Annotated in this window: 76 protein-coding genes and 2 tRNA genes; 29 read left to right on the forward strand and 49 right to left on the reverse strand. The window is 49.5% G+C overall.

Annotation, left to right across the window (positions count from 1 at the left end):
* Positions 1 to 278 precede the first annotated feature (278 nt).
* Positions 279 to 2414 carry a heparinase II/III family protein gene (locus tag HMPREF9944_RS02340; protein ID WP_008564197.1) on the reverse strand — a complete coding sequence of 712 codons (2136 nt, stop codon included), beginning with the start codon at positions 2412 to 2414 and terminating at the stop codon, positions 279 to 281.
* A 471-nt stretch (positions 2415 to 2885) separates the two neighbouring features.
* On the opposite strand from HMPREF9944_RS02340, the gene HMPREF9944_RS02345 reads away from it, so the two are divergent.
* From HMPREF9944_RS02345 to HMPREF9944_RS13280, 3 genes are all read left to right on the forward strand, one after another.
* Entirely contained in the window at positions 2886 to 3101 is a 216-nt protein-coding gene (locus HMPREF9944_RS02345; RefSeq protein ID WP_008564199.1) for a hypothetical protein, read from the forward strand.
* 39 nt (positions 3102 to 3140) lie between these two features.
* Complete coding sequence (locus tag HMPREF9944_RS02350; protein WP_008564201.1) at positions 3141 to 4724, forward strand: hypothetical protein; 1584 nt, start codon at positions 3141 to 3143, stop codon at positions 4722 to 4724.
* Positions 4725 to 5002: 278 nt separating this feature from the next.
* Complete coding sequence (locus HMPREF9944_RS13280; protein WP_008564206.1) at positions 5003 to 5869, forward strand: hypothetical protein; 867 nt, start codon at positions 5003 to 5005, stop codon at positions 5867 to 5869.
* Positions 5870 to 6505: 636 nt separating this feature from the next.
* Here the strand turns inward: HMPREF9944_RS13280 and HMPREF9944_RS02360 are convergent.
* Positions 6506 to 6880: a pyridoxamine 5'-phosphate oxidase family protein gene (locus HMPREF9944_RS02360; RefSeq protein WP_008564207.1), complete on the reverse strand. Its 375-nt coding sequence runs from the start codon at positions 6878 to 6880 to the stop codon at positions 6506 to 6508.
* A gap of 182 nt (positions 6881 to 7062) precedes the next feature.
* Between HMPREF9944_RS02360 and HMPREF9944_RS02365 the strand changes: the two genes are divergently transcribed.
* From HMPREF9944_RS02365 to HMPREF9944_RS02385, 5 genes are all read left to right on the forward strand, one after another.
* A complete protein-coding gene (locus HMPREF9944_RS02365) occupies positions 7063 to 8295 on the forward strand; it encodes an XAC2610-related protein (protein ID WP_008564208.1) in 1233 nt (410 codons plus the stop codon).
* Between the two features lie 139 nt (positions 8296 to 8434).
* The gene (locus HMPREF9944_RS02370; protein WP_008564209.1) at positions 8435 to 9253 is read left to right on the forward strand and encodes a bifunctional hydroxymethylpyrimidine kinase/phosphomethylpyrimidine kinase; all 819 of its coding nucleotides are present in this window, start codon (positions 8435 to 8437) and stop codon (positions 9251 to 9253) included.
* Between the two features lie 5 nt (positions 9254 to 9258).
* Positions 9259 to 10923, forward strand: coding sequence for a putative transporter (locus HMPREF9944_RS02375; RefSeq protein ID WP_008564210.1), 1665 nt, complete (start codon positions 9259 to 9261; stop codon positions 10921 to 10923).
* A 402-nt stretch (positions 10924 to 11325) separates the two neighbouring features.
* Complete coding sequence (locus HMPREF9944_RS02380) at positions 11326 to 12699, forward strand: leucine-rich repeat protein (RefSeq protein WP_008564211.1); 1374 nt, start codon at positions 11326 to 11328, stop codon at positions 12697 to 12699.
* A gap of 11 nt (positions 12700 to 12710) precedes the next feature.
* Positions 12711 to 12902: a hypothetical protein gene (locus HMPREF9944_RS02385; RefSeq protein WP_008564212.1), complete on the forward strand. Its 192-nt coding sequence runs from the start codon at positions 12711 to 12713 to the stop codon at positions 12900 to 12902.
* Positions 12903 to 13437: 535 nt separating this feature from the next.
* Here HMPREF9944_RS02385 and HMPREF9944_RS02390 read toward each other — a convergent pair.
* Positions 13438 to 14916, reverse strand: coding sequence for an L-fucose/L-arabinose isomerase family protein (locus HMPREF9944_RS02390; protein WP_008564213.1), 1479 nt, complete (start codon positions 14914 to 14916; stop codon positions 13438 to 13440).
* Positions 14917 to 15203: 287 nt separating this feature from the next.
* Here HMPREF9944_RS02390 and HMPREF9944_RS02395 point away from each other — a divergent pair, with 287 nt between their 5' ends.
* Positions 15204 to 16748: an AraC family transcriptional regulator gene (locus HMPREF9944_RS02395; protein WP_008564215.1), complete on the forward strand. Its 1545-nt coding sequence runs from the start codon at positions 15204 to 15206 to the stop codon at positions 16746 to 16748.
* Here HMPREF9944_RS02395 and HMPREF9944_RS13095 read toward each other — a convergent pair.
* The 8 genes from HMPREF9944_RS13095 to HMPREF9944_RS02430 all read right to left on the reverse strand — a co-directional run bounded on the left by HMPREF9944_RS13095 (position 16715) and on the right by HMPREF9944_RS02430 (position 26146).
* Positions 16715 to 16855: a hypothetical protein gene (locus HMPREF9944_RS13095; protein ID WP_172633971.1), complete on the reverse strand. Its 141-nt coding sequence runs from the start codon at positions 16853 to 16855 to the stop codon at positions 16715 to 16717. The two genes, HMPREF9944_RS02395 and HMPREF9944_RS13095, sit on opposite strands and share 34 nt — an antisense overlap.
* 397 nt (positions 16856 to 17252) lie before the next feature.
* Complete coding sequence (locus tag HMPREF9944_RS02400; RefSeq protein WP_008564216.1) at positions 17253 to 18377, reverse strand: TlpA disulfide reductase family protein; 1125 nt, start codon at positions 18375 to 18377, stop codon at positions 17253 to 17255.
* 128 nt (positions 18378 to 18505) lie between these two features.
* Positions 18506 to 20380 (reverse strand): DEAD/DEAH box helicase, encoded by a 1875-nt coding sequence (locus HMPREF9944_RS02405; protein ID WP_044113321.1) that lies wholly within the window; start codon positions 20378 to 20380, stop codon positions 18506 to 18508.
* Positions 20381 to 20642: 262 nt separating this feature from the next.
* A complete protein-coding gene (gene ribD, locus HMPREF9944_RS02410) occupies positions 20643 to 21623 on the reverse strand; it encodes a bifunctional diaminohydroxyphosphoribosylaminopyrimidine deaminase/5-amino-6-(5-phosphoribosylamino)uracil reductase RibD (RefSeq protein WP_008564220.1) in 981 nt (326 codons plus the stop codon).
* A gap of 30 nt (positions 21624 to 21653) precedes the next feature.
* Positions 21654 to 22442 carry an ADP-ribosylglycohydrolase family protein gene (locus tag HMPREF9944_RS02415; RefSeq protein ID WP_044113235.1) on the reverse strand — a complete coding sequence of 263 codons (789 nt, stop codon included), beginning with the start codon at positions 22440 to 22442 and terminating at the stop codon, positions 21654 to 21656.
* Between the two features lie 54 nt (positions 22443 to 22496).
* A tRNA-Arg gene (locus HMPREF9944_RS02420) sits at positions 22497 to 22568 on the reverse strand.
* Positions 22569 to 22721: 153 nt separating this feature from the next.
* The gene (locus HMPREF9944_RS02425; protein ID WP_008564222.1) at positions 22722 to 24014 is read right to left on the reverse strand and encodes an L-cysteine desulfidase family protein; all 1293 of its coding nucleotides are present in this window, start codon (positions 24012 to 24014) and stop codon (positions 22722 to 22724) included.
* 11 nt (positions 24015 to 24025) lie between these two features.
* A complete protein-coding gene (locus HMPREF9944_RS02430; RefSeq protein ID WP_008564223.1) occupies positions 24026 to 26146 on the reverse strand; it encodes a protein-disulfide reductase DsbD family protein in 2121 nt (706 codons plus the stop codon).
* Between the two features lie 716 nt (positions 26147 to 26862).
* Between HMPREF9944_RS02430 and HMPREF9944_RS02435 the strand changes: the two genes are divergently transcribed.
* Positions 26863 to 27363: a hypothetical protein gene (locus HMPREF9944_RS02435; RefSeq protein WP_244861099.1), complete on the forward strand. Its 501-nt coding sequence runs from the start codon at positions 26863 to 26865 to the stop codon at positions 27361 to 27363.
* Between the two features lie 140 nt (positions 27364 to 27503).
* On the opposite strand, the gene HMPREF9944_RS02440 is transcribed toward HMPREF9944_RS02435, so the two are convergent.
* The 3 genes from HMPREF9944_RS02440 to HMPREF9944_RS02450 all read right to left on the reverse strand — a co-directional run bounded on the left by HMPREF9944_RS02440 (position 27504) and on the right by HMPREF9944_RS02450 (position 33838).
* Complete coding sequence (locus HMPREF9944_RS02440; protein ID WP_008564231.1) at positions 27504 to 30320, reverse strand: M16 family metallopeptidase; 2817 nt, start codon at positions 30318 to 30320, stop codon at positions 27504 to 27506.
* Between the two features lie 863 nt (positions 30321 to 31183).
* Positions 31184 to 33373 (reverse strand): glutamine synthetase III family protein, encoded by a 2190-nt coding sequence (locus HMPREF9944_RS02445; protein ID WP_008564232.1) that lies wholly within the window; start codon positions 33371 to 33373, stop codon positions 31184 to 31186.
* Positions 33374 to 33469: 96 nt separating this feature from the next.
* On the reverse strand, positions 33470 to 33838 hold the full coding sequence (locus tag HMPREF9944_RS02450) for a winged helix-turn-helix transcriptional regulator (RefSeq protein ID WP_008564233.1): 369 nt from the start codon (positions 33836 to 33838) through the stop codon (positions 33470 to 33472).
* Between the two features lie 217 nt (positions 33839 to 34055).
* Here HMPREF9944_RS02450 and HMPREF9944_RS02455 point away from each other — a divergent pair, with 217 nt between their 5' ends.
* From HMPREF9944_RS02455 to HMPREF9944_RS02465, 3 genes are read left to right on the forward strand one after another with little or no spacing between them, the layout of a single operon-like run.
* The gene (locus tag HMPREF9944_RS02455) at positions 34056 to 34889 is read left to right on the forward strand and encodes an MBL fold metallo-hydrolase (RefSeq protein WP_008564234.1); all 834 of its coding nucleotides are present in this window, start codon (positions 34056 to 34058) and stop codon (positions 34887 to 34889) included.
* A 36-nt stretch (positions 34890 to 34925) separates the two neighbouring features.
* On the forward strand, positions 34926 to 35372 hold the full coding sequence (locus HMPREF9944_RS02460) for a cupin domain-containing protein (protein WP_008564235.1): 447 nt from the start codon (positions 34926 to 34928) through the stop codon (positions 35370 to 35372).
* Complete coding sequence (locus HMPREF9944_RS02465) at positions 35366 to 35683, forward strand: MarR family transcriptional regulator (RefSeq protein ID WP_008564236.1); 318 nt, start codon at positions 35366 to 35368, stop codon at positions 35681 to 35683. Before HMPREF9944_RS02460 ends, HMPREF9944_RS02465 begins: the two co-directional genes overlap by 7 nt.
* Positions 35684 to 35730: 47 nt before the next feature.
* Here the strand turns inward: HMPREF9944_RS02465 and HMPREF9944_RS02470 are convergent, their stop codons facing one another.
* The 3 genes from HMPREF9944_RS02470 to lptB all read right to left on the reverse strand — a co-directional run bounded on the left by HMPREF9944_RS02470 (position 35731) and on the right by lptB (position 40059).
* Positions 35731 to 38049, reverse strand: a complete 2319-nt coding sequence (locus HMPREF9944_RS02470; RefSeq protein ID WP_008564237.1) for an outer membrane beta-barrel family protein — start codon at positions 38047 to 38049, stop codon at positions 35731 to 35733.
* A 211-nt stretch (positions 38050 to 38260) separates the two neighbouring features.
* Positions 38261 to 38677 (reverse strand): hypothetical protein, encoded by a 417-nt coding sequence (locus tag HMPREF9944_RS02475; RefSeq protein WP_008564238.1) that lies wholly within the window; start codon positions 38675 to 38677, stop codon positions 38261 to 38263.
* 602 nt (positions 38678 to 39279) lie between these two features.
* On the reverse strand, positions 39280 to 40059 hold the full coding sequence (gene lptB, locus HMPREF9944_RS02480) for an LPS export ABC transporter ATP-binding protein (protein WP_008564239.1): 780 nt from the start codon (positions 40057 to 40059) through the stop codon (positions 39280 to 39282).
* 136 nt (positions 40060 to 40195) lie between these two features.
* On the opposite strand from lptB, the gene HMPREF9944_RS02485 reads away from it, so the two are divergent.
* From HMPREF9944_RS02485 to queF, 3 genes are all read left to right on the forward strand, one after another.
* Complete coding sequence (locus HMPREF9944_RS02485) at positions 40196 to 40954, forward strand: MlaE family ABC transporter permease (RefSeq protein WP_008564240.1); 759 nt, start codon at positions 40196 to 40198, stop codon at positions 40952 to 40954.
* Positions 40951 to 41727, forward strand: coding sequence for an ABC transporter ATP-binding protein (locus HMPREF9944_RS02490; RefSeq protein WP_008564241.1), 777 nt, complete (start codon positions 40951 to 40953; stop codon positions 41725 to 41727). Before HMPREF9944_RS02485 ends, HMPREF9944_RS02490 begins: the two co-directional genes overlap by 4 nt.
* Before the next feature lie 279 nt (positions 41728 to 42006).
* A complete protein-coding gene (gene queF / locus HMPREF9944_RS02495; protein WP_008564242.1) occupies positions 42007 to 42462 on the forward strand; it encodes a preQ(1) synthase in 456 nt (151 codons plus the stop codon).
* Between the two features lie 1430 nt (positions 42463 to 43892).
* On the opposite strand, the gene cysK is transcribed toward queF, so the two are convergent.
* Both cysK and HMPREF9944_RS02515 read right to left on the reverse strand, forming a co-directional pair.
* On the reverse strand, positions 43893 to 44840 hold the full coding sequence (cysK, locus tag HMPREF9944_RS02510; RefSeq protein ID WP_008564244.1) for a cysteine synthase A: 948 nt from the start codon (positions 44838 to 44840) through the stop codon (positions 43893 to 43895).
* 38 nt (positions 44841 to 44878) lie between these two features.
* A complete protein-coding gene (locus tag HMPREF9944_RS02515) occupies positions 44879 to 46168 on the reverse strand; it encodes an O-acetylhomoserine aminocarboxypropyltransferase/cysteine synthase family protein (protein WP_008564245.1) in 1290 nt (429 codons plus the stop codon).
* Positions 46169 to 46353: 185 nt separating this feature from the next.
* On the opposite strand from HMPREF9944_RS02515, the gene HMPREF9944_RS02520 reads away from it, so the two are divergent.
* From HMPREF9944_RS02520 to HMPREF9944_RS02530, 3 genes are read left to right on the forward strand one after another with little or no spacing between them, the layout of a single operon-like run.
* Positions 46354 to 47163: an AAA family ATPase gene (locus HMPREF9944_RS02520; protein ID WP_044113239.1), complete on the forward strand. Its 810-nt coding sequence runs from the start codon at positions 46354 to 46356 to the stop codon at positions 47161 to 47163.
* Between the two features lie 15 nt (positions 47164 to 47178).
* The gene (locus HMPREF9944_RS02525) at positions 47179 to 48204 is read left to right on the forward strand and encodes a DUF4435 domain-containing protein (RefSeq protein WP_008564250.1); all 1026 of its coding nucleotides are present in this window, start codon (positions 47179 to 47181) and stop codon (positions 48202 to 48204) included.
* A gap of 15 nt (positions 48205 to 48219) precedes the next feature.
* On the forward strand, positions 48220 to 48978 hold the full coding sequence (locus tag HMPREF9944_RS02530; RefSeq protein WP_008564251.1) for a sigma-70 family RNA polymerase sigma factor: 759 nt from the start codon (positions 48220 to 48222) through the stop codon (positions 48976 to 48978).
* On the opposite strand, the gene HMPREF9944_RS02535 is transcribed toward HMPREF9944_RS02530, so the two are convergent.
* The 11 genes from HMPREF9944_RS02535 to HMPREF9944_RS02585 form a co-directional block, all read right to left on the reverse strand.
* On the reverse strand, positions 48966 to 51095 hold the full coding sequence (locus HMPREF9944_RS02535) for a hypothetical protein (RefSeq protein ID WP_008564252.1): 2130 nt from the start codon (positions 51093 to 51095) through the stop codon (positions 48966 to 48968). The two genes, HMPREF9944_RS02530 and HMPREF9944_RS02535, sit on opposite strands and share 13 nt — an antisense overlap.
* Positions 51070 to 51999 carry a hypothetical protein gene (locus HMPREF9944_RS02540; RefSeq protein ID WP_044113240.1) on the reverse strand — a complete coding sequence of 310 codons (930 nt, stop codon included), beginning with the start codon at positions 51997 to 51999 and terminating at the stop codon, positions 51070 to 51072. The genes HMPREF9944_RS02535 and HMPREF9944_RS02540 overlap by 26 nt, the downstream gene beginning before the upstream one ends.
* 1099 nt (positions 52000 to 53098) lie before the next feature.
* Positions 53099 to 54184, reverse strand: a complete 1086-nt coding sequence (trpS, locus tag HMPREF9944_RS02545; protein ID WP_008564259.1) for a tryptophan--tRNA ligase — start codon at positions 54182 to 54184, stop codon at positions 53099 to 53101.
* Position 54185: 1 nt separating this feature from the next.
* The gene (asnS, locus tag HMPREF9944_RS02550; protein WP_008564260.1) at positions 54186 to 55574 is read right to left on the reverse strand and encodes an asparagine--tRNA ligase; all 1389 of its coding nucleotides are present in this window, start codon (positions 55572 to 55574) and stop codon (positions 54186 to 54188) included.
* Between the two features lie 14 nt (positions 55575 to 55588).
* Positions 55589 to 57055: a pseudouridine synthase gene (locus tag HMPREF9944_RS02555; RefSeq protein ID WP_008564261.1), complete on the reverse strand. Its 1467-nt coding sequence runs from the start codon at positions 57053 to 57055 to the stop codon at positions 55589 to 55591.
* Positions 57056 to 57242: 187 nt separating this feature from the next.
* A complete protein-coding gene (gene purB, locus HMPREF9944_RS02560) occupies positions 57243 to 58586 on the reverse strand; it encodes an adenylosuccinate lyase (protein ID WP_008564262.1) in 1344 nt (447 codons plus the stop codon).
* 587 nt (positions 58587 to 59173) lie between these two features.
* A complete protein-coding gene (locus tag HMPREF9944_RS02565; RefSeq protein WP_008564263.1) occupies positions 59174 to 59887 on the reverse strand; it encodes an ABC transporter ATP-binding protein in 714 nt (237 codons plus the stop codon).
* 13 nt (positions 59888 to 59900) lie between these two features.
* Positions 59901 to 62027 (reverse strand): cation:proton antiporter, encoded by a 2127-nt coding sequence (locus tag HMPREF9944_RS02570; protein ID WP_044113322.1) that lies wholly within the window; start codon positions 62025 to 62027, stop codon positions 59901 to 59903.
* Between the two features lie 97 nt (positions 62028 to 62124).
* Positions 62125 to 62826: an SIMPL domain-containing protein gene (locus HMPREF9944_RS02575; RefSeq protein ID WP_008564265.1), complete on the reverse strand. Its 702-nt coding sequence runs from the start codon at positions 62824 to 62826 to the stop codon at positions 62125 to 62127.
* 153 nt (positions 62827 to 62979) lie between these two features.
* Complete coding sequence (locus HMPREF9944_RS02580) at positions 62980 to 63867, reverse strand: DMT family transporter (protein ID WP_008564268.1); 888 nt, start codon at positions 63865 to 63867, stop codon at positions 62980 to 62982.
* A gap of 231 nt (positions 63868 to 64098) precedes the next feature.
* Positions 64099 to 64860 carry a glycerophosphodiester phosphodiesterase gene (locus HMPREF9944_RS02585; protein ID WP_044113241.1) on the reverse strand — a complete coding sequence of 254 codons (762 nt, stop codon included), beginning with the start codon at positions 64858 to 64860 and terminating at the stop codon, positions 64099 to 64101.
* Positions 64861 to 65096: 236 nt separating this feature from the next.
* On the opposite strand from HMPREF9944_RS02585, the gene HMPREF9944_RS02590 reads away from it, so the two are divergent.
* Positions 65097 to 67196, forward strand: a complete 2100-nt coding sequence (locus tag HMPREF9944_RS02590) for a glycoside hydrolase family 3 N-terminal domain-containing protein (RefSeq protein ID WP_008564270.1) — start codon at positions 65097 to 65099, stop codon at positions 67194 to 67196.
* Between the two features lie 646 nt (positions 67197 to 67842).
* Here the strand turns inward: HMPREF9944_RS02590 and HMPREF9944_RS02595 are convergent.
* Positions 67843 to 67916: transfer RNA gene (locus HMPREF9944_RS02595), tRNA-Ile, on the reverse strand.
* A gap of 172 nt (positions 67917 to 68088) precedes the next feature.
* Here HMPREF9944_RS02595 and HMPREF9944_RS02600 point away from each other — a divergent pair.
* On the forward strand, positions 68089 to 69030 hold the full coding sequence (locus HMPREF9944_RS02600; protein WP_008564275.1) for a bifunctional riboflavin kinase/FAD synthetase: 942 nt from the start codon (positions 68089 to 68091) through the stop codon (positions 69028 to 69030).
* A complete protein-coding gene (locus HMPREF9944_RS02605; protein ID WP_008564276.1) occupies positions 69030 to 69842 on the forward strand; it encodes a CPBP family intramembrane glutamic endopeptidase in 813 nt (270 codons plus the stop codon). The genes HMPREF9944_RS02600 and HMPREF9944_RS02605 overlap by 1 nt, the downstream gene beginning before the upstream one ends.
* A gap of 820 nt (positions 69843 to 70662) precedes the next feature.
* Here the strand turns inward: HMPREF9944_RS02605 and HMPREF9944_RS02615 are convergent.
* The 9 genes from HMPREF9944_RS02615 to HMPREF9944_RS02660 all read right to left on the reverse strand — a co-directional run bounded on the left by HMPREF9944_RS02615 (position 70663) and on the right by HMPREF9944_RS02660 (position 88265).
* Positions 70663 to 71910: a DUF4861 family protein gene (locus tag HMPREF9944_RS02615; RefSeq protein WP_008564277.1), complete on the reverse strand. Its 1248-nt coding sequence runs from the start codon at positions 71908 to 71910 to the stop codon at positions 70663 to 70665.
* Positions 71885 to 74275 (reverse strand): DUF4955 domain-containing protein, encoded by a 2391-nt coding sequence (locus tag HMPREF9944_RS02620; RefSeq protein ID WP_008564278.1) that lies wholly within the window; start codon positions 74273 to 74275, stop codon positions 71885 to 71887. Before HMPREF9944_RS02620 ends, HMPREF9944_RS02615 begins: the two co-directional genes overlap by 26 nt.
* Entirely contained in the window at positions 74272 to 75810 is a 1539-nt protein-coding gene (locus HMPREF9944_RS02625; RefSeq protein ID WP_008564279.1) for a sulfatase family protein, read from the reverse strand. The genes HMPREF9944_RS02620 and HMPREF9944_RS02625 overlap by 4 nt, the downstream gene beginning before the upstream one ends.
* Positions 75807 to 77000, reverse strand: coding sequence for a glycoside hydrolase family 88 protein (locus HMPREF9944_RS02630; protein WP_008564280.1), 1194 nt, complete (start codon positions 76998 to 77000; stop codon positions 75807 to 75809). The genes HMPREF9944_RS02625 and HMPREF9944_RS02630 overlap by 4 nt, the downstream gene beginning before the upstream one ends.
* 1 nt (position 77001) lies before the next feature.
* Complete coding sequence (locus tag HMPREF9944_RS02635) at positions 77002 to 80034, reverse strand: chondroitinase family polysaccharide lyase (RefSeq protein WP_008564281.1); 3033 nt, start codon at positions 80032 to 80034, stop codon at positions 77002 to 77004.
* A gap of 4 nt (positions 80035 to 80038) precedes the next feature.
* Complete coding sequence (locus tag HMPREF9944_RS02640; protein WP_008564282.1) at positions 80039 to 81070, reverse strand: DUF5017 domain-containing protein; 1032 nt, start codon at positions 81068 to 81070, stop codon at positions 80039 to 80041.
* Positions 81071 to 81127: 57 nt separating this feature from the next.
* Entirely contained in the window at positions 81128 to 82861 is a 1734-nt protein-coding gene (locus HMPREF9944_RS02645; RefSeq protein ID WP_008564283.1) for a RagB/SusD family nutrient uptake outer membrane protein, read from the reverse strand.
* Between the two features lie 21 nt (positions 82862 to 82882).
* The gene (locus HMPREF9944_RS02650; RefSeq protein ID WP_044113248.1) at positions 82883 to 86074 is read right to left on the reverse strand and encodes a SusC/RagA family TonB-linked outer membrane protein; all 3192 of its coding nucleotides are present in this window, start codon (positions 86072 to 86074) and stop codon (positions 82883 to 82885) included.
* A 1429-nt stretch (positions 86075 to 87503) separates the two neighbouring features.
* On the reverse strand, positions 87504 to 88265 hold the full coding sequence (locus tag HMPREF9944_RS02660) for an ABC transporter ATP-binding protein (protein ID WP_008564288.1): 762 nt from the start codon (positions 88263 to 88265) through the stop codon (positions 87504 to 87506).
* A 187-nt stretch (positions 88266 to 88452) separates the two neighbouring features.
* Here HMPREF9944_RS02660 and HMPREF9944_RS02665 point away from each other — a divergent pair, with 187 nt between their 5' ends.
* On the forward strand, positions 88453 to 89826 hold the full coding sequence (locus HMPREF9944_RS02665) for an MATE family efflux transporter (protein WP_008564289.1): 1374 nt from the start codon (positions 88453 to 88455) through the stop codon (positions 89824 to 89826).
* Positions 89827 to 89944: 118 nt separating this feature from the next.
* On the opposite strand, the gene HMPREF9944_RS02670 is transcribed toward HMPREF9944_RS02665, so the two are convergent.
* From HMPREF9944_RS02670 to HMPREF9944_RS02705, 8 genes are all read right to left on the reverse strand, one after another.
* Positions 89945 to 91438 carry a class I adenylate-forming enzyme family protein gene (locus HMPREF9944_RS02670; RefSeq protein WP_008564290.1) on the reverse strand — a complete coding sequence of 498 codons (1494 nt, stop codon included), beginning with the start codon at positions 91436 to 91438 and terminating at the stop codon, positions 89945 to 89947.
* Positions 91435 to 92259, reverse strand: coding sequence for an SDR family NAD(P)-dependent oxidoreductase (locus tag HMPREF9944_RS02675; protein ID WP_008564291.1), 825 nt, complete (start codon positions 92257 to 92259; stop codon positions 91435 to 91437). Before HMPREF9944_RS02675 ends, HMPREF9944_RS02670 begins: the two co-directional genes overlap by 4 nt.
* 9 nt (positions 92260 to 92268) lie before the next feature.
* On the reverse strand, positions 92269 to 92709 hold the full coding sequence (locus tag HMPREF9944_RS02680; RefSeq protein WP_008564292.1) for a hypothetical protein: 441 nt from the start codon (positions 92707 to 92709) through the stop codon (positions 92269 to 92271).
* Positions 92710 to 92744: 35 nt separating this feature from the next.
* Positions 92745 to 93131: a VOC family protein gene (locus HMPREF9944_RS02685; protein WP_008564294.1), complete on the reverse strand. Its 387-nt coding sequence runs from the start codon at positions 93129 to 93131 to the stop codon at positions 92745 to 92747.
* Positions 93132 to 93384: 253 nt separating this feature from the next.
* Positions 93385 to 93972, reverse strand: a complete 588-nt coding sequence (locus HMPREF9944_RS02690; protein ID WP_044113250.1) for a superoxide dismutase — start codon at positions 93970 to 93972, stop codon at positions 93385 to 93387.
* A gap of 291 nt (positions 93973 to 94263) precedes the next feature.
* Positions 94264 to 94827, reverse strand: a complete 564-nt coding sequence (locus tag HMPREF9944_RS02695) for a hypothetical protein (protein WP_019968203.1) — start codon at positions 94825 to 94827, stop codon at positions 94264 to 94266.
* Between the two features lie 174 nt (positions 94828 to 95001).
* Complete coding sequence (locus HMPREF9944_RS02700; RefSeq protein ID WP_008564304.1) at positions 95002 to 95538, reverse strand: LOG family protein; 537 nt, start codon at positions 95536 to 95538, stop codon at positions 95002 to 95004.
* A gap of 123 nt (positions 95539 to 95661) precedes the next feature.
* The gene (locus HMPREF9944_RS02705; RefSeq protein ID WP_244861103.1) at positions 95662 to 99480 is read right to left on the reverse strand and encodes a two-component regulator propeller domain-containing protein; all 3819 of its coding nucleotides are present in this window, start codon (positions 99478 to 99480) and stop codon (positions 95662 to 95664) included.
* Positions 99481 to 99861: 381 nt separating this feature from the next.
* Here HMPREF9944_RS02705 and HMPREF9944_RS02710 point away from each other — a divergent pair, with 381 nt between their 5' ends.
* From HMPREF9944_RS02710 to HMPREF9944_RS02735, 6 genes are all read left to right on the forward strand, one after another.
* Entirely contained in the window at positions 99862 to 102924 is a 3063-nt protein-coding gene (locus HMPREF9944_RS02710) for a SusC/RagA family TonB-linked outer membrane protein (RefSeq protein ID WP_008564306.1), read from the forward strand.
* Positions 102925 to 102949: 25 nt separating this feature from the next.
* Positions 102950 to 104518: a RagB/SusD family nutrient uptake outer membrane protein gene (locus HMPREF9944_RS02715; RefSeq protein WP_044113255.1), complete on the forward strand. Its 1569-nt coding sequence runs from the start codon at positions 102950 to 102952 to the stop codon at positions 104516 to 104518.
* Positions 104519 to 104792: 274 nt separating this feature from the next.
* Positions 104793 to 105989, forward strand: coding sequence for an esterase (locus HMPREF9944_RS02720; protein ID WP_008564308.1), 1197 nt, complete (start codon positions 104793 to 104795; stop codon positions 105987 to 105989).
* Positions 105989 to 108319, forward strand: a complete 2331-nt coding sequence (locus HMPREF9944_RS02725) for a beta-glucosidase (protein WP_008564309.1) — start codon at positions 105989 to 105991, stop codon at positions 108317 to 108319. The genes HMPREF9944_RS02720 and HMPREF9944_RS02725 overlap by 1 nt, the downstream gene beginning before the upstream one ends.
* Before the next feature lie 20 nt (positions 108320 to 108339).
* Entirely contained in the window at positions 108340 to 110700 is a 2361-nt protein-coding gene (locus HMPREF9944_RS02730; protein WP_008564310.1) for a beta-glucosidase family protein, read from the forward strand.
* A 52-nt stretch (positions 110701 to 110752) separates the two neighbouring features.
* Positions 110753 to 112012 (forward strand): esterase, encoded by a 1260-nt coding sequence (locus HMPREF9944_RS02735; RefSeq protein ID WP_044113323.1) that lies wholly within the window; start codon positions 110753 to 110755, stop codon positions 112010 to 112012.
* 137 nt (positions 112013 to 112149) lie between these two features.
* Here HMPREF9944_RS02735 and HMPREF9944_RS02740 read toward each other — a convergent pair whose 3' ends face one another.
* Positions 112150 to 114051, reverse strand: coding sequence for a heavy metal translocating P-type ATPase (locus HMPREF9944_RS02740; protein ID WP_008564312.1), 1902 nt, complete (start codon positions 114049 to 114051; stop codon positions 112150 to 112152).
* Between the last annotated feature and the right edge of the window lie 1292 nt (positions 114052 to 115343).

A 115343-nucleotide genomic window follows, 5' to 3' on the forward strand; every position in this document is an offset into this window, starting at 1 on the left:
AAGGTACGCACCCAAAAAGGCACGCACCTCGCTTCTTGTACTACTTCTCTGTTTATCTTAATCCTATCAAAGAACGCTATTTCATCTCGCCTCCGAACAACATCAGGCTCGGAAAGCGAATGCAAAAGTAATACAATTATCAATTACAACCAAATCTTTTTAAAGAAAAGTTTAATATGACAAGAAGAATTTTCAGAAATCAAGACAGAAGACATTTGTTTTTAGCTTATATAAGTTATAGGTATTCATCATTAATTGCCGATATATCAAACCTATTCTTACTGAATTCGACAACCATATGCTTTTGTTTTATCAAAAGTTAAGGTGTGATTTTTGCCCAAATAAGTAAATTTTACACCTATTTGTGTTGCAGTCTCAAAAGTTTCGGTATCAGGCAAATCGGAAAGGTTCTTATCGCCTACTTGGATAATATGCATGAACAAGTCTTCTTTAGAAGCCGTTTGGGGACTCACTTCCATACGCCAATGTCCCAACTGTGGGTGGTTGGCGGGCGGGAGGTTCATATTATATCCGTACTCCTGCGGAGTGAGTTTCGGCAGCGGCCAGTTGCGTCCGTCAGACCAAAAATCCTTCCCACTTCCACCTATTTTAGTAAGCATGGCGTTGGCAGGGTATAATGTACGGCAAATCATCTTGCCTCCGTCGGAGGTTTCCGAGAACTCTCTGTCGCCTTTCATCACAGGCTCGTTGATGGTGTGTATCAACCACGTTTTAGGATAATTCTTGTCGATAGCCGCCACTCTGTCGAACACCACGAAAAGGTCGGGGTAGAAATATATAAACTCACGCACTACCAACGAGGCTTTTTTACTGTTGTAGCTTTTGGTAGCATCGGAGGCGAGATATACATAATCGTCGGTAGTACGCATTTCTTTCAGCACAGAGCCTAATGTACTGCTTTGCCCACCGTCGTTGGGGATAGGTTCGAACTTGTTTTCGGTAGAGGCCCCTCCACCCCAATATCCGGGCATTCTTTCATCGGGCATTCTGATGGTTACGCAGTTATGAGCCACCGTGCGGGCATAGTAATGCGACAGATGCCAGCCGGGTTCGGGGCGGGTGCCCGTATCTAACGCACGGTAACCTTTTTTGTAAATCGTGAAATGGTTGTTGTCGAAGTGCTTATGATAAGAGGTTCTTCCCCCGCTCACAAAAAGAGCATAAGTGTCGTCTGCACCCGTGCCTGAACGCATGATGACTTCTCCCGTCCCATCGAAATACATGGCCCCTTTACCCGGGGATGACGCACCCGGCGTACCTTGAGGATACTTTTGTAAAAAAGGCATAAAGGGAAGGCGTTCCGTATAGTTTTTCTTGTTGAACAAGCCTAACAGACGTTGCACATTGGGAGAGCTCCCATAAAGCGTAGCAATCTCTCTGAGGTGATAATTGATTTCTTTTTCGGGAAGCAAGCAATCGTAATGATAGCTATCGCCGAAGCCAAACTCGCGGTTGCCCGGCAAGCGATTCCAATCGATAAAATTCAAGTATCCGAGTACATAATCCAGCTTCTGAGACATGTCTATGCCTGTCGCCGCCCGGTAGCTTCTGATAAAGTTGAAGTCTGCGACAGGGTAGGCACCCAACGCGTAACCTACACAACCGGTCGACCCTCCGCCGTTTTTACCGATTAACTCGCTGCGGAATTGCGTCATTTTCATATTCAGCTGCAATCCTTTTTGGAACATTTTCTCACACCGTGCGTCGTCGATGCCGTCATTGTAAAAGGTGATGGCGATATACCACGGCAGGGCATCCGTCCCATAGAACCCCGTATTGTATCCGCCCGTATTCTCACGAATGCGTTGGGGACGCAGACCCTCACCGTGCCAAGCAATATCCATCATCACCTGATAGAGGGACTTGCCTATCTTTTCGCGTTCGTCTTGTGTCAGAGCGTCATAAATCCAATCGTAGGCGCATAGCGTGCTGATTTGCGGAAACACATACCAGTCGGCATTCAGATTATTGTCTATACGAATTCTGTAATATTCGATAATCTTTTGCAAGAACTTTTTGGTGTAATCCAGATATTCTTTCTTACCGGTTATGAGATATAACATGGCCACCTGCGAGACCTTGGATATGACCCATCCGTTCTCGGTACCGTTCACCGCCGTGGGATTCGGGAACGAAATGGACCCATGTAGCAGATTGTCTACGTCTTCCTTGGTTTGCCAATAGGTATTGCGAGCCGAAGTCTTTGCCGCACTTTTTATATTCGGAATATCTTCCTTGGTGACGAAAAGCCGCGGATGGCTGGCACGCACAGAATATACAGGACACACCGTGCCCTTGTCGTCGGGTACATCTATAGGGTTACGGCACGAAACCGTCATTATCGTTGCCGACAAAGCGGCTGTCAAAACCATGGTAAACAATGTTTTTCTCATATACAGATTTAGTTTTCAGGTTCTTTCCGCACAAAGATACAACTTTTCAATCAGATTGGAGTCTTTATTTCCATATTTTTCTATCAAGCGGAGTGCAACCAGACCTAAAACATTTTGCCTCGTTTGTTTGGCTGTTCCAAAACAAATTATTACCTTTGCCGTCACAAAACAAAACAGTGTGACATATCGCTTATATATAATAGGTATAGAGACGATACAGAGAAATCGCTCCTTCTCTGCATCTTTTAACGCTTATTATTTGGCTGGTCCAAATAATTTGCTAACACACACACACACACACACACACACACACACACACACACACACACAGGCGAGCGACCATAACACATTACGCGTACGCGCGCGAGGCATGCCTCGCAACCCCTATAGGCAAAGGACTTTCACGGAGTTTCCTTTGTTCCATGACCCATGTCCCATAAGGAGTAATTTACGAATAAAATAGTAAGGAAAATGAGAAAGAAAAAGTATGTAAAACCTGCCTGCACATTCATTGTTACAAAAACGAATTATGGCATTTTAGAAACGACCTCCATGCCGGGCCAACATGAGAAACCCAACCATGAGAGTGGTCCATCACCCATTGGTGGTGCAAAGAAGTGGGGTAACCTTTGGGAGAATGAAGAAGTTCAAAATACCTCTGATAATGAAGCTGACGATGATTTTTAAGAATAGCAACTAATTAGAAATATACAAAAGACTATCAAAATGAAACAGAATATATTCAACATAAAATTGTTTGTAATGCTTTGTGCATGTGCACTTAGCTTTATTTCATGTGTCGAAGAAAACACCTTCAACAAAGAGAAAGACAATACAGGAAAATCAGATATTCCCACCAAACTTACCTCTTTTGTATCAGGCAGTACTAAGACACGTGCTTCACTCGATTATGCTGCTGAAAAATGGTTTTGGGAAAATGGTGACAAAATCTACGTGAAAGATGAAGATGGTAATTGGCAGAGTGGTACCGTGGACGAGCCTCACAAGGAGAACTATACATTTATGCTTTCTGGAAGGTATCTGTCAACGAAAAATTACACGGTATATTTCCCCGGTCATCCAATCTTGAAAAATGACGATCCTGTAACAATTCACGATATGCAAGGTCAGATTTATCCTACCAAGCCATACTTCTCTCAAAGAGGAAACGACTTTGGTATCGGTACAGCCAAGCCACAAATCCCCTTAGGTGAAACAAAATACAACTTCTACTTCACACTTCGTCACCCTACATCCATTCTTGTATTTGAACCAACCACGAGCAATCCTGTTTTAAAAAATTGCACTTTGACACAAATTGAAGCTATATCCGACAACAATATTTGTGGAACCTATACATTAGATCCCACCACATATACATTGGTCGGTAGTGGATCCGGAAAAACGGTTAAACTCCGTACACCAAATGCAGCTTTTTCACCTGATGGTTTCCCTCTAAATTATCCCGACATGAAGGTCTACATGGTCATTGCTCCCGGCACACATAAACTCACCGTACGCTATCAAGTGAGAGATGTAGCCAATAATGTTGAGGGGATTATCACCAAAACTTATCCGGCTTTCACCTACGCTGCCAACAGCTATTACGACATGCCGGTTAATCTTGATATCAAAGACTACTCAACTACCGGATATTACATGTGGGATGCACAACAGAATTATTGGTGGGGGAAAGAAGACCAACAGCCGACTATCCCTCCGGGGCCCGGTGCTTTCCAAGGCCCTTATCCAACAAGCAAAGCGAGTGATCCTCAGCGTTGGTACAATGAAAGCTATCCCGGCAATTATATTCGGAATGATGCACAAACTGCACATTTCAAAACACTCCCAAATGCTAATGAAATGGCATGGTATTGTGTAGAGGGCGACCCTCATTGGGATAAAGACCAACTATGGACTACCATGGGTAAACTACATAAAGGAGGCATGTGGTTTAAGAAAAAAGCGAAAATCTTGGCAGACGAACATATTAATGCAACACAGATGCAGAGTTATCATCGAGACAATGGTGGTAATATTGTTGATTTCCGCACAAATCGATATTCGACAGGACATAATGCAATTATTGGTACTCCTCAAAATCTCACAGACTATTTCTTCTTGCCTGCCTCAACATATTATAGTACAGGTATATTAATGGATAGGATGGGAGTCGTCGGTGACTATTGGTCATCAAGTGCTGTTGCCTATTTACCGCTTACAGCTTACTATATGTATTTCACCAGTAGCAGTGTTGTCTTAGCTTATACAGGGCGTGACTTTGGATTCCGAGTGCAACCCTTTGAATAATATTTTCTATGTGGAAGGGTTGAAATAGAATTAAATATCTTTCTACAAAGCTTATAGGTGAGTTTACCCTCATTCATATATCACACTCGTTCCGACTCCTTTTTTTGAGAGAGTTTCGGGGCGAGTGTTTCATTTTCTTCCCGAAAAACTTGCAAAGGGGATGCAAGATTTTGTATCTTTGTAAAAGACAAGCAGCGCTCGGCAATCTGAAAACAAGCTTTCATTGCGCTCGCTTGCACTGTCTTTGTAAATAGGATAACACTTAATCATCTATCAAAATGGAAAATAACAACACGCAAAGGGTGGGAACGACCGCCCGAAACAACCGCACCATGAACCGCAAAGGTCCCTTCATTCGCTTCGACATCGCGATGCTCAACTCGCTTGACATGACACTCGTGCGTCAGAAATACGGCATCGAGGGCTGGGGAATCGTGCTCTACATCATGAAATGTCTCTTGGAACGCCACACCGACTGCCGCGCTCCGCTTTCCATCGTGCCCGAAATCGCATACCTCTGCCACAAGAGTAAACGCACCATTCTGCAGCTCATTCGCGACTTCCCCGCTTTGTTTGAAATCGAACCCGACGGAAAAACTTTCACGAGCCCTTATCTTTTGCAATTATTTGTTAAATGTTCCGCGAAAAATGAAAAGTCAAACAGCAGTTTAAATAAATTAACAAATGAAACCATTGATAATCAACCTGTTAACGTTCCTAAGAACTATGAACAAGAACAAGAACAAAAAAAGACGACGAAAAGAGTAGAAAAAGTCATCGACGACGAAGACGTTGGCAAGTTGATGGAAAGGGATACCGAGACCAAACCCTCTGATACCTCCCCCAACCCCTCCGAAGGAGGGGAGCGCAAATTGCTTGCAAACTCGGTTTTCCTCCAAATATCGCCACAGACATTCCCGACAATACGTGCACAAAAATGGCTTGCACGCCCAATATTCTTCCGAATATCGCCACGAAGGAACTCTCGAATACAGGCATGCAAGCGGCTTGTACACTCAAAATCCCTCCATTTGCGGCCACAAACGAGACCTCGACTACAAGCGCAAAAGCGGCTTACACGCTCGACACTCCTCGCTGTATTCACGGCAAGGGCAGACGCTATGCTGCATTCGCCAGGCCCGTAAGCTCGGGCTCCCTCCCTTTGGGAGGGTCGGGGTAGGTATTGGGAGAGACTCGGGGTTGGTTTTTGGAGGGTCGGAATAGGTGTTTGGAGGGCCGAAGTGAGTGTCCCGGCTTGCAATATGGCCCATATCGGACTGCAACATGGGTCATTCCACCGTGCGAAATGGGTGAGATTACCGCGCAAAATGGGTGAGATTGGAACGCAAGATGTAAGCTGTTGATTATCAATTTGGTTGACAGCTGACGAGTAGGCTGGTAGACAAGTTTCATACTCGTGGGTATGTAGGGACGCACGGCTCGTGCGTCCGTTGAAACAACCCTGCATATCGTTTGACATTCAACCGGAGTGGGACGCACGAGCCAATGCGTCTAAACTTGCATTTCACCTTGAACGGACGCACGAACCGTGCGTCCCTACATGGGTATAGGAATAGCAAGATACGTTGGACTTTCAAAAGCGGACGCACGAACCGTGCGTCCCTACATGCCTCTTGCCACAAATCATTTTTTAATAGAACTAATCCTAAAGTTCAAAATTCAATGTTCAAACTTCAATGTCAGCAAATCATAAAGTTCAATGTTCAATACTCAATGTTCAAAATCAAAGTCCCTACATGCCCATGTTGGCTGGAACGGACCTAAAGCATCTGCTTGGCAACGTCTACAGTCACCTCTAATACGCTCCTGATGAAAGGATATTTCTGATGCATCATCTCGTAGTCGGGCCCCGTGGTGAGGAACTTCGCCCGCCCTTCTATGCGAAATCCCGTGCCTTGGTAGCCGTTGAAGCCCTCTACGTTGCGTGTGCCTAACGCCAAAAGGACGCGGTTGTTCACCTCGACATTGGCCTCTGTCTTCTTCATTCCAGCGGCGGGAATGAGGATTCTCTCGTCATCCGTCACCACCAAATAGCTGTTCCAAGTGCATGCTAAGTGGGGTTCTGCATGCCCCCATGACACGATTGAGACGACACCTTCATTGCGAATGACTTCGAAAAACCTTTCTGTAAGCATTTTTGTTCCTCTATTTTGTTCAAACAGGTGGGCAAAGTTACGAAATAAAAGTGAGAGTTCGGTGCCGTTTTCTTGCTAATTTGCAGCAAGAAACAGTTGACGTGGCATTTTCTTTTCCTACGGTTTGCATTCTATGATAATTTTCCTATATTTGCAATTGCTATCAGAACACTTTAGAAATCATGACAAAGAAACAGACGATTCTCGTGCTCTTGCTCGTTTTAATGGGCCGGACTGGTTTTGCGAAAGCACCGAACGACAAGCTCAAGGAGCAGCTCCTGCGTTATGACTACAGCCGCGTGCTGCTGCAAAACGACCTTTTGGGCTACATCGGAAACGGGCAACGACTCTACATGCACTTTGATACCATCTACAAAGACCCTGCGAATCCGCATTGCTATCACGTGGCGGGAGCAAGCAAGGTGAAGCAGAATCTGTGTCGTTTTACGGGCAGAATAGACCTTCATTCCTTTGCGCCGAACGAGGAACTCGACCCACACATGAAGCGTTTTTGCCTGAAAGCGCAATACCGGCTGAACGAGGAAGCCGGTCAACATGGTTCAGGTTTCTTTGCAGGACGGCTCACGTCGTACTTCTTCATCTACCAAGATACGGTTTATTATGACACGATTGAAGATGGCATGGACGGCTATAACAACAACCAATTCGAGGGCCGTTGGACCTCTTATCGCACGAAAACGTCGAAGAAAGCGAACTTCGGAGTGGCCCGAATTCCCGACTCCGGCGACCTCGATGTAGGCACAGCAGAGTTTTATGTGACGCCAAACAAACAGCATCTTGGCTGGGAAAGCTATATGAAAGCCTTTGAAACGGAGACTCCCGAATGGCAGAAAGCGCAGGCAGAAGAGGACCGTGAGTGGTGGAAAGGCGACAAAGCGGTTTTCATCTCTTGGCAAGCAAAGACGGAAAACGGCGCATTCAAGCTCGCCATCTACAAGAACGGGCGTTATCTTCAGACGCTCGATTTCGGCAAAAACACCCCGGATTACTGGGTAGACCAGCGCGATTACAACTTCGACGGCCACCGGGATTTCGCGGTTTGGCTGAATGATGTGGAGACGACATGGGTGTTTCTGTGGTCCGAGAAACAGGGAAAATACGTGTATGAGCCTTTTTTCAACAACTTAGAACACCCCACCCTTTTCGAAGAAGCCCGTTGCATTGTAAGCAATCGCTATGTCAACGATGAGCGTATAGAATATGAAATGTATCAGTATGACGGTCATTACCGGCACGTTTCAAGCTTGGTCCAGCGCGGATATACGTCGGACAACCTCCTGCTTGTGCTTTATGACGCAGCCGGAAACCCCGTGCGCGAGGTGAAAAAGCCCACGTTCGAACAGCTCACTCCACTTTGGCAGAAGTTTGCCGTGCTGTATCACCTCGGCTATTGAGCGTGGTTTGAAAGGCAATAGGCCCCATCGTGGCCGCTCATTCCCGTTATTTTAGAAGGCAAAATGTAATTAATTCGTTCGTAAAGGCGTTGTATCTCAACTTTTTACTACCTTTGTCTGCGATTACAGCAAAGTAAGAATGAGCAAGAAACAAATTCTTTTGATCAACGACATGGCGGGCTATGGCAAAGTAGCCACGGCCGCCATGCTGCCTATTCTGTCTTATTTCGGCCACCCGACCTATAATCTTCCGACGGCATTGGTATCGAATACGCTCGACTATGGCAAGTTTAATATCCTTGATACCACGGACTATATACAAGGCGTTTTCCCCGTTTGGAAGGCCTTGGGCTTTAGGTTTGATGCCATAGCCACGGGCTTTATCGTCAGCGAAAGACAGGCTTCTATCGTGTCACGCTACTGTCTTGAACAGGCAGAAACGGGCACAACAATCTTCGTGGACCCTATCATGGGCGACGAAGGCAAGCTCTATAACGGCGTAACCCCGGCCACCATCAAGAGCATGAGGGCCATGTTGAGCGTGGCACATCTGTGCTATCCCAACTACACCGAAGCCTGTTATCTGACCAATTGCACGTATTTTCCTGACGGTGTGAGCCTTGATGAAGCTTATAGCCTGCTGGATCATCTGCGCAAGATAGGTGCGAAATCGGCGCTCATCACGAGCATTCCCGTAGACGGGAAGCCCGCTGTTGTGGGCTATAACCACATGGACGATACGTATTTCAGGCTGGGCTACGATGAGATTCCCGTTCATTTTCCCGGCACGGGCGATATTTTTTCGGCCATACTCATCGGGCATTTGCTTGATGATAAGCCCTTGACTGTTGCCACACAAAAGGCTATGGACGGTGTATATGAGCTGATTCTCCGCAACAAAGACAATGCGGATAAGAACCGAGGTATACCTCTTGAGCAGTATTTGAACATTCTTTAGCGGATATGGACTGGATAAATAGTCTCTTCACCACGCACTCTTCCATTCAGACCGTGGTTGTGCTGTCAATGATTATCGCGTGTGGTTTGGCATTAGGAAAGCTCAAAGTGATGGGCGTTTCCCTTAGTATTGCCTTCGTATTCTTCGTGGGTATCCTCGCCGGACACCTTGGGTTTAGTATCGATCCCGTGGTACTTGACTATGCTGAAACGTTCGGATTGGCCATCTTTGTCTACTGTCTTGGATTGCATGTCGGGCCGAATTTCTTTGGTTCTTTACGCCATGAAGGCATGTCAGAGAACCTTTGGAGCCTTGCCATTATCATTGTCGGGACGCTCTTTTCCCTGCTGCTTATCCCCCTGACCGGGGTCAGTTTGCCCGACATGGTGGGCCTTCTTTGCGGTGCAACCACCAACACACCGGCCCTCGGTGCAGCCACTCAGGCCCTCAGCCACTTGGGAATGAGCAGCGGAACCGTGGCACTTGCCACCGCAGTTTCCTATCCCTTGGGTGTCTTGGGCGTGATCATTGCGATGGTGATTCTGCGCAAATGCTTTGTCAAACCGGCCGACCTTGCATTGCGATCTGTGGACAGTAACGACCACACTTACATTGCCGAATTCGAAGTAATCAACCCGGCTACGACCGAAAAACGCATCATTGACGTGTCTCATATGACCCATCTGAAGTTCATTATCTCGCGTATTTGGCGTGGCAACGAGGTCATTGTGCCCACCGCAGAGACTGTTTTGAAGGCCAATGACGACCTGCTTGTCATCACCAACAAGGAAGACGAAGGGGCCATGGAAATCCTCTTTGGTCGCAAAATCAATAAGGATTGGAACAAAGAAGCCATCGATTGGAATGCCATCGACACGCAGGTTGAGAGTCGGGTTCTCGTGCTTACGCGCACCGGTCTCAATGGGAAACGCCTCGGAGAGCTGCACCTTCGCAAGTCGTATGGGGTGAATGTGAGTCGCGTTATTCGTGGAGATATCAAGCTATTAGCCACAGAAGACCTCCGTCTTCAATATGGGGATCGCGTCACAGTCGTAGGACAACGCGAGGCAATCAACCACGTCGAGGGTTACTTCGGCAACTCCGTTAAGACCTTAAACGAGCCAAATATCGGCAGTATCTTCCTTGGAATCATTCTCGGTTTGGCCCTTGGGACTATCCCGATCAGCATTCCCGGCATGGAAAGCTCCGTCAGATTGGGCATTGCCGGTGGCCCTATCATCATGGGAATCATCATCGGTGCACTCGGTCCCAAGCTGCATTTCATCTCTTATACCACGCGTTCGGCCTCGCTGATGCTACGCAAACTCGGACTGAGTCTCTATCTGGCGTGCCTCGGACTCGATGCCGGAAAAGACTTCTTTGGCACGGTTATGCGTCCGCAAGGCCTGCTTTGGGTGGGTATCGGTGCCTTGATTACGATTGTTCCCGTGCTCATTGTGGGGCTGATAGCCCTGAAAACGAAGAAGTTCGACTTTGGAACCATCTGCGGAATCCTATGCGGCAGCATGGCCAACCCCATGGCCTTGGGCTATGCCAACGACACTTTAAAGGGCGATACCGCCAGCATCAGCTACGCATCGGTGTATCCTTTGGGCATGTTCGTGCGTGTCATCATCGCCCAAATCATCGTAATGTTCTTCGCAACGTAATAACGTAGGCATCATGACTCATATTTCTTTTCTGATTGTTTGGCCATTCCGATTTTTTGTCTTACCTTTGCCGGCGTTATGATGTTAGCATTTGATGATAATAAGGTTATAAGCACGATGCAAAGAAACTTCGATTTCTCTGCATCTTTTAACGCTTATTATTTGGCTGGTTCAAATAATTTGCTAACACACACACACACACACACACACACACTGCAGACCTATGACTAAGGTACGCGCATACGCGCGCGTAATATACGCAGCATATTGTAAAAACAATAGGTTACAAAGCTGTTTTTCGGAATATCCTTACAGGATTTTCCAAGATTTTTTGTGTTCTTTTTCCAATCGGGAAAGGGAAACAACAAGCACTCTTCGTATAATCATTTAATCAAAAATAATATGAAAAGATTGTATTTACTCATCTTCTCGCTTATCGTAATATTTACGACCAAGGCACAATCGCCCACGGAGTTCACACAGAACATCAACGGCGTGACCATCACCTATAAAATCATCGACCAAGCCAACCGCTATGTTGAAGTGTCGGCACAATCGGGTGGAGTATTCACTCCGCCACAACTGACCTTTCCTGAAGCGGTGTACAAATCGGGGGAGACTCAACCCTACACCATTACTAAGATAGCAGGCGGTATATTCAATGGAACATTAGGGCAAGGTTGGACGGCAGGTGACGGAACTGTAACCATTACCTTTCCATCTTCTTTGGAAGAGATAGGTTGGATGGCATTCGCTCATGCCTATGACGTTAAGGAAGTGGACCTAAGCAAATGTACCAAGCTGAAAAAACTCGAAGGACTGAATTTTCATCGCGGTAAGATTACTAAGCTTTCTCTGCCCGAAGGGTTGGAAAAAATTGGTGAGCATGTATTTGATGACAATAAATTAGTTTCAGTTGATATTCCCTCTACGGTAAAAGTAATGAATGGTGGTGCCTTTGGGCAAAACCCAATGCTGAAAATAGTCAATCTCCGCAAGGTGCCTGTCGTTCCTATAAGTGATTTGAGTATTGGATTTGGAGACAGCTCTCCTCTTGAAGGTGCAGACCCAAATCTCAAAATATACGTCAACACCGACCTGACCGGACTTTATGCAACAGCAAGAGGCTGGTCTGATGAAGCTGGGAAGTATATAGAAGCCATCGACATGAATGCTACCGGCTATGCATCTCTGTATCTTGAGAATGAGAACTTCCTCGTGCCTACGGGGTGCACAGCCTATATCATCACGGGCATCACGCCCAGCGGAAGTCCCACTACGCCCGACCAAGCCGTGGTGAAAGCATTCGGCGCAGGTAAAATCATTCCTAAACAAACCGGTTTCATCTTGCAAGGCGCACCCAATACAACGATTGAATACCGCGCAGCCGTCACGGGAGCGGAAGAAAGCGTATCCGGAAACATGCTCATCGGTACCGCCACAGCACAGGAATTCAGTTCCGCCGGCAATAAATACTATATCCTTGCCAATGGCGGCGAAGGTATCGGCTTCTATAAGCAGGGCACACGCGACGGAGCTTCCATCAAACTGGCCGCTCATCGCGCAGGTCTCTGTCTGCCCGATGCCATAGCACCTGCCAAAGGATTTATCGTTGATTTCGAGGCTGCCCGCAGTGCAGGCCAAACCACAGGCCTCCGCAGTATCGGAACCACGAAGACATCGGGGGAAGACATCATCTATGACTTGCAGGGCCGCCGCATCACCCACCCCACACACGGCATCTATATCATCAACGGAAAGAAAGTTCTCAAATAAACGAAACGACAATGAAACGAAAATATATCACACCGGTTATCGAAGTCGTCCATTTGCTCACCAACGACAATATCGCACAATTTGTTGTAAGCTCCAAATCAGTAGGAGAAAACGAAGGACTGGCCAAGCCCGAGTCCTCTGATTTCGAAGAAGAAAAGGAGGAAGAAACCACAACTGTGAAATACAACCCATGGGAAGATTGAGCATGAGCCACGGGACGGCTTTCAGAAACATCCCCATCTAATTAAAAAAAGATATAGATCTTTTTGCAAAAACATCCCCATCTAATTGCAAAAACATCCCCATCTTTTTGAAAAGAGAGGGAGAGGAGCCTCCCAACCCCTCCCAAAGGGAGGAGAGTTACAAGCTTGCGAGGAATTAGTTTGCACGCTGTTTGTGCTCCCCTCCTTCGAAGGGGTTGGGGGAGGCTCCCGGGCTCCCAGCGGGAAGTCTCCTTGGGGAGGGCGGACGACTTACCTGTATTTAATCAAAATCAAAATTCACCTTATGATTAACTCGCTTGTCTGTGTGCCCTCCCCGCTTTAATACACACCCGGAAGCCTCTCCCAAAAGCCCACCCCCGAAGAGGGAGGGGAGTAAAATGCAAATAGACCTTGCGAACACTTTAGTTCGCAAGGCCTATTTTTGTTTATTATGTATTGTTCATCATTAGCCCGCAAGCTCGGGCTCCCCTCCCTCTTCGGGGAGGGGCCGGGGGAGAGGCTTTTGCGGTGAATATCACTTAAACGGGTTTTCCGTCGGATAAGGCAGGCTTGCGGGTTGGTTATAAGCGATATCTTTGATGCCAAGATACTTAAACACCTCGAAAAGTGTCTTGCCCACGTGATCGAAAGCCACAGCCCCATGATGCGGATAGCCCTTCTCTACGAGCACATGACGGTAGAAACGGCCCATCTCGGGGATAGCGAATATACCGATACCACCGAAAGAACGCGTCGGAACATCAAGCACTTCACCCTCGGCGATGTATGATCTGAGGTTGCCTTGCGCGTCACATTGCAGGCGATAGAAGGTCACCTTGCTGGCTGCAATGTCCCCTTCGAGCGTGCCACGTGTGAAGTCTGGCGTGCCTCCATTCTCCAAAAGACGGTTTTGAATGAGCTGGAATTTGATGGCACGTGTGCTACACATCTTGCATTCGGGGGTGTTTCCGCAATGGAATCCCATGAAGGTATCGGTCAGACGGTAGTCATATTTGCCCTTAATATCCTCGTCATAGATGTATTGAGGCACGGAATTATTGATGTCAAGAAGGGTCACTGTGTCGCCCGAAGCACACATTCCAATGTACTCAGACAGCGCACCATAGATGTCAACCTCACATGCCACAGGGATGCCACGGCTCACCAATCGCGAGTTAACATAGCAGGGTTCGAAACCGAATTCCTTTGGAAATGCGGGCCAACATTTATCGGCAAAGGCCACAAACTCACGTGATCCTTTGTACTGATCTGCCCAATCCAGCAACGTAAGTTCAAACTGAGCCATGCGCCGACTCAGGTCGGGATAGAACTTACCGCAGCCCATTTCGTTGGCCATATCCTCGCAAACTGCGTCGATACGCGGGTCATTTTCGTGTGCTTTATAGGCCACCAAGAGGTCCAATTCGGAGTTTTCTTCAACCTCTACTCCCAGTTCGTAAAGTCCCTTGATGGGTGCGTTGCAGGCAAAGAAGTCCTGCGGACGCGGACCGAAAGTAATGATTTTCAAGCCTTTCAGACCGATGACCGTGCGCGCAACGGGCACGAATTCGGCCATCATTCGGGCCACATCTTCGGCCGTTCCCACCGGATATTCGGGGATATAGCCCTTGATGTGGCGCATACCAAGGTTGTAGGAGCAGTTCAACATGCCGCAGAAAGCGTCGCCACGACCATTGATCAGGTCGCCATCTCCCTCGGCTGCGGCCACGAACATACAGGGGCCGTCGAAGTATTTTGCGATCAATGTCTCGGGTGTCTCGGGGCCGAAGTTGCCCAAGAACACCACCAATGCATTGCAACCGGCCGCTTTCACTTCGGCAACGGCCTTGAGCATGTCATGCTCGTTCTCCACGGTTGTCTTGCAATTAAACAGTTCGCCCTTGTAAGCTTCTACGATGTTTTCGCGCCTTTTAGTAGACAGTGCGATTGGAAAGCAGTCACGGCTGACGGCAATAATGCCCAGCTTGACCGTTGGGATGTTCGTACTTACCATATCAATTCCTCTTATTCGTTAGATTGTTTATGTTTTCACAGACAAAGATAGCTAAAATTTAATGTCGTGATACTTTTTTCATTGTTTTCTTGGCTGCTTCTAACTATCTTTAACCTTTAGTGTAATGACAACACTGTACAGCCCGCGTTCTTTGTCAATAGCAGCCTCCAAGCTCGCAAACCGATGGAGCATGCGGGCAGAACGCTTTTCATATATCCCCCATGTTTTTTTGAACTTATCGGATTTTATGCTATCTTTGTCATTGTTTTCATCAAGAATACGAACGTATGAACAAGTCGCTTGCCATCATAACAGCCTTTCTTGCGTGCTTCCTCCTATGCTGCTGCCAAGGAAAAGAGGGGAAGCGGTATGTCATCGGCGTGTCGCAATGCTCGGAAGATATATGGCGCGACAAGCTGAACGAGGAGCTCAAGACGGCCACTTTCCCTGAAGATGAGGTGTCGTTGCAGTTTGCTTCGGCCGATGACAACGACACGTTGCAAATCCGACAGATAGAACAATTCATCAAAGAAGGCGTAGACTTGCTGGTCATTTCGCCCAATCAGGCGCACGCCATCACGCCCGTTGTCAACAAAGCCATGCGGAAAGGCATTCCCGTTATCCTTTTCGACCGCCGCACAGACGGTGCATACACGGCCTTCATCGGGGCGAACAATGTGGAAATAGGCCGGCAAATGGGCGACTTTGTGGCCCGACAAACAGGCCATCGCGGCTCCGTTGTCGAAATCATGGGGCTGAAAGGCTCCTCTCCGGCGGCCGACCGGCACCGCGGTTTCATGCAAAGCATCGCCAAATATCCGGGCATCAAGCTCGTCAGTCTGCAAGGCGATTGGACGAAAGCAAGCGGAAAGCGCGCCATTTTAGACCTGAAACGACGCCAAGGGGCCGACTTTTGCGCTACAATCGACTATGTCTTCGCCCAGAACGACCGCATGGCAATGGGCGCACTTGAGGCAGGCGTGCTCGGCAAACGCACCAAATTATGCGGCGTCGACGCCCTTCCCGGTCCCGAAGGTGGCATGAGGCTCGTGGCCGATAGCGTACTCTCGGCCTCTTATATCTATCCCACGCGCGGCGACCTTGTGCTGAAACTGGCCCTGAACATACTGAAACACCGGCCCTACAGCAAGGAAAACCTGTTGCAATCGGCCCTCGTCACGCCCGACAAAGCACCGCTGATGCGCATGCAGGCCGACGAGATGAACATGCAACAACAGCGCATTCAAGACCTTCACAAGAAGCTCGACCTCTTCTTTGTGCGCTATCATCATCAAAAGGTCTACCTGCTTTTCACGGTAATTATCCTCATTCTGCTCGTCGGCATCTTTATTTATGTCTACCGAATGGCCGTCTATCGCCACCGAATGACCGAGAAAGCCATCACCGAAAAGCTGCAACACTACATGCAACTCAACGAGCAGCGCAACCGAATGGAACGCCTTGCCCAACTGCCCGCAGCCGAATCAGCCGACAATGTGCTCGATGCCGACACCAAATTTATGAACCGTATCTTCGATTGCATCATCAAAAACCTGTCCGATTCAGCCTTTAGTGTCGAGCTATTGGCCGCACAATTGGGCATGAGTCGCGTGCAGCTCTACCGCAAGGTGAAGACCATCACCGACTCATCGCCCGTGGAAATCATTCGCATCACGCGCTTGCAGCAGGCCGACCGACTGCTCCGGCAAGGCGGAATGAACGTTTCGGAGGTCTCTTATGAAGTGGGTTTCTCCTCTCCCTCCTATTTTTCGAAGTGCTACAAAGAGCATTTCGGCCATCAACCTACGGCATCGGGCACGCACGCCGAATAGCCGTTGCCCCGCAATACGCCCATGATAGCGATGCAGGGACGCACGGCTCGTGCGTCCACACCACGTGGTTGACGAGTAAACAAGTAGACGGGGTGAACGAGTTGCATGCTGCGAGGCATGTAGGGACGCACGGTTCGTGCGTCCGCGCAAGGAGAATGAAACACAAGTGCAGGATTGTTAGAGCGGACGCACGAGCCGTGCGTCCCTACATGCATTCGAACGGAGTGGAGTGTCGCTCCTATTGATTATCAACGACTTATACCTTGCGTTCCAATCTTGGCCATTTTGTACGGTAATCCCAGCCATTTCACCGCGCAATATAACCCATATTGCACGGTGAAATGGGTGAGATTGGAACGTCATAGGGCTGACTTTGAAACATCGCATGCAAGTTGTTGGTTCTCAATGCCAAAACTGTTGCGCATCAACTACTTGCATTCAATGTTCTGATGCGTGCCCAATAACGGGGCGTTTTATCTGAAATCGCGATGCTCCGAAAGCGTGTTATTTCCCAAAAGTCTCGTCCATGAACTGATAAAATGCAGGGTCTTCGCCCACAACCGTCCTCACAATCTTGCCGTCGGGACCTACAAGTATCTTCGTGGGAAAGCCCCTCACGCCGTAATCGGCAAGCACCTTGCTGTCTTTCGGATTGTAGACATGGAGCCAAGGCAGCTCATGTTTCTTCACGGCCGCTTTCCATTTGTCTTCCGGGTCGTTGCAGTCGATGCCCAAAATCTCGAATTTTCCGGCATATTTCTTATAATATTCCTTCATTTGAGGCATGCCGCGGATACACCAAATGCACCATGAACCCCAGAAATCAAGCAGCACATACTTGCCTTTCAGGCTCGAAAGCGACAGCGGTTTGCCGTGAATATCGTTCAACGTGAAGTCGGGTGCCACGACACCGGCAGCCTGTGCGGCCTTCGATTTGGCCTCAGCTTCGGCCTGTTTCTTGTAATCATCGATGGCACGTTGCAGGTAACTCTTCATTCGTCCAGTCTTTACTGTGGCGGAAAGCAGCTTGGCCGCTTCCTCGATTTTCTCGCCTTCCAAAGACGTAACGGCTGCGGCTGCGGCCTCCCAATCGGGATGCGACTTGACAAAACCCATGATGGCATCGTTGATTTTCTGCTCAAACCCGGGTGCCTTTTCCTCATATTCTTTCATCACCTTGGCGCGTTCCTCGCCCGCTTCGATGCGTTTTGAAAGGCTTTCCGTGAAGTCTTGAAGTGCTTTCTGGGCCACTTCGAGTTCTCGGTCGAACTGTCCATACTGCTGATAGAACCTGCTTCCGCCGATATCATAGCGCGAATTGAGGTCGCCTTTCAGCTCGACTGTCTCGCCGGGAACAGCTATAATGCTGAGTCGTTTGCGCTCCGTTCGGTGCAAAGTTCCCATCGATACGAGGAAAATATCCTTGGGTTCGTCCAGCCGAAGCGTTGCATTGAACCGGTCGTTCTTCACAAGAATGGTGTCGCGACGGTAGCCGTTGTCTTGCGGAATAAGGGCCACCACGGTGTCACCGAAGTTCTTCAATTCGGATTTCACCGTGAAATTACCGTCGGCAGCAGCTGCCGTCTGCGCGCAAAGCAGCAGCGAAAGGCCTAAAAACATTTTATTCATCTTTCTTTGTCTTTTGTGATTATTGATGCAAAACGGCTGCCATGGTCGGGCCATCGCAGCTTTTACAAACGCAAAAATATAAAATAAAGGCCCTGAATGTAGCATTCAGAGCCTTTCTTTAAGTATTTTTATTTCTTTTTCGGACGCCTTCTTGCCCAGCCTTCTTCACTGAAATCGGGCACTTCGCCCTTGAGTTTGAAGTCACTTCCATTGATAAGACTGCGCCAATCTGTCTCGTTTCCGGTCTCATGTTGACGCTGACGGCGGGCCTGACGCTCCTCCGTTCGCTTGCCGGAACGCCCACCTCGGTTGCCTTTCTCCTTGCGGTTGTCCCGGTTTCCGCGTCCGTGACCGGTGTCATCGGCATCATTACAGCGCACTTCGCGGCCCTTATAGCTCGTTCCGTTCAAGGCATTCATCACCCGTTGCGCGTCATCTTCGGGCACTTCTATATAAGAGAACTTCTGAAGCAAGTCGATATGGCCCACTTCCTGCCGCCCGTGAACGTGCTTGTTGAGGTATTGCATGATTTCACCGGGATAGAAACCGTCGCTCTTTCCAAGGTTGATGAAGAGCCTGCGATAGCCGCTTTCGGCCTCATGCTTGCGGCGTCCGCCACTCACTTTGCCCCGCATCGTGCGCTCGCCCCGCTCACTTCGGCCGGCTTTCCCGGCCATCGGCTTCTCTATTTCGGGCGCATTCCGGTAGTAATCCAAGAAGCGTCCGAAGGTGACGGTGACCATTTTCTTGATGATGTCCTCCTTGTCAACATACTCAAAACGGCGCATGATGTCGTCCATATAGGGTGCGATTTGGTCCTCATCAACGTCGGTTTTCATGATGTCGTCCATCACTTTAAAAAGCTGTTTCTTGCAGATTTCCTCGGCTTTCGGCAGTTCTCCGTCGATAAAGTCCTTGCCGATTTGCTTCTCAATCTGCCTTACTTTCCACTTCTCCTTGATGTGTATGATGCTGATAGAGGTGCCCTTCTTGCCCGCACGCCCCGTTCTTCCGCTTCGATGCGTGTAGCTTTCGATGTCATCGGGCAGTCCGTAGTTGATGACATGGGTAAGGTCGTCCACGTCGAGCCCTCGTGCTGCCACGTCGGTTGCCACAAGTAGCTGCACCGTATGGCGGCGGAACTTCTGCATGGTGAGGTCTCTTTGCTGCTGACTCAGGTCGCCATGCAAGGCTTCGGCATTGTAACCGTCTTTGATCAGCTTGTCGGCTATCTCCTGTGTCTCGAGCTTTGTGCGACAGAAAACAATGGCGAAGATGCGCGGATGAAAGTCGACGATGCGCTTCAAGGCGTGATATTTGTCCTTGGAATGCACGAGATAGTAGATGTGGTTCACGTGTTCCGCACCCTCGTTTCGGCTACCCACGACGATTTCCTTATAGTCGTGGAGATAGCTTTTGGCCACTTTCTCCACCTCACGGCTCATAGTTGCCGAGAAAAGAAGCGTGTTCCTGTCTTCCGGAAGCTGCTCGAATATGGCGTTGATACTGTCGGAAAAGCCCATGTTCAGCATCTCATCGGCCTCGTCGAGCACCACGTTATTGACCTGACTGAGCTCCATTACGCCGCGATTGATAAGGTCTACCAATCGTCCGGGCGTTGCAACAACAATCTGAACGCCATGCTTTATGGCGCGAATCTGCGGGCGAATGTCGGCCCCTCCATACACCGGAACCACGTGAAGACCGTCGATATACTTGCTGAAATCCTTCAGGTCGTCGGCAATCTGCACGCAGAGCTCGCGCGTAGGACTCAAAACGATGGCCTGCGTTGCACGGTTCTGTGCATCGACCTTCTGCAACAAAGGCAGTCCGAAGGCTGCCGTTTTGCCCGTGCCTGTCTGTGCAAGTGCGATGACATCGTTCTTGTTGCCTAACAAATAAGGGATTACTTCTTCCTGAACAGGCATCGGATGTTCGAAACCCAACTCTTCAATGGCGCGGCGAATCGCTTCGCTAACGCCCAATTCTTCAAATGTTTTCAATTTTTTCTGATTAAATGTGAAGGTACAAACGCCCTCCCAGCCATTTAATCCGGGCGTACTCACCTTCTGAATCCATGGAAGTTGATTACCTATGTTTAACTCCAACTTCCTCAAAGTCGGCTGCAAAGGTAAACATTCTCCGTGAACAAGGAGAAAGAAAAAAGGTAAAAAAGCATAAAATACCCACCCCGGTCTCCCCAAGGGAGGGAGTTTCACCCGGCCCCTCCAGAAGAAAGAGGACGGAATTACGGCCGTTTGGGTATTATAGTCTTGGTTGATGAGAGAACAATCGGCATAAGGTGGTGATTTGATTTCCGCCGATTTGTTCTGTCTTTACAACGCATGTGTTGCCCGGAATGGGCGGGGCAGCGATGCCTTCAGCAATGGTTGTGGGAGCCGTTTCCACGCGTATTTCGTCCCAAAGTCCGCGTTCAAGGAACGCTTGCAGGGTCTTATTGCCCCCCTCAACAATAAGACTTTGCTTCTTTTCGGCATAAAGTCGGGCCAGCACTTCATCGATGGTGGCAGCCACAATCCAGCCTTCGGGCCGTTCGTTTGCAGCCGACATGGAGGGCGAAAGTACGATGCGCTCAGGGTTAGGGCCGCTCCATTGACGCACGTCGAGACGGGGATGATCGGTTAGAAAGGTGGTATGACCAACGAGAATGGCATCATTTTCAGCCCGCATCTTGTGCACCAATAGCTGTGTTTCGGGCGTGGAAAGTTGCAAAGGGCCGTCGTTTCGGGCAATAAAGCCATTGGCGGTCTGTGCCCACTTCAAAATGATATAGGGGCGATGTTGCTCGTTGAACGTGATGAAACGGCGGTTCAAAACCAGACATTCCTGCTCCATGACGCCCACGATGACCTCGATTCCGGCCTCTCGCATGCGTTGAATGCCACGTCCCTGCACCTTTGCAAAGGGGTCAATACAGCCACAGACGCATCGCTTGATGCCCTTACTGATAATCAAATCTGCACAAGGTGGCGTCTTTCCATAGTGGGAACAAGGTTCTAATGACACGTAGATTGTGGCCTCTGGTAACAAGGAATTGTCTTCCGGTTTGACGCTTGTAAAGGCGTTAACCTCGGCATGTGGCCCGCCGAAATGCATGTGATAGCCCTCGCCGATGATATGACCTTGGGCCACAATCACAGCTCCCACCATTGGGTTGGGCTTTGCTTTCAGCCGTCCGTTCTCGGCCAATTGCAGGCAACGTTTCATGTAATATTCATGCTCCATCGCCTGCAAACTTACAAAAAATCTTTGATATCAGAGTCCGTTCTGTATTTTTTCGTGAAACAAGGTGATGACATCAAGCATCTCGTCCGGCAGATATGAATAGGCCTTCTCAACCATTTCTTCAGGTATTTCATAGTAAGATTCGGCGATAGAACCACAGATAGCAGCCTTCGTATCCGTGTCACCTCCGGCCGCAACTGCTGTGCGTATGGCGTCTTCAAAGCTTTGACTTTCCATGAAACAACTGATGGCATAAGGCACAGTCTCATTACATAAGCCGTCGAAATGGCCCTCGCTTCCGATCTTATAAATATCACGAAGCGACGTAAGATGGTAGCCGAAGTTGCGCCGAACGGCACTTTCTATCTCGTCTTTTGTGATGCGACAGGTGCGAAGCCAGTAGATAAGGGTAGCCACACACTGTGCCCCGTTGATGCCATCGGGGTGATTATGGCTCACAACGGCACTCTTTTCTGCCTCGCGAAGCACGTCATGATAGTCATCGAAAAGCCAGCCGATGGGACTCACTCTCATGGCCGAACCGTTGCCACTGCTGCCATATGGCTGCGGATTTTCACTTTCCACCCAAAGCGAAAACTTGTCACCATAGCCTCCCATAGGGGTGGGATAGCGACGGCACCAAGCGTGAAGCGTCTCGCCATATGGCTGATTGTGCAAGATAGCATCAGCTATGGCTACCGTGCAAATCGTGTCGTCTGTGAAGTTACAATCAGACGTAAAAAGTTCAAAATCCGATGTTGTTTGCTTTGAAAATTCAAAGCGTGAACCGACAATGTCTCCAATGATAGCTCCAAGCATGGCAGTAAGGTTAATACGGGTTGATAGATGTTGCAGAGCCATGGCTCCTTGTTGTGGTCTCACCGAGAATCGAACTCGGATCTAATCTTTAGGAGAGACTTGTTCTATCCATTGAACTATGAGACCCCACTTCATGCTATACATTATGCAAAGATACAATAATTTGGAGAAAAACCGCTATATTCAGAGTATAAATTTGAAGTTCCCTACTGAAGTTCAAAATGGCATTTTGAAGATGTAGAAGATAACAATGCAAAGTAATACCTTATTTCTGACGCTTCAACACCCCTGCTTGCTCGTCATGATTCGCAGCACCATGTCGTCTGTTGCACACATAGCTTCCTTGCCGATGCTGGTCAAATTGTGGATACTTTGGTCCACACAATCGTCGATGATACCCTCGGCAGAGGTCACATGTCGCCCTTCGCGGGCCAGAAGTGCACTCAAAAGGGCCGTACTGACGCCTGAACATATCTTCAAAGAGCAGCTGGGTTTGGCACCATCGCATATCATTCCGGTGAGGTTAGCAATCATGTTCTTCACCGCATGGCACACATCTTGGTAGCTTCCTCCCATGAGATAAGTAATCCCACAGCTGCTTCCTATGCTCGCAACCACGCAACCACAGAGGGCACTTAGCTTGCCAAGACTTTGCTTGATGTAGATAGCTGTGAGGTGACTCAACATGAGTGCGCGAATCAATTCCTCTTCGGTATTCTCGTTTTCTTCGGCATATACGGCCACAGGATTGGTGGCACAGATGCCTTGGTTGCCCGACCCTGAGTTGCTCATCACAGGAATCATGGCGCCTCCCATACGTGCATCGCAAGCCGAAGCCGTGGTGGCAATGATATGAGAGAAGATACTATTGCCGAAAATTCCATGGCTCAAAGGGCGGTCCATGGTCTTTCCAAGGCAGTGACCATAGTTGCCCTTGCGGCTTTCGCGAGCTGCCCGAAGATTGTATTCCTTGGTTTTGAGAATGAAACGAAGCTCGTCTGTCGGTGCTGTCGTAGCGAAATCCCACACGAGCTTCATGTTCAGTTGAATGTCGTTTTCGGCCGTTTCTTCACTACATGCCTGCCGTTTGTCAAGCAAAATCCTATCGTCTTGCGCCTCAAAGACAAAGTGGGTGTGTGCCCCGGAGATGATGGCTGTGGCCTGATGTCCCTCACTCTCGCAGGTCACCTCCACGTAAAGCTTCTCGCAACTGTTGCTCTTCAGCCCGATACAGATGCGGTCTTCGGCCACAAACTGCTTGCCTTCTTCGAGCGATTCGGGCGAAAGATCCTTGATAACTTCAAGCTGATAGTCGCTCTTTCCTATCAAACTGCCGAGCGCAATGGCGATAGGAAGGCCTATCATTCCTGTGCCCGGAATGCCTACTCCCATAGCGTTTTTCAGGATATTTGCACTGAGTAGCACCTTGATTCCTTCCGGTTTGCAGCCCAAGAGCTCCGTGGCACGGGCCGTACAGAGGGCCACTGCCATCGGTTCCGTACAGCCTACAGCGGGCACGACCTCGCGGTTAACGAGGTCGAGTATGTGTTTTCGCGTTTCTTTATCAAGCATTTCGGAAAGGATTATCTCTTCTTTTGATAAGCATCAAGACCCTTCTTCAGGAAGTTGATATAGGCGTTTACGTCTTTATTGTAGGCATAACTTCCGGCCAAAGGATTGCCTTCGTTGTCTACCGGCACATAGAATGGTTGGGCATTGGCACCGAACTTACTGCGTTGCAGATAGCTCCATTTGTCGCCAATTGTGCGAAGTATGCGCTTCTGCCCATTCTCTTTGATTTCTATTTCCTGTGGAAGAGGCATGTTATCGTCCACATATAGCGAGATAAGCACATAGTCCTTCTCCAGAATTTCCATGACACGTGGGTCGGTCCACACAGCAGCTTCCATGTTACGACAGTTCGTACAACCATATCCGGTGAAGTCTATTAGCACGGGTTTTCTTAGGCTTTTCGCCGCAGCCATACCCGTTTCGTAGTCTGTATAGTGGGCTTTCACGACCTTGGTGTTAAGGTTAAAGTCTTGCGTTTCCATCGGGGGAGCGAATGCACTCACGGCTTTTACGGGCGCACCCCACAGCCCCGGTACCATGTAAACCGCAAAAGCGAGCGAGCAAAGGCCCAACATGATGCACGGAACAGGCATCGGTTTGTTGATATCTCCGCCCACGGCATCGCTCTGGAACTTGAGTTTTCCGATGAGATAAAGGCCTAATGCTGCGAAAATCACAATCCAAATCGAAAGGAATACCTCGCGACTAAGCAGGTTCCAATGCGATGCCATGTCGGCCGTACTAAAGAACTTGAGCGAGAATGCCAGCTCAATGAAACCCAAGACTATCTTGATGGTGTTCATCCACGCACCCGACTTCGGAGCGCTCTTCAGCCAACTTGGGAACATGGCAAACAGCGTGAACGGCAAAGCCAAGGCCACAGCGAAGCCCAACATGCCGAAAGCCGGACCGAGAAGCGAGCCTGATGTGGTGGAAGCCACAAGCAGGAAGCCGATAATCGGGCCCGTGCATGAGAAGCTGACCAGCGTCAACGTGAATGCCATCAAGAAGATCGAGAGCAGTCCGGTGGTAGAAGATGCCTTCGAATCCACGGCATTTCCCCATTTCTCGGGCAGCTTTATCTCAAACCATCCGAAGAAACTTACGGCGAAAATCACCAGCATCAGGAAGAACACCATGTTGAAGAAAGGCTTCGTAGACCATGCGTTCAAGGCCGAAGGACCGAAGATTTGCGTCACGGCCAAGCCCAATGCGAGGTAGATAACCACGATAGAAATGCCGTAGGTGATGGCATCACGCACGCCTTTTCGCTTGTCGTCCTTCGCCCGTTTAAGGAAGAAACTCACGGTCATCGGTATGATTGGCCACACACAAGGGGTGAACAGCGCGAGCAAACCGCCCAAGAAGCCCATCAGAAAGATGTAGCTCCAGCTTTGATGTTCTGTGCCGTCGTTGCCGTTCTGTGCATTGAGTTGCTTGATGACCGGCTGCCATAGCGCGTCTTTCTCGGCCTTCGAGAGCGACGAATTGGCTGTGGCAGCCATGCTTGCTGCACTGTCTTGCCGTGCCTTTGCCATACTGTCGGCCTGCAATTTCGCCAAACCTTCCTGCGCATCTCGGTTGCCCTGTGCGGCAGCCATGGTCATAGCGGCCAACAATTCAGCAGAAGGCGCTTCCTTTCCGGCCTCGGCTTTCGCCTCTTTCGCAGCCGCAACGGCCGGACTCTTCCCCGACTTCTCGAACTCAACCGTCGTGGGTGGCAGGCAACTTTGGTCGTTGCAGGCACCGTATTCCAAATGGCCTTGCAGCACATAGTTGGGCTTTGTGAACCTCACTTTCTGCGTGAACGTGACGCCATGTTCGAAATAGCGCAGCGTCATGTCGAAGTTCTTGTCGTAGTTGGATATCTCTTTCCCGTGCGCCTGCAGCCGTCCCACGAGTTCAACACCGTCCATCTTCGTGGCCTTGAACGCTGCCGAAGTAGGCCCTTCAGCCCCAAGTCGCGTTGAATAAACATGCCATCCGGCGGCAATCTTGGCCGTGAACACAAGCTCGGCCTCGGCCGATTTGCCCGTATTCAGCCGGGCATTGAACTTCACGGGCGACTGGATTTGTGCACTTGCCATGAGGGTCAGCATGAGCATCACGGCGATTGAAGTTATCTTTTTCATGTCTTGTCGTTGTTTGTTTTAGCTGCAAATATACGAAATACTTATCAGACTGCACTCCCGATAAATGTTTTTTAAGACAGAAGAAGCCTCTCCTTTGACCATGATATAAGGATTTCGACACCGCCCACAACGTGATTCTGCCTCGAGAGATATAACACATTGCGAATTATCAGCGTGCAGATAAATTTGTCTCACCACGTAGAGAAATATTTCTCACCATGGTGATAAATATTTCTCTGCATGCAGATAAATTCGTCTCACCATGGTGATAATTCGCAATGTGTTATATCTCTCGAGGCAGAATCACGCTATGTCGGGTCTTATAGCTACGTTATCTCGAGCTTGGATATGTCGTTGGGTCTCCTGTTTCCCATAAAATCAAAGTGGATAGATGGTTCATAAGGAATCGCATCTTGCCCTTTTCAGGGGGGAGATAAGCGTATATGATGCGACAAGAGCGTTAATTAATTCAAATTACAAGCTGTTTTTTATAGTTTTATTGTTTTGCGTTGCTTTATTATTTATATTTGCAAAAGCAGACGGTTATCTGTAACAAATCATCGTCTGCCGCAGGGTTTAACTTATAAATTAATGCTTATGGAGAAGCGTTCGTGCTATGGAGCGTGTTTCGTTCTTGGTTTGTTAACTCATGGAACAGTGATGAACAAAGAGCATTTAATCATGAACAACGGGAATATTCTTAAAACACAGAAATGATGAAACAATATTTAATGTTGGTATTTTGGCTCCTTCCATTGGGAGTATTCGCACAGTCTGATAACTTTCGAGTTGAGGTTGCAACACAAGGGTGTATGTTTTATAGCGATTTCAAGCCTTACGCGCTTGGAGGAAGCCTTGGGTATAACATCACCGACCGCTTCTTTGTGAACGTAAAGGGTGAGTATGCCATCAACATGTTCAAAAAAGACGGCGTGAAGAGCTATGATGACTGTCTTGTTGCAGGGGTCAATGCAGGTTATACCTTCTTGAAAAGCAGCCTCATCGACATTGATGGGCGATTGGGGTTTGGAGATAACTTCAGAAAGAGCGAGAATTGGCGATACAGCTACTATGATGCGGGCATTTATGGACACTTGGGCAATTCGAAAGTGAAACCCATCATAGGTCTCGGTGTTCGCTATTATGATTCGAGGAACTCGTATTCTAAGGATTATACGCGCTTTTATGTCTCTATTGGTTTTGGCTTGAATTACTGATAGCTCAAGGTTGGAAAGGCTAAAAGAAAAGTAGTTGGACTTGTAAAATCATCGTAATCGTCTTCCAGACAGATACAGGCAACGAAAAAGCCGGGCGCATTGAGCGTCCGGCTTCTTCTATAGTATAAAGGTGTTGGGGCTTATTCCTTCGGCAACATCACGACGGTGATTTTGCTTCCCGTTGCAAGGAAGGCCTTCACGAAGGCCGAGATGCTTTGCGGGGTCTGTGCCTCAACGAGCTTCTTGTAGTCGGTGTAGGTATCGATGCCCAGCTTGTCATACTCGTAGATAGTGCTGTTCCAGAAGCCATTGGTCTTGGCTTTGTCGTCAATCTGCTTGAGCATGACGGCTTTCACCTTGCCGAGCATCTCTGCATCGCAGGTGTTGGCGAGCTTGTCAGCCTCTTCGGTCATAATCTTCAGGGCGATGTCCTTCTTTTCGGGCTTCATCGGGCAGACACCAATGAGTTGATAGCTCTTGTAACCGTCATCGGCGAGGGAAGAACCGCCGTATGCGCCGCACGAGTAGGCTGCGCTTGCTTCCTCACGAATCTCTTTCAGATAAAGCATGGAGAGCACTTGGGCTGCCATGTCCATCTGAATGCTCTTCTCAAGTGTGTAGGGCAGGCTTTCGTTATGCCAAACCATGTAGGCGTTGGCCTTTGGTGTTTCCATCTTACGCTGGAAGATGTTCTCAACTTTACCCTTTACCATGAAGCGGTTGCGCTTTGAGGCTGTGTTGATGGTCTTGGCAGGCAGTGAGCCAAGGTAGCGGCAGATGAGCGGACGAATGGTTGCTTCGTCGTAGTTGCCGATGATGGTGAACTCCCAACCGCGTGCACTTGCGGTGCGTTCCTTGGCCATTTGCAGAATGCGGTCGTAGCTGATGTTCTTCAAATCTTTGAAGAGCAGCGGTGCAACGCGGGGGTTGTGACCGTAGAGGGTGGCTGAAAGCGAATCGCTGAAAGCTGTCTCCGGAGAGAGTTCGCGGTTCTTCAACGCCAATTCATACTGCTGCATGAGGTTGTTGAAGGCGTCGTTGTCTTTCTTGATGTTGGTGAAGTAGAGATATACCATCTGCAACATCGTCTCTACGTCCTTGGGCGTTGCGTTGCCGTCGACGCTCATCTTGCGCTCGTTCATCGTCAAGTTTGCATTGGCAATCTTGCCGGCGAGGGCCTTTTGAAGCTCGGTACTGGAGAAGTTTCCAAGTCCGCTGATGCCGATAACATCGTCGAATGTGTTGAAGTTTGCAAAGTCTTTGAGGCCGTATGTGGTAGAACCACTGCCGCCATTACCGCTCAAGAGCACTTGGTCTTTCTTGAAGTCGGTCTTCTTGAGAATGACTTTCACGCCGTTGGAGAGCTGCAGTGTGGTGTAGTTGAACTTCTTACTCTTGGTTTCTTTCAAGATTTTGCCGGCCTTGGGCAGCTGTTTGAGGAGCGGTTCGTTCTTCACGTTGTCCACGTAGGCAGTGATTTGCGCTGCGCGGGCAGCCTTCACAGCGTCGAGCAGCTGCTCTTTTGTGGGATAAACATTACCTTCTTTCTCGTTGTTGAAGTTGATGATGACCATGTTGCTGTCGTTCTCTGGAATGAGTTCCTTGATTTGTTGGTTGACAGCTTCCAGCGGAATCATCGGCACAATCTGCTTCATTGTCTGATAAGTGTACTCGATTCCGGGCATTGGTTCATTGTTCAAGAAGTGGCCAAGGCACTCACGATAGAACTGTGAATTGTAGCGTTTGTCTTTATTGCTGTATTGTTTATCGAGCCTACTTAGGTAATCTTGCTTGAAACGGGCATATTCCGTAGCGGTGAAACCGAACGTTGCTGCACGCCGAGCTTCGATGAATGCGGCCTTCAAAGCGGCAGCAGTGAGGGTGATGTCCTTAGGCGAAGCATCGATAGAGAAGGCATCCTTGGTCTTTGCAAAGATGTAGTTGCCGTCGCCGGCATAAGCATTCACGAACGGACAGTCGGCCTTTTGCGCAGCCTCGGTGTAGCGGTTGTTGAGCATGCTTGCGATGGCATTGTTCAGATATTCGTAAATCAGATAGCGAATGTTGCCCTTCAGCGAGTCGGGGAACACGTCGTGCTTGAACATCAAGTTTACGCTTGAGCTCTGTTCTTCCTTGTCTTTGTCGATAATAACGATGGGTTCGGCATTGTCGGGCACGGGTTCGTCAACGATAGGAGCCTCGTTCTCGGGGTTCTTGATGTCGCCGAAGAGCTTCTTGATTTGTGCTTCGACCTTATCCACGTCTACATTACCGATGATGATGAGGCCTTGATGGTCGGGATGATACCATTTGTGGTAATAATCCACAAGCTCTTTGCGCTTGAAGTTGTCCACCACACTCATCAAACCGATAGGATAACGCAGACCATACTTGCTGCCGGGGTAGAGTGCGGGCAGGTTACGCTCGAACATTCTGCTTGAAGCACTCGTGCGAAGCCGCCATTCTTCGTGGATAACGCCGCGCTCTTTCTCGATTTCCTCTTGGTCGAGTGTCAGTCCGGTCGACCAATCGCGCAGGATAATCAGGCAGGTATCGATGGCCCCTGCACGCTGTGTAGGCACGTTGCTGATGTTATATACCGTCTGGTCGATGCTGGTATAGGCGTTCAAATCGGCCCCGAACTCGATACCGTTTGCCCTGCACCATTCGATGAGGTTGTTGCCTTTGAAATGGTCGGAGCCGTTGAAAGCCATGTGTTCCAAGAAGTGAGCCAAGCCACGCTGGCTTTCTTCCTCCTGAATGGAGCCCACTTTCTGGGCAATGTAGAAGTTGGCACGGTTCTCCGGCCAGTTGTTGTGACGGATATAATAGGTGAGCCCGTTCGAGAGCTTGCCTATTCTCACGTCCTTGTCTACCGGGATAGTCATCTGCGGCTGTGCCTGAGCCGTACCGGCCAGCATCAGTAGCGCAGCTACCCATAAGTTTTTAAGTTTCATGTATAAGTATTTTTGTTAGTGAATAAATCGCTTTACCATGCCGAAAGCCTGCACCATGCGCGTTTGTCTTGCGCTTATCGCGTGCCGTCGGACACTTGCAAAGGTAATATAAATAATGTAATTATGTTCGTTTTTATCATTTTTTTATGCTGTTTCAGTATGAATTTATCATTCAGAAAGCGTTTTTCAGCATGTATTAATTTTTACTTTGAACGTTGAGGTTCTTGACTTTGAATTTTGAACATTGAGTTTTGAACTTTAGGATTAGCTGAATGACCAGATAATTTGTAAGCAAGAGGCATGTAGGGACGCACGGCTCGTGCGTCCGCTCCAGCACGGTTGACGAATAAACAAGTTGACAAGCGAATGCGTTGCACGAACAATCAACTTGTCCACCCCGTTTACTCGTCGACTTATCAACTGAAAAACGGAACGGACGCACGAGCCGTGCGTCCCTACATGCCTCTTGTCAACAATCCATCTTATCATTCGGACTAATCCTAAAGGTCAAAATTCAATGTTCAAAGTCCAAAGACAGCTAATCATAAAGGTCAAAGTTCAATGGTCAAAGTTCAAAGGTAAGGTCCCTACATCGCACAAAGCATACAACTTGTCCACCCGTCTACTTATCAACTGTCAACCGAATTGATTATCAACGACTTGAACCTTACGTTTCAAACTCACCCATTTTGCACGCCAATATGGGTGAGATTAGCGTGCAATATGGCCCATATTACCGCGCAAAATAAGTGAGTTTGCAAAATAAAATGAACTGATATAGAAAATCAGATGCTAAAGACGAAGGCTGTTGCGCTTATTCTTACCCTTTTACCTTCTTACTTTTCTATCTTTTTGCTTTTCTTTTATCGGATAAACAGCAGCTCGCGATACTTCGGAAGCGTCCAAAGTTCGTCGCTCACCACGAGTTCCAACTTGTCCACCTGATAGCGAATGGCTGCCATCTTGGGCGCAACGGTGTCGTGATAGGCAAAGGCTCGCTCGCGGGCACCCTCGATTTTGTTGGCCACCTTGCGGGCATTGACCAGCTCTTCCACGCCCGTTTCGATGAGTTGTGTGCGCTCTGCAATCTCTTTGATGATGTTGATGTTGCGTGCCGTGAGCTGTTTGCCCTCTTCATGTCCGAAGATTTCGATCATACTTTGCACGTTCTTGGCCAATTGGCTCTGATAATGTGTGGCGACAGGCACGATATGATTCATCACAAGGTCGCCCATGACACGCGCTTCTATCTGGATTTTCTTCGTGTAGGTCTCCCATTTCACTTCGTTGCGGGCTTCTAATTCGTTGCGTTTCATCACGCCCGTGGTCTCAAACATCCTGATGCTGGCTTCGTTCAAATAGCGGTCGAAGCAGGCCGGACATGACGATTCGCAATCAAGTCCGCGCTTCCGTGCTTCCTCTTTCCATTCATCGCTGTAGCCATTGCCGTCGAAACGGATCGGTTTACAGGTCTTGATGTCCTCGCGAATCACGTCGATAATCGCCCCGGTTTTGTCTTCTCCCTTGGCAATAAGGGCATCGACGCGCTGCTTGAAGTTGGTGAGTGCCTCGGCAACTGCGGCATTCAGCACGATCATCGCACTGGCGCAATTGGCCTCACTGCCCACGGCGCGGAACTCAAAACGGTTACCCGTGAAGGCAAAAGGCGATGTTCTGTTGCGGTCGGTGTTGTCGATAAGCAGCTCAGGTATCTCAGGTATGTCGAGCTTCATGCCTTTTTTACCGGCCACAGTGAAGAGGTCTTTCTTGTCGGCCAGCTCAATATGGTCGAGCAAATCGCTGAGCTGTCTGCCCAAGAACGATGAGATAATGGCCGGAGGAGCCTCATTTGCACCGAGTCGATGGTCGTTGGTGGCACTCATTACGCTGGCTTTCAGCAAGCCATTATGCTTGTAAACGGCCATCAATGTCTCTACAATGAAGACCACAAACCGCAGATTGTCCTCGGCCGTCTTACCCGATTTGTGAAGCAAAATGCCTGTATCTGTGGTCAAACTCCAGTTATTATGCTTTCCACTTCCATTGATTCCGGCAAACGGTTTTTCATGAAGTAACACCCTAAAATGATGTTTATGAGCCACCTTTTTCATTAGACTCATCAACACCATATTATGGTCAACAGCGAGGTTACATTCCTCGAATATCGGTGCCAACTCAAATTGTCCGGGTGCCACTTCGTTATGTCTTGTCTTGCAAGGTATACCGAGTTCGAGGGCTTGCACTTCCAAATCCTTCATAAAGGCCTGCACCCTTTCGGGAATGGTGCCGAAATAATGATCGTCCATCTGCTGGTTCTTGGCTGAGTCATGTCCCATCAAAGTGCGGCCGGTCAGCATCAAATCGGGGCGAACCGAGTAGAGATCTTCGTCCACAAGGAAGTATTCTTGCTCCCAACCTAAGTTGGTGCTGACCTTCTTCACGTCTTTATTGAAGTAATGGCACACCTCTGTTGCGGCCACGTTCACAGCATGTAGTGAACGCAACAAGGGCGCTTTGTAGTCCAAGGCTTCGCCCGTATACGAGATGAAGATGGTAGGTATGCACAGCGTATCATCAATAATGAACACCGGAGACGTTGGATCCCATGCACTATATCCACGTGCTTCAAACGTATTTCTGATGCCTCCGTTGGGGAAAGAAGAGGCATCCGGCTCCTGTTGTGCCAGCAGTTTGCCCGAGAACTCCTCGATCATGCCACCCTTTCCGTCGTGTTCCACGAAGGCATCATGCTTCTCTGCCGTACCTTCCGTAAGGGGTTGGAACCAGTGAGTGTAGTGAGTCACGCCGTGTTCCTGCGCCCATTGCTTCATACCTTCAGCCACTGCGTCGGCTATCGAACGGTCGAGTCGGGTACCATTGTCTATAACATCCACCAATTTTTCATACACATCGACCGGCAAATACTTGTACATCTTCTGCCGATTGAACACATATTTCGCGAAATATTCAGACGGACGCTCCTTCATTACTGCCGTTTCTATCGGGCGTTTCCTGAACGCTTGGGCCACAGCCTCAAATCTTAAGTTTACCATTTTCTTCATTTTTATTCTGAACCTGCGTGATTCACTTCTACAATTATGGTTGCAAATATACGTTTTTTCTTTGTTATATCAAGGTTTGATGTTGTTTTATTTAAGATAAAATTGTGTCCTCGAGGCGATGATATCCTCCATATTGTCTGTTGCCCACGAGAGAAGTGCGTCGATAAGTGGCAGAAGACTCTTGCCTTTCTCGGTCAAAGAATACTCCACGCGCGGCGGAACTTCGGGAAAAGCCTCGCGATTTATCAAGCCGTCGGCCTCAAGCATCTTGAGTGTAGCGGTGAGAATCTTCTGCGAAATGTCGGGAATGCTGCGCTGCAACTCCTTGAACCGTATGCTTGGTTGGCCCTCCAAGGTGAACAGAACCAGCATCGACCACTTGTCACCCACCCGCGACAGCACGTTTCGAACAGGGCAATCGGGATAAAGAGCATTACGGATTTCGTTGTGTTTCATTGTCATTCTTCTTTGATTTGCCTCACAAAATTAGCCAATGGAGTGTAGGTCACGAAAGTTTTATGGTTAAACAATGTAAAACATCAGCCAGAAAGACGCGCTGTTTGCCCATTACTTACCTCTTTGTAACTGTCTTTCCTTTTCGTGCCTACTTGTTTCATCGGCTGATAAAGCATACCTTTGCAGCAGAAACAAGAAACAAATAAAGACAACAGAAATGAAAAAGAAAGTTATTTTGGCAGCCATCGCTGCACTGTTCACACTGACCGCCTTTGCACAAGGCAAGTTCGAAACACGCAAAGTGGGCAATTTTACCCTACATGTTTACAATTCCGGCGATGTAATGGCCGATGCAAGCTACATCGTTGAAGGCAAAAAAGGACTCGTAATCCTTGAAGAACCGCTTTTCAAAGCCAATGCTTCGGCCTTCGACACCTATGTAAAGAAGTTGAAAAAGCCCGTAGAAGCTCGCATCACCAACTATCATGAGGGGGCTACGGGAAGCCATGTTGTCATTCAACCCGAGGGCATGCACAAGTTTATGCACGAAGGAGTGTACGATGCAATGATGAAAGGTTTCCAACAATCTTTCGGTGACAAGATGGCCGAACGCCCCACGGGAAAGGCCAAGGAAGTGGCTTTTGGAAAGTCAGTCACGATAGACGGTGTCGTTTATCGGTTTGACAAGGGCCCTGACAACGATTTTCCGGCAGCCCAAATCCTCATCGGCAAACAAGTGGTTTTGATGCACTGGGCACCTGCAAAGGCCCACATGAACAACTTACAACTGGCCAACCGCGAGGCCGTAGCACAGGCATTGAAGGGCTTGAAGGCCGCAAAAGCCACAGGAGCACGCTTCTTCATCGGCGGACATGGCGGACTTTCGACGGTTGATGCCCTTGATTTCCGCATTCAATACTTGGAGAAAATGGAAACGCTTCTGCGTGAAAACGGTGATGCTTCGGCCTTTGTTGCGGCCCTTAAAAAGGCATATCCAGACTTGACAGGGGCAGAAGGATTGGAGGCTTTGGCAAAGAATCTCTATCAATAAGAAACATTATAAACAACAATTTTAAGGAACAAGATGATGAAAACAGTTGAAACAATCAAAGAAGGTAAGAACTTTACGGTAGTAAACGTGGGCAAACTCAGTGGCATTAAGGACTATGTTCTTCCGTTGGGTAATATTGAAATACCGGGCAAAGTGTTTGTCGGCGGAGCACTACATGCCACGGGTAGCGAGCTTTCTTTCCAAGCTTTTGCGCCCGGACAGGACAGTAGTTTCCTACACAAGCACAGGAATCACGAGGAACTCTACTTCATTTTGAAGGGCGAAGGCCTGTATCAAGTGGACGGAGAGCAGATACCCGTGAGCGAGGGAAGCGTCATTCGCGTGGCCCCGGAAGGCAAACGAGCACTGAAAAACACGGGAAATAGCGAGCTATTGATGCTCTGTGTGCAGTACAAAGGCAACACTTTTACAAAAGAAGATGCCCAAGATGGCACCATCTTGAACGATGAATTGAAATGGTAACCGACCCGCTTTTCCCCGATTGTCCGGTCCGCAATGTCCTCGCAAGGCTTTGCGGACCGAACACATTATGGGTCATTCACCTGCTGAACGAAAGGCAGGCGATGACGCAAGACGAACTTGAACAGGAGATGAAAGGGACGAAGCGAAGCGAGGTTTCGGCCGCCATCACCGTCTTGAAAGCCGACAATATCATCGTGTCTTGCCGGAATACTTACCGGCTTTCAGCCTTGGGAGCATCGATTGTGCCCTATATAAAAGGGCTGGTGAGATGGTGTGAGCAACAGGTTTCCCCCGACTCCTTCCAAAAATAGGCGGGGAAAGAAGCTTCGTCTCTTTTGTTTGAGCCGGAAACGAGGTTTTATAGCCTCCCTCTCTCCGCATTTCCTGCGCCCGTTCCCTTGTATTTGCTTTGCGAAGTATTGAAGTTATAGGTCACGGTGAGGCTCACGCGGCGGCTGTACTCATAGCCATACTTGCTGAGGTTGACGCGGTCGGCATAGGTATACGACTTGACTTCGTTGGTCTTCAGCAGGTCGTTGACGAACAGGTTGACCGTCCATGCCTTGTTACAGAACTGCTTCATGAGTTGAAGACCCAGGTTGGAAGTCGGCGACATGTGATTAAAACCGTAGTCTTCGCCAAAGGAATGACGGAAATTCACATAGACCGTGAAGTCGTGGGGAAACGAAAATCGGTTGCGAAGAGAGAAGAAAAAGTTCGGTTTATTCATGTTCTTGCCGCTTCCATAGCCCTTGGCATCGAGATGTTGGCGACTGAAATTCAACTCATACGTGGGTTGATAGCAACCGAACTTGGGCGAGGCCACGACCGAAGCATAGAGATATTGGAAGCTATCGAAATTGAGATTGCGACTGAAACCGATGTCTTGTCCGTTGTAAAGTGTGGCCGTCCAAAGCATCACATCCTTGGTATATTCATGCCCAACCTCGGCACTTAGCCACGCATAGCTGGCCATCAAGCTGAGGCTTTTCACCATTTCCGGGCGCAGATAGGGGTTACCTCCCTCGTAGAAATAGCGGTTGTCATACTGCACTTCGTTGCTGAGCATGCCGTAACTTGGGCGTTTCGTCTTGTAGACATAACTGCCCTGCAGGCCCCATTTGCCTTTATGCCAAGCCAAAGAGAGCGAGGGGAACCAGTCGGAATAGCGGCGACTGGGCCCCTTTTGCCATGCTCCTTGCTCATAATAATCAGAGACTACGTGCTCATAACGCAGGCCGGCATTGGCCGAAAGGCTGCCAAACGTGAGTTGATATTCGGCAAATCCGGCTGCATTTCGCTCTTTAATCTCGGTCGAAGTGCTTTTCACAATGCCCTCATCGTTGCGATATTCGCCCTTTGAATAGGTGCTTGTGAGTTCGGTTCCCATGTTGATTGTGCCCTTCCAAAGCGGATAGGAGAGCAGCAATTTGCCTGCCGTAAGCCGGTTGTTTTGGGCATGATGCGTCGTAACATTCTGGCTATGGAGTTGCAAACTCGTCTCTTTGCTCAACTTGTTCTCGTTGTTTTTATTCCATAGGTAGGTCATATTGAGGTCGATACCCAGCTTACCCAACTTCCCGATATAGTAGGCATTAGCCTCGTGGTTAGGCCCGACTAGTTCGTTAGAAGTATAGTCATGGTCGATATGTCCTATCGGATTACCATTCTTCATGATGTCTTGTGAGCCCTCAATGGAATACCCTTTGTCGTAGAAATAGCGCGTCAAGGCATAGCTAAAGCCAAGGGAATTGTCGCTGTTGAAGTCGTAATTGGTGCCCCATTTGGCGTGAAGTCCCCACGTGCGGCTCATGTTTCGTATGTGTTGGTCAACCACAATGTTGTCCGATCCCTGTATTTCTTCGCGGAGATGTGGGTCTTGTGCGGAAACAAAAGTGAAGACATAGGCGTCCATAAAGGCCTCCCATCCGCCGTGACGATACTTCAAATAGTCTTCTTGGAAGCCCGTCCAGTAGGTGTTATATTTGACATTATTGTCGGCACGGAAGCTCAAACCGTCGCCTTGAGCCCGCATTGTCTTGATGCGAATGACGCTCTTCACGGTGGCATTATAGCGGGCGCCGGGACTCGTGATGACCTCAATGGCTTTTATATCCGTGGACTTCAGCTGTTCAAGTTCGCTCTTATCCTGCACCTTTTTGTTGTTGATATAAATCTCGGGTGTGCCTTTTGAGAACACATTCACGCTGCCGTCGTTTTCCACATTGACGCGGGGAAGCTGGCGAAGTACGTCGGTTGCCGTTCCAGAATGGGCCAGAATGGTGTTTGATATATCTACGGAAAGACCTCCCGTAACAACCTTATATTGTGGTCGGTCGGCCTTTACGACCACCTCTTTCAGGGCATAATGCCGCGCTTTCAGCGTCAACGTGCCGGCATCATCGGACGTAACGGACTTGAAAAGTGGCTCATATTCCACCGAAGTGAGCCTCAAAAGGTAGGCCTGTCCGCGGGGAACTTCAATGCGAAACTGCCCGTTTTCGTCGGTCACTGCACCTTGAATGAAGGCTGAGTCGGTGGGGTTCAGCACCACAACGTTCACCAAAGACAAAGGTTGTTGCTGCGCGTTGACCACCTTTCCTACAATGGTCGGCGTAGCCGAAGCACTGCTCAAAACGCCCAAAAAGAGGCAGGTTGCAAGGAGAAATATTTTCATATATGTTTCGTTCTTATGGTCTTTGACGGTTGAACTCACCGAAAAGTTGATGCTACGACGTGGATATTCGGTATCTATCTCCTATACGCAGGAAAACGTTTTTTGTGACATGATCATATAAAAAAACAAGGGAGAAGCATTTTTTCTATGCTTCGCCCCTGCTATTCGGACGTTGTCAATGCCTAACGATGGGCAGACGGCCTGTTATGCATCATTTGTCATCAATCTCGACCGTCTTGTCAATCTTGTCAATCTTGTCTTGTGTCTTGCTAATCTTCTTTTGCCAGCAGTCCAACTTCTTCTGACTCTTGGCCAATTTCTTGTTGAGTTTCTTCGTTTCTTTAAGTTGCTTCATCATTGCTTTGGCATCTTTCACGGTGCCGGATGCATCAGATGTGCTGAAATTCGTAGAGGCTATGTTGGCCGCAGCATTGGCCGCAGCAACCTCTTTCGCCAGTGATTCGAAACTTGCCTTCTCTTTTTCATAATTCAATTGAAGCTGTTTCAGTTTGGCAGTCAGCTCCAACACTTTCTTTTGTTGCTTGAGATCGTTTATCGTTGCTTCACTCTGAGCGAAAGCAACAAAGGCAGTAAACACTGCCATGCAAGTGATTAATAGTCTTTTCATTGTCGTATCTTTTATACATTTACGCTGCAAATGTAGAGAGAAAGCACCAATCCTGCAAATTTTTCCGAGGAAAAATTCAATATATCGGCAGATATTTTGTTTTGCATGGACCGCCAGCGTGTGAGACATATTGTATCTAATCGCAAATGTTTACAATTGCTTTCGCACAGCTTGCGTATTTGAAACAAGATGCACTTTCGCCCGAAATACGCGCCGGAATTTGTGGTTTTGCAAGACACTGACAATCAAATGGTTATCGGAAATGATGTAGTTTCGGGCATGAAATCCTGCGAAATCCGTTCCTGTTTCAATGGAATTGCACTGCAAAATCAGCCATTTCGGCGCGCAAAATGGGTCACTTTGACGTATAAAATGGGTGATGTTGCAAGGCGGAACGGCCCATACGGCATCGTTATCCGATTACTTTTCTCAACGAAATGTCTTGCTTTGGCTCGCTTTCCCCTACACTATCGTATGGGAACACGGCCTTCATGGGCTTCTCATCTCTGAATGATAGCCTGCTGAAGTGTTAAAAACAGAGTTATAAAATTTACAAAAATAGAGCCTCGTCTGAAGTTCCTCTCCGAAGAGGGAGCCTCTTCTTACTTTTCATAAGCCTCGTCTTCTTCGTTGGGTTTGAACTTCCTGTAGACGAAGTTCTCGCTCAGATAGTTCTTGCGTACCACGGGATTGGCGGCCAATTCCTCGGGTGTTCCGTGGAAAAGAATGCGACCTTCGAACAAGAGATAGGCGCGGTCGGTAATCGAAAGCGTCTCCTGAACGTTGTGATCGGTGATGAGTATGCCGATGTTTCGGTATTTCAAGCGCCACACAATGTGCTGAATATCCTCCACAGCAATGGGGTCTACGCCCGCAAAAGGCTCGTCGAGCATGATGAATTTGGGGTCGATGGCGAGGCAACGTGCTATCTCCGTGCGCCGACGTTCGCCTCCGGAGAGTTGGTCTCCCTTGTTCTTTCGCACCTTATTCAGGCGGAATTCGCCGATAAGACTCTCCAGTTTAGCGAGCTGTTCTGCATGTGATAGCTTCGTCATCTCAAGCACTGCCATGATGTTATCCTCTACACTCATCTTGCGAAACACGCTGGCTTCCTGCGGAAGATAGCCTATTCCGGCTCGCGCCCGCTTGTAAACGGGGTAGTTGGTTATCTCTTCTTCGTCGAGATAAACATGGCCTTCGTTGGGCACAACGTTGCCCGTTGTCATATAAAAAGAGGTAGTTTTGCCTGCACCATTAGGCCCGAGAAGGCCCACAATCTCGCCTTGTTTGACGTTGATGCTCACGCCATTGGCCACCGTTCGCTTGCCATAACGTTTCACAAGTCCCTCCGTTCGGAGCGTCGTCAGCTGCGTTTCGTCCATAAAATCATTTGTTTTGCTGCAAAGTTAGTTGAATTCAAGAGGATAACAAAATAAAAAAACAAAAACTATATGGTTTAAGCAGTTTTTCAGAGGAATTTGGTTACTTTTGCAACCAATAAGAACTAAGGATACAACTATGTTTATATTCAACCTGCTTTGCAAGTATCTCACCACTTTCGGAAGCTATCTGCTGTTGATGGGGCGGTCGATTGCCATGCCCGACAGAATGAGAATGTTCTTCAAGCGCTATCTGAAAGAGATGTCGCAGCTGGGTGTCGACTCCATCGGCATCGTGCTCTTGATTTCCTTTTTCATCGGTGCCGTGATCTGCATTCAGATGAAAGTGAATATTCAGAGCCCGTGGATGCCGCGCTGGGTGTCGGGATATACGACGCGCGAAATCATGCTTTTGGAGTTCTCGAGCAGCATCATGTGTCTGATCTTAGCCGGAAAGGTGGGCTCGAACATTGCTTCCGAGCTCGGGACCATGCGCGTGACGCAGCAGATAGATGCGCTGGACATCATGGGCGTGAATTCTGCGAATTATCTCATACTTCCTAAGCTCTTGGGATTGGTCACGATGATGCCGTTCCTCGTTGTGTTCAGCTCGGCCATGGGTATCGTTGGGGCCTACAGCACGGCTTACGTGGGCCACTTGCTGCCGCCCGACGACCTGACACTCGGTATCCAGCATTCCTTCAACGCGTGGTTCATTTGGATGAGCATCATCAAAAGCATGTTCTTTGCGTTCATCATCGCGAGTGTTTCGTCGTTCTTCGGCTATCAGGTGGAAGGCGGCTCGGTCGAAGTGGGGAAAGCAAGCACGGATGCTGTCGTCTGCAGCAGCGTATTGATATTATTTTCGGATGTGTTCTTAACCCAATTACTGTCATGATAGAAATCAAACACCTGTACAAATCGTTCGGAGACAAAGAGGTGCTGAAGGATATCAGCACCGTTTTCGAGGCCGGGAAGACCAACCTCATCATCGGGCAGAGCGGAAGCGGCAAGACGGTCTTGATAAAGAACCTCGTGGGGCTGCTCGCGCCGACGCGCGGAGAGGTACTCTACGATGGGCGCAATTTCGTCGCCATGTCGAAGCGGGAAAAGGCTGCGATGCGCCGAGAAATGGGCATGATTTTCCAGAACGCGGCGCTGTTCGACTCATTGTCGGTGCTCGAGAACGTGATGTTCCCGTTGGACATGTTTTCGGCGATGACTTATCGCGAGCGCGTGAAGCGGGCGCAGGAATGTCTCGACCGCGTGAACCTCATCGACGCGCAGCTGAAGTTCCCCGGCGAAATATCGGGAGGAATGCAGAAGCGTGTGGCCATCGCGCGCGCCATCGTGATGAACCCGAAGTATCTTTTCTGCGACGAGCCGAATTCCGGACTCGACCCGAAGACCTCGCTGGTGATCGACGAGCTACTCTCGGGGCTCACCAAGGAATACAACATGACAACCATCATCAACACGCACGACATGAACTCGGTGATGGGTATCGGCGAAAACATCATCTTCATCTACAATGGGCGCAAGGAATGGCAGGGGACGAAGGACGAGGTGATGAGCTCCACTAACAAACGGCTCAACGCGCTCGTGTTTGCCAGCAACCTATTTAAAAAGGTGAAAGAGGTGGAGATGGAGACGCTGCCACCGGGCGACTGACACCCCGGCGCGCGCCTCGCCCGCTTTTCTCACATGCTTTTCACAGCCGACCGACGCGCACCCACTCCTTTCGTGCGCTTTTCACGACCGACCGACGCGCGCCCACGCTCCTCACGCGCCTTTCGCGCACAGTTTCCAGGGGCAACGGGCCGTCGCCTGCAAATTATCTCCGTTTTCTTTGCGTTTCTTTGTGTTTTTCCGTAATTTTGCGGGAAAATCCAGACGGCCGACGGCGTCTGCCATCAATCCAAACGTGTAGAAAACAGCAAATCAATAAAAATGGAAAGAAAAAACGAAGGCTTGAAGGCCTTAGGGACGAAGACGGTGTATCGCTCGGACTATTCGCCCGAAATCTTGGAGACTTTTGACAATAAACACCCCGAGAACGACTACTGGGTGCGTTTCAACTGTCCAGAATTCACGTCGCTGTGCCCAATCACCGGTCAGCCGGACTTCGCTGAGATCCGAATTGGCTACATTCCGGCCGAGAAGATGGTCGAGAGCAAGAGCCTGAAGCTCTATCTGTTCAGTTTCCGAAACCACGGCGATTTCCATGAGGACTGTGTGAACATTATCATGAAAGACCTCGTGCGACTGATGCAACCGAAATATATCGAGGTCACGGGCCTTTTCACTCCGCGCGGAGGCATCAGTATCCACCCATACGCCAACTACGGGAAGCCCGGGACGAAGTATGCCGCAATGGCAGAGCGGCGGCTGATGGAAAGAGAGTGAGGGAGCCTCCCCCGCCCCTAAACACCCACCCCTACCCTCCCGAAGGGAGGGAGAACGAGCTTGCGAACTCTACCGGCTTTCAAAGGGCCCTGTTCCAGTCCTCACGAAAGAGGGAATTCGTAGATGGGCCCCAGCCCAGCCCTCCCGAAGGAGGGAAAATGGCTGAGAGCCTCCCCCGCCCCCTCCAAAGGAGGGGAGAACGAGCTTGCGGGCAAATCTGCTCCGGTTTCTGCTCCCCTCCTTTGGAGGGGCTGGGGGAGGCTTCCGTTTTTTCTCCCCTCCTTTGAATGGGCCGCGGGAGACTCTCGTTTTTTTTCAGCCAACGGTAATTTCCACTCGGAAACTCGGATTTCTGGACAACCAACAACGATTTGTATAAAGAATTTTGAAATTCTGAACAGCCAACAGCAATTTGTGTCAAGAATTTCGGAATTCTAAGCAGAAATCGCTGTATTTTGTCAAGAATTTGCGAATTCCGAGCAGAAAACAGAAAATTTTGCAAAGAATTCGAAAATTTTTTGTAGAAAACGGGAAATTCTGCCCAGAATTCCGAAATTCTTGATAAAAATTCTCATTTTCTGTTCAGAATTTGCAAATTTTTGATAGAACACAGCAATTTCTAACGAAAAACTGCAGTTTCTTAGCAGAAAATGAAAAAATATGATGAAAAACTCGAGTTTCTGAACAGCCAACAACAATTTTCGATGAAAAACTGCAGTTTTTTGATAGAAAACGAGAAAATATGATGAAAAACTCGAGTTTTTTGGCAGAAAACAAAAAAAATTGATGAAAAACTGCAGTTTTTTGATAAAATACGGCGATTTCTGACGAAAAACTGCAGTTTTTTTGTAAAATACGGCTAATTCTGATGAAAAACGCGCGTTTCTGAACAGAATACAGCAATTTCTGATGAAAAACATGCGTTTCTGAACAAAATACAGCAATTTCTGATGAAAAACATGCGTTTCTGAACAAAATACAGCAATTTCTGATGAAAAACATGCGTTTCTGAACAAAATACAGCAATTTCTGATGAAAAACATGCGTTTCTGAACAAAAAAAGGCGAGTCCTCACCAAAAACATGCGTTTCTGAACAGAAAAAGGGGAGCCTCCCCCCAGCCCCTCCAAAGGAGGGGGGCACGAACTTCGTGTAAGCTAATCTGCTCCCGTTTCTGCTCCCCTCCTTCGGAGGGGCCGGGGGAGGCTCTCGTTTTTGCTCGCTTCCTTTATAGGGGCTGGGGGAGGCTTCCATTTTCGCTTGCCTCATTTGTAGGGGGCGGAGGAGGCTCCGGTTTCTTCTCCCTCCCTTCGGGAGGGCCGGGGTGGGCTCCCCGTTTCTGCTCCCCTCCTTCGGAGGGGCTGGGGAAGGCTCCGAATTTTCAGTAGAAGAATGGGAGTTTCCCACAATTCATCAGGACGAACGGAGGCTCTACAGCGGATACTCGTCGAAAGCGTAGAGCGCGGTTGAGAGATAGCGCTCGCCGGTGTCGGGGAACAGCGTGACGATGCGCTTGTTCTTGTTTTCCGGCCGTCGGGCGATTTCGGTGGCGGCAAAAGCGGCTGCGCCGGACGAAATTCCGACCAGAAGTCCTTCCTGTCTGGCCAGCTGACGGCCGGCAAGAATGGCTTGGTCGTTCGTTACGGTGAAGACCTCGTCGACTTGGGCTGCATCGTAGGTATCGGGTATGAAGCCTGCGCCGATGCCTTGGATTTTGTGCGGGCCGCTGCTGCCGCCGCTCAGCACGGGCGAATCGGTAGGCTCTACGGCTATGACCTTGATATTCGGGTTGCGCTCTTTGAGATATTTGCCGATTCCGCTGACCGTTCCGCCCGTCCCGACGCCCGCTACGAAGATGTCGACGTCGCCGTCGGTGTCTTGCCAGATTTCGGGTCCGGTGGTCAAATAATGGATATGCGGATTGGCGGGATTGGTGAACTGGCTGAGGATAACGCTGCCCGAGATGCTGTCGCGCAGTTCTTCGGCTGCTTTGATGGCGCCTTTCATGCCGTCTTTCCCGCTGGTGAGCTTTACGTTTGCGCCGTAAGCCTGCACCAAGGAGCGGCGCTCGATGCTCATCGTCTCGGGCATGGTAAGAATGAGTGGGTAGCCTTTTACGGCTGCGACGAGGGCCAGCCCGACGCCTGTGTTGCCGCTGGTGGGCTCGATGATTGTGGCACCGGGCTTGAGTTGCCCTGTTCGCTCGGCTTCTTCGATCATGGCACGGGCGATGCGGTCTTTCACGCTGCCGCCGGGATTGAAAAACTCTATTTTTGCGACGATGGGGCGTGTTGCTCCGCGGAACGTTGAGTATTTGTGCAGTTCGACGAGCGGCGTTCTTCCGATCAGGTCGGTTATCTGTTGATAAATCTTAGTCATTGTTCTGTTTTTAATTGTTTTTGTTCTGTAAATTCATGTTATTTTACGGCCACGAACGCCTGCTCGAGGTCGTCGATGATGTCTTGGTAGTGCTCGGTGCCGATGGACAGACGGATTGTGCTTTCGAAGATGCCTTGGTCGGCGGCCTCTTCCCGGCTCAGTTCGGAGTGCGTGGTGGAGAGCGGATGGATGACGAGGCTCTTCACGTCGGCCACGTTAGCGAGTAGGGAGAAGATTTTCAGGTGGTCGATGAAGGCGAACGCTTTCTGCTGGTCGCCGTCTATCTCGAATGTGAAGATGCTCCCTGCGCCTGCGGGGAAATAGCGGTTGTAGAGCGCGTGGTTGGGGTGTTCGGGCAGTGAGGGGTGATTGATTTTCAGAACCTGTGGCTGTTGCTTGAGGTAGTCGATGACTTTCAGCGCGTTGAACACGTGTCTTTCGACCCGCAGGCTCAGCGTCTCGAGCCCTTGTAGCAGGATAAAAGCGTTGAAGGGCGAAATGGCCGCACCTTGGTCGCGCAGGAGTGCGGCACGAATTCTGGTCACAAATGGCGCGGGTATGTCTGAAAATTTGATGCCGTGATAGGAAACGTCGGGTGTGTTGAAGCCAGGGAAGCGGTTTCCTTGGGCTTTCCAATCGAAGCGGCCTCCGTCGATGATGATTCCGCCCATCGTCGTGCCGTGGCCTCCGATAAACTTCGTTGCCGAGTGGACCACGATATCGGCGCCATGTTCTATGGGGCGAATGAGGTAGGGCGTGCCAAAGGTGTTGTCGACAACCAAGGGCAATCCGTGGCTGTGGGCAATGGCTGCCGTTCGCTCGATGTCGGAGATGTTGGAATGAGGATTTCCCAACGTCTCGATGAAAATAAGTTTGGTATTGGGTTGGATTGCGGCTTCCAGTGCGTCGTAATCGTCAGGATCGATGAACGTTGTGCTGATTCCCTGGCGCTTCAGCGTGTGTGCAAGGAGATTGTAAGTGCCGCCATAGATGTTTTTGCTGGCCACGACGTGGTCGCCCGCGTAGGCGATGTTGGTGATGGAGTACGTCACTGCGGCGGCTCCCGAAGCCACGGCCAGCGCGCCCACTCCGCCCTCGAGCGCAGCCATACGCTCTTCGAAGACGGCCTGCGTCGTGTTGGTGAGCCTCCCGTAGATATTCCCGGCGTCCTTCAACGCAAAGCGGTCGGCGGCGTGCTGCGCGTCGTGGAAAACGTAAGAGGTCGTCTGGTAGATTGGAACGGCGCGCGCATCGGTCGCCGGGTCTGCCTGTTCTTGCCCTACATGAAGCTGAAGTGTCTCGAAGTGTAGTTTTTTCTCGTTGCTCATCGTCAAATCCTTTCTGTTTGTTTATGGTGAATACTGTTTGCAAAGGTACAACGAAAAGGCGTGCCGCGCAATCGCACATTCGAGGCATATTGACTACCATAAACGTGGTATTCACGAAAAAAATCTCCCCGCAACGCCGCTGCTTATATATTATTTCGTATATTTGCGGTATAGAAACCATCACTATGAAGTACGCAGACTATATCGAACAGATTGAAATCGAGTCGCTTTGGAGCGGCACCAAACACATCTTGTGGAACCTCGACCGCAAGGTGAATATCCTAAGCGGCATCAACGGCGTGGGCAAAAGCACCATTCTGTCGAAGGTTATCCGCGGTCTTGCACAGGGTGGAGAGTTTCCGAGCCACCTCTTAAAGGGCGTACATCTGAAGGTGAAGCCCGAAGATGCGAAATGGATCCGATATGATGTGATTCGCTCTTTCGACCGTCCACTGGTCAATACCGACTCACTTTCCCAGATAGAAAACCTGATAACGGAACTCGATTGGCAGCTTTTCCTGTTGCAACGGAAGTATCTTGACTACCAAGTAAACGTGGGGAACCGCATCATCGAAGTGCTTCAAAGCGGTGCTAAAGACGCTGCCTTGCAGGCTCAAAGTATCTCCGAAGGAAAGAAGATGTTCCAAGATATCATCGACGATTTGTTCAAAGAGACGGGCAAAACCATCATTCGGACCGAGAACGAGATACGCTTTTCGCAGCTTGGAGAGGTGCTTCGGCCTTACCAACTGTCGAGCGGTGAGAAGCAAATGCTGGCCATTTTGCTGACTGTCTTGGTCGAAGACCGCCTGCCCTACGTGCTTTTCATGGACGAACCCGAGGTGAGTCTGCACTTTGAATGGCAGAAACGGCTCATCGAACTCATTCTGAAACTCAACCCGAACGTGCAACTCATTCTCGCAACCCACAGTCCGGCCGTCATCATGAACGGCTGGATGGACCACGTGACCGAGGTGACCGACATCACGTTGTAGGCCCGATTGCAAGCTATGGGACACCGACTGAAAGACAACATCACCTCACATTATGTTGAAGCGGCCAACAAATTGGCCTCGAAACGCGCCCGCCACAAGGTCATAGCCTATGTGGAAAGCTACGAGGATGTCTTTTTCTGGCGTACCATTCTCAGCCGTTTTGAAACGCCCAACCGCTATTTTGAGGTGATGCTTCCGTCGCGAATGGCTCATTTAGAGCGTGGAAAAAAGGCGGCAATCAGCAATCTTCTTGACGGAGTGGGGCAGGATATGATTGCTTGTGTGGACGCCGATTACGACTATCTCATGCAAGGTGCGTCGCCCGGATCGCGCATATTGCTCGACAATCCCTATGTTTTTCACACCTTTGCTTACGCCATTGAGAACCTTCAATGCTATGCCCCTTCCTTGCATAATGTGGCAGTTGCCGTCGTACTCAACGACCATTCCATCTTCGATTTCAATGATTTCCTGCGCCAATATTCCGAAGCTATCTATCCACTTTTCATATGGAATATTTGGTATTATCGGTCAACACACTACGGAGAATTCACCATGACCGACTTCAATCACATCATCGAAACGGGCGACATCAACATCGATCACCCCGAAATCGCATTGGAACGACTGCGCAAAAAGGTGGGACGAGCCGTCGAAAACCTGCGCCGCAAGAACCCCGATGCACGCGAAAGCTATCAGCAAGTGAAGGAAGATATGAAGCGATTGGGCGTGAATGCCCACAACACCTATTTATATATACAAGGTCATCAGCTCTTCGATCACATTGTATTGCCCTTGCTTGAGCGCGTTTGTAGCAGACTCTTGCGCGAGCGCGAGCGTGAAATCGGCCGTCAGGCGCGGCACAACATGCAGTATCAGACAGAGATGTCGTCTTACAAAAACAGTGTGGGCGACGTGAAATCCATGCTGAAACGCAACATGGGCTATGCGTTCTCGCCTCAATACGAGCAGATTGTCGAGGCCTTGAATGCCGCTTGGCCGGCGACTTCCCCGGCTCCACTATATTCGAACAATCCTTAAAATGCAAATCCATCAATGAAGAAAATCAAGACAGGAAAACCGCTCTCCGAGCGCGAAAGTGAGTCGTTGAACCTCTATCTCAATGAAATCGGCCGGGAAACCCTTCTTTCCGACGACGAAGAAAAGCTGCTCTCACAGCAGATTTTGACCGGCGGAGCGGCGGCAGACCGTGCGCTGAACAAGCTCACCTCGGCCAACTTGCGCTTCGTGGTGTCTGTGGCCAAGCGATATACCGACCGCGGTGTGGCCATTCTCGACCTCATCAGCGAGGGCAACATTGGCCTGATGAAGGCCGCACTAAGCTTTGATGGCAACCGAGGCTTACGCTTTGTGGCCTATGCCGAGCCCTTTGTTCGCAAGGCAATCGAGGCAGCTGTCAACGCACAGAGCGGCATTTTCCGACTCCCAAAGGGTGAACGAAGCCCCGAAGAGCGGGCCGGCAGCCATGCTTTTTCAGTGGATGCACCGCTCCAGAACGGCAAAAATGTGAGTCTGCTCAGCGTACTTGCCGACCCCGCGGCAGCCCGTCCGGATAAAAAGGTGCTTGAAACTTCAGTCAAAGAAGAGCTCCTTGAGGCGATGACAGTGCTCAACGAGCGCGAGAGAAACGTTGTCGAAGCTTTCTATGGCATCGAACAACCCCACCTCACCTTTGCCGAAATCGGTGAGAAAATGGGGCTGAAGCGCGAGCGTGTGCGCCAAATTCGCAACACAGCAGTGCGCAAACTCAGCCGCAACACCACCTCCGACATGCTCAAAGCCTACCTTGAATAGGCCATGCCGGCAAGCCTCATCTCTTTCCTGACGATGTCGCATTTCGTCACATAGTCGGCAACCTGCGTCGGATTCTTGCGGATATAGGCCAGCAATTCGTCGTAGGCCAGCCGCCAATCCTCGTCACTTATGGTTAAAGGATAGTCTTCTCCCACGTCATAGGTCACCCAAAATCCATTCAAAAAAAGGCTGTTCTGCACGAAAGCACGGGCGTAGAGGGCCTCTTGGCGCAGCCGTTTGTCTTGCTTGGCTACGTCAAGATAGGCCATTGCCTGCCGTGCATAATCCTTCTCCCAAGCCCTTGCACTGTCACCATAAAGCTTGTCATAGTGCGTCAGATACCAGCAATCGCCGTAGCATGAAGCCTGGTAATAACGCACAGCAAGCTGCATTGCCAATTCAGAACGCGTGGCATTATTCGCCAGTTTGTAGCGTTGTTCAAGACTGTTCATCTCTTCACAGAACGCAATCTTCTGGTTGCTCGTCAACGGAATGTCCTCAGACGACCTTTCACCGTAGTCGTCCCATTCGTCATCGACAGGTTGCTTGACCAGCCAGCGCGGCTTTTTATAGTCGCGACGTACCATATAAAATGAGATACCTTGATGGTCTACATAGTCCAACGGCACCTTTTTCAGCACGGGAATTGCCTCGGCAAAGCGACCTTCGGCAATGAGTTTGGTACCCAAAAGGTCGTTGAAATAGTTGGCATCGCGGAAGCTGTTCTTCGTCAGTATATACGCTTCCAAGGCGTCATCATAGTGTTTTTTGTTGATGAAAGCCATGTAATCGCGCAGCTGGTCGGCCGTCATGGAGTCCAAATCGCAGAAGTATTCCTCGTAAATCAAATATCTTGCATTGCCCGGACTGTACTGGAATTCGTCGTCATCTGCCAGAGAATGAAATCTTTCGCACATGCCTCTGCTCGCTACAGCCATGTTGATGTTGTGGCGTTTTGCATAATATCCGATGATATTCTGCGTCATAATACGGTCTAAAACACGGCCGTAATAGTTCAGCTCGAAGCTCTTTGGATTGCATTTTCCGTCCAAGAAGCGCAGCTCTTTCGCCACAAATTCGGCATCAAACGGCTGTCCTTCGCGCATCAAAGCCGTCACGGCAAGCAGGTGAATGGCGCGTGCATTGTCGCGTTCGCGCAGTGTTCCGCTCATTGTCATGGCCATACGGCTCTTCTCTTCGGCTTTTTTCAGGTCGCCGTTCAGATAGCTGATCATCGCCGAAGCAGTCTTCCAGAGTGCCGGTTCGTAGCTTTTTCCCTCGCGAACCACGCGTTCTGCAAACGCAACAAAGTTCGAAGCCTCGCGCTTGAAAGCGTTTTCTTTATCGCCAGGCTCCATATATGGCTCGTCATCCACGGCCTCTTGCATGTTGTTAACGAAGTTCTGAACGAGCCAACGCAGGGCAGGCGAGTTGGGATTTTCATGGTAGAAAGACCGGATTCCGTCGTAGTCTTCAAAGCCTTTCGTGGCCCATTGAATGCTGGCAGCGTCGCCTTGGCTCACATAGATGGCCAAGGCTTCCTCCCTGTGGCCACTGTTCAGCAGCGCATAGGCATAGATGTTGCGACACATTTCCTTGTAGATGCTTGTCGGAAGTCGGCTCGCCCGCATCGTCCAAGCCACCAGAATACCCTTCGCATTGGCGTCCAACAGATAGCTGCGCATCAGCAACAACGTGTATTGTGCAGCCAGTCGCTGCCCCGAATAGTTCAATGCAGCCTTGCGCATCAGCTGGATTTGTGCCTTTTGCAGGGCCAATTCGTCCTTCGACGGATAGTCCCATTGCTCTTTACGGCGCTCACAAATGTGTTGATATTTGGCAATGTGGCGCACGTAGGCCAGCATTTCAGCGTCTTTTTTCAGCTTGGCTGCCTCTATGAGCAAAGCGCAATCGTCGTCGAAAAAGCCCTCTTTCACCCCCGTATAGGCCTGCCAATAGCTTGCCAAAGACGTCTGGAAGTCGGGACTTTGAGGCTCCGTTTGTTCGGTATTGATGACATTCATCATGTAATAATTGTGCACAATGGGGAACACAGCGCAGGCCCAAGTGGCCAACGGCAGCCCTAACAAACTAATGAGAACGATAAATTTCTTCATAATCACGGGGTTTATAATTTGCAATATGATTGGGACTGAAATCATAGATGATGGTTTCTCTCTTCAAATCCGGACGTATTTCCTCGATGGTTTGCTTCACTTTGAGCACCTCTCCCATGCTTACCTTGCGTTCAATCACGCTGTCGCCGGGCAGCACGGGCAGGTCGTTATCCGCATGAAGCACGCCTTTATAGTGCCCGTTACGGAACAAAAGGCGATAGGAAAAGAGCGGGTAGGCCGGCGAAAGTGGCAGGCGGTAGCCGCTGAGATACTTCAGATAGGGAACAACATCGCGCAGGTCGAGAATGGGATGTTCGCACCGCAGGTCGGTAAAGTCGCCCGTGTTGTACATCATCAGCACGCCTTTGTCGACGGGAGGAATGGGCTGTGAGAGCTGATGCAGGCGTATCGTGGCAGACAAAGCCAGCTGTTTCGCAGCGGCAAGTCGGCGCAGTTGTGAGAGAAAAGCACGGTAATTGCGGCGCGAGGTCAGTGTCCAATCGCAGTCAATCTGCACTTCTTTCACGCCAATATCGTGCGTTTCGCTGATTTGCAAGATGCGTTTGAGCACTTTTTCAGCCAGTCCGTCCGTGTTTTTGACGTTTTTCATCACGTCGTTCACGATGAACACCACGGGAACGACCTCCACCTTGCGAGGCAGTTTGGCCGAAAAGCGCAGCGTGGCATTGGGCATTGGCTCACCATTACGGTCGAGAATGACGTCGAAAAAGCGCAGGTAGAGCCTGTCAAGTCCCTTGGTTTGTTCCATGACACGAGGCTCCGAACGCCACTCGGTGCTCCAGTAATAGGCGCTCCGCAGCGTTGTTCGTGGGGTGTTCTGCCGTTGGCAACCGACTGCCAAGAGCAGCATAAGGAGCCATTTTAGTTGATGTTTCGGCCTCATGTTATGCAGGTTTCATACTACAAAAATAAATATTTTCGGCGAAAGTCGGTGCAATGAAAGGCAAAAATAAAGGAATAGGAAAATAAAACGGTTGACAAGTCGACGGCAGACAAGTGAACGAGTTGCTCGTCACGCAGCATGTAGGGACCTTGACTTTGAACTTTGACCATTGAACTTTGACCTTTAGGATTAGCAGTCTTTGGACTTTGACCATTGAACTTTGACCTTTAGGATTAGTCCGAATGATAAGATGGATTGTTGACAAGAGGCATGTAGGGACGCACGGCTCGTGCGTCCGCTCCAACAACCATGTTTATATACTTTCAATTCAACTCAAACCGGCATTTAATGGCAGGAAAACAAGTGCTCCACAACCCATAAACCGCATCGCGGTTTCATTGTTTGCACTTGTTCTATGTGTTGGTTTCATTCATAAATCAACTAAAAACCGCATCACAGTTTCGTTGTTTGCACTTGTTCTATGCGTAGGTTTTATTAATAAATCAACTAAAAACCGCATCGCGGTTTCGTTGTTTATAGGGCAGTGTTGGCATGCAATGCCAACGCTGTCATGGGGCGAGTGATGCGAAAGCAACGCCATCGGTGTTGCGTTTTCTTTCTATAAACATTACATATGGGTGTATGAATTTCACATTTCGAATGACCTTGGTTTGCAACATGACCCATTTCACATCATAATCTCACCCATTTTACCGTGCAATCCCAGCCATATTGCACGCTAAAATGGCTAAGATTGAAACGCAAGATGCAAGTCGTTGATTATCAATCAAGATGATGTAGGGACGCACGGCCCGTGCGTCCGTTCAATAAGCCATGTGTATATACCTTTTAATATGAATGGAGCGGACGCACGAACCGTGCGTCCCTACATGCCTCTTGCCTGCAAATCATCTCGCCATTTGGCCAATCCTAAAGGCCAAAGTTCAAACTGCAATGTTCAAAGGCAGCTAATCATAAAGGTCAAAGTTCAATGGTCAATGTTCAAAGTCAAAGTCCCTACATTTCCTTCTCGGCCATGTTGCACGCAAACGCGGGCTCCCCTCCTTCGGAGGGGCTGGGGGAGGCTCCCCTTTCCCACCTATTTCTTAAACTTCTCAGCCTGCTGTTGAATGAGCGCGGCATCGTTGAAGTAGTCTATTTGCATGGCTTTTCGCACCTCGTCCATAGTTTGTGAGGCGGCTTCGCGGGCGTCCTCGCTTCCTTTCCTAAGGATATTGAATATCTCGGGAACGTCTTGTTCGAACGCATGGCGACGCTCGCGGATAGGCTCAAGCATGCGATTGATGACGCTGTTCAAGAGCTTTTTGCACTTCATATCGCCGATGCCACCGTGCGTATAGGCTGCTTTCAGCTCGTCGAGTGTCTTGAATTCGGGCCAGAAATCAGCAAAGTCTTGGTCCGTAGCGAACGCATCAAGATAAGTAAACACGGCATTTCCCTCCACATGACCGGGGTCGTTGAGGTTGACATGCAGCGGGTCGGTGTACATGCCCTTGACCTTTTGCCACACCGTTTCGGCGTCATCGCTCAGATAGATGCAGTTGCCAAGGCTCTTACTCATCTTCTCTTTGCCGTCAGTCCCGGGCAAACGGCGGGCCGTTGTGTTCTCCGGAAGCATGATATTCGGCTCAACCAGCACCTCACGGTACACCTGATTGAAGCGCCGAACCAGCTCGCGTGTAAGCTCAATCATCGGCTCTTGGTCTTCACCTACGGGGATTGTGGTGGCCTTGAAGGCTGCAATATCGGCCGCTTGTGACACAGGATAGCAGAAGAAACCAACGGGAATGTTGGCTTCGAAGTTGCGCATTCGGATTTCGGTCTTGACAGTTGGGTTGCGTTGCACGCGCGACACGGTGACAAGGTTCATCAGATAGGTGGTCAGTTCGGCCAGTTCGGGTATCTGACTTTGGATATACAGCGTGCAACGCGCTGGATCCAAGCCCGCAGAAAGATAGTCGAGGGCCACCTCGATGATGTTCTGTCTGATCTTTTCCGGGTTGTCTGCATTGTCTGTCAGGGCCTGAACGTCGGCCATGAAGACGAACATTCGGTCGTAATCGCCCTCGTTTTGCAACTGCACACGGCGGCGAAGACTGCCCACATAGTGTCCCAAATGGAGCTTACCTGTGGGGCGGTCGCCTGTAAGAATGATTTTTTTCATGTCAGAATTCTGCTGTTTTAGGAGTTCGTGGGAATGGAATCACGTCGCGAATGTTCTGCATTCCCGTCACGAAAAGAATGAGACGCTCGAAGCCCAAGCCAAATCCTGCGTGCGGACATGAGCCATATTTGCGCGTATCGAGGTACCAATTGTAACTCTCTTTTTCCATTCCTCGCGCCTCAATCTCATGGACAAGCTTGCCATAATCCTCTTCTCTGACCGATCCACCGATGATTTCTCCGATGCGAGGAAACAGGACATCGGTTCCTTGCATGGTCTTTCCATCGGGGTTTTTCTTCATGTAAAAGGCCTTAATCTCGCTGGGATAGTCGGTCATTATGACTGGACGTTTGAAGTGTTCTTCCACAAGATAGCGTTCATGTTCGCTGCTGAAGTCCATTCCCCAGCCTGTAATCGGGAACTCAAACCGGTGACCTTGCTTGACAGCCGCTTCGAGAATGTCGATGCCTTCGGCGTAAGTGAGGCGCACGAAGCGCTCTTTGACAACGGATTCCAAGGTCTCGATGAGCGTCTTGTCAATCATCTTGTTGAGGAAAGCAAGGTCATCTTTGCAGTTGTCGAGGGCCCATTGCACGCAATATTTGATGAAATCCTCCTCCAAGTCCATGAGTTCTTCCTTGTCTAAGAAGGCAACTTCGGGCTCAATCATCCAGAATTCGGCCAGATGTCGGGGCGTATTGCTGTTCTCGGCACGGAAGGTTGGGCCGAAAGTGTAGATGGCTCCGAGGGCCGTTGCGCCCAGTTCACCTTCCAATTGACCCGAAACCGTGAGGCTGGTCTTCTTTCCGAAGAAGTCTTTCTCGTAGGGAACGGGCCCTTTCCCCGTGCGTTCCAAGTCCAAAGTGGTCACTTGGAACATCTCACCTGCGCCTTCTGCGTCGCTTGCCGTAATGATTGGAGTGTGGAAATAATGGAACCCATGCTCGTGAAAGTACTGATGTATGGCGATAGCCATGTTGTGACGAATGCGGAAAACAGCCCCGAATGTGTTGGTACGGAGGCGAAGATGCGCGTATTTCCGCATGTATTCGAAGCTCTGTCCCTTCTTTTGCATGGGGTAATCCGACGGACATAGCCCATAGATTTCAATCTCCTTGCTTTGCACTTCGACCGTTTGTCCGGCTCCTTGGCTTTGCACCAATGTTCCTATAACGCTGATACAAGCACCCGTTGTGATGCTTTTCAGCGTCTCGGCATCGATGGTTTCGGGGTCAACGACAACCTGAATGTTGTTGATAGTCGACCCATCATTGAGTGCAATAAAGTCAACCGCCTTGCTATTTCGGTGGGAACGGACCCACCCTTTCACGTTGATAGCCGTGCCATATTCGGTGCATTGGAGTGCATCGACAACTTTTGTTCTTTTCATTTTCAATGTCCCTATTATTCAAACATACCGCTGCGGAGCATGTCGACCTCCTTTTCCGTGAGGAAACGCCAGTCGCCTCGGCGCAAATTCTTCTTGGTCAGGCCGGCAAACTGCACGCGGTCGAGGCGTGTAACACGGTAACCGAGGTGTTCAAAGATGCGGCGAACGATGCGATTCTTGCCACTATGTATCTCGATTCCAATCTGTTTCTTGTCGTTCTCATCGGCATATTCAATCGCATCGGCGTGGATTTCGCCGTCTTCCAGCTCAATTCCGGCAGCAATCTTCTGCAGGTCGTCTTCAGGAATAACCTTATCGAGCCGAACATGATAGACCTTCTTCTTCAAGAACTTGGGATGTGTGAGCTTGCTGGCCAAATCTCCGTCGTTAGTCAGCAGGAGTACGCCCGTCGTATTGCGGTCCAAGCGACCCACAGGATAGATTCTTTCGGGGCAAGCGTCCTTTACAAGGTCCATAACTATCTTGCGTTGCTGCGGATCGTCACTGGTTGTCACGTAATCTTTGGGCTTGTTCAGCAGCACATAGACCTTCTTTTCGAGCGAAACCGGCTGATCATGGAACTTGATTTCATCGGAACGGAGCACCTTCGTACCCAGTTCGGTGACAACGTTGCCGTTTACGCTGACCACTCCGGCCTGAATGAACTCGTCAGCCTCGCGACGTGAGCACACACCTGCGTTAGCTAAGTACTTATTCAAGCGTATCGGCTCGTTAGGATCAATGTGCTCTTCTTTGTATTCAATGCGTTTTTTGAGGCTATATTTCGCATTTGGGTCGTAGCCCGGCCGATTGTTGTAGCCATAGTTGTTGTTATAGCCGCCTTGCGGACGCCCATAACCGCCGCGATTGTTGTAACCTCCGCGGTTGTTGTAGCCACCTTGCTGGCCATAACCGCCACGGTTGTTGTTGTAGCCACCGCGATAGTTGTTATAACCACCTTGCGGACGACCGTAACCGCCTTGCTGTCGGGGCTGATAGCCGCCTTGTGGGTCGTCGGGATTGCTGTTGAAGCGAGGCCGATAGCCTCCTTGTTGCGGCCTTCCGTAGCCACCTTGCATGCGAGGTTGGTAGCCGCCGGCCTGCATATCGTCGGGATTGTTGTTGAAACGCGGGCGATAGCCACCTTGTTGCGGCCTTCCGAAGCCCCCGCCACGGTTATTATTGTAGCCACCCGGCTGCGGACGGCCGTAACCGCCTTGACGTGGCTGGTAAGGACGCTGCGGACGGTCGCCGTTTTGCAGTGCCGAACCGAAGCCTTCGGGGCGGAACCCGCCTTCGTTTTCGCTGTCGTTGTGGTCTGTAGTGTAGGCACGTTGGTTGTGAATGCGCGGGCGTTGTGGGCGACCGCTGCCTTGATAGTTGTTGGTGTAACCTCCTGTGGGACGTGAGTAGCCCTCACGGGTGCTTTCATTCTGTTCTGTTGACAGGTCCTGAGCTTTGTTTTCTAATTCTGAATCCATGTTTGTTTTAATTTATTTCAGCCTCGCGGCCGGGTTAATACTTTTTATTTCATTCAAAAATATGATGTGATTCGTTTATTCGTACTATATTTTTCTACATTAATTATCATCATCTTTTTTCGCAATTCGGCCTCCCTTCCTTTGGAGGAGCCGGGGGAGACTCTCCCTTTTTGGCCGAGATGGGGTCTTAAATCCCCGTATAATTCCACGGAGTAATGGCCATCAGCTCGGCTTTCACGCCGTCGCTGACCTCCAATTCCTTGATGAATGCGTGAATGGTTTCCTCATTCATCTTCGCATTTGTACGTGTCAAGGCCTTCAAAGCCTCGTAGGGATGCGGGTAAGCCTCGCGGCGAAGGACGGTTTGAATGGCCTCTGCGACCACCGCCCACGTGGCTTCAAGGTCGCTATGTAGCTTCTCTTCGTTCAGAATAAGCTTGCGAAGACCTTTCAAAGTGCTCTGAATAGCGATGACACTATGGCCGAACGGGACTCCTATGTTTCGCAAGACTGTGCTGTCGGTGAGGTCGCGTTGCAGGCGACTCACAGGCAGTTTGCGGGCCAAGAATTGCAGCATGGCATTGGCAATGCCGAGGTTTCCCTCGCTATTCTCATAGTCGATGGGGTTCACCTTGTGGGGCATTGCGCTCGAACCCACCTCACCCGGCTTGATTTTCTGCTTGAAATAATCCATCGAAATGTACATCCAGAAGTCGCGATTGAGGTCAATCATGATTGTATTGATGCGACGAATGGCATCGAAAAGCGCGCCCAGATGGTCGTAATTGCTTATCTGTGTGGTCCATTGTTCGCGTTCCAATCCGAGTTTTTCGATGAAACGGTTACCGAAAGTGCGCCAATCATATTGCGGATAGGCCACATGATGCGCGTTGAAATTGCCCGTTGCGCCACCGAATTTGGCTGTTATCTTGCAGCCTTTCAGTGCATTCAACTGCTCTGTCAGGCGGTAAACATACACCATGACTTCTTTTCCAAGTCGTGTAGGAGAGGCAGGTTGGCCATGAGTCTTGGCCAACATCGGCACGTCTTTCCATGCCTCGGCATATTGCTTGAGCTGACTGATGAGTTCTTCCACTTGCGGATAGTACACCGTTTGCAGGGCTTCTTTGACTGAAAGCGGCACGGCCGTGTTGTTGATGTCTTGAGACGTGAGGCCGAAATGAATGAATTCCTTGCACGCTTCCGGCCCTCCGATGTTGTCAAACTGCTCCTTGATGAAGTATTCCACGGCCTTTACGTCGTGGTTAGTGGTGCGTTCTATCTCCTTGACACGGGCTGCCTGCGTCTCGTCAAAGCGGCGATAGATGTCGCGCAGCGGCTCGAATAGCTTGTGATCAAAGCCTTTCAGCTGCGGCAAAGGGAGTTCGCAAAGCGTGATGAAATACTCTATTTCGACGCGAATGCGGTAACGTATCAGCGCATATTCAGAGAAATAGTCGGCAAGCGGCGCGGTCTTTCCCCTGTAACGGCCATCAATCGGCGAAACGGCAGTCAGTTCATCAAGATTCATAATGATAGATGCAATATGATAATATGATGTTGCAAAGATAGCGATTTCGGCCGGAATAGGAGCGAAACAGAATAATAAATAACATTAAATTCGCGGGATAGCGAACCGAAACAGGCCCATTGCCCGAGCGGACATACGTATTATGCGGCCGTATATGCGTTCGAAGGGTTTGTAAGACGAGCTATCCTGCACATGAATAGGCGCGAGATGGAGATGTAGGGACGCACGGTTCGTGCGTCCGCGCAAATGGAATTGGAAGCATGTCTACAGGGTTATTGGAGCGGACGCACGAACCGTGCGTCCCTACATGCGCTCAATCGGTTTATAATCTCAGCCATATTGCGCATGAATAGGCGCGTGGTGGAGATGTAGGGACGCACGGTTCGTGCGTCCGCGCAAATGGAATTGAAAGCATGTCTACAGAGTTATTGGAGCGGACGCACGAACCGTGCGTCCCTACATACGTTCGAATGATTTATAATTTCAGCCATTTGACCGCGTAATATGGCTGAGATTAGCGGCTAATATGGCCTATTTTGCCGTGTAAAATGGGTGAGATTGGAATGCTATCTCCAAACGATTGGTTTTCAAAGTGTTGGCTCTTCTTCCTCGGAGGAGTTGAGGGTGGTGGCAATCGGCGGGGCGGAAGGGGTCTCGATTTCCCCGTCTTTCATGTGAATGGTGCGGTCGGTGATGGCAGCAAGACCCTCGTCGTGGGTCACAATGACGAAGGTTTGACCGAATTTCTCGCGCAGTTCGAAGAAGAGTTGGTGCAGTTCGGCCTTGTTTCTGCTGTCGAGACTGCCCGAAGGTTCGTCAGCCAAGATGACAGCAGGGCTGTTTACGAGGGCCCGGGCCACTGCCACGCGCTGCTTTTCTCCGCCCGAAAGTTCGGCAGGCTTATGGCCTGCGCGGTCGGAAAGGCCCATGAAAGCGAGCAGTTCCAAGGCACGTTGCCGGGCTTCGGCTGTGTTCTTGCCGGCGATGTAGGCCGGAATCATGATGTTTTCAAGGGCAGTGAACTCGGGCAAAAGCTGGTGGAACTGAAACACAAAGCCGATGTGGCGGTTGCGAAAGTCGCTGAGTTTGCGCGTTGAAAGGCTGCGCACGTCGATGCCATCGATAGTGATTGAACCCGTATCAGGCTTATCGAGCGTGCCGATAATCTGCAACAAGGTGGTCTTTCCGGCCCCCGAAGGCCCCACGATGCTGACGATTTCGCCTTTGTCGATGTGCAAATCGATGCCTTTCAGCACCTGAAGACTGCCGAAACTCTTGGTGATATGCTTGATGTCTATCATAATTCTATGTGTTTTAAGATTGCTTTCTGCGTCGCCGTTCCACCCATCTTGCGAGCGATTCCCACGCACTATGCTCCTCTGTATGCTGCGATTGGGAGTACGTCATCTCCTCTTGATTGCCGTATTGGTCGGGGAATATGATGAGCAGGTTGCGGCCGTTGAAGTAGCGTTTGATTTCATCGGGCAGGTATTCCAGCGCGTTCTTGTAGGAAACGGTGCCCTTTCGGGCCGTCACAATGACCAGCAGATGGTCGCCAGCGATGCTGGTTGCCAACTGTGGGAGGGCGTTCCAATGAGGCATTTCAGTGTATTCGGCGCGCACTTGTGGGTGGCGGTTGCGGATAAATTCATTGACATGAGAGAGCGTGTCGGTGCGTCCATGGAACTGAATGCGGCACTCCAAGTTGCCAGCCAAGCGAGCCAAGCGTTCCAACCAGCGGTAGAATCCGGGTTCAAACTCGGCGCGTGAGGGCACCGCAACCTGTATTCTTCGGATGGTATTCAGCGGTTGTTGAAGTCTTGCCATCATGATTTGGCGGTTCAATCCGTTGAAGAGACTCTGGTGAAACTCGCCCCAAAACCTTGAAGAAACCTCTTTATGGGTGTGCATTCCGATGAGGATTTCAGAGGCTTGGAACTCTTTAAAGGCATGCTTTATGCCGTTGGCAATGTTGGCAGCCACGCGAGTTTGCGTCTGAACACGCACATCTGAGCCGGCACAATAGCGTGTCATTTGCTCCAAAAGCCGCTTGCCTCGCTCGATATTTCGCTCCATCTGCGCGTCATCATAGACCACATTGAGGGCCACAAGCCCGCGGTTCAGCCTGCGATTCTGCATGAGAATGGCCATGTTCATCAGGCGTTCGGCATACTCGGGATACTTCACTGGGACGAGAATCTTCTCATCTGTCTCACGATTCGACTCAGATGGCATCTCTTTATCACGCAGAATGATACGCCGGGCCGCCTGTTCTGTGATGACACTTGATATGATACAGGTGAACAAAATCATGATGATTACGGCATTGAGCAGCTGTGCATCGACGACAGGAGAGCCATCTATGGCCGGCAGTTTCATGCCTATCATCACCATGGCGATGGCACCTGCGGCGTGAGCGGAGGTCAGTCCGAACATCATGTGGCCTGAACTCAGGGGCAAACGGAAGCCGATACACGACGCATAAGCGGCCAAGGCTTTGCCCAATGTGCCGAAGAAAACGATGCAAACCACGGCCCACAGAATGCCACCGCCCGCGAAAAGCAGACGCACATTGATGAGCATTCCCACGCCAATGAGGAAGTATGGAATGAAAACGGCATTGCCGATGAACTCTAATCTGTTCTTCAACGGCGACACAGATGGGATATATCGGTTCATAATCAAACCCGAAAGGAAGGCGCCAAAGATGCCTTCTAAGCCGATAGCTCCACTCAAAGCGGCACACAAAAACAGCATGGCAAGCACGAAGATGAACTGCATCACGGCGTCACTATAGCGGCGGAGGAACCACCGGGTGAGCCGCGGTAGCAGAAAAATCACGCCGGTGCAGTAGACAATGAACTTCACTGTGAAGGTCAACCAGAATGTGATGCCGCCCTCACCGCTGCTGGATGCCACGATGGCCGCAAGGAAGATGAGGGCGAAAAGGAAAGAAATCATGCTCGAACCTACGCTCAACGTGACACCGGGCTTACGCTGCAAGCCGTATCGACTGACGATAGGATAGGTCACAAGTGTGTTACTTGCCATGATACAACCCAGCAACAAGGCGGACGTAATACTGTATCCAAGCAACCGAATGCCGGCAAAATAGGTGAGCAAAAAGGGCACACTGAACGTCAACAGCCCAAAAATAATCAGGCGATTCTTGTTTTTCCGCACGCTCTCCATATCCATTTCGAGGGCCGCAAGAAACATGATATAGTAGAGACCTACGCGCCCAAAGAGTTCGAAAGAGTCGTCGCGGACGAGTATGTTCAGCCCGTATCGCCCCACAACTACGCCAGCCAACACCATTCCAATGATGTGTGGAATGCGCAATTTCCCCATGATAATCGGTGCAAGAAGGATTATCAGCAACACCACAAAGAAGACAAGCGTGGGGTCTGTGATGGGAAAATAGTGGGCAAACAGTAGCATATCCGGCACAAAGTTACACATAAAATGCCGAAAAATGACTATTGTCGCCACGCAAAATGAAATAAAATGTCGTGCTGGCGCGCTGCTGTGACCGCGCTCAATCCTTCAACGAATATGTCACCGTCGTCACTACCCTCACCTTTTTGATGTAGGGTGTGTTCGAGTCGCGGTCTTCGATGCTGAATTGTCCTTGGTCGGCACTCACGATTTTGTCGAGTTTCGAGTGGCTGTTCTTGGCAAACTGTTGGGCTGTGGTCTCGGCGTTGGCAATGGCTTCCTGCATCATGCGCGGCTTCATGGCCTTGAACGAAACATATTCGTATTCGATATTCGTGTCATAGTCACCCGCAACGATGGCGATGCCCTGCTTCAGTAACTCGCCTTGGCGGGCAATAATACTCCTCACGAGGTCCACCTTGCGTGAGGTGACCGTGATAACAAGCGTGGCATAATAGCGATATTCCCGGTCGTTAGACGAATATTGCTCGGCTTTCACATCAGTTACTTTCGGAGCATTGATGCTAATCTCGCTGGGTTGAATGCCGTTCTTGATGAGGAAGGCTCTGATCTTCTGCTGTTTCACGGCAATGCGGTCGTAAAGCAGGGGAAGTTCGTCGCCAACTTCCTTGGCCACGATGGGCCACGTCACTTTGTCGGCCGCAACTTCCCGTTCGGCCAATCCCTTCACGCTCACCTTGCGGTCTTTGTTGGCGTAGTTGTCGATACCACCTTTGATGAAAAGGCCCAAAGCCATGATGCCTATGGCGATGATGGCTGCTGACAAGATTCTTTCTTTCATACGATGAATAACTTTAAGGTTTGGAAATTAGAACATGATTTGGTTTCGCTTTTAAAACGTTGAAGCCATCCCTTTTAGTATGTTTTGGCAGACTTGCACATGATAAAATAATGATTCGTTTCCTCTTTCCGCTTTTTTATAACGCCACATCCCTCATATTCCTTTGGCTTGGTTGGCAATATAGACGCCAAAGAGTATCAATGCACTACCAATATAGGCCATAAGCGTCATGGGCTCATTGAGGAACAGCGCTCCGGCAATGACGGTCGTGACCGGATTCAGGTAGATATAGTTCGAAGCTTTCATGGCTCCGATTTTACGGATAACCCAACTCCAAAGCACAAAGCACACGAACGATGCCACGAAGCCCAAGAACAGCAGGTTAGTCCAGATGTCCAGTCTGAGAAAATCGCCCAGCGGGAATGTCCACGGCTTGAAAACGAACACTGGCAATATGGTGAGTAGCCCGTAAAAGAAGACTTTTCGGGTGATGAATACAGCTCCATAGCGTGCCGATGCCCGTTTCATCAGCAAGCTATATATGGCCCATGCCACGGCAGCGGCCAAGGCAAGGAGGTCACCAAGGGGATTAAGATGGAGCACGAAGTGGCCGTTGAAGATGACGACGCCCACACCGGCCAGCGCAATCAATGATCCTGCGATGAGTCGAGGGTCGGCCTTGACGCTTTTCACCATGGCAATAGCCATGCAAGTGGTGAGAAGAGGGGCCGTACAGACAATGAATGACACGTTGGTGACATAGCTGATACCCACCGCCATGTTCTCGGAAAGGAAGTAAAGTGAGCCACCCGTGATGCCAAGAAGGGCCATCAAGGCTTCGTCTTTCCATGTGTTGCTGAACAAACGCTTGGGAGAGATAAACCAAATGCAGGCGTAGGCAATCAGGAAGCGCAGCAGGAAAATCTCTTGGGGCTGCAGTCCGCCCAAGATAAGATACTTCGTATTGATGAAAGTTCCGCCCCAACAGAGCACGGTAACAATGCCAACGATATGCGCCCCGATTGATTTTCTTTCATTCATTTCCCCGTTTCTTCTCGTTTTTCCGTTTGCAAAGTTAGCCTTTTTCTTTCGTTTCCGCAACACCGCCTGCACTTTTGCTTGCCAACACGGTGCCGCCGGTGTTGTGATATGGCCCATATTGCCGTGTAATCTCAGCCATTTTACCGCGCAATATGGCTGAGATTGCACGGTAAAATGGCTGAGATTAGATCGCAATAGGAGCTGAAACGATTCTCAGGGTCAGAAAGACAGTTACTCATCGCACACGCTCATGGCCTCAAGAGGCTTGTTGGTCGTGATGAAATCCACGCCAAGTTGCTTCATCGCCCGCATGTCTTCGACCTTGTTTACCGTCCAAACGTTCACGTCCATGTTCAATCTGTGGGCCTCGGCTACCCAATCAGGGTGCTTGCGCAGCACTTTCAGCTGGTAGTCTATGCCTGTGATGCCGTCTCGGGCGAGCGTTTCGGGTGCAATGTCGCCGTTCAAGTAGGCCACGCGAGCCTTGGGAGCGCATCTCACCAGCTCTTTACACACGTCAAGACTGAAAGAAATATACTCCACTTTGCCGGCCACGCCGTATTTCTCTACGGCTTTCACCGCCGCTTGCGCTGCAGCAAGATTGGCATTCCGCTCGGCATGCTTCTTGATTTCGATGATCAGCTTCGTGGAACTCTTGGTTTTCCTCATCATTTTCAAGAAGGTTTTCAGTTCGGGCATGCGCTCTCCGTTCGCCAAAACCAGTTTTTTGCATTGCGCATAAGTGGAGGTTTGAATAGTGACGCCCCCAAACGACGGGTCATGGTTCACCATCAGATGGCCATCGGCAGTGATCCAGATATCGGTTTCAGAGCCATAGATGTTCAATTCGAGGGCATTCTGAAGCGAAGCCCGTGAGTTTTGCGCCGCACCCTCCTTGTCCCAATATCCTCTATGGGCAATCACTCGGGTTTGGGCGCCTACATTCAAGGCCAACATGAATGCCGCCAGCAGCATGATCGGTTTCTTTTTCATTGTATATCAGAATTAAAATAAACGCTGCAAAGGTAAAGTTATTCACAAGAAAAACAAAATAATCGGGCAGGAAAAAGCGTATCGGACGCTCTCTTTGCCGATGTACGACGACATTTGCGGCCCGCTTGGCATAGATTATCATCGTTTTTATTATCTTTGTAGCGTCATATCGCTAACCTTTCAGGCACATGAGGACAATCCTTTTAACGATTTTAATGATGACTTCTATGACAAATATGGCACAGACCAAGGAGAAACAGATGCAACAAAAGGCGCGTCGCCTCATCAATATGATGACGCTCGACGAGAAAATCAGCCAGATGATGAACGAAACGCCAGGCATTCCGCGCCTCGGAATCAAGCCTTATGACTGGTGGAACGAGGGACTTCACGGCGTTGGAAGGGACGGACGGGCCACCGTTTTCCCCCAACCTATCGGCATGGGTGCCACGTTTAATCCGGCTTTAATCAGGCAGATTGGCGACGCAATTGCCACAGAAGGCCGCGCAAAATACAACGTTGCGCAACGCAATAACAACTATGCTCGCTACACAGGGCTTACATTTTGGTCGCCAAACATCAACATCTTCCGCGACCCAAGATGGGGTCGGGGCATGGAAACTTACGGAGAAGACCCGTTTCTCACGGGCACATTGGGCATCGCCTACGTGCAGGGAATGCAGGGAAACGACCCGTTCTATCTGAAAGTGGCAGCCTGCGGAAAGCATTATGCGGTGCATTCGGGCCCCGAAGCCACGCGCCATGAGGCCAATGTCTCGCCCACCAAGCGCGACCTTTTCGAGACTTATCTGCCTGCTTTCAAGATGCTTGTGCAGCAAGGTCATGTAGAAGCCATCATGGGAGCCTACAACCGCGTCTACGGCGAAGCCTGTTCGGGCAGCAAATATCTGCTGACCGACGTGCTCAGAAAGCAGTGGGGGTTCCGCGGACACATTGTTTCCGACTGCGATGCCGTGGCAGATATCCATGCAGGACACAAGATAGTGAAGACCGAAGCAGAGGCTTGTGCCATCGCAATCAAGGCAGGTTTGAACATAGAATGCGGGCACACGTTCGAAGCAATGAAGCAGGCTGTGGCGCAAAAGCTGCTGACTGAGCAGGAAATCGACCGTGCATTGCTGCCTTTAATGATGACAAGACTGAAGTTAGGTATATTAGAATACGACGCAGAATGCCCCTACAACGAAGTCAAGGAAACCGAAATTTGCAGCCCGGAGCATATCGCCTTGGCCCGCAAGGCAGCTACGGAAAGCATGGTACTCCTCAAGAACAACGGCATACTTCCGCTTGACAAGAACCTCCATACCCTCTTTATTGCCGGCCCGGGAGCGTCGGATTCCTTCTGGCTCATGGGCAATTACTTCGGCATTTCCAACCGTTATTGCACCTATCTTCAAGGCATTGCCGACAAAGTAAGCAGCGGAACGGCCGTCAATTTCCGCCCCGCTTTCGGGGAAAGCACGCCCACCAAGAACACCATCAACTGGGCGTTGGACGAGGCTATCGCTGCAGAAAAGACCATAGTTGTCATGGGAAACAACGGAAATCTTGAGGGAGAAGAGGGCGAATCCATCGCTTCTGAGACCCGCGGAGACCGTGTTTCAATGCGTTTACCAGCGTCACAAATGAAGTTCCTCCGCGACTTAAAAGCCCGAAAAAACGGCATCGTGGTCGTATTGACAGGCGGAAGCCCCATCGACGTGCGTGAAATCAGTCGCTTGGCCGACGCTGTTGTCATGGCATGGTACCCCGGACAAGAGGGCGGTTACGCCTTGGCCGACTTGCTATTCGGCGACGAGAACTTCAGTGGACGGCTGCCCGTGACCTTCCCCGAAAGCACAGATGCACTGCCACCCTTCGAGGATTACGCGATGAAAGGGCGCACCTATAAATACCAAACGGCCCACATTCAATATCCGTTTGGCTACGGACTCTCCTACACCACCGTCACCTATGCCCATGCAAAGGTCGAAACCATGCCGCAGAAAGGCCGGGGCATGACCGTCAGTGCAGTGCTGAAGAACACCGGAAACAAGGCCGTCGACGAGGTGGCACAGGTATATCTCTCCGCTCCGGGAGCCGGAACGACGGCCGCTTTAGCCTCACTCGTAGCCTTCAAACGCATCGGTCTGCAGCCCGGCGAACAACAGTTGGTCCGTTTCGACATTCCTTTCGACCGACTACTCACCGTTCAGGAAGACGGAACTGCACAGCTCTTGAAAGGCAACTACACCATAACTGTAGGCGGAGCAGCCCCCGGCGAGCGCACGAAAGCATTGGGCATAAGTATGACAACAACCGCCTTCCACCTTTGAACATTGAACTTTGAACATTAAACTTTATGATTTGCGCCCTTTCTGTAAGCGTCGGGCAAATCATAAAGCAAGGAGAACACACCCTTTTCATTAGAACAAAACGTCGCTTTCTTCAGAAGGAAACATCGCTTCCATCAGAAAGAAACGTTGCTTGCGTCAGAGAAAAACATTCTTGCATCAGAGAGAAACGTTGCTTGCGTCAGAGGGAAATAGTCTTTCCATAGGCATTCCGTCCCTTTTCCTCCTATTCTCATGCGCTTATCACCATGGAGATAAGACTTTATCACCATGGTGATAAACATTTATCTCCATGGTGATAAGATTCTATCTCCACGGTGATAATGCTATTCCTTCCGCAGCAAAAAGTGGCAAGAACGGTTGGAAATCCAACTACCTCCCCTTTATTGCCGTCTCCGCCCGGCAATAAAAATCCTCAATTGCAGGGAAACGATGGCCCAACTTCACGCCGGCCAAGGAACAACTCGGCAAATCCTATCATGGTTGATTGCCGTTTCATAAAGCAAAGATGCTGAAAATAATGAAATGAAGAAAATGGAAAAACAAGTGTTCTGCAGCCGTCTCACCTTATCTATAAAAAGAAAATATCAGCAACTCAAGCTGCTTCTAAGTTGCTGATTTCCTGAAGTGGACCAGCCAGGGCTTGAACCTGGGACCTCCAGATTATGAGTCTGTTGCTCTAACCAACTGAGCTACAAGTCCGGGAAACTGATGATTCGCGTGCAAAGATAGTGGGTTTTGAGGAGAAAACCAAATAAATGGCGAAAGAAATCAGGAAAAAAAGACTATCTTTGCATAAAATTGCGGCATAAGCCCATTGCAGTCAGGGGCCCACATGCCCACTGTTGCCCCACGCTCAAAGGAATCCAAGGTTATGAACACAATATTTTTAAGTGAGGAAAACAACGCCATTGCGCCCTGCGTAGCTACCATCGGCTTCTTCGATGGCGTACATCGGGGTCATCAGTTCCTCATCAAGCAGGTCAAAGAAGCTGCAAAAGCCGGCGGATTTGCCTCAACCGTGATCACGTTTGACCGTCATCCGCGACAGGTTTTGCACAGCAACTACGTGCCACAACTGCTGACTACACTCGAAGACAAGCTGCTGTTGCTCTCGAAAACAGGCATCGACAACACCGCGGTGCTACATTTCGACGAGGCAATGGCACGTCTTTCGGCCTTTGAATTCATGCAACAAGTGCTCTGCGACCGGCTGAAAGTGAAGCAGCTCATCATCGGTTACGACAACCGTTTCGGCCATAACCGCGAGGAAAAGTTCGACGATTACGCGCGATACGGCCGCGAATTAGGCATCGAAGTCGTTCATTCCGAGGCCTTTCTTCTGCATGGTGTCAACGTCAGTTCATCGGTCATTCGGTCTTTCCTACAGGCCGGCGAGGTGGAAATGGCCCGCCAATGCCTCGGCTATCCTTACACCTTTGTCGGTAAAGTGGTGCATGGCTACGGGCAAGGTCGCAAGATGGGCTTCTCGACAGCCAACATCGACACGTCTGAAAGCGGCCAACTCACGCCCGAACCGGGCGTATATGCCGTGACCATAAAGGTTGAAAACGATGCCGAAGTGCACCATGGTATGATGAATATCGGCACACGTCCCACGTTCGAAGGCCAGAAATTGACGCAGGAAGTGCACCTTTTCGACTTCGATGGCGACCTCTACAACAAGCAAATCCACGTGTCTTTCGTCCACCGTATCCGCGAAGAGAGGCGGTTCAACAACGCGTTTGAACTGGCAGAGCAGCTTCGGAAAGACCGTTCACAAATAAAAGAACAACTCAAAAACGAAATAGAATAATGAACAAAACAGGCAAAACAATACTTGATACACTGCTGTATCTCGTCACATTCGTCATCATTCAGCTTGCCATTCCCTTGATTCTTGTGGTCGGTTATATGCACTTCTATCCCGATCCCCAGCAGGATTTTGGAAACATTCTCACCCAAAACGTAACGCTCAACATCGCATCTTCCATCATCGGCAGCCTCATTGTCATCGCCCTTTTCATCAAGTTGGGCTGGATATCGAGGTCACGTGCCTATCTTGTTTCGCGCCCTTGGGCCACGCTGATGTGGGTAGTTCTTGCGGCAATCGGCATTATCATTCCGGCTTCCGGACTTGAAGAACTGTTCAAAGTGGATATGCCCGAGCAGCTTGAAGTGCTTTTCACACGAATGATGCACGAGCCTTTAGGCTATGTGGCCATAGGAATCTTGGGACCGCTTGCTGAAGAAATCGTGTTCCGTGGTGCTATTATGCGCACGCTTCTCAAGCTTTTCGGGAGCAAACCTTGGATTGCTGTCGCGATTTCCGCAGCCGTTTTCGGACTTGTCCACGGTAATTCGGCTCAGTTTCTACATGCATTCCTGTTGGGTTTACTGCTGGGTTGGATGTTCTACCGCACAGGAAGTATCGTGCCTGGTGTAGTGCTTCATTGGGTCAACAACACCATTGTCTATGTCATGGCCAATCTAATGCCGGGCTTTGAAAATGCAACCTTGAGTCAGCTTGCAAATGGGAAGCCTGTTGTTATCGCTCTTTACATCTTCTTCTCATTGTGTATTCTCGTGCCCGCCATTGTGCAATTGAACCAGCGCCTCAGGCGGTAGGGCCCACAGTCTCGCCCAAATCGTTTTTCAATCTCAGCCATTTTATGCGCTAATATGGCCCATATTGCACGGTAATATGGGTGAGATTGGCGCACAAAATGACTGAAATTAGAACGCAAGATATAAGCCGTTGATTATCAATCCGGTTGACAGTTGATGAGTAGATGAGTGGACAAGTTGATTGTTGCCCGGTATGTAGGGACGCACGGCCCGTGCGTCCACTCCAACGGCCATGTACATTCGCTCAAAAAACCATGCATTTGTATTTCATTCATCTTGAACGGACGCACGAGCCGTGCGTCCCTACAACCCTATCACGGCCAGATTGATACGTAAAATGGAGATAGGACGAGGGCGCTCGAATGCATGTAGGGACGCACGGCCCGTGCGTCCGCTCCAACGGCCATGTGCATTCGCTCAAAAACCATGCATTTGCGTTTCATTCATCTTGCGCGGACGCACGAGCCGTGCGTCCCTACATGCCCCTTGCCTGCAAATCATTTTTTAATAGAACTAATCATAAAAGTCAAAGTTCAAAATTCAAACTTCAAAGTCAATATCCCGACGACCTTATCATGGCCGGATTGATGCGTAAAATGAGGGAATTTACAGGCATGAAAAAGCCTCCTTCCATGTTGTTACTGCATAAAAGGAGGGATGATACAGCAACGCTTCTGCATGTCAGGAGGCTAAGGGCGTGTTCAAATCCGCCTGATGCGCTTGCAAAAGAAGCGTGATTCGAACACCGATATGTCTTATTTGAAGTTTGTTTCCAAGCACAAAGCCTACGTTATTCTAACGTGCTTTGCCGTAATATATTTTATTTGAGGTTTATTTTCAAGGGTTCTTTCAAGGTAGAGCAGAAATATTCGATTTCATGTTGCCATGCCTTTTGGTCTCTGATGCCCGATCCCGGCCAGCCAGCACCGAAATAATAGGTGATTTTCTCATGCGGATTGATGGTCGTTTCGCACACGGCATGCCCCGAAACGCCTTTACACAAGCGCGTATTTTGCAGCATGCGCGGTCGCGATTTCACGTTGGGAAAGAGCACACCCACGTAGATTTGGAGGTTATGTCCATCGGGATTGTCGGTCGGATCGGCGTATTGCACGTAGTCATTGCCCAGCCGGACCGTCTCTTTACCGGCATCGTGGACGACAAATCCGGCACAGAACTTCTGCCGATGACGCAGGTTTTCATACCAAACGGTGATGCGATTGAAGCTCGATCCCTTGTCGAGTGTGATCAAACGGTGCTCAATCAAGCCGTTTTCTCCATTCACATTCACGGGCAGATAGATGAATTCTGCACTGAAACGCAGGGGCCCATTGTCGCGCACATGGTATTCCTTGAAGCAGTAGGGCATGACAATGCTGTCGCCAATCATCAGCGCCGGGGCTCCACAACCCAGCGTCGGACCCACTTTATAGCAGTCGAGTCCGTTGCCATGGTCGCGATGTAGCGAGTTATTGAGGCTGATACTGTCAGCCTCTTGCTGCTTTCCAAGGCTACGAAGTCGCTTTTCTTCCTGATTGGCTTCATACACTTTGGCATAGCGTTCGGCCACGACGAGCCCGGGAACCGACTTCAACCAGACGTCGAAACCAAAGGCTTTCTCGCCCGTTTGCTGCAAGGCCGGACCGTAAGCACGGTAGGCACAGCGATCGTTTTCCCATGCGAAATCGTCCACACGCCACGGATATAGCCGCCCGTCTACGGCCGATTGGAAGGCGCGGGGCATGCCGCAAGTGATATGAAACACGGCTTTTCGCTGTGGAGAAACGGCCGCTTCGACGAGCAAAAGACTGTCGGCGGTGAGCTGATAGACCACTTGTTGTTTGAAAACATTGCGCACGATGAGGGGCGAACCGTAGGCACGTCCCAGGCGTTGATAGACCTTTTTGGCATCGACCTCAACCACTTGCACACGCTGAACGGGCGTGGGATTGCTGACAACGAGGTCGATTGACTGTGCATGGACAGCCATCGGGAGTGCGAACATGGCGCAAACGAGCCAACTTCCTGCCCGCTTTGAGCGACTATTGCTGAATGATTTTCTTTCCATTTTTAATAACAATTCCTTTATAGGTTGTGCCAACTTGTTGGCCTTGCAGGTTATATATCGCGTCAATTTTCGGTGTCCGGTGTTCGCAAATCAGCTCTGTGAGCCCGGTGGTTACGACGTTTCCCGACGCATCTTTCACGATAATGTCATAGAGAAAGTTGCCATTGACGGTCGTCAACAGCACATCTCCGTCGGCTTTTACCTTGCCGATGCTCTCTTGAACGAGTGAAGGATCGTCGGGAGCTGCGAAACCTTTCACGACATCCAGATTGGAAACGGCCTTGAGATAGCGTGCATCTTGGCTCGAAGCCGACTTGCTATGAACAATGATTTGCTGGCCCTTCTTGCAATCAGGGATAAGAATAGCAATGGCATTCGCGTTCAATCGGAGCACACGATAACCCTCGTCGCAACAGAGCATGAGCTTTCCGGGGCCAAGAATCTTGCAGACATCGTTCACATATACGCCGAAACGCAATCGCTTCGTACATTCCGGTTCCTTGCCGTTTACTGAAATCAGGGTCGTATATTTCTTGATATCCTTGGGCAAAATCTTCTTAGAACCGCTCGAAACGCCCAAGGCTTGCTGGTTGATATAATAGTTGCGGCCGGCATCCTGCCCCTTGTTCCAATTGGTATCCTGCTCAAACAAGGCCTTATCTTCCGTCGACATCACTGTGAAGTCCCATGTTGTCTTGGCCGTTTGCACGTTCGCCATCCACGACTTTATCCAATCAGGAATGCGACCCAAGCGTTTCTCCAACTGTGCCACATAGAGCGAGCGAGGGTTGACGGCCTGTCCTTGGGCCTCGTTTCGCTTCATCTGATCGGTGACAAACGGGATATGCGCTCCATGGAAGCCCACAACGGTAGGCGGTAACGACTTATACCAGATGGAACGTACGGTTTCCCACCACGAGAATGGGAAATCTTGGGGGTTTGTCGTCGTGCATTCGAAGTTCCATATCGTGAGGTCGTCCAAATGATTGGGCATCTGTGACAGCGAACCACCCATACGCAATTGCATGAAACCACCTTTGCAGCAGTCGAAGAGCGTTGCCCTCGGCTGTGTTGCATGGCTTTCGAAGCAGGCATCGCTGCCCCATTGACAATTCCAAATGACGTTTCCGATGCTCGGTTTCGACACACCGCAGGCATGAAACTGGCCCAGTCCCACCCGATGGTCCTTGAAGTTCTTGTCGCTCGTCATGTAACCGTCGCTGTGGTCATAGACATTGGCAATCAATCCACGTGACGAACTCGCCATGCGGACAGCAGAATGGCCTCTGTTTCCGGTAATTTCCACATCGTAGCACACGACGTTTGCACAGTCTTGAAAGGTGGCACAGCCGCTGACACTCTCGAAAGAGACACGCCGCAGCCATGAATTGACAAGCCGAATGAAGTCGAGAATGTTGTAACCTCCGTCATCATTCCAAGAACCATGGTGCTTGAAGTGCGGATTGGCCTTGCCTCTGAATGTCACATCTTCTATTCCCAGCCCTTCATAATGGCGATATTCGGTGAGTTCCCAGCCGTCACTGGGCTTGACGGCATGCATAATGGGTTCTTCAAAGGTCACTTCATTGCCCGAAATGGCTTTGATTTGATGGTAATCAACGACCGTCGCACCGCTTTGTGTGAGGTTGGTCATTGTTGTTTCGGGCGTTCTGCCTTGGAGTTCCTCCTTGATGACCAAAGGATCTTTATTCGGTTTCATGTAGAGACGCACCCATTGGCCTACAGCCAACTTGCTGGTGTCGTCTACTTTGACCTTGAACGTGTTCTTGGTAGCGGCTCCAACGACCGTGGCATAGCTTTTCGGGGTCTTTGTCCCATAGTTCAAGAGACCCAACATCGACGGAGAACTATAGAGAATCTTCTCATCTGCCGGCAGCATCGGGGCCGTCATGGTGAGGAAAGTCTTGTCACGTCCGGCGCCTTTCAGTATGACATCGTTCGCAGCCAGATTGATACGGACCGACTTTTTCTTGTTGGTAGCAGCGTCTATGACGTCATCTTCTTCGGAATGAAGAATGAATTCTCCTTCCGGAAAATAGATGATAGCGTGGGCTTTCACGTTATATCCGATTTTCTTGATAACCTTTTCCAAAGCCTGTCTGTCCGATTTTCCATCGTTGGGAACGGCTCCATAGTCCATGACATTATAGACGGTGTAGCCCGGATAGCTTTCGGGCGGAAGTGAAAGGCCATGATTATAGCCTGCATACGAGAAATCCAACAACACGTTATCCTTGGAATTCGTGGCAAATTCATTCCATGCCGTGGTGTAAGGCCCTTGCGCACAGACAGGCAAAGCAGCCATCAAGCTGCCCAAGAGCCATAGTTTCTTGTTGTGTTTCATTTCTTATATTTTAAGATTTCGTTTAATATGCCTTGCTTGTACCATGGGTCGTCGATCTCATGCAGCAGCTCTCCCAATCTCAAGCAAAGCTTTTCATAGTCTATCGGTCGGTCGGTCGGAGTGATATTATGCAACTGATAAGGGTCGTTCCAGTCGTCGAAGAAGAGTGTTTTCACACGTTTGTGTTTCCTATTGATATAGAACGCCAGTGTGTAACGGCCAGTCTTGATGCCTCGGGCGGAAGGGAAATAATCGCTGACAATGCCTTCTGCGTTCTTTGTTCCGTCCATATTCTGAATGTAGAGTGCGGCATCGGGCCGCTTCACTGCGGCTTTTCCGTTGATGAACAAAGCCGAATAGTCGCGTCCCTGCACGCTGTGGGGCACCTTGTTTCCCAAGCCTGCCAATCCAAGAAGGGTCGGCATGATATCCGGAGACGACAGCAATAGTGAGTCAACCCGTGGAGTGAGCCTTCCGGGATAGCGTGCCATGAAAGGTATGTTCATTGATTCGGCATAGGGAGAGTTCTTAGGATCCTCCGTACCTTGGCTGCACATGGTCTCTCCATGGTCAGAAGCAAAGACCACAATCGTGTTCTTTTCGAGGCCCGCTTCCTTCAAAGCGTCCAATATTTTGCCGAAAGCTCTATCCACACCTGTGACAGATGCGAAGTAGAAAGCAGCCGAACGGGTCTTTAACATGGTTCGGTCGGCATTGTCACGCACCAGCAGACTGTCGATAGGACGGTCCTTATAGCGGGCGTAGTCCTCGGGCATACAGTCGGCTTCTGACCGATATGGGCTGTGAGGAGGGTTCATGGCGACCATCAAAAAGAATGGGCGTTTGGCATCTCTAACCCCATTTTTGTTCTTGATATAGTCTGCAGCGACCTTCGCTTCGTGCAAGGGAGACCACTCATGCGGCTCATGTTTCTTGCCGTTTGTATCCCAATAATGCGGATTCTTATGTACATCGTAGGTGCCATAAGCGTACCAGAAGTTGAAACCGTGCCGCCGTTCGGCCGGAGTATAGGCGTCCCAAACGGGCATAATGTCCTCCACATAGTGGCCGGGACGGTCAGGATCGTTCCTTTCGGGGCGGTCGGCGTGTAGCTTTCCAATGTATCCGCAGTCGTAACCGGCCGCTTTGAACACGTCGCCCATGCATATCGTCTCCTGACGGATATAACTGAAGGGGCGAGTAGAGTTGCAATTGACGGGAACGCCGCTGCGGTTGGGATACATACCGGTGAGCAAACTGCCGCGATGTGGGCTACTTAGCGGGAAATTACTCATGGCCGAGGTCAGAACGACGGCCTCATGGGCAAACTGATTCAGGCGAGGCGTATACGTAGGGTCGCCTTTGAACTTCACATGTTCAGCGTAACCGGGACGCTGCCATATCCCCAATGCGCAGTTACGGAACTGATCGGGGAACACATAGACGACATTCGGACGCGTGGTTTGACCGCCCGCAGCATACATCATCTGCGGACTCAAGGCCAAGGCGCCTAAGAACAACTTTCCGTTTTTCATTTTCTTCTCGTTAAGGCTTCCAGAAAATAGTAGTCGGCATAGTTCAATGGGACATCAATCTCATTGTTATGTGGAATGCTTCCCACAGAGTGCATCAGCAAGAAACAGCCGTTCTTGCCTAATGGTGCACGGTATTCGGGTGTCGAAAGCGACTGCATAATCCTGTCAGCCAGCGTCGCATAGCCACTATCCGGAAGATATTCGTTCATTTCATACAGGGCGGAGGCCACGCAGGCAGCACTCGAAGCATCGCGAGGTTCGTTGGGTATGTTCGGTGCATCAAAGTCCCAATAGGGCACAAGGTCGTCGGGAAGGTTCTTGTTGTGCATGATAAAGTTCAAAGAAGCAACGGCCCTGTCTAAGTATTTCTTGTTGCGTGTGTACCGATAGCAGGTAGTATAGCCGTAAACAGCCCATGCCTGCCCTCTTGCCCAAGCACTGTTGTCAGCATATCCCTGTGCCGTTTGCCGGTGAAGCACCTCACCTGTCGTCGGATTATAATCGACTACATGATAGCAACTGCCGTCCGGACGAAACTGATTCTTCAACGTTGCATCGGCATGGGTAATGGCTACGTTCCAGAAAGTGGAGTCTCCGCTCAGGCGGGTTGCCTCGAACAGCAGTTCAAGGTTCATCATATTGTCGATGATGACGGGGCATGTCCAGCCGCGTTTCGACTGCCATCCCTTGTCAGTATTCCATGACTGAATGACTCCGGCCCCTTTCCGAAAGCGCGTGCAAAGCGACTTTGCTGTCTGAATGATAACTTTCTTGTATGCCTTGGTGGGCTGTAACCGATAGTTGTTCAAGTAACTTGAACCTATCATAAAGCCGACATCGTGGTGCCACTTCAGGTATTGTATGGAGTCTAACACCTCGGTGAAGCGCTTGGATTGTTGCAACCACGACTTGTCATTGGTCAACCGATAGAGGTAGTACAGGCTTCCTGCAAAGAAACCCGAGCACCAATCATCGGTCGGAATATACACCATGCGGCTCATCTTGTCGATGGTTTTGGGGATACGGACGGCACCTTTTCGGCCAATTTGGTCGAGCATCAACGAATATTGCCGTGATGCAAAGACGATGTCTTCGCTCATGGTGTTACATACATTCCCTTGATTGGCCATGCAAAGGGCCGGAGTCAGCAGAAAAACTCCTGCTGCGAGCAGCAATTTTCTTATTTTCATGTTATAGTTTGTTTAGTTCGATATCGTAACTCAGTCCATCTTTACACCTCACTTCAATGATGGTGGTCTTGTTAGTCCGGTCAATCAGCCTTATATTATCGTCTTGTTTAAAATTCCATTTGCCCAACAGCGTCACGGTTACAGGTATTTCGCGGCTTGGGTTCTTGATCCAAGGGCGGCTGTAAATGCTTCTTTCTACGCGTTTTCCATCTTTATAGATGTCGTCAGTAGGCCCTTGATACAGTGAAAGGTCGGGTTGTGCGACCGTCAGTACCATCTTTTCCTTGCCTACCTGACGTATCATGGCAAGGCAAGTGGTGTCGGTTTGCAGCAAAGGACCGCCGGGAAGGAGCCCTTTCGGGGTCTCGAAGAGAACGTAGGAGAGCGACTTCGTGGCATCAGAACGCACGATGTGGGCGTCTCTATTCCGTTGAATGACGGTGTATGTGGGCGTTGTTTCGAAGGTTTTCAGCCGTTCCGGAGTCGTATTAGGGAGCACGGCATACTCGTAACTGCCGTTCCGAGGAGCCTTCCCATGGCTGATATAGAGCGAAGCCCACATGCCTTCGTTGGGCTTATCAGTGTCGTTGTCGCGCGACTGCTGGCTGACAAGGCCCGTAAAAGTGGCGGAGTTGGGACTGTAATATCCCGTTCCTAAATGGTCTAACCATGTTTTTCCGTCGCCTTGATAGGCCTTCCAATAAGCCTGCACCTGCGCATCAGGGGCTGCCAACTGGAAGATCGTGGTCTCAGTGTCGTGTTGTTTGTCGTTGTTTTCTATGTCGCTTCCGAGGCAGACAATGACATCGTTGAAGAAATGATAGGACTTACGGGCCCTGAAAGAGCCATCGTATTTATCGTGTTCATGCAGCTTCATGCCGAAGTTCCCATTGCTACCTTGCTGTGAGAGCCCGCCTGCGAAGGCTTCGTCAGAGAAAAGCATCTCCTCCACGCCCGAATGCAAATCGACATTGCGTATCTTTGCCCTCAAATCGACCAAAGGCAGATGCAAACTTGTGACACCCGGGATGCGGTTCCAGTTGAAACCGGCCTCCTGCCAGCCGCTTGTCGTCGGGGTAACGTCCTGATTTTGAGGTGCAGTCATCAGGAACAAACTACCATAACCCAGATAACGACCGAACTGATTCTCGTTCGTATAGTGTTCACTACTCCACAGGTAACGACTCATACCACGGACCACTGCCGACCAATTTCCTCTACGTTGTATTGAAGCACAGGCGTAACCCAAGGACAGATTGCCCTGAGGAGCCGCCTCTGGTCGGACACCTTGTGCTGCAAACTGCCTGCAAAGCTGTTTTTCTTTGGGCAATGTCGTGTGTTCAACCAAGCGCATGAAGCTCGCCACCATGTCCACATCGACAGGCTTATTGCCGTCGGGTGTCCCCGATAAAGCCATATAAGCGTAATGCATTGGGGTGAGATGGCCCTTCCCATCAGGGTGACGGCCTGACATGGAAAGCGGAAAATGCAGCTTATTACAGTAGAAACGCATAGCCAAAAGCGCGTTCTTCACCGTCTGATGTGCCAGCTTTCCGACTGCAAACTCGGTTCCGCTCAAGATGTAAATCATCTGTGTGGCACCGTTCAATCCACCAATGGCGTAGGCAGGATAGTTGTTACAATGATGATAAGCAGACCCATCTATCTTGAAAGAATCCATTAAACCCGGAGCAGGACGGCAGCCCCAATCCAACCAACGAGAGCAGGAACGGACGTATTGCAGCTTCTCTGGCGAGTCTTCCATCAGCAGAATGCTTGCCATACAGCCAATGGAAGCCGTGTTAAACGTGTCCATATCCATGCCGTTGACCGTGGGTTTGACATAAAGTTGCTTCAATTGCGAGTACCATGTCATGGTGGCTACGGCTTCGGACAGCTTTCCAGCGGCCTTCAGTACGTCTTTCATCAGGAAATATGCAATGTACATGCTGCGAAGACTGTAGCCGTAATGATGGATATTGCCCCAACATGAACCCCAAGTCACGCCTTGGTCGGTGATATGTTCATACATCAAGAGGAACATTCCTTGCAATTCTTTCTTGTCTTCTTCTGCTGTGGCATTGTTATAAGCCACGGCAATCTGTTGCATAAGCTTGAAATAATCGTTCATTTCAAAGCCGGTACGCGTCAGAATTTCCTTGTCCCAGCCCGGTATCATGCGCTCGTAGGCCTCCGCATGGCGCACAAACCAAATGGGCATTCCCGTGATATTGCCTTTCTTTTCCCTTATTTTATAGGCATCAAACTTGTCCCGAAGGGTTTCCATCTGCTTGGGATAGAGTTTCGCAGGCGTATAAACGAGACTGCGGAACCGCTTTTCCATCTGCTGCATAGCCTTGCTTTGCTGTTCCGTCACAGGGGTCAAGGCGATATCGGGCTGCAGTTTTGAATGCTTCAACACCTGCAACCAGTCGTTTGTCGTCTTGGGATTGACAAACGGAAGTTGCTCATCTGCGGTCTGATAGCGTGGATCTACCTTGATAGCCGTTATCAAATGGTCGATATACAGCCTGCTATGCGTGTCGGGGGCCTTGATTTTGATTTCGTCCATGCCGGGTTCTGCGCTTCCTTTCATGTCACGTTCGTAGCAGACCCACGCTCCTCGCCAGCCTTTAAAGTTGAGGTTCATGGGAAATGACGTGCATACTTTCCCTTGTTTGCAGAACTGAAAGACCAAAGATTTCCCAGATAACGGGGCTTCATTGTAGACCCAAACGATGAAAGCAGAGAGATAGTTGTCCAAACCATCAGTTTTGCGAGGCTCAAATTGTAAGTCTTTGTCGATTTTCAGCACCCCTCCAGCCTGAAAGCTCCACTCCAGCGACCTCTTTCCATTCTTGAAATGCTTGTCGGAAAGCGTAACAGCGGATTTCTCTACCTTAATATATTGCAGTTCCTTGGCATTTTCAAATGAGAACATGCGGGAATCATGGTACAATTGGGCATGTATTGCTGACGAAAACGCCAGACAACATGCCGCTATTGCCATTCGCACCAATTCTACTTGCTTCATATCGTCATTCAACCACCTTGATGTTCAATTCGCGCAACACCTGCGACTCGGCCTTATAGTTGCTGTTTGTTGCCACGAAAGTAGCCTTATAGGTACCCGCAGTCTTATATATATAGGTATAAGAGGACGTTCCCTCCGTCACATTCTTGATGGGTTGCCCGTAATCCGGCGAGCAGGCATTGGCTAAAATCATGTTTGAGACGAGCCAACTGTATTTCAGTTTGGCCCCACTGTTGGAACTATGAATGAAGAAATCACCTTTTGTGGCCCCCGAAAGGTTCCATATACCGCTCGTACTGTTGGTAACTGAGCCGTATTCACGGTTAACTGTCATCGAACGTTGGTCATTCAAGCGGTGATGACACATCATGTTGATGGGCGTAAAGTTGAAATCGCCGGCAAAGAGGGTCGAAGTCGTCCCGTCTTTCATGGTGTTGACGATTTTCATACCTACGATATTCACGCGTGGCTGTGCAGCTGCGTTGGAAACAGGCTTATAACAGGCTGCAATTGTCATGCGTTTGCCGAGATAAGGCGTGAAGTCTACTTCGAAATGCGTTGCATTGGCTGCATTACTGGGTGCTGTTGGCATCTTGGAAGGGTCAACGAGGTCGTTCCATGCAAAGCCTTCGACCAGAACGGAGTCTGCTTCGAATTTGTTTTTAGCGAGTCCCGGGAACGTTTCCGAGAGATACAGCTTCAACAGATTGACCGAAGTAGCGGCATTACCATATTGATACCAGACGGAAAAGCTCAGTTTAGACGACACAATGTCTTCTAATGCCACTTGATCGCGTTTCCGATAGATGAATTTACGGCCGGATTCTCCGCTAAAGAAAGTAATGAAGTCGGGATTTCCCGTGAAATCGAAAGTCAACGGCGTGCCTTTCTTGACGACAACTGTATTGCCTTCCCATGTAACATTGCCCGTGGACGAAACCGTTACGTTCAAGGCTGCCTTCTCTTCCAGCTCATCTTCACAACTGACAAGGGCGAAGGCCAACAATGGAATCAATAAATATATATATCGTTTCATATCGTTTGAATTTATTGGATAACAAATTGAATACTGAGAAATAGGCGCTTTTGCTCCCTACCATCCTGGATTATTGTCCTTAATCGCCTTGTTGACGGACATCTCGTTTGATGGAATCGGGAAATAATTATAGGTATCCGACACTTGAAAATACGTGTAGACGTTGGAAGGACCCAAGGTCCAGTTGCTTCCATTCTTGGCTCTGGCAACCAACGCATTCATATTGGCCTTGAATTCGCCCCAACGAATCAAGTCGAAACGTCGTGTCATCTCGAAACACAGCTCCATGGCGCGCTCATTCTTAACAGCCGTGCGGAAATCTTCCTGATTAAGGCCTGCAAGAACGGCTATACCAGCCCGCTGTCTAACAGCGTTGATGCATTGATAGGCCAATGTCGTGGGCCCACCGTTGACTTCATTCTCGCATTCTGCCACCATCAGCAACACATCGGCATAGCGAAGGATTGGGAAGTTGACCAATGTAAAGTTCTTATTCTTCTTGTCCGGTTCGTATTCGCGCCGCCATTTGCCGCATGCCCTACTGTAATCCGTGGTCTCGGTGGTCTTTTCGCGGTCGCCGAACTTCGCATTGGAAGGCTGATCGCCGTAACTGAACGACTTGTTCCAGTATTGTGCCTTCACTTCATCACGCTTTCCCTTCTCGAACATACGGCCGTCAACGCCTTTTCCCGACTTGGATTGCGTGTAAGTAAAGGGAGCGATGTTCCAATTCATGCGATTCTTGTCTCCGTTTGCTTCATAGAGCTCATACAGTTTCGGCGTACTCCAAAAGAAACAATAGCCAAATCCGGGGTCAGCCTTGCCGGTAAGTTCGGCTTTACTCGACAAATCGGGAGCCTGAATGCCGATGATATTCCCCACACGTCCCTCCGTTCGGGTGTCGGTGCTGTAGTTTCCCGTGAATTCTGCCTCCCAAATGCTCTCCTTTCCTGTCGTGTTGTACTTGTCGGAACACTGGTCGATGAAGTAATCCCAATAGTTTGGCGCAAGCGTATGCCCTTCATACATTACTTTCTGGGCAAAGGTGCCGGCCTTTGTGAAATAGGTTTTGCGCAAGGTTGGGTCGGGTGCCACGCCATCGCGGAAACATTCGCCGGCACGGAACATGTATACCCTTGCCAAGATGCCCCATGCCACCGACTTGGTGACGCTTCCCGGCAGATAACCGTTCTCAGATGCCGTCTTGAGATGGTCGGCACTTTCTTCCATCTCCTTGCAGATAAAGTCGTAAATTTGCTCTTTGGGCGTGCGTGCAATCTGCAAACCATCTACGGATTGCGTGGAAGAAGTCTTGAAAGGAACGTCTCCCCAGCACTGAACGAGGTTAAAATAATAGAAAGCACGCAGGAACCGAGCCTCTGCGGCCATTCTTTTCTTGGCCGATTCGGGCAGTCCCGAAACCCCATAAACACTCTCTAAGAAGATATTTGCACGGTTGATGCCGGCATAAAGCGTATACCAAAAGGCCGTAACCGCAGGGTCACTGCTGTTGGCATTGTTGCAAATCAAGCCTCTTGTGACCGGAGAACGACCCGGACCACCGTAGGCTTCCAAGTCATCTCCGCCGGCAAGGAAGAAATAATCGTTGCCATAGAAAGAGGTTTGAGTCAGAATAGCATACACACCTTTAAGGAATGACTCCGTTTCGGCCTCGTTTTTGAAGTAGCTTCCCGACGTTGTTCGCGTCGGTTCTTTATCCAGAAAGTCGCAGCTTGCAGTCAATATCAGGGCTGCCGACAGTATAATGATCGATAATTTAGATAATTTCATTGCAGATACTTATATATATGATTAGAAACCAAGGTTGATGCCGAAGCTGAAACTACGTGCACGCGGATAGGCAGAGAAGTCCAATCCCGGGGTCAGGGCACTATCCTTGATGGATACTTCGGGGTCATAACCGCTGTAGTTGGACCGGGTAAACAGGTTCTGTGCGGCGAAATAGATTCTCAACCGGTCGATTTTGAAGCGCGAAAGCATCTTCTTCGGAACACTGTAGCCCAAGGTCACGGTCTTCAAACGCAGGAACGAACCGTCTTCGATGATGCGCGAAGAGAACACACGGTTGGAACTTGAGGACGTAGCCCTTGGAATATTGCTCGTCGGATTGTCCACCGTCCAGCGTTCAGCGTAGCTGGCATACTGGTTCAGTTCACGGGCTTTGTTCCACGAACTCTCGAACATCAGCCGGTTGGCATTCAATATATCGTTGCCATATGACCACTGGAAGAACACGCTGAGGTCGAAATCACCATAGTAGAAGTTGTTGGTAAAGCCGCCGATGTGCTTGGGAAGTCCGTTACCGATGGTCGTACAGTCATTCGAATCGATGACACCATCGCCGTTCACATCGCGATATTTCGGCATACCGGGCTGCGTGTTGGCCTCTGAAGCGAAGTGAGGAACGTTCGATTTCAGCGTATAACTGTCGCCCGATTTATTGAAATCCTCATACTTATAAGTCCCTTCATAGATGTAACCATACATGGTTCCCATCGAATGTCCTACCTTTGCGATGTAGCTACTCTGCGTGTTGAAGTTCTGATCGAACTGTGCTGCGGTGAGCAGTGCCGTCTGATTGTCTGCCAAAGCCAGCACTTTATTGCGGTTGAAAGCAATGTTGAAGTTCGTTGTCCACTCAAAATTCTTGGTCTTGATGTTGGTGGTATTCAACGTAATTTCCAAACCTTGGTTGCGAACCTTGCCCACATTCTTCGTCGCACTGACGAAACCTGAAGACAAAGGAAGGCTCGATACCAACAGCAAATCGCGTGTTGTCTTGCTGTAAAGGTCTACTGTCAGCCCGATACGGTCGTTGAAGAAGCCAAGATCGAAGCCCAAGTTCCATTGCTCTGTGGTCTCCCATTTCAAGTCTTTGTTGGGGATTGAGGTCGGAACCATGCCCACATTGGTGTTGTCGTTGTTGAAAGGAAAGACGCCACTTGGGACACTTCCGAGCGAAACGAGGTCGCCTTCGCGGTCCTTGAGCAGCTGGTAAAGCCCGTAGGTGTCGTATTCTCCCACGCGATTATTACCCGTCAAACCCCAACTCAAGCGTAGTTTTCCGCTGTTCATCGTGCTGCGTAAGGGCTTCATAAACTTCTCTTCGGTGACGTTCCACGCCAAAGATCCAGAGGGAAAGTAGCCAAAACGGTTCTTTCCTCTGAACTTTGAGCTACCATCGGCACGCATTGTTGCGGTGGCATAGTATTTTGATTTGTAGTTGTAATTGGCGCGACCGAAGTAAGACATCATGGCCCAAGAGGCCTTATCCGACCGGGTCACCGTCGGTGTTCCATCGCTCATGCCGGCCATTCCAAGGCTTTCGTTCGGTATGCGAATGGTCTTGAAGCGATAATATTCATAGTCTGAGTTCTGAAGTGAGAAACCCAACAGCGTATTCAGATAGTGACGCTTGTTGAAATTGGTCTGCCATGTCAGCGTATTCTCGTTCAACCATGTGGCACGCTTGGTGCGAATGACCTGCGCATTCACCTTTTCAATCGACGTACGGCCGCCATATCGGGTCTTTGAATTGTTGAACATGTCGTTGTCAAAGCGTGTATCAGTGTAGCCACCCGACACTTTCAAGCGCAGTTCTTTCGTCAGTTTGTATTCCACAAAACCGTTGAATTGCAAGTAAGTTGTCGTTTGTTTGTTGTATTCGTTGTTCAACGACATGATGGGATTGAAGCGATAATCGGTCGTATTGTTGACGTCGTCGTCTGTCGCATTCTCCACCAACGACTGCAAAGGCAGGCCGGGTTGCGTCACAGGACGGTAGCCCCACACGCTGTAGAAGAGGTTGTTCATGCCCGAATGAGACGAGCCCGAGGGCGATTGTCCCATGCGTCGGGCCTGAGAATAGTTGAGGTTGAGATTCACTCTCCACTTCTTATGGTTGATGGTCGTGCCCAATCGGCCCTGCAAACGGTTGTAGTTGGAGTTCAACACCACGCCGTCTTGGTCGTAATACGACACGGATGCCGTGTAGCGCACGCCCTCGTTGCCACCCGTGAGGCTCACATTATGGTTCTGTAATGGGGCAGTTCTGAAGATCATGTCCTGCCAATCGTATTGCGGAATGTTCCGATAATCGTCCAAAGTCCACTGCTTTCCGTCGTGAAGAGACAGGTAGGTGTCGTCTACAGTCTTTGAATACATCTCCTTTTGCAGCGAAACAAAGTCGTAAGCATTCATCATTGGGATCTTCCGGGTCACCGTTTGCCAACCCATACTTCCGTCATAATTCACCTTAGGTTTGCCGATTTGGCCGTTCTTTGTGGTGATGATGATGACGCCGTTTGCCCCACGTGCACCGTAAATTGCCGTGGCCGAAGCATCTTTCAGCACGTCAATCGAAGCGATATCCGACGGGTTGATAGACCCTGCAATGCTCGCATCCTCTACCGGAAAGCCGTCGATGACATACAAAGGTGAGTTCTCTTGCGTCAGCGAATTGTTGCCTCGGATAACGATGTTCATTCTTCCTCCGGGCATACCTTCATTAGACGACACGTTAACTCCAGCCAAACGGCCACCCAATGTCTGGTCGAATGACGACACAGGTGTGCTGATAAGCGCCCCCACATCGGCCTTGGAAACAGACCCGGTCAAGTCACGTTTCCTCACTTCCTGATAGCCGATGACCACCACTTCCTCAAGACTTTTGTTGTCTTCCAGCAGGGTCACGGTCATCAACTTGCCCGGTTGGGCCTTCAATTCCTGCGTAACGAAGCCCAAGAATGAGAAAGAAAGCACGGCTTCCTTGCGGTCGGTCTGCAGGCTAAAGGCTCCGCTCAGGTCGGTAACCGTACCGATATTCGTGCCTTTTATCACCACACTGACTCCCGGCATCGCTTCGCCAGTGTTGTCTTTCACTACACCTGAGAGTTTAGTTTGTGCACAAATTGCCACCGATGTGAACATCATGAGGAGCGACAATATGCGTTTTTTCGTAATGTTTTTCCTTAAACGATTCATGTCTTAATCTGAAAAGGTTGTATAATTGTTCAACTTTGAATGACAAAATTAGGGAAATCGGCCCGTTGTTCATGGCAGAATAATACAAAAACATTCTAATATCGTACAAAAGACGCATGATTGTGTCCGGGAATGTGCCGCATATCGGAAACCAATGCCCATTGCCTTGCCATGAAACATACATGCGTAGCGATGTAGGGATTTTGACTTTGAACATTGAATTTTGAACTTTGAACTTTAGGATTTGCTATATTAAAAATAATTTGCAGACAAGAAGCATGTAGGGACGCACGGCTCGTGCGTCCGTTCTACGCGAAACAATCAACTCGCCAATTTGTTTACTCGTTCATTGCCAGCTAAAACGTGGGCGGACGCACGGACCGTGCGTCCCTACATGCATTCGAGCAGCCCGCCCTATCCATCATTTTACACATCAATATGGGCAATGTGGGTATGTAGGGACGCACGGTTCGTGCGTCCATTCTGCGCGGAACAATCAACTTGTCCATTTGTTTACTCGTTCATTGCCAACTGAAACGTGGGCGGACGCACGGACCGTGCGTCCCTACATGCATTCGAACAGCCCACTCTATCCATCATTTTACATATCAATATGGGCAATGTGGTATGTAGGGACGCACGGTTCGTGCGTCCGTTCGGCGTGGAATAATCAACTTGTTAATTTGTTTATTCGTTCATTACCAACTAAAATATGGGCGGACGCACGGACCGTGCGTCCCTACATGCATTCGAACAGCTCACTCTATCCATCATTTTACACATCAATATGAACAATGTGGGTATGTAGGGACGCACGGTCTGTGCGTCCGTTCTGCGCGGAACAATCAACTTGTCTATTTGTTTACTCGTTCACTGTTAACTAAAATGTGGGCGGACGCACGGACCGTGCGTCCCTACATGCATTCAAGCAGCCCGCCCTATCCATCATTTTATACATCAATACAACCATGATGGGTATGTAGGGACGCACGGCTCGTGCGTCCGTTCTGCATGAAACAATCAACTTGTTAATTTGTTTACTCGTTCACTGTCAACTAAAACGTGGGCGGACGCACGAGCCGTGCGTCCCTAGATGCTTCATATTGATAATCAACGACTTGAACCTTGTGTTTCAATCTTAGCCATTTTGTCGTGCAATATGGCCCATTTCACCGTGCAAAATGGCTGAAATTGGACGGCGAAATGGCTGAGATTGAAAACCAAAACGGCTGAAACGGAAAAACGAAGTGGGCGGAGGTGGAAAACAAAGTCTTTAGGGTTGCTTTTCAGGGCAGTGTTTTTATCCGTGAAGATATAAGTAGAATTGGGTTGCAGGAACGGTATAATGGAAATGGTGCTGCTCTTTTGTCCGTGAAGATATAAGGGAGCAATCACCATTGAGCCTCTCCCAGCCTTCAACGAGGCGTTTTTATGTGATGAACACACGCAGGTTGTCGGCATCGAAGCGTATGTTGCCGCGCTGAATGAAACGCGATAGCGAACCGTCGGCAGCCAGTTGGCGCGGCGATCCCACGTGGAGCGCACCGCTATCCATGAGCCAAAGGCGGTCGGAAACCTGCAAAGCCTGTTCGATATCGTGCGTGGAAAGGAGAATGGTCTTATGGAGTTCGTGGGCCAAACGGCGCAACAGCTGCATCGTTTCCACCTTACTGGGGAAGTCAAGAAAGGCCGTCGGCTCGTCAAGGAATATCACCGGCGTTTGCTGGGCCAGTGCTTTTGCGATCATGGTCTTCTGCCGTTCGCCGTCGCTCAGCGTGCCTATCAACCGCGTTTTCAACGGTTCTATGCCCACCAATGCCAAGGCTTCGTCGACAATCCGGCGGTCGCGGTTACGCAAGGTGCCGAAGAAGCCGGTGTAAGGATAGCGTCCCATGCCCACAAGCTCGGCCACCGTGATGTGTCCGGCATCGGGTTTCGTGGTGAGCACCACGCCAATTTGCCCGGCACGTTCATGGGGTGTGAGACCCGAAATGTCCCTTCCATTGAGGCGAACGCAGCCTTCGAGCGGGCGGAGAAAGCCCGAAAGCGTGCGCAAGAGCGTCGATTTTCCCACGCCATTCGGGCCCAACAGGCATGTGAACTCGCCCGCCTGAAGGGTCGCTTGCAAGTCGCTTGCCACCTGTTTCCCCGCGTATCCGATGGTTAAATGTTCCAAAACGACGGTTCCCATGCCGCAAAGATACACTTTTATCTATAATTTTTATAACTTTGCAAAGGAAAAGCGTAAGCTTTTAGCATTGAACTTTGGCGTTTGAACTTTGAACTTTATGATTTGAATGCTCATTGAACATGCTTCATTCTACGCGATTTACTCTTTCAATTCCACATTCAACAATTCACATTCAACATTCCCTCATATGTCTTCTCACACGCAACAATCCTCGCTCCACATTGAAAATATGACCGAAGGTGCCCCTGCTCGCGCCATATTGAAATTTGCCGTGCCTTTGATTTTGGGCTATCTGCTGCAACAGATGTACCTGATTATCGACGCAGCTATCGTGGGTCGGTGGATTGGAGTGAACGCTTTGGCCGCCGTAGGTGCCTCAAGTAGCATCATGTTTCTCATCATGGGCTTCTGCAACGGAGCCTGTGCGGGCTTCGCAATCCCTGTGGCTCAGGCCTTCGGTGCTGGAGATTACCACAAAATGCGATGCTATGTGAGCAACGCTTTGCGCATTGCTGTGGTGTTTTCCGTGGTCATTACGCTGCTTTCATGCCTGCTTTGCGAGAAGATTCTCCAGCTTGTCAACACGCCGAATGACATCTTTCACGATGCTTATGTGTTCCTTTTCCTTCAGTTTTGCGCCATTCCTTTCACCATAACTTATAATCTTTATGCCGGTCAAATCAGGGCTTTGGGCAATTCAAAGCAGCCTTTTTATTTTCTGATTGTATCGTCGTTGGTGAACATTTTGCTTGACGTGGTGCTCATTCTGCTGCTGGGAATGGGTGTCGAAGGGGCCGGAATAGCCACGCTACTCAGTCAGGCTTTCGCCTCATGGCTGTGCTATCGGTTCATCAGACGCCACATGCCGATGCTCGTTCCACAGGGAGATGAACGACAATTCGACAACAAAAGGATAAGCATTCTCTTGAATAATGGCGTGCCAATGGGCCTACAATTCTCGATAACAGGCATTGGAATCATCATGTTACAGAGTGCAAATAACGCGCTTGGTACAGTATATGTGGCCTCATTCACAGCTGCTTTGCGCATCAAATACCTCTTTACTTGCGTGCTGGAGAACATAGGTGTGGCCATGGCGACCTATTGCGGACAGAACATCGGAGCTGGTCGTATCGATCGAATCAAGTCAGGTGTGAAGGATGCCATGCTCGTTATGCTCGCCTATTTCGTGCTGACCGTGGCCGTCATCTACCCGTTTGCCGACGAAATGATGATGCTTTTCGTCAACAACGGCGAGCAGGAAGTGATTGCAAATGCCGCTCTTTTGATGCGCATCGCCAACTGGTTCTATCCTTCGTTGGGCATTCTTGTCATTCTACGCTACAGCATTCAGGGACTCGGCTACAGCAATTTGAGCATGATGAGCGGCGTGATGGAGATGTTAGCCCGCTGCGGTGTGAGCCTTTGGTTGGTGCCGGCGTTGACTTGGACGGGCGTTTGCTATGCCGATCCCGTGGCTTGGGTGATGGCAGATTTGTTCCTTATCCCCGCATTTTGGTGGCTTATGAAAAGGTTAAAAGGTAAAAACATAAAACGGTAAAAGGACGTTTAGGCCTAAAATGGCCGAAATTGAGCGATAAGGACAAGGGGGTTGTTGCTCAAACAAACTGAGAGGACGACAAAAACAAGAGAGCCGGCCGGCTCAAGGCAGGCGTTTTTCATCGGCTTTTCTTGCCCGTTGACAGTATTTTTATGGGGGCAAAGATGAAGCGATGAGGCATTTCGGCCCGCGAAATCCGTGGCTTCAGCCATTGTTTCAACGCGTCTTCGGTGAGCACGGCCCCTTTTTGAGGTTCTATCCGAGCGTGAAGTACCGAGCCGAAACGGGCGTCGGGAACGGCAAAAACCAGTGCTTCGGCAATCAACGGGTGGGCTTTCAAACACGCTTCCACGTGCTCCGGATAGACATTTTCGCCCCCACAAACCACCATTTTGTCAACTCTTCCGCGATGAAAATAACGGCCATCGGGTGCTTGAAACACGCGGTCGCCCGTCGATTGCCAGCGATTTTGCCGGCCATTCATAGCCCATTTGCACTTCACCCACAGTGTCCCTACGCCTTCATCGTCGGCATCTCTGACGGCACATTGCATGCCACGGATAGGTCTTCCGATGGAAACTTCATCGCCACGAAGCAGTTCTTGCGGCATAGCCAGCATGAAAAAGCCTGCTTCCGACGTGCCGTAAAGGTTGTAAAGCACATCACCCAAGCTCGCCGAAGTCCTCTCAACCAATGGCTTTTCCAGCCTGTCACCCCCGCTGATGAGGCATTTCAGCGACTTCATTCGGGCCTCGGCATGGTCCGATTGCCACAATCTTGCGAGCATAGCCGGCACGATTGGCATCACCTCTATGTGCTCTTTTGCTATCGCATCAAGCACATTCGTATCAAAATGAAGCAAAAGACAAATCCGTTTGCCCATGACAAGCGAGATAATCAACGTGGCCAAGCCGAAACCATGATAGAAAGGAAGGACCAAAAGCACGCTCTGATAGCGGTCAATATGGACGTCTTGAAGCAGCGAAAAGAATGGAGAAAGGAACGCAAATATGCCGGTTTGGCGGGCAGCCTCCTTATAGTTGCCGCTCGAACCGCCCGTCAACACGCTGATAACTCCACCTCTTTTTATATAAGGAAGGGAAATGCGGACTGTCGACGGCTGTACTTTCATGCGCTTCATCAGCGTTTCGGACGATGTTTTCGGACAGGAATCGGGCACCGACATGGCTGTATTTTCGGCCTCATCATAGATGAAAAGTGCGAAAGGACGGGCCATCAGGTGGGCCAATTGTCGGCTTCCGAGGTCGGTGTTCAGCAGTTTCACGTGAACGCCCAAGCGTGAAAGGGCCGGCAGGAGCAAGGCCGAAGCCATGTGATTGCGGCACAGCAAGGCCACACGGTCGCCGCTTTTCAGACCGTAATCAGCGTACAATATACCGGCTAACAACCGTGCCCGGTGGTAAAACTCCTTGTAATCGATGCGCTCACCGTCGGCAATCAAGGCGCAATCTGCCGCATGATAACGGGCCGAAAAGCGGAGAACGGCCATCAACGTGATGCCTTCGCGCAGCAGACAACCCAGCAATCGCATGATACCGCGCGGCGTAATGAGATGCAAACGCACAAGGGAACGGAGTAAAGACAGGTTCATCGGGCGGCTTTTTGATAAAAGAATCGAACGAAAGGTGCAAGGAACGAGGCCACAGGAGCGGTCACCCAAGCCCACCACGGCTTGTAGGCAAAGTGCTTACTCAAGGCCAATCGCAACAGGATTCCGGCGGCATCGTGGGCCGAATAAGCCGGAAGTGCGTGGTAGTTTGGGTTGACTTGCGACATTGGCGTACGCACCAAAGGCAGATAGGCCACGTGGACACCGATGCCAAGTGAATGCCATTCGCACGCAGCTGTGCGGCACCAAACGTTAGAAGCGCACTTGGAAGCGTGGTAAGCTGACCACTTTGGGGCCGGAGGATAAAGGCTACTGACCGACGAAGTGTAGACAAGTTGGCCGCCAGTTCGGCGCAAAGCGGGCAGTAAAGTGAGCGATAATGCCACCATGGAACGGTAGTTCAGGTCCATTGTCCGGTCGAAATCGTGCAGCCGATCGGCTGCATCTACAAGCCTGCGGCAGATAGATTTGCCCGCATTGCAGAAGAGAAAGTCCACCGATGGCAGCGTTTTTGCCAAGTCACCGCACACAGAATTCAATGCCAATCTGTCGCGTAAATCGACGCAACGGTAGCTTGCACGGCAACCCATGGCACGTGCTTCGCGACACAGCTCCTGCAATTCGGGCTCGCTTCTTGCCAGCAAATAGAGATTAGCCCCATAGTGCATCAGCCTTCGAACCAAGGCTTCACCGATGCCATGTGAGGCTCCCGTGACGACCACCCACCGGCCGTTGAACCGGTTTTTCAGTCGGCTTTCATGCAAACGAGGCGCAGGATAAAGGATAGAAGACAGTAGAGACATGGCTTTTTCTTAACAGATATAACAGTAAAACACGACGATCATCAGGCAGAACAGTAGACCGATGAGGGCATCGAAGCCGCGGTTGGTGAAGTATTCGGGGTTCCGAGGGAAGACATCCGTGTCTGTCAGCGTGATATCTCCGGCCGAAATCATAGCCTCGATGGCCTCTTCTCGACCGTAACCTTCGGTTTTCAGTGCATTGAAAATCCGTTGTTGGCGGGCATTAAGCAGCGTTTTGGCCCGGGCATTTCTTTCGTTCTGCTGCCGTTTCCAGTCTTCAAAGGCCTCTTGATAAAACTTTTTGACACCGTCGAGCAATGGAGAATCGGTGATGAAAGCATGGTAGCTGTAACGCTCTCTCCCCTTGATTTCGTGGTACAGCCAGCGCAAACAGGCACCAATGTGTACGAAAAATAATCCGAAGATGTGTGTCAGCAAGTCTCTGAACATGGTTTCACGGTCGATATGTAAGTACCTTTACGAGGCTATTCCGTTATTTCTATCAGGTTACCTTCGAAACCTTCGACGCAACTTTCATAGTAACCGTCGCCCGTGATGCGTGGTCCGGACACGATTTCATAGCCATCTGTGCGCAGTCGGGCAGTCAGTTCGTCCACTTTCTTCCTGCTTCCCACGCTCAAGGCCACGTGGATATAGCCCGTAACTTCCCGCTTTCGGTGATTAATCTCAACGGTTGGCTTGTTCATGAGCTCCAATCTTGTCCCGCCTTCGAATGAAATGAAGTAGGAACGAAAGTCGGTTTTCGGATTATGGTAGCCGTCATTGCAGGCTGCACCGAAGTAGTTGACGAAGAAATCCCTTGCTTTTTCGAGGTCTTCAACATACATTGCCAAATGCTCAATCCTTGTCATTGCATTCCGTTTTTGCTTGTTTGAAGAGGCTGGGGCTACATTGTTCCATGCTTACGGCCCGTATTCTTCTCCCTGCAAACTTACGGATTTTTTCCCAATATCCATCGAATTCCGACAGAAATCATGCGACCTATCGGTTAGATGAGACCTCTACGGGATACAAAGACAAAGGAAGCCGGCCTCATAGCCAGCTTCCTTTGTCGTGTATGTTATCCTGTGTAGTTTGTTTTTCTTACCTTTATGGCAACCAGTCTTAGTGCAACCTTCGGGCAACGACGTCCCAATCGACAATGTCCCAACTTGCAGCAATATGGTCGGCACGGCGGTTTTGGAAGTCCAAATAGTAGGCGTGCTCCCAAACATCAAGTCCATAGATAGGCTTCAAGCCTTGGCGAACGGGGTTTCCTCCGTTGGCTTCTTTCGTAATGACAAGCTTTCCGTCCTCCTGTTGTGCGAGCCATGCCCAGCCAGAGCCAAAGAGTGTCGTCGCAGCCTGCGTGAATTGTGCCTTGAAGTTCTCGAAACTGCCGAACGAAGTGTTGATAGCTTCCAGCAAACGGCCTTCTGGCTGATTGTTTTGACGTGGCGAACGGAACTGAGAGAAGTAGAGCGCGTGGTTCAAAACCTGTCCGGCATTGTTGAAAAGCGGCCCATCGGGTGCTCCTTTCACGATGTCTTCCACGCTCTTATCGGCCCATTCGGTGTCTTTCACCAGCGAAGTGAGCGTGTTTACATAGTTCTGCAGGTGCTTTCCGTAGTGGAAATTGATGGTCTGTTCACTGATAACCGGCTCCAAAGCGTTGGTTGCATAAGGCAACGTTGGCATTTCTATTTTCATAATGTTTTTGTTTTTAATGTGAATATTCTTTGTTCTGTCAATCGTTTGCAGCCTTTGTGTGACTTGATTGACATTGCAAAGATAGGCAAAGTTATCCTTTCCTGCAATCGATTTTATCTATCGGGCGATAGATAAATAGCCATTTGCCAGGCTACTTTACCAAGAAAAAGCGAAAAAATAGCCTTGCCAGCAGAGGTTTCTCACCTCTTTATGTGTATGCTTTCAACCAACTTACACACAAAGAAAATGCGCCTCCCGTCAAGGAGACGCATGGTTATATTATTATCTTTTTGATTATTCAACAGTAAATGTAGTAACTTTCATCGAATTCTTTGTATTTTCATGATTGGGGTCACCGATAACAATACCGTATTCGCCTGGTGTGAGTCCTTCAAGCACAAGAAGATAAGAACTTTTACCATATTTCTTGGCCTTATAGTCTACACTTGAGAGATTGTTTGTCTCGGTTTTAGAGAGTGTTCCCGCTTCCGCGAGTTGGTATCTCCGCTCTTTTCCTTTTATTTCGAACTTAAATATGTTGATAAACGAGTTCGGATCAGTTTCATTATTGATTGCTTTAACGATAAGACGCGTCTCTGTTGAACCTTTTACTTGGCTGGTTGATTTCGTACCTTGCAGAGTAAGGCGTGATTTTACTTTTCCTATACCTGTAAGATAAAGGCTTGCGCCGGCCTTGGTCTTTACAGTTCCATTTTCTCGACTGAGTTTTACGCCTTGTGTGTTAGAAGTAAGCAGCAGAGTTTCTTCTGCAAATTCGGGTTCTTCTACTTTTACTTGCGCATAGGATGCGGTTGTAAGGCAAGTACTCACAAGGAGCATCATAAAGAATTTCTTCATAATTTCTGATATATTAAAGTTAAATTATAGCACAAAAATACGTTTTTTTCTTGATTTATACAAAGAAAAAGGTTATGAAATCGAAAAAAAATAATCGCATAACGACTCGTCATGCTGGCCAATCATAATGAAAACCGCCTCTCATTTCAAGCTGAAAACAATGGGAACTTACCCTTATAAACGCCCAATCAGGCACTGAATGTCCTCCAAATCAGTTGCAACTTGGATATAATCCGACCACTTTCCGCGAATCATTCCACGCTGTTGTAGGTCGTCAAGCAGGCCGATAAGCGAGTCAAAAAAGCCGTTCATGTTGTATAGAATCACCGTTTTTGCATGATAACCTATCGTGCGGCTGGCTGCCACAGTGAACACTTCATCGAGCGTACCTATGCCACCTGGCAATGCAATCAGCACGTCGCTCTGGGCCAATATCAGGTCTTTACGGTCGCTCAAGTTGTCACATGCGATGTTCACATCAACCGAATTGCTGACGCGTCCGCCCTTTTCAACCACGCGGGGAATGACACCTATGGCCTTTCTCCCACCCTCATGGACGGCCTTTCCGATGGTTTCCATCAGTCCGCAATTGCAACCTCCGTACACGACATCATGCCCGTTGCGCGCCATCCAAGCCCCCAATTCCTCGGTTTTCTTGAAGTATTCGGCATCAATTCCGTTATTCGCAGAACAAAAAACTCCTATTTTCATATCCACAAATTTATTAAAAAAATCTGTGAAATCAATGCCCTCTCCCCAATATTTTATTACTTTAGCACTATGAAAAGGCGGGAGCAACAGCCCTGTTTGGGCAAAACAGAGTTGCAAAACAGTTTATTTATACTCGCTCGGCGACACTCCGAACTGCTTTTTGAAGCTTGTTGAAAAATGGCTCGGCGTATTAAACCCCGTCAAATAAGCTATCTCTCCCATCGTATATCCGCCTTCTCGAATGAGTTCTGCAGCCCGATTCAACTTGTAAGTCTTGAAGAATACGCTTGGATTTGTGCCCGTCAACCCTTTCATCTTATAATATAATTTGGTGCGCGACACGTGTAATCGTTCCGTCAAGTGCCTCACATCAAGTTCCGAATCGGCCAATTCTGCTTCCATAATCTTATAGAGCTCGTCCATGAAACGCTTGTCTTGGGGCGACAATACCTTTTCATCAATGGCATCGGTCTGCGTGGAACTAACAAGCAACTGCCTGACTTTCTCTCTGTTGGCCAGCTGTGAATGAATCATAGCCAGCAGCAATTTGGGGTCAAAAGGCTTTGTGATGTAAGCATCAGCACCCGTGTTGAGTCCTTCAACTTGGCTCTCTACCGTTGCTTTTGCGGTGACAAGAATCACTGGAATGTGGCATAATTGCAGATTATCCTTGATGTCCCGGCACAGTTCATAACCTGTCTTACCGGGCATGACGACATCGCTTAAGATCAAGTTTGGCTCATCTTCGCCGATAGCTTTATAAGCACTCTCAGCATCAAAGCGATAAATCACATTGTAATAAGGCATCAACAACGTCTGAAGATAATTCACAACTTCGGTGTCATCATCGACAACCAAGATCGTAGGACGGCCCTCTGTGTCGTGTATTTCGGCTGCGGTTGTATCGCGAAGAGGGGCGATGGGGAACATTTCTTCCTGATTTTCTTCGGGCAAAGCACGCTCGCCTTCGGTATAACAGCAGTCATCAACAGGAAGAGAAAGGGTGAACACGGCTCCCGGTTCGCCCTCTTTATTGCCGGCAACCAATGTTCCATGATGCAGTTCGGCCAGCTTTCGGGCATAATAAAGGCCGATACCTGTGCCCCAATTCAGCTTTCCTTTCGTCTGATTGTCAAGCTGGTAATACCGTTGGAAAATGTTTTCAAGCTCACTATCAGGGATTCCTTTTCCGCTATCCTGCACCATAATGGTCGCCTTTCCGGCAGCAACATCGAGACTAACAACGATGGTTCCGCCTTTAGGAGTGAACTTCATGGCATTTGAAAGCAGATTGTTCATAATCTTTTCTAACTTATCTCGGTCAAGAAACATCAGAAATGAGTCCTCTAAACCGACCGATTTGAACGTTATTCCCTTTTCTTCAGCATTTACTTTGAATATATCGCAGATCGTAAACAGCTCAGCGATGATGTCCATGCGGCGCACTTTCAAGCGTAATGTGTCGTTTTCGAGCTTGTTGAAGTCCATCAATTGGTTCACAAGACGCAGCATACGAGACACACTACGCCTGACTATCATCAACAAACGCCTGTTGGATTCAGAGATAGTTTGGTCGTCGCAAAGCATGGAAACAGGCCCCGAAATCATCGTAAGCGGCGTTCGGAACTCATGTGAAATATTCGCAAAGAAACTCATGTTCATACGGTTTATACGCTGTTCCTGCTGTTTTTCCTCCGTTGCCCGATGCATTTCGGCCTTCTCTTTAATCGATCGTAGGCGCAAACGGCGCAGCAAGAGCAGGACAATCACAAACATAAAGGCATACAAAGTCCACGCCCACCACGTGTTCCAAGGCGCAGGACTGACAACGATCTCAAGTTCGTTCTTGGCCGTGAACTCATTGTTTCCCTTGCTTTTCGCCCTCACCTTGAGCGTATAACGGCCTGCCGGGAGATTCGAATAAAATGCTTCATGGCTATTACCTGCATCTATCCAATCTTCGTCAAAGCCCTCCATTCGATACGAATAGCAGGCCCGTTCGTAATCACCATAGGCCAAAGCGGCAAACGAAATGCTGAAACTATTCTGCTTATAATTAAGATAAACCGTCGGAAGGTCTTCCAGATTGCGATCGATACAATCGCTCCTATCAGGCGAAACAACCTCATTATGTACTTTCAACATCTCGAAAACCAGCGGAATATTCTGCCTCGTATAATGGTTACCCGGGTTGAATATGGTCAATCCATGGGTTCCTCCAAACACCATTTCGCCGCTTTTCAAACAGCAAGAAGCGCGGTCATTGAACTGATTTCCGCCGATCCCATCGGTCGAATAATAAGAAGTTATCGCGCCATTAAGCCCATCTATCTTATTAAGACCGTTCATTGTGCTCACCCAAATATTGCCATTTTGATCGGGTTCTATCGCTGAAATGTCTTTACATGAAAGCCCTTCAACGCGATGAACCCGCACATGATCGGGGGCAATACAAACCAAACCGTTTGTCACAGTGCCTACAAAAATGTTCCCATGCGGGTCTTCATAGAGGTCTGTAGGAATGAAAACCGATCGCGGAAGGCTCTTTTTCCAATCATTATTGTCTACATTCCACTTCGTTGCCTCAAACGTTTGAGGATTTATCTCAACCAGATCCTGTAAGAAAGCAGCTGTGAGTAGTCCGCCGGAACGCAGCGGCAACGCCACAGGAACGAAGACAAAGGTTGCCGGATAGAGTGTGTTTGGCTTCATTTCTCCGTCAGGCATGAATGCAAAAACCCTATTTGAGGCTGACGTTGCCCACACGATTCCCTCCTTACTCTCCGTCAATGACATGGTGTAGAAGACCGGATAGCGTTTCTCCGGCACCAATGTTTCACCATTATAGCGTGCTTTGACGACTTCTGAACCGTTGGCCATCCACAAGTATCCACGGCTATCAACAAGCAAACTCCCTATTTCATTCTTGTAATCGCTCACTTTAAGACCTTCCAAAGAAAGCGATTTCAGCGTGTTGTCACGCCTGTTATACACCAGTAGGCCACGCATCTTGGTTGATATAAACAGGTTGTCTGCCTTATCTTCTGCCACGGCTAACACCGATTGATGGCCCACTGCTTTGACCAAAAAGTTGTTGGTATTGAAAATTTTATTGTACTGATAGACGACACTATAACCTTGATCGGAAGATCCCATCCACAAGTTATTCTTGGAATCTGTGTACATTTGTGTAACTTTGAAATAGGGTTCGTCGAACGGGAAGCCCGGTTCTTGGGGAGAAAGTAGCGTCTCTGATGCCTTATCATAATAGAAAATGCCATTTTTAGAAGTGCTGATAAGCAGTCCACCTTTATTATATGGGTGGATACAATATATCCGATCATGGCTGAAAACAGGGCTCCCTGCAATCGCATCTGGTGCATTTTCAAAAGCACGCGCGGCCGGATTGTAAACAAGAACACGGTTGTCACCACACAACCAGATGCGCCCGTCGTCCTCCATGTAAGCGTATGTAGGAGAGAAACCCTTTGGCATAGCGATGGAATCTGCCAACGATAATCGCTTTCCCTCATAGCGACGAAGACAGTTTAAGTTCTGAATCCACACGCTATTGTGCCTGTCTATGATGACACGCCCCATGAAATTATGTTGCGGATCGAGGTTCCCAAGTCGCTTGACAAAGCGGTTTTTGCGGGCATCATACTCCAATAAGGAACCTATTGTGTATATTATTATGCGGTTGTTCGGCGTGATGAGCAATTGAACAACGTTGAGGTTCTTGTCGTCCATGGCTATACGTTCAAAGGTATTTTTGTCAGTATACCGGCAAACACCGTTCACAGTAGAAACCCATATCCGCTTGTTTCTGTCGCAAAACACCCCCGTAACGTTGTTATCCGGCAAACCGGTCGAGTCATCTGTGCAGAAATACTGATAGAATTTGTTGCCATCAAACTTGTTAAGTCCCCTGAATGTTGCCATCCAAAGGTGCCCATGGGCATCTTCCGCAAACCCTTTTATGTTGTGATTCGATATTTCATCCGCCACAACCATGGCGTGTTCTTCGTCTGTTAAGGCTGGTTTTTCCTTAGTTTTCGCGCACGAAACAAAGCCGAAGACAACACTGATGAAAAGCAAAGAAAGAAAAGATTGTGATTGGAAACACTTCATGTAAATGTGCTTAATAATGATACAAATGTACGAATAAAACCCTTATCACCAAAGCATTCTGAACAAATAGGAAAATGTTTGAACGCACCTGAAAGAACTTTTGAACGAATATAAAAAATAAAAGAACGGCTGAAAAAAGCTTTGTTTGGAATACATCATACCTTTGTCTCGCAACAATTTAATACTACAAAAATGAAGAAAACAGTATCGATCAGGTCATTTATCCTGTTTCTTTTAATGATTATGTGCCAGACATCATGGGGGCAAGAGCTCATAAATGTCTCAGGTAGTGTCGTTGACAACCTGAAAGAGCCGATGATTGGCGTGAGTGTTGTTGAAAAAGGAACATCAAATGGGGTCGTTACAGACCTCAACGGAGCATTTAAACTCAAAGCCCATAGGGGCGCAACGCTCGTTATCTCCTACATTGGTTTTGCCACACAAGAAGCCAAAGCAGCGCAAAACATGGAGATTATACTGCAAGAAGACTCTAAAATCCTTGAGGATGTCGTCGTCGTTGGCTACGGTATTCAGAAGAAAAGTTCGGTCACCGGCGCTATTTCTCAAGTGAAATCGGAAGACTTGGAGCACCGAACAATCACCGATGCCAAGCAAGCCTTACAGGGAAAGACGGCCGGTGTGCAGATCGTTTCGGCCTCGGCTGCGCCGGGAGCAAGTCCCACTGTGCGCATTCGCGGCTTCTCTTCGAATGTCAGTTCGGAGCCACTTTATGTAGTAGACGGTGTCCGTTTGAGCAATATCAGCGGTATCGACCCCAACGATATCGCCTCCATGGAAATCCTAAAAGATGCGGCTAGCGCCGCTATCTATGGTGCAGAAGCCGGAAACGGCGTCGTATTGATTACCACAAAGAAAGGAACTGCCGGCGAAGGACGCATCAGTTACAGCTTTCAATACGCCGGTCAATCGCTTGCTCGGGTGCCCGAGATGCTCAATGCAACCGAGTATATCCAATATATGACCGAAGGAAGCACCTTTACCCGGGACTATTTGATCGCTAATTGGGACGGAAAAACCGACACGAAATGGACAGATGTGGCTTTTGAGAATAGCAAAATGCGGAAGCACAACCTCGCCTTTACCGGCGGAAGTGACCGTGGTAACTATTATCTTTCACTCACTTATCTGAACAACGACGGCATCGTAACCGGCAATTCCGATACTTATCAACGCCTTACCGCGACCATTAATTCGGAATACATGATTAAGAAATGGCTCAAAGTTGGCACTACCAATCAGATTGAGAAATACAATGTGCGACAAGTTTCAAGCAACAATGAATATGGGTCCCTGCTCACTTCGGTGATGATGCTCGACCCATTGACTCCCGAAACCTACGTTGGAAGACCGCTTCCTTTCCATGTTCAGCATGCTTTAGACACCAAAAAGCATCTTCTTACAGATGCCAATGGAAACTATTATGGCATATCCAATTTCTATGCGGGCGAACAATACAACCCCTTAATCATGCGCGATAACAACCTTTCAAGGAACAGTGGCTTCGCTATCAACGGCTCTTTCTATGCAGATTTCACCCCGATTAAAGGCTTAACTTTCACGTCTCGTTTCGGTTATCGGCTTGGTGGAACACGCAGTAGCACCACAAATCTACCCTTTTATGGCAACGGTGTGCAAAGTAGAGACTACGTTGGGCAGAGCAGTCAAAGTTCAACTTCAATCTATTATCAGTGGGAAAACTTTGCAAACTACATGAAACAATTTGGCAAACACAATGTGAATGCCATGCTTGGTATGTCATATCAGGAATCTACCTATGACTATGTTCAAGGCGAACTTGCCCCTAATGGCGAACATGCCTTGCTCAAAAACGACCCTCTTTTCTACTATCTTCATTACGGATCTGCCTCGGCTACCAAGAGTGTCGACGGCGAAAAGACACGCACAGCAAAGCTTTCTTACTTCGGACGTCTAGGATATAATTATGCTGGAAGGTATTATGCGCAGTTCTCTTTGCGCGCGGATGCGGCCGACCTTGCCCTGCTTCCGAAGAATACCCGGTGGGGTTACTTCCCCGCAGCCTCCTTGGGTTGGACACTATCCGAGGAGAATTTCTTCGCTCCCTTGCGCAAAACGGTCAACAGTTTGAAGCTCCGTGTAAGCTGGGGACAGAACGGTAGTCTCTCCGCCTTAAGCGGATATGCCTACAGTACGGACATGGTTCAGTCGGGATTCTATCCATTTACCTCTGGAATCAAATATGTTCGAGGGGTCAGTCCGTCCACAATGGGCAACGAAGACCTTAAGTGGGAGACCTCTGAACAGACTAATATCGGCCTCGATACCTACCTTTTCAACAGTCGATTGAGCCTCAGTGTCGACTATTTCAACAAGAAAACAAAAGACCTTCTCATTTGGAATACCACCCCATCTCTTGAGATTGGCGGCAAAACCTCGCCCATAAATGCAGGCAATGTGAGCAATAAAGGCGTTGAATTTGAAGTGGGTTGGCGCGACCATATCAAGGACTTCACTTACGGAATACGTGCAAACTTGGCCACTATCAGCAATAAAGTCACCTATATTGACCCCTCCATCACTCGCTTGGCAGGCTCAACTTTCCATACTTATACCGTGACTTACTTTGAACAAGGCTATCCCGTGTATTACTTCCGAGGCTATAAATTCGCGGGAATCGACCCAAACACGGGCAATCCCACGTTTGAAGACCTCGACAACAGCGGCGATATCGGTGATGGAGACCTCACTTATATCGGTGATGCCATACCCGATTTCACCTATGGCCTGACGCTTACAGCGGCCTATAAAGGCTTCGATCTCACCGTATTCGGCAGCGGTTCGCAGGGCAACGACATCTTCAATTGCATCAATCGACCCGACTATGCCGCTGCAAACAAGCAGAAAGCGCTCTTCTATACCGACCGTTGGACACCTCAAAATACCCATGCTACCCAGCCACGGGCTGGCGCTTCGGACATGGATAAGTATGCTTGCTCGAGCGCTATGGTCTTCAATGGCTCCTATTTCAAGATAAAACAGATACAATTGGGCTACACCCTGCCAAAGAAACTGACCGCCAAAGTCGCCGTAAGCAACGCCCGTATCTACCTTTCTCTCGATGACTTCTTCACCTTTACCAAGTATAAAGGCTTCGACCCAGAGGCATCTTCCAATGCAACCTCGGGCATGGGCATAGACAAGGGAGCCTATCCCATGTCGAAGAAGGTTGTCTTAGGCTTCAATATTGACTTTTAATAACCTGTAATTTAGACGAACACTTATGAAAAAATCATATCTTTCACTCATGCTGACGGCCTGTCTTGCACTCGGAATAACGAGCTGTGAAGACCGTCTCGACATTCCCAAGCACGGCAATATGGGCAGTAAAGAAACCTTTTATCAGACAGATGAAGAGGCTGAACAGGCGCTGGCTGCTCTCCATATCAGCTTCCGTGCCAACCATTTCAATTGGTTCTTCGTCAAAAACCTGCTTGCTGACGACGTTTGGTGCGGCGGAGGATCGCGCGGAGACAACGCACAAATGGAGAAACTCAACGAATATACCTTCGGAACCGACCACAACTTGGTGCAGAGTGTGTACGTCAATCTCTACAATATCATCTATAATGCCAACCTGATTATCGAGCGTGTGAAGCCAAACACGCCCAATATGCGACGCGATATAGCCGAGGCTCGCTTCTTCCGCGCGTGGGCTAACTTCGAACTGGTGACGCTTTGGGGAACCGCACCCATAGTGGATCATTTGCTCAAGCCCCGGGAATATCGCCCCGGAAACGCCACAACAGAAGCACTTTGGGCCTTTGTTGAGAGCGACTTGAAGGCTGCTATCGAAACAGGGGAGCTGCCATCGAAGCATGATGTCAACGATGCTGAAACGGGAATCCGCATCACAAAGGAAACAGCTCAGGCCTATTTGGGGAAGACTTTCCTCTTCCAAGGCAAGTACGCAGAGGCTGCACAAATGCTTGACAACGTCATTCTCTCGGGCAAATACGCGCTCTTCACCGGCGAATACGACCTTCTCCTCCATGCAGTCAACAACAATTGTTGCGAGGATTTGCTCGAAGCACAGCTGCGAAACGACCCGGAACAAGCTTGGAATCAGATGACTATGCTCTATTTAATGCAGGGGTGGCGCACCGACAAGCTGCTTTATAGCGGACAAGCCGCTACCGAAATCGCCACGGGAACCTACGGTTTTTTGAATCCGCGCAAGGCTCTTTACGACGCTTTCGTGGCCGAAGAGGGAACAAACGGCTACCGCCTCAACAGCACGCTCCGCACCTATGAGCAGATGAAAGCTTATGGAATCAACATTCAACCGGGTGCCTTCGTCTATGGAAATGAGGGATATTTCATGTGGAAGACGCGCCCGTTGAAGGCCGATTGCATCATTGATGCCCCCTATTTTCAGGGACTTCAGTACACTAACCCGCGCGTCATGCGCTATGCCGAGGTGCTGCTTATGGCGGCAGAAGCCCACCTTCAGGCCGGAAATCCGGGCAAGGCACTCGATTATGTCAACCAAATTCGCAAGCGAGCCAAGCTCTCTCCGCTCACAACGCTCACCCTTGAGGACATTAAAAAGGAAAAACGACTTGAACTTTGCATGGAAAGTGTGCGCTATCAAGACCTTGTTCGCTGGGGAGATGCCAAAGAAGTGCTAGGAAAACAAGGCGCACAGATACCGTCACTCACGGTAAATGGCGTACAATGGGGCTTTAAGAACAGCACTTACGGCTTCCGTGACCGCAACAAACTGCTGCCGATTCCATTGAAAGAAACCGAGCTCAATCCGAATATCTCGCAGAATGAAGGCTGGAAATGAGGCGAAGTAAAAAAGCAGTCTGCTTCCCCTTGTTTGCAATATGGGCCGTTTAACTGTATTAAACAGCCTGTTTAAGCAGATTAAATAGGCCATATTGCAACACTAAACAGGCTATATTGCAAGGTTAAACAGGCTATATTGCACACTTAAACAGCCCATTTAACCGCACGAAATAGCCCATATTGCAGAACCGACTGACTTCCAATAACTTGCAATCCGGCAAAAAAAATAAACAACAACAACCAAATGACAACAAAAAAAACGATTAGATAGAATGAAAAAACAATTCGCAACCCTATGCTTGGCAACGCTGACAACATGCTGTTTTGCCCAGCAAAACCTATTTGGAGAGCAGCCTCCACTTTCTCCGGAGGTGCATTCTGACCACTCGGTCACCTTCCGTCTCATGGCTCCCAAGGCCGAATCGGTGCAGATAACGGGCGACTTTCTGCCCACACAAAAGGTGAATACGCCCTATGGGGAATATGATGCTCCGGGCATAGCCGACCTGAATAAAGACGCAAACGGCCTTTGGACGTTCACCACAAAAGGCAGTCTGAAGCCTGAACTCTACCTATATAACATGATTATCGACGGCGTAAAGGTGACCGATCCGGCCAATGTATATGCCATTCGCGACATCGCCAACACCACAAGCATCTTCCTTATTGGGGGCAACCGCGCCGACCTTTACAAGGTAAACAAGGTGCCTCACGGCACTGTTTCAAAGGTTTGGTATGACAGTCCGACGGCCGGAATGACACGACGCTGTACCGTTTACACGCCTGCGGGCTACGAAACGAGCCGCAAGAAATATCCTGTTCTCTACCTACTCCACGGCATTGGTGGCGATGAACAGGCCTGGACGGAGCTCGGACGCGCCGCCCAAATCCTTGATAACCTCATCGCTAAGGGCAAAGCCGAGCCTATGATTGTCGTTATGACCAATGGGAATATCTCGCAAGAAGCATGCCCCGGCGAGACTTCCGAGGGCTTCAAGGTGCCCACAATGGCGCTCCCAAAGACGATGGATGGCTACTTTGAGCAGGCTTTCCCTGACGTTATCAAGTTTGTCGAGGCCACTTATCGCGTGCAAAAGGACAAGGGCCACCGTGCTATCGCAGGCCTTTCGATGGGCGGTTTCCACTCCTTTTACATCTCAATCAACAATCCTGACGTCTTCGACTATGTGGGATTGTTCTCCGCAGCCATAGACCGACAGCAACAAGGTGGGCTTGATACAATCTATGCCGACCGCGAACAAAAGATCGATAAGCTGTTTTCAATGCACCCAAAGTTACTATGGATCGGCATTGGAAAGACCGATTTCCTATATAAGAACAATGCCGACCTACGCCATTATCTCGACTCTAAAGGGTTTAAATATGACTATATGGAGACCGAAGGCGGTCACATCTGGCGCAACTGGCGTATCTATTTAACTGAGTTCCTACCTAAATTGTTCAAATAATGAGACGACATCACATCTTTATCATGGCCATTGTAGCCTGCTTTCATAGTCTCACCGTATCTTCACAGCCCCGTTTACAGGCCGAAAATATCGATGATGTAATCGCAGCTATGACGCTTGAGGAGAAGTGTCACCTCGTATTAGGCTGCGGAATGAGCTATGGAGACGACGCAAAGTTTCCGGGAACGGCAGGAAGCACCTATGCCATTCCGCGCTTAGGCATACCGAAAACCTACTGTGCCGACAGCAATCAAGGACTAAGAATGAGTGCCCGACGTGACTTTGACAGCCGCAATTACTTCTGTACCGACTACATGACGAGCATCTCACTGGCCTCTACTTGGGACAAAGATGCCGCCTATCGCATCGGAAAAGGCATCGGAAACGAAACCAAAGAATACGGTCTTGACTGGATTCTTGCACCAAGTATGAACCTTATGCGCAATGTACTTTGTGGACGAAACCACGAATATTATTCCGAAGACCCTTATCTCTCGGGCACCATAGCAGCCCATTATGTGATGGGAATTCAAAGCGAAGGAACCGCAGCTTGCGTCAAACACTTTGCAGCCAACAGCCAAGAAACCAATCGAAATGCGAATGATAGCCGCGTCAGTCAGCGCGCTTTGCGTGAACTTTACTTGCGAACTTTCGAGTTAGCCGTGCGGATTAGCAACCCTTGGACGGTCATGACTGCCTATAATAGCATTAACGGTAAGCCCACATGTGAGGACATTTCACTCACCGAAACAGTGCTCCGAGGCGAGTGGAACTACAAAGGTTTAGTCGTTTCCGACTGGAATGCGGGAAGCAATGCGACCGCTTCAATGGTGGCAGGTAACGACATGTTGCAGCCAGGACAGGACAAACAGTATCACGAACTGCTTGCCAATGCGAAGAATGGAAGTCTGCCTATGGCTGTTCTTGACCGCAATGTGAAACGCATTTTGCAGTTTATTGTCAAGTGTCATAACTTCAACAACTATACTTACTCCAACGAACCAGATCTGAAACAGCATGCCGCTGACGACCGAAAGATCGGGGCTGAGGGCATGGTGCTGCTGAAAAACGAAAACGTTTTGCCTTTACTTGCAGGCCAAAACGTAGCGCTCTATGGCTGTACAAGCTATGACATCATTCCCGGAGGAACCGGTTTTGGCGGCACAACAGTGGGCCGTTACACAGTTTCTCTTGTTGAAGGGCTCCGCAATGCAGGCTACTCTGTCTACAAACCACTCATTAATCAATACAAGAAACATATCGCTTCTGAGCAGAAAAGGCTCTATCCTAATGGGCTTCCTCCCTTCTCTTTGCAGCCACTTCACCGCGCCGAAGAGATTGAAATGACCAAACAACAGTTGCAAGAGCATGCTGCTGCTAACGATATTGCGGTCATTACAATTGGTAGAAAGAGCGGCGAAGCGGCCGACCGCACGCAAGATGAGTTCAATCTGTACGCTAAAGAGCGGAAGATGATCAGCCAAATAAGCGAGGTATATCATAAGGATGGCAAGAAAGTCGTGGTGCTTCTCAACATCTGTAGCCCCGTGGAAACGGCCTCATGGAAGCATCTTGTAGACGGAATTCTTTGTACTTGGCAGAGTGGAGAGCAGGTAGGAAACAGCATAGCTGACGTGATTTCCGGTACAATAAACCCCTCCGGGCGACTTCCGGTAACCTTTCAAATCGCCTATGGTGACGCTCCTTCCGACAAAAACTTCCCTTCCGACGTGAAAGAAGTGAAAGACTTAGCCACGATGTATATGTGGGGCAATGATAAAAAAGACGCCAAACGGGAGGTCAAAGCCAATATCGATTACACCGATTATGACGAAGATATCTATGTAGGCTACCGCTATTTTGACAGCTTTGGCAAGGAGGTTAGCTTCCCATTCGGCTTCGGTTTGTCTTATACGACCTTTGCTTACGACCAAATGAAAGTCAATAAGCAGGGCGATACCTACACCGTTAGCGTAGAAGTGAAGAATATTGGTAACCTACCCGGGCGGAATGTGGTCGAACTTTTCGTGGCGGCACCACACAATAAGCAACTCAATAAACCCGAAAAAGAACTACGTGACTATGCAAAGACAAGCTTGTTGCAGCCAGGACAGCGCGAAACGGTGACCATGAAGGTGAGGACAGCCGACTTAGCTTCGTTTGATGAGAAGGCTTCGGCATGGAAAACGGACGCCGGAACCTACCAATTTATGATTTGTAGTTCGACAAATAAAATCGAAACAGAATGTCCGGTGGCCGTCAATTCCTACAAGAAAAAGGTAAATAATGTTATGAAACCGCAGGTAAAACTCAATCGCTTGCATCGTTAAACAATCAAATCATACCACCCATGAAGATGAAACAACTGTTTTCAACCGCCCTCATAGCATCGCTTTTCGTAGCATGTTCGCCGCAAGGAAAGACCATCGACAAACAAGAAATCATTCATAAACTGTCGTTGGAAGACAAGACTCACTTCGTCATTGGCACGGGAATGGAGCATGTGGACGGCAATAATGCCGTAATAGGAGCGACAAAATCAATCGTTCCCGGCGCTGCTGGAACCACCTATCCGCTTGACTCTCTCGGCATTCCCGCCATCGTTTTAGCCGATGGGCCGGCCGGATTGCGCATCAATGCCCACCGGAAAGGCGACTCGGCAACCTACTATTGCACGCATTTCCCTATTGGAACGCTGCTGGCTTCGACATGGAATCAAGAGCTTGTAGAGGAAGTTGGCAAGGCTATGGGGAACGAAGTGAAAGAGTACGGCGTTGATGTTTTGTTAGCACCTGCGGTGAATATCCATCGAAACCCGCTCAACGGACGCAACTTCGAATACTATAGTGAGGACCCATTAGTGGCTGGTAAGACCGCAGCAGCCTACATTCGGGGCGTTCAAAGCAACGGTGTTGGCACGAGTATCAAGCACTTTGCGTTCAATAACCAGGAGACTAACCGCATGAATACAGACGCCCGTATCTCGCAACGTGCCATTCGTGAGCTCTATCTGAAGCCTTTCGAAATAGCCATAAAAGACGCCGAACCGTGGACTGTCATGTCTGCTTACAACAAAATAAACGGCATATATACTTCTGAAAGCAAGGAACTTCTGACCACAATCCTGCGCGAAGAATGGGGCTACAAAGGCGCTGTAATGACCGATTGGTTTGGAGGTAAGGACGGAGCCAAGCAGGTATGGGCGGGCAATGACATGCTCCAACCGGGCAAAGAGGAGCAGTTCAGTGCGATAGTCGACGGCATAAAGAGCGGCAAACTGAAAGAGGCTGACCTCGACAGAAACGTTTCTCGCATCCTTAATCTCATCGAAAAGACACCTCGTTTTCAGGGTTATCGCTACAGTAACAAGCCTGATTTGAAGGCTCATGCAGCCGTAACACGACAAAGTGCTGCCGAAGGAATGGTGTTATTGAAGAACAATAATGCACTTCCCTTGTGCACTAAACCCGCTAAAACGCAAATTGCTCTCTATGGATATTCAAGCTATGACTTCATTGCCGGGGGCACCGGGTCGGGCAATGTGAACCATGCTTACGTGGTATCTCTGCCGGATGGCCTGAAGAATGCAGGCTACAAGATAGACAAAAGCCTTCAAAATGCATACATAAAGTATGTTGCCAAGTGCCAAGCCGACGAGGAAATGCGTCTCGAAGCAGCCAAAAAGAAAGACCCGAAAGTCGCTATGTTGGCAGCATTCCTGCCTACTCCGCGACCGACGGAGATGGAGATTGATACCCAACAGCTGGCCGTTCAGGCGCAAGAATCGGATGTAGCACTCATCACTTTGGGCCGTATCAGCGGTGAATTCCTCGACCGTAAGCAGGAAGACTTCTATCTCACGCAAGCCGAAAGCAAGCTCATTAGCAGCGTTTGTCAGGCTTATCACAAAGAAGGAAAGAAGGTTATTGTGCTCTTAAACGTCGGAGGAGTGATCGAAACTGCATCATGGAAGCACCTGCCCGACGCCATTCTTTGCACATGGCAGGCCGGTCAAGAGGGCGGAAACTCGGTGGCTGACGTCATTACGGGCGCGGTTTCGCCTTCCGGAAAGCTCACTATGACTTGGCCTATCGCCTTCTCTGACGCCTATTCTTCAAGGAATTTCCCTATCGATATCATACCCGATTTCGATTTGAAGGGCCAAGGTAAGAAAGGAACCGGCCGGAAAAACGTGGACTATACCAACTATGAAGAAGACATATATGTGGGCTATCGCTATTTTGACAGCTTCGGAAAGCAAGTCTCTTTCCCGTTCGGTTTTGGGCTGAGCTATGCGCAATTCCGGTATTCTGATGCCAAAATAGATAATAAAGGCGATGAGATTTCCGTTAGTGTAGATGTAAAGAACATCGGAAAAGCAGCAGGAAAAGAGGTCGTAGAGCTTTATGTTGCTGCACCCAACAGCCTTGAACGCAACAAACCCACACACGAATTGAAGGCTTATGTCAAGACAAGAACGCTGAAACCCAACGAGAAGCAAACGGTCACTTTGACCGTAAAAGCAGCCGACCTCGCATCATTTAACGAGACAAAATCGGCTTGGGTAGTCGACGAAGGGGCCTATCGTTTCCTCCTCGGAACCTCTTCCCGCGACATTAGGGCAACGCTTTCTGCCGACATAAAAGCACGGGAAACAAAGGTAAACAACGTGCTTGCACCGAAAGAGAAACTTGAATTGCTGCGTCGATAGGGCGATTTTCGTGCAAATGTCGACAAAACAACAATCATAAAAACCATAGATGATGAACAAGAAACTGATATTTTGCGCCGTATTTGCCCTACTCACCGGGGCAAGCGGCATGGCACAAGAGAAGCTTTTCAATGGAAGCAGCGTGCAATCGCCCGTGAAAAACGCCGACGGAACGGTCACTTTCAACCTCTATGCCCCACAGGCAAGGCAGGTAAGTGTGAGCGGAGACTTCCTGCCGACAGTGAAAATGAAAACCCCGAAAGGCGAAATTGACGTACCGGGAAGCGCACAACTCACGAAAAGCGCACAGGGCATGTGGAGCTATACGACCACCGTGCTCTCGCCGGAACTCTATTCTTACGCGTTCAACGTAGACGGATTGAACATCAACGACCCTGCAAACATCTACATGAACCGCGACATCAGCACCTACAGCAACATTTTTATAATCACCAAAACAAAGGGAGATAAGGGCTATCTTTACAGCGTCAACGAGGTTCCCCACGGCAATTTGGCCAAGGTTTGGTATGAAAGTCCGACGCTAAAAATGCAACGTCGCATGACAATTTACACGCCGGCGGGCTACGACAAGGGCAAGGCTTACCCCGTACTCTACCTCCTTCACGGTGCAGGAGGCGACGAAAATGCGTGGAGCGAGCTTGGACGTGCATCTCAAATCATGGACAATCTGATTGCAACAGGCAAAGCCAAGCCGATGATCGTGGTGATGCCGAACGGCAATCCCGACAGTCAAGCAGCCCCGGGAGAGTGGTCGAAGGGCATGTATAAGCCTACTTTCATGGCCAGTATCAGTCCGAAAACGCCCAAAGCGACCATAGAAGAGAGCTTTATGGACATTGTTAACTACGTAGACAGCCACTATAAGACCGTCAAAAGCCGTGAAGGACGCGCCGTTTGCGGCCTTTCTATGGGCGGAGGTCACACATTTGGCATCGCTCGGTTATATCCTTTGACCTTCGATTATTACGGACTTTTCTCCGCAGGATTGCATCTTTCAAAACCCATAAACCTGAAAGATCCGTCGCTATATGACGAAATGAAGGCCGACAAAACGTTCCAACAACAGATGAAAACGCTTTTCAACAGCAACCCAAAGCTGTATTGGATTGCCATTGGAAACACCGATTTCCTCTACAAAGCCAATGCCGATCTGCGCCGATTCCTTGACGATAACCACTATAAATACGAGTATGTGGAGACCGACGGCGGCCATATCTGGCGCAACTGGCGCATCTATCTGACGGCGTTTGCGCAGAAGCTGTTCAAAGCCTCGCCCACCTCGTCTCGCTAAAAGGAGAAGAAAAGTTTCTAACCCGGCCACTTTTCCAAGGCAAAGGGGCCGGTTTATTGTCCAATCATAACATTATTATGCTCCGTTTTCAAAGCATTCAGCTTCCCTTTCCTTGGGTATAGGACTGGGAAGCGGCGCTATTTCTCTTCAAACCGGGGCCGGTGGAGCGGCCTTATGCTGTTCATCACCGCCAATAAAGCCACACCGCTGTCGGCAAAAACAGCCTCCCAAAGGGTCGCCACGCCTAAGACTCCGAGCACCATCACCAGCACTTTCACGCCAATGGCAAAGACAATGTTCTGCAAAACAATGCGACGTGTGCGCCTGCCAATGGCAATTGCCTCGACAACCTTAGCCGGTTCGTCGGTCTGAATGATGACATCTGCGGTCTCAACTGCCATATCTGCACCCATGTTTCCCATGGCAAAACCCACGTCACTCAAGGCCAATACGGGCGCATCATTGATACCGTCACCCACGAAAGCAACCCGTTTCCCCTCTTTCTTCAATGCTTCAAGATGCGAAACCTTGTCTTCGGGAAGCAAATCTCCATAACCTTTCACGAAACCATGCCCATGAAAGCCCGCTATCAGCTTGTCGATGAGCGCCTGTTTGTCGCCACTAAGCACCTGCATTAACTTGATTCCCTGCGCTTTCAGGCGTTGAGGGAGCGTAAAAATGCCCGCTTTCGGCGTATCGGCCAGCAGGATATAGCCCACGAAACGGCCGTCATGGGCCACGGCAACGATTGTTTCTGCCACCTCATTCAAGGCCTCATCGTAGACAATCCCCTGTTTTTTCATCAGCCGAAGCGTCCCGATGGCCCACTCGCCGCAGGTCATTCCGTAGCCGGGAACGTTCACTATACAGGCCGAATCGACTGTTGCAAGCGGCTTTCCCTGCATGAATTCGACGACAGCACGGGCTATCGGGTGACTGCTTTTGGCCTCAACGGCGGCCACAAAAGCCAAGTCTTCGGGTGAAAGACCCACGGTTTGCTCCACCCGGAACGCCCCCGTTGTGAGCGTACCTGTCTTGTCGAACACCACCGTATCAAGCATTGTGACGGCATCAAGCCCGTTGCTTCCTTTGAAAAGAATGCCTTTTCGGCTTGCAACACCAATGCCCCCGAAGTAGCCCAAGGGTACACTGATGACCAAAGCACACGGACAACTGATAACCAAAAAGACCAAAGCGCGCTGCAACCACATGGAAAACGCATAGTCAGCTGCCGAAAACAGCGAGGCCAACCACGGCACAACGACCACCAACACGGCCAAGGCTATCACCACAGGCGTGTAGACATGGGCGAAACGGTGGATAAATGCCTCGGTAGATGACTTGCGTTCGGCCGCCTCTTCCACCATTTTCAGAATGCGACTGATGGCACTTTCGCTTGCTTCGCGCACCACTTCGAGTCGCACAATGCTGTCGGTTGCAATCATTCCTGCCATAACTTCGTGACCCGTTTCTATCATTCGGGGCACCGATTCGCCCGTCAAAGCGGCCGTATTAAAGGCGGCCGGAGCATCTAAAAGGCGGCCGTCGAGGGGCACACGCTCACCGGGTCGCACTTCGATAATGCTGCCAATAGTCACCGCTTCGGGCCGTTCTTCACGCCCATCTGCCAGCCTTGCGAAGTCAGGACGAAAGGCTATGAGCCGTTTGATGCTGTCGCGTGCACGGTCGACCGCCCTGTCTTGCAGGCCTTCGCCCACGCAATAGAGCAGCATAACGGCTACGGCTTCGGGGTATTCTCCCAAGAAAAAGGCGCCAATGGCAGCCACCGACATGAGCATGAACTCGCTGAAGAAGTCGCGTTCGTGCTCGATTTGCTCCCAAGCCTCACGCATCACGGGCAGTCCCACAGGCATAAAGGCCACTATATAGATAAGGAGAACGAGATAAGGATTAATGAACCGGAACGTCTCAACATTGTCAAGAAACAGTCCTATCACTAAGAATACTGCCGAAACGACGATAAGTTTCCAGTTCATTTCGCCTCCGCCATGTTCATGGCTATGTGCTTCGTGTGCCATATTTCTTTATTTTGATTTCTAAAGGCAAAGGTATAAGGTTTTTTTCGCAACCGAGTTGCAAAGGAGAACGGGCCGCTTTGCAATCGAAAGAAAAGGAACAAGCTTTATGTTCCAAAAATGGAAACGCACAAAATGGTTGAGAGGAACATGTAGGGACGCACGGTCCGTGCGTCCGTTCGGCGCGGAACAATCAACTTGTAAATTTGTTTACTCGTTCATTGCCAACTGAAACGTGGGCGGACGCACGAGCCGTGCGTCCCTACATGCATTCGAGCAGCCCGCCCTATCCATCATTTTACACATCAATACAGCCATGATGGGTATATAGGGACGCACGGTTCGTGCGTCCGTTTGGCGCGGAATAATCAACTTGTTAATTTGTTTACTCGTTCATTGCCAACTAAAACGTGGGCGGACGCACAGACCGTGCGTCCCTACATGCATTCGAGCAGCTCACTCTATCCATCATTTTATACATCAATACAGCCATGATGGGAATGTTGGGATGCACGGCTCGTGCGTCCGTTCGGCGCGGAATAATCAACTTGTCTATTTGTTTACTCGTTCACTGTCAACTGAAACGTGGGCGGACGCACGGACCGTGCGTCCCTACATGCATTCGAACAGCCCGTCCTATCCATCATTTTATACATCAATATGGACAATGTGGGTACATAGAGACGCACGGTTCGTGCGTCCGTTCTGCGCGGAACAATCAACTTGCCAATTTGTTTACTCGTTCACTGTTAACTAAAATGTGAGCGGACGCACGAGCCGTGCGTCCCTACATGCATTCGAGCAGCCCGCCCTATCCATCATTTTACACATCAATATGGACAATGTGGGTATGTAGGGACGCACGGCTCGTGCGTCCGTTCGACGCGGAACAATCAACTTGTTAATTTGTTTACTCGTTCATTGTTAACTGAAACGTTGGCGGACGCACGGACCGTGCGTCCCTACATGCATTCGAGCAGCCCGCCCTATCAATCATTTTATACATCAATATGGACAAGGTGGGTATGTAGGGACGCACGGTTCGTGCGTCCGTTCTGCGCGGAATAATCAACTCGCCAATTTGTTTACTCGTCAACTGTCAACTATATTGCATTTCAATCTCAGCCATTTTGCACGCTAATATGGGTCATTTTACCGCGCAATCTCAGCCATTTTACCACGCGATATGGCTGAGATTGAAACACAAGGTGTAAGCCATTGATTATCAGCTTGAACGTATGTAGGGACGAACGGTGCGTGCGTCCGCTCCATTAACCATACATATTTGTTTGCCA

Source organism: Segatella maculosa OT 289 (genome assembly GCF_000243015.1).
In the GTDB taxonomy this organism is placed as follows: Bacteria; Bacteroidota; Bacteroidia; order Bacteroidales; family Bacteroidaceae; genus Prevotella; species Prevotella maculosa.

Excerpts from the sequence above, each read along its gene's own strand:
- HMPREF9944_RS02340 (WP_008564197.1), bottom strand. The coding sequence starts at position 2,414 with ATGAGAAAAACATTGTTTACCATGGTTTTGACAGCCGCTTTGTCGGCA.
- HMPREF9944_RS02345 (WP_008564199.1), top strand. The coding sequence starts at position 2,886 with ATGAGAAAGAAAAAGTATGTAAAACCTGCCTGCACATTCATTGTTACA.
- HMPREF9944_RS02350 (WP_008564201.1), top strand. The coding sequence starts at position 3,141 with ATGAAACAGAATATATTCAACATAAAATTGTTTGTAATGCTTTGTGCA.
- HMPREF9944_RS13280 (WP_008564206.1), top strand. The coding sequence starts at position 5,003 with ATGGAAAATAACAACACGCAAAGGGTGGGAACGACCGCCCGAAACAAC.
- HMPREF9944_RS02360 (WP_008564207.1), bottom strand. The coding sequence starts at position 6,880 with ATGCTTACAGAAAGGTTTTTCGAAGTCATTCGCAATGAAGGTGTCGTC.
- HMPREF9944_RS02365 (WP_008564208.1), top strand. The coding sequence starts at position 7,063 with ATGACAAAGAAACAGACGATTCTCGTGCTCTTGCTCGTTTTAATGGGC.
- HMPREF9944_RS02370 (WP_008564209.1), top strand. The coding sequence starts at position 8,435 with ATGAGCAAGAAACAAATTCTTTTGATCAACGACATGGCGGGCTATGGC.
- HMPREF9944_RS02375 (WP_008564210.1), top strand. The coding sequence starts at position 9,259 with ATGGACTGGATAAATAGTCTCTTCACCACGCACTCTTCCATTCAGACC.
- HMPREF9944_RS02380 (WP_008564211.1), top strand. The coding sequence starts at position 11,326 with ATGAAAAGATTGTATTTACTCATCTTCTCGCTTATCGTAATATTTACG.
- HMPREF9944_RS02385 (WP_008564212.1), top strand. The coding sequence starts at position 12,711 with ATGAAACGAAAATATATCACACCGGTTATCGAAGTCGTCCATTTGCTC.
- HMPREF9944_RS02390 (WP_008564213.1), bottom strand. The coding sequence starts at position 14,916 with ATGGTAAGTACGAACATCCCAACGGTCAAGCTGGGCATTATTGCCGTC.
- HMPREF9944_RS02395 (WP_008564215.1), top strand. The coding sequence starts at position 15,204 with ATGAACAAGTCGCTTGCCATCATAACAGCCTTTCTTGCGTGCTTCCTC.
- HMPREF9944_RS13095 (WP_172633971.1), bottom strand. The coding sequence starts at position 16,855 with ATGCAACTCGTTCACCCCGTCTACTTGTTTACTCGTCAACCACGTGGT.
- HMPREF9944_RS02400 (WP_008564216.1), bottom strand. The coding sequence starts at position 18,377 with ATGAATAAAATGTTTTTAGGCCTTTCGCTGCTGCTTTGCGCGCAGACG.
- ribD (WP_008564220.1), bottom strand. The coding sequence starts at position 21,623 with ATGGAGCATGAATATTACATGAAACGTTGCCTGCAATTGGCCGAGAAC.
- HMPREF9944_RS02415 (WP_044113235.1), bottom strand. The coding sequence starts at position 22,442 with ATGCTTGGAGCTATCATTGGAGACATTGTCGGTTCACGCTTTGAATTT.
- HMPREF9944_RS02425 (WP_008564222.1), bottom strand. The coding sequence starts at position 24,014 with ATGCTTGATAAAGAAACGCGAAAACACATACTCGACCTCGTTAACCGC.
- HMPREF9944_RS02430 (WP_008564223.1), bottom strand. The coding sequence starts at position 26,146 with ATGAAAAAGATAACTTCAATCGCCGTGATGCTCATGCTGACCCTCATG.
- HMPREF9944_RS02435 (WP_244861099.1), top strand. The coding sequence starts at position 26,863 with ATGAAACAATATTTAATGTTGGTATTTTGGCTCCTTCCATTGGGAGTA.
- HMPREF9944_RS02440 (WP_008564231.1), bottom strand. The coding sequence starts at position 30,320 with ATGAAACTTAAAAACTTATGGGTAGCTGCGCTACTGATGCTGGCCGGT.
- HMPREF9944_RS02445 (WP_008564232.1), bottom strand. The coding sequence starts at position 33,373 with ATGGTAAACTTAAGATTTGAGGCTGTGGCCCAAGCGTTCAGGAAACGC.
- HMPREF9944_RS02450 (WP_008564233.1), bottom strand. The coding sequence starts at position 33,838 with ATGAAACACAACGAAATCCGTAATGCTCTTTATCCCGATTGCCCTGTT.
- HMPREF9944_RS02455 (WP_008564234.1), top strand. The coding sequence starts at position 34,056 with ATGAAAAAGAAAGTTATTTTGGCAGCCATCGCTGCACTGTTCACACTG.
- HMPREF9944_RS02460 (WP_008564235.1), top strand. The coding sequence starts at position 34,926 with ATGAAAACAGTTGAAACAATCAAAGAAGGTAAGAACTTTACGGTAGTA.
- HMPREF9944_RS02465 (WP_008564236.1), top strand. The coding sequence starts at position 35,366 with ATGGTAACCGACCCGCTTTTCCCCGATTGTCCGGTCCGCAATGTCCTC.
- HMPREF9944_RS02470 (WP_008564237.1), bottom strand. The coding sequence starts at position 38,049 with ATGAAAATATTTCTCCTTGCAACCTGCCTCTTTTTGGGCGTTTTGAGC.
- HMPREF9944_RS02475 (WP_008564238.1), bottom strand. The coding sequence starts at position 38,677 with ATGAAAAGACTATTAATCACTTGCATGGCAGTGTTTACTGCCTTTGTT.
- lptB (WP_008564239.1), bottom strand. The coding sequence starts at position 40,059 with ATGGACGAAACGCAGCTGACGACGCTCCGAACGGAGGGACTTGTGAAA.
- HMPREF9944_RS02485 (WP_008564240.1), top strand. The coding sequence starts at position 40,196 with ATGTTTATATTCAACCTGCTTTGCAAGTATCTCACCACTTTCGGAAGC.
- HMPREF9944_RS02490 (WP_008564241.1), top strand. The coding sequence starts at position 40,951 with ATGATAGAAATCAAACACCTGTACAAATCGTTCGGAGACAAAGAGGTG.
- queF (WP_008564242.1), top strand. The coding sequence starts at position 42,007 with ATGGAAAGAAAAAACGAAGGCTTGAAGGCCTTAGGGACGAAGACGGTG.
- cysK (WP_008564244.1), bottom strand. The coding sequence starts at position 44,840 with ATGACTAAGATTTATCAACAGATAACCGACCTGATCGGAAGAACGCCG.
- HMPREF9944_RS02515 (WP_008564245.1), bottom strand. The coding sequence starts at position 46,168 with ATGAGCAACGAGAAAAAACTACACTTCGAGACACTTCAGCTTCATGTA.
- HMPREF9944_RS02520 (WP_044113239.1), top strand. The coding sequence starts at position 46,354 with ATGAAGTACGCAGACTATATCGAACAGATTGAAATCGAGTCGCTTTGG.
- HMPREF9944_RS02525 (WP_008564250.1), top strand. The coding sequence starts at position 47,179 with ATGGGACACCGACTGAAAGACAACATCACCTCACATTATGTTGAAGCG.
- HMPREF9944_RS02530 (WP_008564251.1), top strand. The coding sequence starts at position 48,220 with ATGAAGAAAATCAAGACAGGAAAACCGCTCTCCGAGCGCGAAAGTGAG.
- HMPREF9944_RS02535 (WP_008564252.1), bottom strand. The coding sequence starts at position 51,095 with ATGAAGAAATTTATCGTTCTCATTAGTTTGTTAGGGCTGCCGTTGGCC.
- HMPREF9944_RS02540 (WP_044113240.1), bottom strand. The coding sequence starts at position 51,999 with ATGAGGCCGAAACATCAACTAAAATGGCTCCTTATGCTGCTCTTGGCA.
- trpS (WP_008564259.1), bottom strand. The coding sequence starts at position 54,184 with ATGAAAAAAATCATTCTTACAGGCGACCGCCCCACAGGTAAGCTCCAT.
- asnS (WP_008564260.1), bottom strand. The coding sequence starts at position 55,574 with ATGAAAAGAACAAAAGTTGTCGATGCACTCCAATGCACCGAATATGGC.
- HMPREF9944_RS02555 (WP_008564261.1), bottom strand. The coding sequence starts at position 57,055 with ATGGATTCAGAATTAGAAAACAAAGCTCAGGACCTGTCAACAGAACAG.
- purB (WP_008564262.1), bottom strand. The coding sequence starts at position 58,586 with ATGAATCTTGATGAACTGACTGCCGTTTCGCCGATTGATGGCCGTTAC.
- HMPREF9944_RS02565 (WP_008564263.1), bottom strand. The coding sequence starts at position 59,887 with ATGATAGACATCAAGCATATCACCAAGAGTTTCGGCAGTCTTCAGGTG.
- HMPREF9944_RS02570 (WP_044113322.1), bottom strand. The coding sequence starts at position 62,027 with ATGCTACTGTTTGCCCACTATTTTCCCATCACAGACCCCACGCTTGTC.
- HMPREF9944_RS02575 (WP_008564265.1), bottom strand. The coding sequence starts at position 62,826 with ATGAAAGAAAGAATCTTGTCAGCAGCCATCATCGCCATAGGCATCATG.
- HMPREF9944_RS02580 (WP_008564268.1), bottom strand. The coding sequence starts at position 63,867 with ATGAATGAAAGAAAATCAATCGGGGCGCATATCGTTGGCATTGTTACC.
- HMPREF9944_RS02585 (WP_044113241.1), bottom strand. The coding sequence starts at position 64,860 with ATGAAAAAGAAACCGATCATGCTGCTGGCGGCATTCATGTTGGCCTTG.
- HMPREF9944_RS02590 (WP_008564270.1), top strand. The coding sequence starts at position 65,097 with ATGGCACAGACCAAGGAGAAACAGATGCAACAAAAGGCGCGTCGCCTC.
- HMPREF9944_RS02600 (WP_008564275.1), top strand. The coding sequence starts at position 68,089 with ATGAACACAATATTTTTAAGTGAGGAAAACAACGCCATTGCGCCCTGC.
- HMPREF9944_RS02605 (WP_008564276.1), top strand. The coding sequence starts at position 69,030 with ATGAACAAAACAGGCAAAACAATACTTGATACACTGCTGTATCTCGTC.
- HMPREF9944_RS02615 (WP_008564277.1), bottom strand. The coding sequence starts at position 71,910 with ATGGAAAGAAAATCATTCAGCAATAGTCGCTCAAAGCGGGCAGGAAGT.
- HMPREF9944_RS02620 (WP_008564278.1), bottom strand. The coding sequence starts at position 74,275 with ATGAAACACAACAAGAAACTATGGCTCTTGGGCAGCTTGATGGCTGCT.
- HMPREF9944_RS02625 (WP_008564279.1), bottom strand. The coding sequence starts at position 75,810 with ATGAAAAACGGAAAGTTGTTCTTAGGCGCCTTGGCCTTGAGTCCGCAG.
- HMPREF9944_RS02630 (WP_008564280.1), bottom strand. The coding sequence starts at position 77,000 with ATGAAAATAAGAAAATTGCTGCTCGCAGCAGGAGTTTTTCTGCTGACT.
- HMPREF9944_RS02635 (WP_008564281.1), bottom strand. The coding sequence starts at position 80,034 with ATGAAGCAAGTAGAATTGGTGCGAATGGCAATAGCGGCATGTTGTCTG.
- HMPREF9944_RS02640 (WP_008564282.1), bottom strand. The coding sequence starts at position 81,070 with ATGAAACGATATATATATTTATTGATTCCATTGTTGGCCTTCGCCCTT.
- HMPREF9944_RS02645 (WP_008564283.1), bottom strand. The coding sequence starts at position 82,861 with ATGAAATTATCTAAATTATCGATCATTATACTGTCGGCAGCCCTGATA.
- HMPREF9944_RS02650 (WP_044113248.1), bottom strand. The coding sequence starts at position 86,074 with ATGAATCGTTTAAGGAAAAACATTACGAAAAAACGCATATTGTCGCTC.
- HMPREF9944_RS02660 (WP_008564288.1), bottom strand. The coding sequence starts at position 88,265 with ATGGGAACCGTCGTTTTGGAACATTTAACCATCGGATACGCGGGGAAA.
- HMPREF9944_RS02665 (WP_008564289.1), top strand. The coding sequence starts at position 88,453 with ATGTCTTCTCACACGCAACAATCCTCGCTCCACATTGAAAATATGACC.
- HMPREF9944_RS02670 (WP_008564290.1), bottom strand. The coding sequence starts at position 91,438 with ATGAACCTGTCTTTACTCCGTTCCCTTGTGCGTTTGCATCTCATTACG.
- HMPREF9944_RS02675 (WP_008564291.1), bottom strand. The coding sequence starts at position 92,259 with ATGTCTCTACTGTCTTCTATCCTTTATCCTGCGCCTCGTTTGCATGAA.
- HMPREF9944_RS02680 (WP_008564292.1), bottom strand. The coding sequence starts at position 92,709 with ATGTTCAGAGACTTGCTGACACACATCTTCGGATTATTTTTCGTACAC.
- HMPREF9944_RS02685 (WP_008564294.1), bottom strand. The coding sequence starts at position 93,131 with ATGACAAGGATTGAGCATTTGGCAATGTATGTTGAAGACCTCGAAAAA.
- HMPREF9944_RS02695 (WP_019968203.1), bottom strand. The coding sequence starts at position 94,827 with ATGAAGAAATTCTTTATGATGCTCCTTGTGAGTACTTGCCTTACAACC.
- HMPREF9944_RS02700 (WP_008564304.1), bottom strand. The coding sequence starts at position 95,538 with ATGAAAATAGGAGTTTTTTGTTCTGCGAATAACGGAATTGATGCCGAA.
- HMPREF9944_RS02705 (WP_244861103.1), bottom strand. The coding sequence starts at position 99,480 with ATGGCAACATTCAGGGGACTTAACAAGTTTGATGGCAACAAATTCTAT.
- HMPREF9944_RS02710 (WP_008564306.1), top strand. The coding sequence starts at position 99,862 with ATGAAGAAAACAGTATCGATCAGGTCATTTATCCTGTTTCTTTTAATG.
- HMPREF9944_RS02715 (WP_044113255.1), top strand. The coding sequence starts at position 102,950 with ATGAAAAAATCATATCTTTCACTCATGCTGACGGCCTGTCTTGCACTC.
- HMPREF9944_RS02720 (WP_008564308.1), top strand. The coding sequence starts at position 104,793 with ATGAAAAAACAATTCGCAACCCTATGCTTGGCAACGCTGACAACATGC.
- HMPREF9944_RS02725 (WP_008564309.1), top strand. The coding sequence starts at position 105,989 with ATGAGACGACATCACATCTTTATCATGGCCATTGTAGCCTGCTTTCAT.
- HMPREF9944_RS02730 (WP_008564310.1), top strand. The coding sequence starts at position 108,340 with ATGAAGATGAAACAACTGTTTTCAACCGCCCTCATAGCATCGCTTTTC.
- HMPREF9944_RS02735 (WP_044113323.1), top strand. The coding sequence starts at position 110,753 with ATGAACAAGAAACTGATATTTTGCGCCGTATTTGCCCTACTCACCGGG.
- HMPREF9944_RS02740 (WP_008564312.1), bottom strand. The coding sequence starts at position 114,051 with ATGGCACACGAAGCACATAGCCATGAACATGGCGGAGGCGAAATGAAC.